The sequence below is a fragment of the Streptomyces sp. NPDC001980 genome, assembly GCF_040296885.1.
Classification (GTDB): Bacteria; Actinomycetota; Actinomycetes; order Streptomycetales; family Streptomycetaceae; genus Streptomyces.
The window spans coordinates 114,729-230,071 of record NZ_JBEOYD010000006.1; the positions used below are offsets into that span (position 1 = coordinate 114,729).

Below are 115,343 nucleotides of genomic sequence, written 5' to 3' on the forward strand. Positions count from 1 at the left end.
GGGCCAACGACGAACCACCGGCCTGGGCCACCACTGAGCAACTGGCCGGCGCCGTGCGCGCCTCCGCCAGGCGGGTCCTGGTCCACACCCCCTACAGCCCTGCCGCGGGGCAACTGTCACTGCGCTGGGGCGTCCAGGTCGACGCCCGGCCCTTCCGCGCAAACGGCGACGGTCCCGACGATGACGCGGTGGCCGCGTACGTGGCCAAGTACGTCACCAAGGGAGCCAACGAGACAGGCGCTGGCACTGACTACCCCCTCACGACCTGGGATGACATCGAGTCGGCACCCGTCAGCGGACACGTCCGCACCCTTATGCGGGCCTGCTGGCGCCTCGGCGGCTTCCCCGAGTACGCGCCCCTCCGCCTCCGGGAATGGGCTCACACCCTCGGCTACCGCGGCCACATCCTCACCAAGTCCCGCGCCTACTCGACCACCTACGCGGCCCTCCGCGCCGAACGCGCCCACCACATGGGCCACACCGACACCCCCAACACAGTCACCGAACGGCACTGGCGCTACGTCGGCTCCGGCCACACCCCCGGCGCGGCCCTCATCGCCGTCGGAATAGCCGAGGACATCGCCCAGAACCGTGCTGCCGTTCTCGACGCCCTTCAGGCTGGAGGCGAGGCCATCTGAGCACTCCTCCGAGGAAACCGAGCAGAGCGGACAAAGAACAGACGGCAGTACGCGCCTGGATCGATCGACAGCTTCGCGAGGCTCCCCCACTGTCCGACGATCAGCTTCGGAGCGTGGGGGAGATCCTCGGACTTCAGCTCATCAGGAAGTCCGCCACACGGGCTTGAGTAGATCGGGATCGAAGGTCTTGTTGCCCTTCCCGCCGGGTACGGCGACCACGGCACTCAGCACCTTCTTGATCGCATCACGCTTCTGCGTGAGTGTCTTCGACTCCCACGACTTCCGGATGTCCCCCGTGGCCTCTTCGGCCTCCGCCTTCAGAGCCTCGTGCGCCTTCTCGTCGGCTCGCAACTCCTTGATCCGCCGTTCAAGGACCGGAAGGTTCCGGAAGAACGCCTCGTCATCGATGTCGGTGTCCTCGTCATCGTGCCAACGGCGTTCGAGCTCCTTACGGCTCTTCAGCGCGCGCTCCAGCGCATCGGCCTTGTCCCAGTCCGGTACCTCCTGGGCCTTGGTCGCGGCGTCCCGCTCCAGCTTGGCGATCACGAGTTCCTCGATGGCGTCGTCCGTCATGTCGCCGCGCTTGTAGGTCTTGTTGCAACCGCCGTCCACGGTCTTCTTGCACATGTAGGCGTGCTTGTACTTGAGCCAGTCGTTCGCCTTGATCCCGATCATCTTGTTGTTGCAGACCGTGCCGTCCTCCAGCACGTGGCCGCAGCGCAGGATGCCGGTCATCAGGTACTTGTGGACCAGGCCGCCGCGCGGGACACCGGTTCCGCCACCGCGCTCCCTGATCTTGGCCGTGACGGCGAACCACTGCTTCGGCGTGATGATCGTGTCCCACTCGCCCACGATCGGCTGGTCGTCGCCGTCGCGCACAAGCTCACCCTTGATCTCGCGGTAGCCACAGAGCCTCGCGTTCATCAGGACCTGCTTGACGGTCTGGTACTGGAAGGGATTGCCCCGGCTCGTGATGAACTCGGCATCCTTCCACTGCCGCGTGATCTCCGAGATCGAGGCACCGGCGATCACGTCGTGTACGGCCTTCCGGATCGCGTCGGCCTCCTTCTGCCGCAACGTGCTCTTGTCGTCCTCCCACCCGAAGGGGCGCCATGCTGCGACGGCCTGTCCGCGAATCGCGCGGCTGCGGTGGCTGTTCCGGCTCCTCCGCTGCTTCTTCCTCGTCTCGCTGAGGGACATGGCGACTCCCACAAGTCCCTTGATCTCGAACCCCTCGGCGTAGAGGTCCTGGAGGCCGTTCGAGTCGTGGTAGACACGGTCCTCCTGCGAGGTGAACGCCTTCAGGTACCGCTCCCAGTCGCTCGGCCGGCGGTACAACCGGTCGTCGTTGACCGCCATGACGCCGTGGATCGGGTACCCCTCGGGAGTCGTCCCGACGGTGAGATCGTTCAGCAGCTGCTCGAAGTCGTCGCGGACGACGTTTTCCTTGCTCGCGCTCTTGTCGTTGTCCGTGTAGCGGTACACGATCAGCCACCTGAATCCGCCGGCGCGTGCCGTCATGTCCCGGTGCTGGTCCTCGATGCCGTGGGCGTCCTTCACCCGGCCGTCGAAGGAGATCCGTGCGTAGCAGACCACGCACCTGAGATCGGGATCGGCGGCCAGCATCGCGCGTACCTCCTCGACGGACGGCAGTCCCTCGGGCACGCCTCGCAGCTTGCTGATCACCTCCTCGCGCTTGCCCACCGTGTTCCCCCTCGGTCCGCTGTCTGGGCTGCTGAAACGACGGTAGCGCGCATGTGTGGGTTCTAGTAATGCTTTACTCGATGAAGATCTCGCAGGACATCCGCCGCGAACACGGCGGCAGTCGGGATGAGGTCGAGGCGGGTATGGCGCAGAAGTCCAAGGAGTTCGCGGCTGCGGGTAACCGGGTTTATCTGCCGATCGCGGACTGACGGCGGAAACGGGAGTGTGCCGGTGTCTCGGGAAGTGGGCTCCGGCACGTGGTCCGGCTTGGCGGCTCGCCATGTCCTGACGTGGTCCAGCGGGATCCGGACCGGTTCAAGGCACCAGGACGAGCTTTCCGGTGGTGCGGCCGGCCTCGATCGTGCGGTGGGCCTCGGCGGCCTCGGACAGGGGGTAGGTGTCCTGGACGAGTGCCCGCAGCCGGCCCGCCTCGATGCGTTCCGTGATCCGTTCCAGCAGTTCACCGGAGGGAGCAGCGGTGACCCACACATAGCGCACCCCGCGCTCGGCGGCCTGGCGTTCGTCCGTTCCCGGGTCGATCGACGCGCCGACGAGCAGGCCGCCGGGGCGCAGCACATCGAGGGAGCGCGGTCCGTAGGAGCCGCCGACCAGGTCCAGGACCGTGTCCACCGGAGCCACGGCGGACTCGAAGCCGGTGGTCGTGTAGTCGATCAGCTCGTCGGCACCCAGCTCGCGCAGCAGGTCGTGCCGGCCGGCCCGGGCGGTGCCGATGACGTACGCCCCCAGCTCCTTGGCCAGCTGCACCGCGACATGGCCGACGCCACCGGCCGCCGCATGGATCAGCACCCGGTCACCGGGCCGGACCCGCGCCAGCACGGCCAGCGCCTGCCAGGCGGTCACCGCGGCCAGGGGTACGGCACCCGCGACCGCGAGCTCCAGGTTCCCGGGAGCGGGGGCCAGTGCCTCGGCCGGTGCGGCGGTGAACTCGGCGTACGCGCCGCGCCGGGAGACCGGCAGCATGCCGTACACCCCGTCGCCCGGGGCGAACCGTGTCACGCCCTCGCCGACCCGCTCGACGACACCGGCGACATCGTTGCCCGGCGTCCACGGCAGCTCGACCAGCTCCGGTACCCGGCCGGAGCGGAGCACCGCGTCGCCGGGATTGACCCCGGCCCCGGCGACCCGCAGCAGCACCTCGCCGGGGCCCGGCTCCGGTATGCCGGTCTCGGCGTACTCCAGCGTCTCGGGGCCACCGAACACGGACTGGACCACGGCATGCATACGGGCGGGCATCAGATCAGGGCTCCTCAGCGGCTGGGCGCGGCGGTCGCGGCACGTCCCATGCTCGGCCCCGGCAACGGCCCTGCGGAAGAAGGCACTTCTCTGATATCGAGGTTCCTCATGGATACCGGCTTCAACCTGAGAGAACACGGTGGCGTGGACGTCTTCCTGCGCGACTGCCCCACCCGTGCCGTGCTGGACGTGATCGCCGGCAAGTGGACCATGCTGGTGCTGGTGGCCCTCGCGGACGGCCGGCCCATGCGGTTCGCGGAACTGCGCAGACGGCTGGACGGCGTGACGCCGAAGGTGCTGACGCAGACCCTGCGCGCACTGGAGCGGGAGGGACTGCTGACCCGCACGGTGTACCCGACGGTGCCGCCGCGGGTGGAGTACCGGCTGACCGGGTTGGGCCGGGAGGCGGGTGGGCTGATGCAGCGCATCACCGACTGGTCGCAGGCGAACATGGCCGCCATGCGGGCGGCACGGGAGGAGTTCGACGGACGCGCTGAACGCGGTGCCCGTCAGTTTCCCGACGCGGCCTCGTAGACCGGGTGTCCGGCCTGCGCCCCCTGGCCGGGGGCGCAAGCCGGGTTATTCCGGCTGGTGTTCCGGGCCTCCGAAGTCCGGGCTGGTGTAGTCCGGGCTGGTGAAGCTCGGGCGGGGGGCGGGTGCGGCGCCGTCGTCGGTGCTGAAGCCGGGACGGTCGTAACCGAGACGTGGCATCCGGCCCGCCGGGCCCGACGGGGCGGTACGGCGCAGTCCGGCCGTGCCGGAGTCGGCGGCCAGTGCTTCCCGCAGGAAGGGCAGGATGCCGCGCTCCAGCAGGGCGTCCCGCCAGGCCTCCCGGGCCTTGGCCACCTCCCCGCCGGGTTCGCCGTAGGCTCCGGCCTCCAGCGAGGGGCTGTTGCGCAGTGCGGTGAGCAGCAGTCCCGCGCCGGCCATGATGATGGCGGCCGCGGCCACGACGCCGAACACCCAGCCCGCGGTGAGCATGGTCTGGGCGAACGCCGGGGCCGGGTCCAGCATCTTCAGGACGTAGCCGACGAGCAGGAAGATCGCGGCGGCGGTGCCGGCGAGCACCGGCGCCAGGACCAGCGCGAGGGCGAAGCCTCCGGCGCCGGTTGTTTCGGCGGCCTCGCCGAGGGTGGTGGCGAGCCCCATCGCGCCGCCCGTGCCCGGCTCTGCGGAGCCGGTCTCCTGGACGGTGGCCGGGGTGGACCGCGCCGGATTGCGCAGTTCCTCGCGGACCTTCACATAGTGCTGGTACTCGGTCGCCGCGGCCGCCGCGATCAGTGCGGTGGCGTTGAGCGCCATGGTGCGCAGCTGTTCGGTGTTCAGACGCTGGCCTATACCGGCCAGTTCGGGACGGTACGGGGCGGAGCGCAGCGCCTCGTCGAGGATCCGCTCGTATTCCTGGCGGTCCTCGCTGTGCAGGTGCTGCGGAACGCTGTTCATGTGCATCCCCCGATGCTCCGTAGGGCTGGTGGCTCGCACGCCGGCGAGCCGTCGGGCAGAAACGGAGGGGAGCCTGCTACGGATAAACCGATGGTAGAGCCGTTACGGCACGCGGTGACAGGGGGTTGCCGGAAATTGGGGGTGGCCCGTGTGTGACGTCGGGGGGATGAAACCGCCCGCCCGACGCTCAGGTGTTCAGCGGGAGTTGCCTCACCAGCAGCTTTCCGGCCATGGTCACGCCGCCGTCCATGGCGATGGCGAGCCCGTCGGCGTAGACGTGCGGTCCTTCCACAACGGGGCCATTGCCCTCTTCGCCCTCCTCGGAGCCGACTTCGCCCAGCAGATAGGGAATCGGGCTGTGCCCGTGAACGATGCGGGTACCGCCGTACGTATCGAGGAGGGAACGGACGGCGTCTGCACCCCCCTCGTCGCGGAAGGAGAAGCGCTTGGTGAACTTGCGGAACAGGTCCCACACCTCGTCCGCGTCATTACGCGTGATGGTTTCGCGGACCGTGTCGTTGACCGCCTCGATCGAGTCGCCGTAGTCGAGGTAGGCGGTGGTGTCGGAGTGGACCAGGAGATAGCCGTCGACCTCCTCGACGGCGTCCAGGCGGGCCATCCACTGGAGGTGGTGGTCCTGGAGCCGGTCCATGTCGGTCTTCTGGCCGCCGTTGAGCAGCCAGGCCGCCTGGAAGGTGGCGGTGCCCGCGCCGGAGTTGACCGGCGTGTCGCCGAACCGCTTGGCGCCGAGCAGCAGCAGCTCGTGGTTGCCCATGAGGGCCTTGCAGTAGCCGCCGGCCGCGGCCGCCTCGGCGGACAGCCGCATCACCAGGTCGATGACGCCGATACCGTCCGGACCCCGGTCGGTGAAGTCGCCGAGGAACCACAGCCGGGCGGTGCCCGCGCACCAGTGCCCGTCCGCGTCGGTCAGGCCCTGCTCCCGCAGCGCGGCGACCAGCTCGTCGAAGTAGCCGTGCACGTCACCGACGACGTACAGCGGGCCGGGACCGTCCGCGGACTGCGCGGCCGGGACGGTGGCCGGTTCGACGGGTACCTGGAGCGTGTCGCCGCGGTTGATGACGGGCAGGTCGCGCTGGGTGGGCGTGTACCCGTCCGGATACCCCTCGGGGTACACGTCGTCGAGGGGCGGGACGACGTCGCCGGGGTGGGTGCTGGCGGCGTACGGACCGGTCTCGTTGACGTACCCGGGCACCCGGAAGTCGCGCAACGTCGCCGTCCGCTCCGCCTCGGGTCCCTGACCGGCCCCCTGAGTCATCAGACCCCTCCACCATCGCGCCGCATCTGCACCGCTTCGGACTGCCTGGTCGCAGCGGCCCGCGGTGTCGTGGGCCCATCATAGGAATGCCCGTCGCGCCGTGTGATGACCCAGGGGTGGTGAATCCGGGCAGGACTCCAGTTCAGCGTGGCTTTCGCCCCGGTTGGGCAGGGGTTCGACCACCCGCCGACCGGCTGCCGGCCGTCGCCCGACGAAGCCCGGCAGCCGCGCCGCCCCGTTCTCCGCGTGTCCGTGCTACTCCTCCTCCGGTGCCCGCGGCGGGCTGACCGTGGTGCGCTGCGCGCGTCGCTGGGAGGAGGTACGCACGATCAGTTCGGTCGGTATCACCTGCTCGACCGGCTGGTCCGACTCGACCCCCTCGATCGCGTCGATGAGCAGCTGCACGACCGCCGTGCCGATGCGGCGCGGCTTCAGGGAGAGCGTGGTGATGGGCGGCTCGGTGTTGGCGTACACGGTCGACTCGCTGCAGCACACCAGGAGCAGGTCGTCGGGGACGCGCAGCCCGTAGCGGCGGGCGGCGGCCAGCAGGTCGGTGCCGTTGGGGTCGAACAGTCCGTAGACGGCGTCGGGGCGGTCCGGCCGGGCGAGCAGCCGGTCGGCGGCGACGGCGCCCGCGCACGGGTCGTGCGCCGGGTAGGCCTCGTAGACCGGGTCCTGGCCGACGCGCTCGCACCAGCGCAGGTAGGCGGTGGTCGACAGGTGGGTGTACGTGTCCGTCGTGGTGCCCGTGAGCAGGCCGATCCGGCGGGCGCCGGCGGCGGCGAGATGGTCGAGGATGCCGAGGACGGCGGCCTCGTGGTCGTTGTCCACCCAGGCGGTGACCGGGAGCGAGCCGGCCGGACGGCCGTCGGAGACCACCGGCAGGCCCTGCCGGACCAGTTCGCTGACCACCGGGTCCTGGTCGGAGGGGTCGATGACGACCGTGCCGTCCAGGGCGACGTTCGACCACACGTCGTGCCGAGAGGTGGCGGGCAGGATGACGAGGGCGTAGCCACGGGCGAGCGCGGCCGAGGTGGCGGCCCGCGCCATCTCGGCGAAGTACGCGAACTCGGTGAAGGTGAAAGGTTCATCCCCGTACGTCGTCACGGTCAGGCCGATGAGTCCCGACTTGCCGGTACGGAGGGTGCGGGCGGCGGCCGAGGGGCGGTACCCCAGCCGGTCGGCGACCTCTCTGACATGGCGGCGGGTGGCATCCGGGAGTCGGCCCTTGCCGTTCAGGGCGTCGGAGACGGTCGTGATGGAGACTCCGGCGGCGGCGGCCACGTCTCTGATGCCCGCCCGGCCCGGCCGGCTGCCTCGCCGAGAGGTTTCCGCGCGGCTCACCTGGTGCTTCCCTGCTGCTGTCATGGCGAGCCGATAGTAGGGCTCATGCGGTGGGGTAGTGCGGACGCATATGCACGCATTGACAGGCACGTTTCTGCAAGGTCAACATGGGTCAACTGCCTTAGAAAGAAAGTCAGTTGAACGATCCAATGGTAAGACGTGACTTGTCGGCACGGATGGGCCTGCCAAGTGCCCGATGTTTCGAAGAGGTCTCAACTCACCTGCACGGGTGATGCGCGCTACGGCGTGAGCCACCGGCGCGTAGATATATGTAGGGCGCGCCCCCGATAAATGCGCCTTCGTATGGTGATGCCCGTGATGCCAGTGGTACGGATGAGGTTCGCCGTTCCGGCTCCCCGTTCTCCCGCCGCTGTGCCGGCCCGGCTCTTCGCGCCCTCTTCCGCTGTACGCAGCGGCGCCGAATCCTCATAAGGTGAGCAGTAATGGATGCCGGCGGCGCGGACGGTCCGCCGGTGGTCGCGAGGAGGACTGCGGTGAGCGAGACGAGCCCCAAGCTGCGCGCCGAGCTGGAGGGTATCCCCACCTACAAGCCGGGCAAGCCGGCGGCGGCCGGCGGTCCGGTCGCTTACAAGCTCTCTTCCAACGAGAACCCGTATCCCCCGCTGCCCGGCGTGATGGAGTCCGTCACCGCGGCCGCCTCCTCCTTCAACCGCTACCCGGACATGGCGTGCACCGGGCTGATGAACGAGCTGTCGGACCGCTTCGGCGTCCCGCTCGGGCACCTGGCCACCGGTACCGGGTCGGTCGGTGTCGCCCAGCAGCTGATCCAGGCCACCAGCGGGCCCGGCGACGAGGTGATCTACGCGTGGCGGTCCTTCGAGGCCTACCCGATCATCACGCAGATCAGCGGCGCCCGGTCGGTCCAGGTGCCGCTCACGCCCGGCGATGTGCACGACCTGGACGCGATGGCGGACGCCATCACCGACCGCACCCGCCTGATCTTCGTCTGCAATCCCAACAACCCGACCGGTACGGTCGTGAAGCGGGCCGAACTGGAGCGGTTCCTGGACCGGGTGCCGAGCGACGTGCTGGTGGTCCTCGACGAGGCCTACCGGGAGTTCATCCGCGATCCCGAGGTGCCCGACGGCGTCGAGATCTACCGCGAGCGGCCGAACGTCTGCGTGCTGCGGACCTTCTCCAAGGCGTACGGCCTTGCCGGGCTGCGCGTCGGCTTCGCGATCGCGCACGAGCCGGTGGCTGCGGCCCTGCGCAAGACGGCGGTCCCCTTCGGCGTGAGCCAGCTCGCCCAGGAGGCGGCGATCGCCTCGCTGCGGGCCGAGGACGAGTTGCTGGGCCGGGTCGGCTCGCTGGTGTGCGAGCGGCAGCGGGTGGTCGAAGCGCTGCGCGGGCAGGGCTGGACGGTGCCCGAGACCCAGGCCAACTTCGTGTGGCTGCGGCTGGGGGAGCGTACGACCGCCTTCGCACAGCTCAGTGAGGAGCACGGTGTGGTCGTCCGGCCGTTCCCGGGCGAGGGGGTGCGGGTGACGGTCGGCGAGACCGAGGCGAACGACATCTTCCTGAAGGTGACGGAGGCGTTCCGCAAGGAGCTGTAGCGTCCGCGGGCCGCAGGGAGGTTGCCTCGGCCGAAGGGTGTCAGGTGTGCGGGGTCGCACGGCCGGAATGAGGGCCGAGTGGCCCCGTTCGCATGTTCCGGAGGGGCCGGACGGCCCAAGTGCGACCCCCCTTCGATGGTCGAGAGTGAGTGCGCCATAATGGCTTGTGAATGTGAATGCATTCACAAGCGCGTCCCGTTTGTTCCGTGATGTACGCGACAAAGGGGGCACATGCCGCTGTACCACGGCGACGTAAGGAGACTGACGACGTGTACCTGGCTCTGGCGCCGGAGACACTGGCGCGCTGGCAGTTCGGCATCACCACCGTCTACCACTTCCTGTTCGTCCCGCTGACGATCTCGCTCGCCGCCCTCACGGCCGGCCTGCAGACCGCCTGGGTGCGCACGGAGAAGGAGAAGTACCTCAGGGCGACCAAGTTCTGGGGCAAGCTCTTCCTGATCAACATCGCGATGGGCGTGGTCACCGGCATCGTGCAGGAGTTCCAGTTCGGCATGAACTGGTCCGACTACTCGCGGTTCGTCGGTGACATCTTCGGTGCCCCGCTCGCCTTCGAGGCACTGATCGCCTTCTTCTTCGAGTCCACCTTCATCGGGCTGTGGATCTTCGGCTGGGACAAGCTGCCCAAGAAGATCCACCTGGCCTGCATATGGATGGTCTCCATCGGCACGATCCTGTCCGCGTACTTCATCCTCGCGGCCAACTCGTGGATGCAGCACCCCGTCGGCTACAAGATCGACAAGGCGAAGGGGCGGGCCGAACTCACCGACTTCTGGGCCGTCCTCACCCAGAACACCGCGCTGGCCCAGGCCTTCCACACGCTGTCCGCGTCCTTCCTGACCGGCGGTGCGTTCATGGTCGGCATCGCCGCCTTCCACCTGTTCCGCAAGAAGCACATCACCGTGATGAAGACCTCGCTGCGGCTCGGCCTGGTCACCGTGGTCATCGCCGGCATGCTCACCGCGATCAGCGGTGACACCCTCGGCAAGGTCATGTTCAAGCAGCAGCCGATGAAGATGGCCGCCGCCGAAGCCCTGTGGGACGGCCAGAAGCCGGCGCCCTTCTCGATCTTCGCCTACGGCGACGTCAGCAAGGGCCACAACACCGTCGAACTGTCCGTCCCCGGGCTGCTGTCCTTCCTCGCCGACGACAGCTTCAACTCGTACGTCCCCGGCATCAACGACACCAACAAGGCCGAGCAGCAGAAGTACGGCGCCGGCGACTACCGGCCCATCATCCCCGTCACCTTCTGGGCGTTCCGCTGGATGATCGGCTTCGGTATGGCGTCCTTCGCCATCGGCCTCGCCGGACTCTGGCTGACCCGCAAGAAGTTCATGCTGCCGCAGCACCTGCGGGTCGGTGAGGACGAGGTGCCGAACCTGGTCCTCTTCAAGAACAAGGCGCTCAGCCCCAAGCTCGGCAGGCTGTACTGGCTGGTGGCGATATGGACGCTGGGCTTCCCGCTGATAGCCAACTCCTGGGGCTGGATCTTCACCGAGATGGGCCGCCAGCCCTGGGTCGTCTACGGCGTCCTGCAGACCCGCGACGCGGTCTCCCCCGGTGTCTCCCAGACCGAGATCCTCATCTCGCTGATCACCTTCACCGCGCTGTACGCCGTCCTCGCCGTCGTCGAGGTCAAGCTGCTCGTGAAGTACGTGAAGGCGGGCCCGCCCGAGCTCACCGAGGACGATCTCAACCCGCCCACGAAGATCGGCGGCGAGGCCCGTGACGCCGACAAGCCGATGGCCTTCTCGTACTAGGCCGAGGGAGACGCAGTCATGGAACTTCACGACGTCTGGTTCGTCCTGATCGCCGTCCTGTGGACCGGCTACTTCTTCCTGGAGGGATTCGACTTCGGGGTCGGCATCCTCACCAAGCTGCTCGCCCGCGACCGCCTGGAGAAGCGGGTGCTGATCAACACGATCGGCCCGGTCTGGGACGGCAACGAGGTGTGGCTGCTCACCGCGGGCGGCGCGACCTTCGCCGCCTTCCCCGAGTGGTACGCCACGCTCTTCTCCGGCTTCTACCTGCCCCTGCTGGTCATCCTGGTCTGCCTGATCGTCCGGGGCGTCGCCTTCGAGTACCGGGCCAAGCGGCCCGAGGAGAACTGGCAGCGCAACTGGGAGACCGCGATCTTCTGGACCTCGCTGATCCCGGCGTTCCTGTGGGGCGTGGCCTTCGGGAACATCGTGCACGGTGTGAAGATCGACCGGAACTTCGATTACGTCGGCACCGTCTGGGACCTGCTCAACCCGTACGCCCTGCTCGGCGGACTGGTGACGCTGACCCTGTTCACCTTCCACGGCTCGGTGTTCACCGCGCTCAAGACGGTCGGTGACATCCGGGTACGGGCGCGGAAGCTGGCGACCAAGGTCGGTGTCCTCGCTGCCGCACTGGCGCTGGTCTTCCTGGTGTGGACCCAGGTGGACAGTGGTGACGGCAAGAGTCTGGTGGCGCTGGTCGTGGCGGTCGCCGCGCTGGTGGCCGCCCTCGGAGCCAATCTGCGGGGCCGCGAGGGATGGGCGTTCGCCCTGTCCGGCGTGACCATCGTGGCCGCCGTGGCGATGCTCTTCCTGTCGCTCTTCCCGAACGTCATGCCGTCGTCGCTCAACGGGGACTGGAGCCTCACGGTCACCAACGCCTCGTCGAGTCCGTACACCCTGAAGATCATGACGTGGCTCGCGGCGATCGCGACGCCGCTCGTCCTGCTCTACCAGGGGTGGACCTACTGGGTGTTCCGCAAGCGGATCGGTACGCAGCACATCGCGACCGAAGCCGCGCACTGAGTCCGAGGAGAGGGTGTTTCACGTGAAACACCCTCTCCGGGCCGAAGGGCATGTTTCACGTGAAACCAATCGATCCCCGTCTGCTGCGTTACGCCCGTGCCACCCGCCTCTTCCTGGTGGCTGTCGTCGGCCTCGGTGCCGTCGGCGCCGGGCTGGTCATCGCCCAGGCCATGCTCATCGCCGAGGTGGTGGTCGGCGCCTTTCAGCACGGTCACTCCGTCTCCGAACTCCGTACCCCCCTGCTGCTGTTGGTGGCCGTGGCGGTGGGCCGGGCGCTGGTCTCCTGGCTCACCGAACTCGCCGCGCACCGGGCGAGCGCGGCGGTCAAGTCCGAGCTGCGAGGCCGGCTTCTTGACCGGGCGGCGGCACTCGGTCCCGGCTGGCTGAGCGGGCAGCGGACCGGTTCGCTGGTCACCCTCGCCACGCGCGGGGTCGACGCCCTCGACGACTACTTCTCGCGCTACCTGCCACAGCTGGGACTGGCGGTGGTCGTGCCGGTCGCGGTGCTGGCGCGGATCGTCACCGAGGACTGGGTGTCCGCGGCGATCATCGTCGGAACCCTGCCGCTCATCCCGCTCTTCATGGTCCTGATCGGCTGGGCCACCCAGTCCCGGACGGACCGTCAGTGGCGGCTGCTGTCCCGGCTCTCCGGCCATTTCCTGGACGTGGTCGCCGGGCTGCCGACGCTGAAGGTCTTCGGCCGGGCCAAGGCGCAGGCCGAGTCGATCCGCCGGATCACCGGCGAGTACCGGCAGGCGACCATGCGGACGCTGCGGATCGCCTTCCTCTCCTCGTTCGCGCTGGAGCTGCTCGCCACGCTGTCGGTGGCGCTGGTCGCCGTGACCATCGGCATGCGGCTCGTGCACGGCGACATGGACCTGTACATCGGGCTGGTCATCCTGGTCCTGGCGCCCGAGGCGTATCTGCCGTTGCGGCAGGTGGGCGCCCAGTTCCACGCGGCGGCGGAGGGGCTGGCGGCCGCGGAGGAGATCTTCGCGGTGCTGGAGACGCCGGTGCCGGTGTCCGGGGCCGGTGCGGTGCCCAGCGGCGCTGCCCTGGCCTTCGAGGGGGTGACGGTTCGCTACCCGGGGCGCTCGGCGGACGCGGTGACCGATGTGTCGTTCACGGTCGACCCCGGGGAGACCGTCGCGCTGGTCGGTCCGAGCGGTGTGGGCAAGTCGACGCTGCTCAACGTCCTGTTGGGGTTCGTGCGGCCGGTGCGGGGGCGGGTGCGGATCGGGGACGTCGATCTCGCCGACGTCGACCTGGCGGAGTGGCGGTCGCGGATCGCGTGGGTGCCGCAGCGGCCGCATCTGTACGCCGGGACGATCGCCGAGAACGTTCGGCTCGCGCGTCCCGACGCGGACGACGGCGCTGTCCGGGAGGCGTTGCGGGACGCCGGGGCGCTGGAGTTCGTGGATGCGTTGCCGGAGGGAGCGGAGACGGTTCTCGGCGAGGACGGGGCCGGTCTGTCCGCGGGGCAGCGGCAGCGGCTGGCGCTGGCGCGGGCGTTTCTGGCCGATCGGCCTGTGCTGTTGCTGGATGAGCCGACGGCTGCGCTGGACGGGGTGACCGAGGGGGAGGTCGTGGCGGCGGTACGGCGGCTCTCCGTGGGGCGCACCGTGTTGCTGGTGGTGCATCGGCCGGCGTTGCTGTCGGCGGCGGACCGGGTGGTGCGGCTCCCCGGCGGCGAGGCCCCCAGGGGGCTCCGCCCCCTGGACCCCCAGAACCTTCGCCCACCCACCACCCGACTCGGCCAGTTGGAAGGCGAGGTCGCGGAGGGGCTCGGTGGGCTGGGAAGCGAGGACACAGAGCGGCTTGGTCGACGGGGAAGTGAGGCCGCGGACCGGATCGGTGGGCTGGGCAGTGCTCGGTTGGGCGGCACCGTGGAGTCGGTGGCTGTGCGGTGCCAGAGTGTCCTCGGCCGGGTTCGGGCCGCCTCCGGGGCCCGGCGGGGGCGGTTGTTGCTCGCGCTTCTGCTGGGGGCCCTTGCGCTCGGCAGCGCCGTCGGGCTGATGGCGACCTCCGGGTGGCTGATCTCGCGGGCCTCGCAGCAGCCGCCGGTGCTGTATCTGATGGTCGCCGTGACGGCCACGCGGGCCTTCGGGATCGGGCGGGCCGTGTTCCGGTACGGCGAGCGGCTGGTGTCGCACGATGCCGTGCTGCGGATGCTGGCCGACACGCGGGTCGCCGTGTACCGGCGGCTGGAGCGGCTCGCGCCTGCCGGGCTGCGGACGACCAGGCGAGGCGATCTGCTCAGCCGGCTGGTCGCCGACGTGGACACCCTGCAGGACTACTGGCTGCGGTGGCTGCTTCCCGCCGGGGTCGCGGTGGCGGTGTCCGCCGGGGCCGTGGGCTTCACGGCCTGGCTCCTGCCCGAGGTCGGGGCCGCGCTGGCGGTGGGGCTGATAGCGGCCGGGGTCGGTGTTCCGCTGGTGACGTCGGCGGTGGCGCGGCGCGCCGAGCACCGGCTGGCGCCTGCCCGCGGGCTGCTGGCGACGCGGGTGACCGACCTGCTCACCGGTACCGCCGAGCTGACGGTCGCCGGCGCGCTGCCGGCCCGCACCGACGAGGCCCGGCGGGCCGACCGCACGCTCACCCGGATCGCCTCGCGAGGGGCTACGGCCACCGCACTCGGCGATGGGCTGACCGCGCTGCTGACCGGCCTGACCGTCGTGGCCGCCGCGCTGCTGGGCGCCCAGGGGGTCGCCGACGGCCGGCTGAGCGGCGTGGCGATGGCGGTCGTCGTGCTCACTCCGCTGGCCGCCTTCGAGGCCGTACTCGGGCTGCCGCTGGCCGTGCGGCACCGGCAGCGGGTGCGCAGGAGCGCCGAGCGCATCTACGAGGTGCTGGACGCGCCCGAGCCCGTGCGGGAGCCGGAGCGGCCGCGTCAGGCGCCCGCCGCGCCCTTCCCCGTCGTACTGAAGGGTCTGACGGCCCGGTACCCGGGGCAGCCGCGGGACGCGCTCGGCGGGCTCGACCTCACCCTGCACGAGGGGCGCAGGGTCGCCGTGGTCGGTGCCTCCGGCGCCGGCAAGTCGACCCTCGCCCAGGTCCTGCTGCGGTTCCTCGACCCGGGCGCGGGCTCCTACACGCTCGCCGGCGTGGACGCGTACGGCATGGACAGCGACGACGTACGGCGGCTCGTCGGGCTGTGCGCCCAGGACGCGCACCTCTTCGACAGTTCGGTGCGCGAGAACCTGCTGCTCGCGCGGAAGGACGCCACCGAGGAGGACCTGCGGGACGCGCTGGGCCGGGCCCGGCTGCTCGACTGGGTGGACGGGCTGCCCGACGGGCTCGACACCCTGGTCGGCGAGCACGGGGCGCGGCTGTCCGGCGGGCAGCGGCAGCGGCTGGCCCTCGCGAGGGCGCTGCTCGCCGACTTCCCGGTGCTGGTGCTGGACGAGCCGGCCGAGCATCTCGACCTGCCCACGGCGGACGCGCTCACCGCGGACCTGCTGGCCGCCACCGAGGGCCGTACGACGATGCTCATCACGCACCGGCTGGCGGGCCTGGAGGCCGTGGACGAGGTGATCGTCCTCGACGAGGGCCGCGTGGTGCAGCGCGGGAGCCATCCGGAGCTGACCGCCGTGGCCGGACCGCTGCGTGACATGGCGGAGCGGGAGGCGGCGGCGGAGTCGCTGGTGGGAGCGCGGTAGCCGGGCGCCGCGGGCGGTCTCAGGCGCGCGCGGCCAGCAGCTGCTCGATCACGACGGCCACCCCGTCCTCGTTGTTGGCGACCGTGCGGCCGGAGGCGGCGGCGACGGCGGCGGGGTGGGCGTTGCCCATGGCGTACGACTGGCCGGCCCAGGTCAGCATCTCGACGTCGTTGGGCATGTCCCCGAAGGCGACGACCTCCGCGTGCGAGATGCCGCGTTCGGCACACTCCAGGGCGAGTGTGCTGGCCTTGGAGACGCCCGGGCCGCTGATCTCCAGCAGGGCGCTGGGGCTGGACCGGGTGACGGTGGCGCGGTCGCCGACGGCGAGGCGGGCGAGGGTGAGGAAGGCGTCGGGGTCGAGGTCGGGGTGGTAGGCGAGGATCTTGAGCACGGGCTCGCCGGCGCTCGGACCGTCGGCCGCGAGGATCTCCTCGGCGGCCAGCAGGTGGTCCGGTATCTCCAGGTGCAGCTTGGGATAGGCCGGCTCCTGGTGGAAGCCGTAGGTCTGCTCGATCGCGTACACGGTGCCGGGCGCGGCCTCGCGCAGCAGCCGTACGGCGTCCAGCGCGTTCTCCCGGGCCAGGTCGCGCACCTTCACGAAGCGGTGGGCGCCGGGGCCGCCGTGCAGGTCGACCACGGCCGCGCCGTTGCCGCAGATCGCCAGGCCGTGGCCGTGGACGTGGTCGCTGACGACGTCCATCCAGCGGGCCGGGCGGCCGGTGACGAAGAAGACCTCGATACCCGCCTCCTCGGCGGCGGCCAGCGCGGCGACCGTCCTCGGGGAGACCGACTTGTCGTCGCGCAGCAGGGTGCCGTCGAGATCGGTGGCGATCAGCCGGGGCGGGGTGGCGAAGGCAGGGGTCTCGGGCTGTCGGGTCGCTGAGGTCACCGCGCCATTCTCGCGCATATGCCCGCACGGCCGTGCGGCCGGGCGCACAGATGAGACACAGACGACTCCGAAGCGTCCTCGGCCGCGCCTCAGCCGAGCTGGGCCGGGGCCTCCATGGCGATCTGCTCGAAGACCTTCTGCTCGGCCGTGAAGTCCGAGTCGGGGGTGGGCCAGTGGATCGCCAGCTCGGTGAAGCCCAGCACTGGTGTCGGTCGGCGAAGTCCACGAAGGCGTCCAGGGACTCCAGGGGGCGGCCGCGGTCCGGGGTGAAGCCGGTGAGCAGGACCTTGTCCGGTTCCGCCACGGCCCGGCCGATCGCCGTGCAGGCTCCGGCCAACTTCCCCAGCTGACCGCGGAGCGCGTCGGCCGGCTGCTCGGGCGTGCCGTTCTCGTACCGTTTCGGGTCGCCGGTGGCCACCCACGCCCGGCCGTACCGCGGCGGGACTGGTGGGTACGGCAGTGGGCCGGCTCCGGTGCTCGCCCTGCACAACACCGCCGGAACGGGTGGCTACGTCGTCACCGTGCCGGATCTGTGCCCCGACCGGCTGCTCGCGGCGTCGAAGTAGGTGATGTCATTCGTCTTGTCCGGGACTCGCAGCTGCGTGACGGTCGGCTCGCCATCGGTCATGGCGGCGAGCAGATGCGCGGCCGGGGTGTCACCGTGGCGGGAGCCACGGCACTCTTGCCGTCCACGGCGAGACTCTCGAACGGGTGACGCCTTTCGCGCCGGTCACGTGGGTCGGGCAAGGTCGCCGGCCTGGATGTCAGGTCGCCGATCACGCGATGCCGACGCGAGGGCGACGTGACCGGACACGCGGTGGCAGAGTGACGGCGCATCGAAGCTCCGGGCGATACAGGCGACTTGGCAGGTCACCGGCACCAACCGGAGCTTCGTTGGATGGGTGGTGGCTCGCCACCCCTCGTCGTGATGCCGTGACCAGCACGGGTCCTTGATCGACAAGAAGGTGGAACCGCCCTGGCGGAGCTTTTCGGGCGGGGACACCGTGTCGCCTGCCTGCTCTCGATGACCTCACACATGCCGAGACGGCACCAAAGGCCGATGTCTTCGACGCGTCCGGCATCCTGGACAAGGCACTGTCGCGGATACACACACATCCCGCGCCAACGGTCAACGCCTGGCGTTGAGGCGGATGTCAACCCCAGATCATGTCGTTCGGCGAGGCATCGCCGACGACCACGGACTCCGAAGTGTTGCCGGACCCATCGAATGCCGGGATCAGGAAGGCGAAGGCCGTCAGGAGAACAACAGCCCAGCGGGCGGGACGAATGCGAAGCAACGTAGGAATCCCTTCCAGAGTTGGTCAGTTATTTCCTCTGCGCCACAAAGCATCGTCAGCCGGGAAGACCGTCGGAAGAGAGATCAGGTGGACGGAACGGGCCCTGGACCGAACCGGCCAGCGGGTCGCGCCGCCGGGTTCAGTCCATGAGGCCGTCGAGGCCGAAAGGGGCCAGCAGGGGCGCCTCGGAGCGTCCGACCCGCCATCCTGGCAGCGGCCCGTCCTCGGCAACCACGCGTCGGCACAGTCTCGCTGCCGTCTCCTCCGCGTCCTGGAGGCGGTCGGCCAGCACATAGACGCCCACCGTCATCCCGTGTCCCGGGTGGGGATGGATGACCACATGCTCCACGCCGTCGCCGGGGTGTGCCAGGGCTTGTAGGAGGTCCGCGAGGTCCTGGGGGATACACGAGTCCGCCCTTCTGTGGAGGAGTTCGGTGTGGACGAGATACACGCCTCCGATTTTCCTAAAAGGGCGAACGGGGGAGGAAGGGAATTAGTTAGGCCTATTCCGGCAATGGCCGGTACAGTCCACGTGTTTCCTCTGCATAAATCGTGCGCGAGGCGTGATGGTGTAACGTCTTTGCAGCGAGTATCTGTGGGGGGAGATGCGCCGTGCTCAAGTCGCTTGGCCTTGATTCCATAGCCGAGGCCGTCTACCGAGCTCTGCTGGCAGAGCCACGAGACGGTGTGGCCGACCTCGCCGAGCGGCTGGGAATCACCCCCGAGCAGGTCCGCCAAGGGCTGGACACCCTGAGCGAGCTGGCGCTGCTGAGACCCTCCTACGACCGGGAGGGGGAGCTGTGGCCGGTTTCGCCCGAGGTCGGCCTCGAACTGCTGATGGCACGTCAGCAGGCCGAGCTCGCCGCGCATCACCAGCGCCTCGAGGAGTCCCGGGAGGCCGCCACCCGGCTGATCGCCGACTACGCGGCGATGCGGCCGGCCGAGCCCCAGCCCAACAGCGAGCTGCTGAACGGGATCGACCAGATCCGTGACCGGCTCGCCGCGCTCACCCGGGAGACCCGGGAGGAGGTCATGACCTTCGCCCCGGACGGTCCCCAGCGGCCGGAGCACATCGAGGCCGCGAAACCGCTCAACCAGGATCTTCTGGACCGCGGTGTCCGGATGCGGACGGTCTATCTCAACAGCGCCCGCAACAGTCTGCACACGCTCGAGTACGTGAGCTGGCTGTCCCGGCTCGGCGGCCAGGTTCGCACCGTGCCGACGCTGCCGACCCGGATGATCGTCGTGGACCGTACCACCGCCGTCATCCCCGTGAACAGCGACAACAGTGCCGAGGGCGCGGTGGTGCTGACCGGCCACGGGACGCTGACGGCGCTGTGTGCGCTGTTCGACAGCGTCTGGCACAGTGCCCGCCCGCTGAACGAGGAGAGCAGGGCCGACGACCAGGGTCTGACGGACCAGCAGTCGATGGTGGTGATCCTGCTGGCCGAGGGGCACACGGACGAGACGATCGCCAAGCGGCTCGGTGTGTCGCCTCGTACCGCGCGGCGGCTGGCGTCCGAGCTGATGGCCCGGCTCGGGGCGCGCAGCCGGTTCGAGGCGGGCGTACGGGCGGTGCAGAACGGCTGGCTGTCGGACGACCGCTGACCGGGCGTCCGTGCCGGTAACCCGCGTGCGGCCGATGTCCCGTTGCGTCCAGGGCCCCAACGGGCCAGCGAAGTCCTCTTCCGATGCGCGCGCCGATCATGGAGATTGGCCGTCGTAAGGCAGAAGTGGACGGGAATTGCGCAGACGGGGAGTCGACATGGTGAGTGCCGGCCTTTTCCTCCGGAACCAGCTCGCCCTGTTGGGCATCCGTTATCTGCTGGACGCGGAGGCGGACATCCAGGTCGTGTTCGCGACGAGCACGCCGTTCGCGGTGGCGGCCGACTCGGTCGACTGTCTCGTACTGGATCGCGATCTGCTCGACGAGCTGCCCGAGCCTCCTCGTGGGACGTCCGGGCTGCCGGCCGCCCGGACGGTCGTGCTGACCGGCGACGGTGCCGGTCCCGGGCGGGGCGTGGCGCTGGACCGGGCCGGTGAGACCCATCCGATCGAGGACGCGCCGCTGCTGCTGGTGGACGCCATCCGGCGGGTGGCCGGTCCGGGGGCGGCCGCGTGCGGTCCGGAGTCCGTCGTCCGGCAGGGGATCGCCACGCTCTCCCCGCGGGAGCGGGAGGTGCTGCGGCATCTCGTGGAGGGCTGCACGCACAACCAGGCGGCCCGGCGGATCGGCATCAGCCAGCACACGGTCGACACGTACGTGAAGCGCATCCGCTCCAAGCTCGGCGCGAGCAACAAGGCGCAACTGGTCCGAGCGGCCCTCGGCGCGCCACGCGCTCAGTCCCCGCACTCCGGACACCGACAACGACAGCAGGTGGAGACATGAGGCCCGAAGGCACCGGCACCCGTCTCGTGGTCCGCGACGGCGAGCTGCAGTACTCGCTCCGGCCGGCCGACCGCGAGGTGCCGGACGGCCGGCACCTCGCGGCCGGCCGGGTTGCGGGGTGACCGCGAGCCGTGCCCGGACCGCATCGAGCAGGTGTGGACGGACCTGAGGCCGCTCAGCGCCCGGTCCCCGCGCTCCGCGGCGGCCCCGAACTGAAGTCGGCCGCCGAGGGGTGGTTCCTGGAGTAGGCGGTGACGTCGAGCGGTCCGCCGCCGATCACCGCGACGGCGGCCGCGCGGCCCGCCCCCGCCTCCAGGTCGACCAGCAGGAAGTCCTCGGCGGGCCTGGCAGCGGGTCCGCCGAGGAACAGCACCCGTGGTTCGTCCTCCGGGGCCGAGACCCCGATCTCGGTCAACGGCACGCGCAGCCCCTGGCCCGTCGCCTTGAGCACGGCCTCCTTCCGGGTCCACATCCGGTGGAAGCCGCTCCCGGTGGCGTGCGCGGGGGTGCGCGGCTCGGTCGGCCCGATGACGTGGGGAAGCAGATCGGCGGGCGCGACCGAGGTGCTGATCACCTCCACGTCGATGCCCACGGGGCCGGCCCGGGTGACGGCGACCGCGACCCGGTCGCCCGAGTGCGACACCGACACCTGGAGCCCGGTGCCGGGCAGTTCGGGTTTCCCGTGGTTCCTGGAGCAGTCCGGGCAGCGGGCGACCACCGCCAACCGCCGTGGCGGAACGCCGAGATAACCGCCCGCGGCGGTGCGCAGCAGGGCCCGGCCGGCGATGAACCGCCGCCGGTCCTCCTCCATGCGCAGCTGCGGGATCCGTTCCTGCTCGGCCCCGTCGAGCAGGGCGAGGCAGTTGTCGGTGACCGTCGTCGGATCGGCCCACCAGATGTGGCAGTCGGCCGGACCGAGCAGCGGGACCGCCGGGGGCGCGTCAAGCAGCACGGGCCCTCCCTGTGGCGGACGACAGCGCCCTGGTGATGCGCTCCAGCATGGAGCCGAACGATCCGTCGACGGCCAGGTCGGTGCTTCTCACCTCGACCCCGAAGGCCTCGGTGGCCTGCGCGCACAGCTGGACCGCGCGCATGGAGCGTCCGCCGACGGCGAAGAAGTCCGTGCCGTCCTGGACGTGGTCGACGCCGAGCGCCTCGCACCAGATTCCGGCGAGCCGGCCGCGTACGGCATCGAGCCCGAGGTCATCCTTCACCGCATTTCCTTCCACTGTCGAGAACGGGCGGTACCTCAGGTACCGGTCGGCCTCCCATGTTCATCGCGGGACGGTTCGAACACACGCCCCCGAAAGCCGTGACACCTGTTCAGGGGACAGTGCGGACAACCGACCTTGGACGGAATTGCACGCCCTCGGCATTGACCGGATCAGTCCATGATCCCGATATTGCCCACCAGTTGGACGCGCCTCTAACGTCACGGTAGTGATCGAATGTCAGTGCCTCTCATCACGGAGGAATTCCCATGGGGACGACCCCCTTCAAAACCTCTCCTCTCTCCGATCACCACGGGCTGGTGATCGAGAGCGCGGATCTCCCTCTCGCGGAACTTCCGCACGCCGAGACAGCGGAACTTTTCAAGCAGCACGGCACGCTGATGTTCCGCGGTTTCGGTGCCACCGCCGATGATTTCCGCGGACTCGTGCAGAGGTTTTCCTCGAAGCTTTTCTTCCATCAGAATCCCAACCGCGAGACGATTTCCGACGACGGTGCGGTGCTGCTGGTCGACGCGCACCGGAACCCGATCCCGGCCCACTCCGAGATGAGCTACTGCCCGCTGCACCCGGACATCCAGTGGTTCTACTGCGTGCGGCCGGCCGACGAGGGCGGCGAGACGACGGTCTACGACGGCGTCGAGGCCTACAAGCGGCTCGCCAAGGAGACCCGCGAGCTGTTCGACCGGCTCCGGCTGACCTGGCGGCTTCCCTTCCCGACCGCGCCCGAGCACCAGGAGCGCGTGTTCGGCACCGCGGACCGCGCCGAACTCGAGGCCCTCTTCGCCACGTTCGACGACTTCGAGTACGACTTCGACGAGGCCGGCAACCTCAACTGGAAGTGGACCGTGTCCGCGGTCCCGCAGGCCCGCTACGTCGACGCCCCCACGCTGTGCAACAGCTACCTGGGCTCGGGCGCGCTCGTGTCCTTCGAGGACGGATCGTCCATTCCGCAGCACTGCCGCTGGGACGCGCTCGATGCCACCGAGGAGGTGCGGGTCGACATCCCGTGGCAGTCCGGCGACATCGTCATGATCGACAACAAGCGTGTGATGCACGGCCGGCGTGGCTTCGAAGACCCGGACCGCAAGGTCGCGGCGATGCTCTCGACGCCGAACTTCTGATTCCCCCTCCCCTGCCGTCCGCCGCACTCACAGTTTGGATTCGACTCCATGGCTCACGCCGTCGGTCTGCCCACACTCACCGCTCCGACCGCTCCGCTGTCGTCCTTCTACGAAAACGCTCTGCACGCCATGGAGCTCGAGGACCCGGCTCTGTACGGCCTGCTGGACAACGAGTTGCACCGGCAGCGCGAGACCCTCGCCCTGGTCGCCTCGTGCAGCCCGGTGAATCCCGCGGCGCTGCTCGCCGAGGGGAGCTTCTTCGCCAACGTCACGGCCGAGGGGTACCCGGGCCGCAGGTTCCACGCCGGATGCGTGAACGTCGACAAGGTCGAGGAACTCGCGGTCGAGCGTGCCAAGCAGGCCTTCGGCGCCCGCTACGCCAACGTGCAGCCGCACTCGGCCAGCACCGCCAACCAGGTGGTGATGAACTCCCTGCTCAAGCCCGGCGACCCGATCCTGGGCCTCGACCTGGACGCCGGCGGTCACCTCAGCCACGGTGCCTCGGTCAACATCTCGGGCCGAATCTTCGAGGCGCACAGCTACGGCCTCGGGCCCGACGGACTGATCGACTACGCGGAGGTCCGGGCCCAGGCCCTGCGGCACCGGCCGCGCCTGATCATCGCGGGCACCACCGCCTACCCGCGCACCCTCGACTGGGCCGCGTTCCGTGCCATCGCCGACGAGGTGGGCGCGTACCTGCTGGCCGACATCACCCACATCGCGGGTCTGGTGGTGGCCGGCCTGCACCCGTCGCCGCTGGCGCACGCCCATGTGGTGACCACCTGCACGCACAAGCAGCTCTACGGTCCGCGCGGCGGTCTGATCCTGCTCGGCGACTCGGCCGACACCGTGCTGCCGAGCGGCCGTACGCTCCAGCAGACTCTGCAGAGCGGGCTGTTCCCGCTGATCCAGGGCGCTCCGGTGGTCAACAGCATCGCCGCCAAGGCCTATGCCCTGGGGGCGGCGACCACGCCCGCCTTCGCCGCCACGATCGACCGGGTGCGCACGCTGGCCGCCGCGCTCGCCGAGCAGCTGATGGGCCGCGACGTGCGGGTCATCTCGGGCGGCACCGACAACCACATCGTCGTGGCCGACGTCCTGACGTCGTTCGACGTCACCGGTGTGAACGCCGAAAAGGCGCTCGAGCAGTGCGGCATTCTCGTCAACAAGAACCGGATCGTCGGCGACCGCCACTCCGCCCGGGTGACGTCGGGTGTGCGTTTCGGCAGCAACAGCATGGCGGCACGCGGTCTCGACGTCGGCGACGTCGAGGAGGTCGCGGACCTCGTCATCGAGGTGCTGACCGCCACCCAGAACACGTCCAACACGACGTACGCGCTCGACCCCGCGGTGCAGGCACGGGTGCAGGAGCGGGTCAGGAACATCTGCCACCGCCGGCCCATCGCCGGTTACTGACCGCGATTCTCCCCAGGCGGACCGGTCGGACAGCCCCCTGTGCCGGTTCCGCCTGCGTGGTGCGCCCGCAGGTCCGCTCCACCCCGCCCGGACTCCAGAACCCGACGCCGATGCGAGAACGGTCTATGTACGCAAACACCTCTGTCGTTGATGTCATCCGCCGCAATGTCTCCGAGCGCGGTGGAGACGTAAGCTACGAATTCCTCGCCGACGCCGGCGGCGTCGACACCGAGCTCAGCCTGGTCGAGATCGACAGGCGTGCGCGCGCGATAGCCGTCTCGTTGCTGGAGCGGGCCAGACCGGGCGCGCGGGTGATGCTGCTGTATCCACCCGGCGAACACTTCGTCGTGGGCTTCGTGGCCACGCTCTACGCCGGCATGGTGGCCGTCCCCGTCTACCCGCCGGATCCGATGCGGATCGCCCGCACGCTGCCCCGGCTGCGCGCGGTGGTGCGCAGCTCGCGTGCCGAGATCGTCCTGTCGGACAGCCTGGTGCAGGCCTTCACCCACGAACTGTTCGACCAGGCGCCCGAGTTGGCACGGCTGCCCTGGGTGGTCACCGAGCAGGCGATGCTGGAGGGCGCCGACGACTGGCGCCGGCCCGAGCTGACGCCCGACTCGCTCGCCCTGCTCCAGTACACCTCCGGCTCCACCGGCACCCCGCGCGGTGTCGTGGTGACGCACCGGAACCTGCTGTCCAACGGCTCCGCGATCGCCTCGAACTTCGGCCTGGACAAGGACGACGTCACCGTCTCGTGGCTGCCCTTCTACCACGACATGGGTCTGCTGGGCGGCGTGCTGCAGCCGATGCTCTCCGGAATGTCCAACGTCCTGATGTCCCCGCTGGAGTTCATGCGGCGCCCGATGCGCTGGCTGGAGGCCATCGCCGCCCGCGGGGCGACCGTCAGCGGCGGCCCGAACTTCGCCTTCGACCTCTGTGTCAACAAGAGCACCCCTGCCGAGCGGGAGAACCTCGACCTGTCCTCGTGGCGGGTCGCCTTCTGCGGAGCCGAGCCGGTCCGCCACCGCACGCTGGAGCGCTTCGCCGAGGCGTTCGCCGTCAGCGGCTTCGACCGGTCCGCGCTGCTGCCCTGCTACGGCCTCGCCGAGGCCACCCTGTTCGTGGCGGGCAGCGGTCGCGGCGGCGGTGCGCACAGCACCCGCATCGACCGCGCGGCCCTGGAGCAGGGCCGTGCCGAAGCGCGTGCGGACGGGGATCTGCTGGTCTCCTCCGGCCTGGTGGCGGACGGGCACGAACTGGCCGTCGTCGACCCGGAGTCCGGTGAGCGCGTCGCACCCGGCGGGGTCGGCGAGCTGTGGGTGCGCGGCACCTCCGTCGCCTCCGGCTACTGGGAGGACGAGGCCGCGACCGCCGCCGCGTTCGGCGCCCGGCTGGCCGACGACCCGCAGCCCTACCTGCGCACCGGCGACCTCGGTTTCGTCCTGGATGGTCAGGTTCACGTCACCGGCCGCCTGAAGGAAATGATGGTCGTGCGCGGCCGCAACCTCTACGCGCACGACCTGGAGGAGACGGCCGTAGCGGCGTCCGAGTGGGCCCGCCCCGGCTGCGGCGCGGCGTTCTCGGTCGAGACCGCCGACGGCGAGGAGTGCGTGATCCTGCACGAGGTCGCCGCCGGCACCCCTGAGGAGCAGCTCCCCCGGATCGCCGACGCGATCGCCGCGGCCGTCCAGCACGAGCACGGCGTGACCCTGTTCGACGTGGTCCTGCTCGGCGCGCGCAGCCTGGCGAAGACCTCCAGCGGCAAGATCCAGCGACTGGCCGGGCGGACGGCGTACGACGCCGGCCAGGTCGAGGGCGAACTGTTCCGGCGTTCCAAGACCGCGGCGACGCGCGGCAGGCAGCGGCAGGTCGACTTCCCGCCGCGCGACGAACTGGCGGCGCTCGGCCCCGAGCAGCGCGTCGACGAGATCGAACGCGGACTGGCCCTGGCCGGCCGCGGCGAGAACGGCGCGCCCGCCACCATGGTCGCCGAGCTGGACCTGGACTCGCTGGCGGCGGTCGACCTCGCCTTCCGGATCGAGGAGCAGCTCGGGGTCGTCGTGGACCCGGGCCTGCTGCTCCAGCCGACCAGCCTGCGCGACGTGGCGGCGGTGATCGACGACCTGATGCGGCAGGCCCCCGAGGCGGCGGTGCGGCCGGAGCCCGGGCGGACCGGCGGCGCCGGACCGCTGTCGGCCGGTCAGCAGGCGCTGCTGTTCATGCGCGAGCTCGAAGGTCCGCACTCGCGGCAGAACGTCTCGGTGGCCGTACGCCTCCTGGAGCCCCTCGACGTCGAGGTGCTCTCCGCCGCCGTGCGCCGGGTCGGCGCCCGGCACCCCATCCTGACCTCCAGCTTCGGCTCCGACGGCAGCCGGCGCTCGCACCTGATCGACCCGCGCGTCCCGTTCGAGCTGGACGTCGTCGACCTGAGCGGCGAGGCGGAGACCGTGCTGCGGGCCCGGGTCGACGACTGCGCCCTCGCCCCCTTCGACATCGAGCACGGCGACGTCGCCCGCGCGAAGCTGTTCACCGGCTGCGGCGCACCGGTGCTGGTGCTCGCGCAGCATCACGCCATCACGGACTTCTGGTCGGTGGTGACGCTCCTGGACGAACTGGCCGCCCTCTACGGCGACCTGCTGCACGGGCGGCCCTCCGAGCTTTCGCCGGCCGTCGGCTACGAGGAGTTCGTCCGCTGGCAGCAGGACTACGAGCGCTCCCCGCAGTGGCAGGCCGACGAGCGCTACTGGCTCGACCTGCTCGCCGGTGACGTACAGGCGCCGACGCTTCCGGTGCGGGAGCGCCCGCAGCCGGACCACGGCATCGCGAACCACCGGGTGACGGTGGGCGCCGAGCTGCTCGCCGAGCTGGAGCGGGTCGCCAAGGACAGCGGCACGACCGTGTTCTCGGTGCTGATGGCGGCCTTCGAGGTGCTCATCGCGGCGCACAGCGGTACCCGGGACTTCGTCGTCGGCGCCACCACGGCCGGCCGCCCGCAGGCCCGCTTCCGGGACACCCTCGGCTACTTCGTCAACACCATTCCGGTCCGCGCCGAGCCGAGCGCCCACACGTCCGTCGCCGAACTGATCCGCAGCACCGGGCAGCAGCTGCGGCAGTCGCTGGGCCACCAGCACTTCCCCGTCAGCAGGCTCGTCGAGCTGCTGCGCGCCCAGGGCAACACCTCGGCCGCGATCAACACGGCGGTCGTCTTCGAGCGGCCGCACAACGCGATCGCCGACGAGGTCACCTCGGTGCTCTTCGGCGCGGGCCGCGACGCCGCGGTGCTGGGGGACCTCAAGCTCGCCCCGTTCCCGGCCGGTGAGCTGGCCACCCAGTTCGACATCACCCTGCACGCCGTACCGGCCGACGACGGTCTGCTCGCCCACATGCTGGTCCGCTCCGACCGCTTCGACGCGGCCCTCGCCGGGCAACTGGGCGGACAGTTCCTGGAGCTGCTGGAGCAGATCGCCCTGGACGGCCGGACGCCGGTCTCGGCGCTGCGGCTGGCCGGCGCGACCGAGTCCCTCGCCCGGGCCGACGTCCCGGCCCGCACCCTGCCGGGCGTCACCTCCGTGCACGAGCTGTTCGAGGCGACGGCCGACCGCACCCCCGACGCCGTCGCCCTCTCGGCCGGCGCGGTGGAACTGTCGTACGCGGACGTGGACCGGATGGCCAACCGCCTCGCCCACCGGCTGCGGCGGGACGGACTCGGGCCCGAGGACACCGTCGGGCTGTGCCTGGAGCGCTCCGCCGAGCTGATCGTCGCGATGCTCGCGGTCATGAAGTCCGGGGCCGCGTTCGTCCCCCTGGACCCGGCGCTGCCGGCCGCCCGCCTCGCCGACATGGTCGGCGACGCGCGGTGCGCGCGGATCCTGTGCCACGGCGCGACCGCGGACCTCGCCGGCACCCTGGGCGTGGCGACCCGCGTCGACGAGGAGAGCGAGGAGAGCGGCGCGGACCTTCCCGACGACCGGCCCGCGCTCGTCGCCACCGGGGACACCCTGGCGTACGTCATCTTCACCTCCGGCTCGACCGGCCGCCCCAAGGGCGTGCAGATCGAGCACCGGGCGCTGCTGAGCTACCTGCTGTCCTTCCTCGACGCGTTCGACGTCGCCGAGGGCGACCGGGTGCTGCAGTTCGCGCCGCTCACCTTCGACCCCTGCCTGGAGGAGATCTTCGCCGCCTGGACCCGGGGCGCGACGCTGGTGCTGCGCGACGAGTCGGTACTGGGCTCGCCGGAGCGGTTCTGGGCCTGGTGCGAGGAACAGCGCCTCACCCTGGTCGACATTCCGACCGCCTTCTTCCATGTGCTGGTCACCGCGCTGGACAGCGGTGCGCGGGTGCCGTCGGCGCTGCGCTCGATCCTGATCGGCGGCGAGGCCGCGCACCCCGACAAGCTCGCGCGCTGGTTCGCGGCCGACCGCGGACACGTCGAGCTGTACAACCGCTGGGGCACGACCGAGACCACGGTGTGCTCCACCGTCGCCCACCTGGGCCCGGAGTCCGGGCAGGTCACCCGCGCCCGCGACGTGTCCATCGGCGCCGACATGACCGACGCGGTGATCCACGTCCTCGACGCCGAGCTGCGGCCCGTCGCCGACGGGGTCGTGGGGGAGGCGTACATCGGCGGTGTGGGTGTCGGACGCGGCTACGCGTCCCAGCCCCGCAAGACCGCCGAGCGGTTCGTCCCGGACCCGTTCACCACCGAGCCGGGCCGGCGTCTGTACGCCACCGGCGACCTGGTGCGCCGCTCCGCCGACGGCGAGCTGCGCTACGTCGGCCGCGCCGACCAGCAGGTCAAGGTGCGCGGCTACCGCATCGAGCTCGGTGAGGTCGACGTGGCGCTGCGGCGCCACCCCGAGGTCGCCGAGGCGGCCGTGGTCGCCACCCGCGGTGCGGGCGAGACCGAGCTGATCGCCGCCGTCACCGGCGGGGACCTCGACGCCGAGCGGCTGCGCGACTGGCTCAACCGCGAGCTGCCCAGCTACATGGTGCCGAGCCGGCTGCTGGTCCTGGACCGGATCCCCCTCACCTCCAACGGCAAGGTGGACGCGCACGCGCTGCGCGAGCTCGCCCTGGAGGTGTCCCGCTCGGCCGAGGCGGCGGACATGTCCCCGCTCGAGAGCCGGCTCGCGGCCGTCTGGCGCGAGGTGCTCGAGGTCGCCGGAGTCGGGCTCGACGAGGACTTCTTCGCGCTCGGCGGGCACTCGCTGCGCGCGGCGGAACTCAACACCCAGGTGCGCCGGGAGTTCGGGGTGCAGCCGCCGCTGCGGATGTTCTTCGAGTCCGTCACCGTACGCGCCCAGGCGGCGCGGATCGCCGAACTCGCCGTCACGGAACCGGCCGACACCCCGGTCGGCGCCGCCCCCGCCGAGGCCGAGCCCACCCTCTCGCTGGGCCAGCGGCGCCTGTGGTTCCTGGAGAAGTTCGCCCCGGGTTCGTCCACCTACGTCGTGCCGGGCGTCCTGCGGCTGTACGGGGAGCTCGACCCGGAGGTGCTGCGCGGCGCGCTGGACGCGATCGTCGAGCGGCACCCCGCGCTGCGCACCGGCTTCAGGGACGAGGGCGGCCGGCCCGTGCCCTTCGTGCACACCGGCCCGGCCTGCCCCTTCGAGGTGCTCGACCGCAGCTCGGTCGCGCCCACCCGACGCGAGGCCGAACTGGCCGCTCTCGTCTCCGAGCACGCCCGCCGGCCCTTCGCGCTGGACGAGCCGCCGCTGATGCGCGCGGTCCTGGTGGAGTTCGGGCCGGACGAGCACGCCCTGCTGCTGGCCTTCCACCACATCGTCTTCGACGGCCGCTCGATGGAGGTCGTCGCGGGTGAGCTGGCCGGGCTGTACGCGCACCGTTCGGGTGCCGGCGACGGCGAACCGCCCGCGGTCGTCCAGCAGTACGCGAGCTGGGCCCTCGACGAGGGCGCGCGGCTGAACTCGTCGGAGGGACAGCAGGGGCTGGCCTTCTGGACCGAGCACCTCAGCGGTGCCCCGCTCGCCCTCGACCTGCCCTTCGACCGGCCCCGCCCGGCCGTGCAGACCTTCGACGGCCTGCGGGTGCCGTTGACGCTGAGCCAGGCCGACTCCGACCTGCTGCGCTCGCTCGCCCGGGACCAGAGCGCGACCGTCTTCATGACGCTGGCCGCGTGCATGTCCCTGGCCCTGTCCCGGCTTACCGGCCAGGAGCGGGTGGTCATCGGCGTACCCGACGCCAACCGCCCGGACGACGGCGCGTACGACGACGTCGTCGGCTTCTTCGTGAACACCCTCCCGCTCTGCTTCGAGGTGCCGGGCGGTGCCACCGGCCGCGCCCTCGTCGACCGCGCCCGGGCCACCACGCTGGAGGCGATGCCGTACAAGTGGGTGCCGTTCTCGGCGATCGTGGAGGCCGGCGGCCAGGACCGCGACCCGAGCCGCAGCCCGGTGTTCCAGGCGATCCTCGACGTCCGCAGCGGTGCGCTGCCCTCGCCGGCCCTGCCCGGCCTGCGGGTCGAGACCACCCCGCTGTACACGGGCACCGCCAAGACCGACCTGACCTTCGAGATCACCGACGACGGCGGTCCGCTGACGGGCTGGCTGGAGTACAACTCGGACCTCTTCCGGCCCGAGACGGCGCAGCTCATCGCGCGGCTGTTCTGCGAGACGGCCCGCGCGACGGCACAGCGGCCGGACGAACGGGTGGAGACCCCCGCAGCGGCGGCGGCCCTCGACCGCTGGCCGTCCGAGCCGGACGCCGGGCAGCAACCGGACACGTTCTGGGCGCAGTTCGAGCGGATCGCCGACGGCCGTGCCGACGCGGTCGCGCTGGAGGGCGACGAACGTGCGGTGACCTACGGCGAGTTGCGCACGCAGGTCGAGCAGGTCGCCCGGGCGATCACGCGGCGGTTCGCCGTGCGCCCCGGGGACATCGTCGCCGTGGCGGTCGAACCGTCCCTCGAAGCGGTCGTCGCCGTGCTGGCGGCACAGCGCTGCGGTGCCGCGTACCTGCCGATCGACCCCGCCTACCCGGCCGACCGCAAGGACTTCATGCTGGCCGACTCGGGGGCGCGCGGTCTGGTGACCCGCGACCTCGTCGAGGAAGCGCTCGCCGAGGCACCCGACGGGGACGCGGCGCTGCCGCAGGCCGACCCGGACGCGCCCGCGTACCTGATGTACACCTCGGGCTCCACCGGCCGCCCCAAGGGCGTCCTGGTCTCCCACCGCGCCCTCGCCAACCTCACCTCCCAGCAGGCGCGCGTCTTCGGGATCGACGCCACCTCGCGCATGCTCCAGTTCGCCAGCCTCAGCTTCGACGCGTCGGTCTGGGAGATCTTCTCCACGCTCGCCGCGGGCGGCACCCTGTGCGTCGTCGGCCGCGAGCACGCCCTGGTCGGCGAGGCGCTGGCGGACATCCTCGCCGAGCGCGCCATCAGCATGGCCCTGCTGCCGCCGTCGGTGATCGCGTCCCTGCCGGTGCGCGCACTGCCGCGGCTGAAGACCCTGGTGTCGGGCGGTGAGGCCTGCCGTGCCGAGCTGGTCGAGCAGTGGCAGCCGGGCCGGCGCTTCGTCAACGCCTACGGTCCCACCGAGTGCACGGTCGTCATCACGGCCGCCGAGTGCGAGCCCGGGCGGCCCGCCTCCTTGGGCGCGGTGCTGCCCGGCGGGACGGCGTACGTCCTGGACACGGAGCTGCGGCCGGTGGTCGCCGGCGCGGTCGGCGAACTGTACGTCGGCGGCGCGGGCCTGGCCCTCGGCTACCACGACCGGCCCGCCCTGACCGCCGGGCACTTCCTGCCCGACCCGTTCTCCGGCGTGTCCGGCGCGCGGATGTACCGCACGGGCGACCTCGTCCGGCTGCGCGCCGACGGGACCCTGGACTACTGCGGCCGGCGCGACAGCCAGATCAAGCTGCGCGGCTACCGCATCGAGCCGGCCGAGATCGAGTCGGTGCTGCTGGCCCTGCCCGCCGTGTCGCAGGCCGTGGTCAAGGGCGTCGACGGCGTCCTGGTGGCTCATGTCGAGACCGCCGACCCGGAGTTGACACCGCAGGCGCTGGCGCGGCTGTGCGCGGCCGAGCTGCCGCCGCACATGGTGCCGGCCGCGTTCGTGGCCCGCGCGGAACTGCCGCGGCTGCCCGGCGGCAAGATCGACCCGAACCGCCTCGGCCGCCCGCGCCGCGCCGACTTCGCACACGCCGACTTCGCCGAGTTGGAGACGGAGACCGAGCGGACGGTCGGCCGGGTCTGGGCGCGAGTGCTCGACGTCGACGCCGTCGGCGCCGGTGACGACTTCTTCACCATCGGCGGCCACTCCCTGCTCGCGACGGTGATCACCTCGCAGGTGAGCGAGGAACTCGGCCGGGACGTCCCGCTGCGGGCCCTGTTCGAGGCGCCCGTCCTGCGGGACTACGCCGCGCAGTGCGACGGCGCGGCCGCCCGGGACACCTCGGGCGGGATCGTCGCCCACGCCGCGAGCGGCGCCGACGCACCGCTGTCGGTGATGCAGGAGCGGCTCTGGCTGCTGGAGGAGATCGAGAACGGCTCCGGCCAGAACGCCTACACCGGGCGTTACCACCTGGCCGGCGCGATCCGGCTGACCGGTGAGCTCGACGAGGCCGCGCTGCAACGGGCCGTCACCCGCCTGGTGGCCCGTCACACCACGCTGCGCACGGTGGTGTCGCACCAGGACGGCGTGCTGACCCAGCATGTCCTCGACAGTGCGGACATCACCCTGTCGCGCACCGAGCTGACCGGCGTGACCGCCGAGGAGCGCGTCTCCGAGGCCCTCGCCGTGGTGGAGCGCGAGGCGGCGCAGCCGATGGACCTGGCGAACGGCCCGCTGCTGCGGGTACGGCTGCTGGAGCTCGGCCGCGACGAGGCGGTGCTGGTGCTGACGCTGCACCACATCGTCGGCGACGGCTGGTCGATGGAGATCCTCAAGCGGGACCTGACCCACTTCTACGCCGAGGAGACCGGCCACGAGCCGGCCACCCCGCTGCCCCCGCTCGCGGTCACCTACGAGCAGTTCTCCCGTTTCCAGCGCCACCAGCTCGACGCGGGCGAACTCGACGCCTCCGTCGCGTACTGGTCCGAGCAGCTCGACGCGCTGCCCTCGCTCACCCTGCCGTTCGCCCGCACCGGCTCCGAGACCCCCGCCACCCAGGGCCACCGGGTCCGGGCGGCCGTCACGCCGGAGCTGCGCGACGCGATGGAGCGGCTCGCCGCCGAGTCCGGGGCGACCCTGTTCATGGTGCTGGCGGCGACCCTCCAGCTCACCCTCGGCCGGCTGGCCGGGCAGCGCGACTTCGCGATCGGCGTGCCCATCGCGGGCCGCCGCCACCGCGAGGTGGAGGACCTGATCGGCTTCTTCATCAACTCGCTGGTGCTGCGCGCCGACCTGTCCGGTGCCCCGACCTTCGCCGAACTGCTGGACCGCGTCCGCACCACCACCCTCGACGCCTTCGAGCACCAGGACGTCCCGTTCGAGACGCTGGTCGGCGAACTCGCCCCCGAACGCGACCTGACCACCACACCGCTGTTCCAGGTTTACCTGAACCTGCTCAACATCCCGGCGCACCAGGCCGAGCTGCCGGGCCTCACCGTCGACACCTTCGCCGTCCCGGACCTGGGCGCGAAGTTCGACCTGACCTTCTACGTGGATCCCGCGGGGCCCGGCCTCACGCTCGACCTCATGTACGCCGGCGACCGGTTCGACGAGGCGGCGATGCACGAGCTGCTCGCCCAGTGGATCCGGGTCGTCGAGCAGGCGGTCACCGACAGCGCGAGCCCGATCGACATGCTGCGGCTCGACACCCCGCAGGCGCGCCGCGAGCTGCCCGACCCGTCCGCACCGCTGGACGCGACCTGGTACGGGTCGGTGGTCGAGCAGTTCGAGCGCAGGGCCGCCCGTGAGCCCCAGCGGATCGCGATCAGCGAACCGGGCCAGGACCTCACCTACGGCGACCTCGCCTGGGCGACCACGGCCATGTCCGGCGTACTGACGCAGCACGGCGTCGCCAAGGGCGATGTCGTCGCGATCTACGGCGAGCGCAGCGCGTCGCTGGTCTGGGCGATCCTGTCGGTGCTGCGCACCGGCGCCTCGTTCGCCATCCTCGACCCGAGCTACCCGGCCGACCGCATCGCCGACTGCCTGGCGGTGGCCCGCCCGAGCGCCTTCCTCCAGCTGGAGGCGGCCGGGGCCGTGCCGCTCGCCGTGGACACCGCGTTGCAGGCGATGTCCCTGCGCTGCCGCTTCGAGCTGCCGTCCAGGCTGGCGGACGCCAAGCACCTGGTGCCGCGGGGCGCCGAACCGGCCGAGGCGGTCCAGGTAGGGCCGCGGGACTGCGCGTACATCGCGTTCACCTCGGGTTCCACCGGGAAGCCGAAGGGCATCCGCGGCGCGCACGGGTCCCTGACCCACTTCGTGCCCTGGATGGTGGAGACGTTCGGGCTGCGCGAGACCGACCGCTACAGCATGCTCTCCGGCATCAGCCACGACCCGCTGCACCGCGAGGTGTTCACGCCGCTGGTCACGGGCGCCTCGATCTGCGTGCCCGACCGGCTCGACGTCGAGACCCCGGGCCGGCTGGCGCAGTGGTTCCGCACCGCGCAGGTCTCGGTCAGCCACCTCACGCCTCCGATGGCGCGGCTGTTCGACCAGCTGTCGGTCGCTCCGGGCACACTGCCGCTGCTGGAGCGGGTGTTCTTCCTCGGTGACACGCTGACCAGCCGTGATGTGCGGGCCATCACCCGCATGGCGGGCTCGGCGACCTGCGTCAACCTGTACGGCTCGACCGAGACGCAACGTGCCGTCGGCTACTACGTGGTACCCGCCGCCCACGGGGTCGCCGACACCGACCCGGGTGTCACCTACCCGCTGGGCCGCGGCATGAAGGACGTCCAGCTGCTGGTGCTCAACGAGGCCGGGCAGCAGGCCGGCATCGGCGAGCGCGGGGAGATCGTCATCCGCTCCCCGCACCTCTCGCTCGGCTACGCCCACGACGAGGAACTCACCGCCGCCAAGTTCGTGCGCAACCCGTTCGGCGACGCCGACGGCGACCGCATGTACCGCACCGGCGACCTCGGCCGCCATCTGCCCGACGGCTCCGTCACCCCGCTCGGACGTGCCGACAACCAGGTCAAGATCCGTGGCTACCGCGTCGAGACGGACGGGGTGCAGAACGTGGTCCGCGCGGCGCCGGACGTCCAGGACGCCCTGGTCATGGCGCGCTCCGACGCGAGCGGCGAGACCGCGCTGGTCGCCTATGTGGTGGCGCGGCCGGGCACCAAGGTGGCCGGCAACGAGGTGAAGTCCTTCGTCCGCAAGCGGCTGCCCGACTACATGGTCCCGTCGTTCGTCGTCGCCCTGGACGCCTTCCCGCTGACCCCCAACCGCAAGATCGACCGGGCCGCGCTGCCCGAGCCCTCGTCGGTGACCGGCGCCCACGAGGACGGGCCGCGCTCGCCGCTGACGCCCACCGAGGAACTGGTGGCCGGTCTGTGGCAGGACGTGCTCGGCGCGCCCAAGGTGGGACCCGAGGACAACTTCTTCAACCTCGGCGGGCACTCGCTGATGGCGACCCAGGTCGTGTCGCGGATCCGCCGGGTGTTCGGCTGCGAGATCGCGCTGCGCACCCTCTTCGAGAAGCAGACCGTGCGGGAACTCGCCGCGCACATCGACGGCGTCGCCGGCGGCTCCGTCGCCGAACCGGTCCTCGCCCTGCCCCGCACCGGAGCGCTGCCCGCCTCCTACGGCCAGGAACGCCTGTGGGTGCTCGACCAGCTGGAGGGCGACACCGGCGCCTACAACAGCGCCACGGTGGTCCGCATGCGCGGCCCGCTGGACACCGACGCCCTGTCCGCGACGCTGGACGAGCTGGTCGCCCGGCACGAGGTGCTGCGCACCAGGCTGGTCATGGACGACGGCCGGGTGAGCCAGATCGTCGAGCCGGCCGGCGAGGTGACCATGCCGCTCGCGTTCGTCGACCTGAGCGGCGAGCCCGAGCAGACGGCCGAGCAGCGCTGGCCGCAGCTCGTCGACGAGGCCGCCCGGCACCGCTTCGACCTCGCCGCGGCCCCGCTGGAGCAGGCGACCCTGATCCGGCTCTCCGCCGAGGACCACGTCTTCGTGCTGGCCGTGCACCACGTGGTCGCGGACGGCTGGGGCCTGCAGATCGTGGTCCGCGACTTCGCGGCCCTGTACCGGGCCCGCCGCCAGGGCACGGCCTCCCCGCTGCCCGAGCTGGAGGTGCAGTACGCAGACTGGTCGAGCTGGCAGCGCGACCGCGTCGAGGGCGGCGACTACCAGGGTCAGCTCGACTTCTGGTGCGAGACCCTGGCCGAGCCGGCGCCCCTGCTGGAGTTCCCGGCGCAGCGGCCGAGGCCCGCGGCGATGAGCAACCGGGGCCTGACGGTCCGCCGGGTGATCGACGGCGAACTGGTGGGCGGGGTCCGGCACGTGGGCCGCGAGCACAACGCGACCCTGTTCATGACCCTGCTGGCGGCGTTCAACGCCCAGCTGCACCGCTACAGCGGAGCGGCGGACATCGCGGTCGCCACCCCCGTGTCGACCCGGTCGGTCGAGATCGAGGACGTGGTCGGGTTCTTCGTGAACACGATCGTCTTCCGCAACCGGCTGTCCGCCGACGAGTCGTTCACCGAGCTGCTCGAACGCGTCCGCTCGACGACCCTGGCGGCCTACGCCAACCAGGACGTCCCCTTCGACCGGGTGGTGGACGCACTCCAGCCCAACCGGGACCTGAGCATGAGCCCGCTGTTCCAGGTCATGTTCACCCTGCACAACGCGCCCTACTCCGAGATCGACCTCGGCGACCTCAGGCTGGAGCGGCTGCACGCACCGTCCGGCACCGCCAAGTTCGACCTCAGCCTCGACCTGGCCGAGGAGAGGGACGGGCTGCACGCGACGCTGGAGCTCAACGCCGACCTGTTCGACGAGGCGACCGGCGAGCGGCTCCTGGACCACTTCGAGGCCCTGCTGGGCAGCATCGCCGCCGCCCCGCGGCGGGCCGTGGCCGACCTCGAACTGCGCTCGGCGGCCGAGGCGGCGGCCCAGGACGCCCTGGGCACCGGCCCGCAGGCGTTCGCCCCGCGGACCACGGCCGAGGCGCTCGAACACTGGGCCCGGCACACCCCGGACGCGCCCGCCGTCATCGACGGCGCCACCGTCTGGACGTACCGCGAACTGCGCGACCGGGTCGCGGCCCTCGCCGAGCGGCTGTCCCGGGCGGTGACCGGCCCCGAGCCGGCCGTGGTGGTGTGCGCGGCCCGCTCGGCCCGGCACATCGCCGCCGCCCTCGCCTGCGGGGCGGTCGGCGCGACGTATGTGCCGGTCTCCCCGGCCGTCCCGGACCGGCGGATCGCCACCATGCTGGACCGGCTGGGCGAGGTCGTCGCGGTCACCGACGAGGAGCAGGCGGAGCGCATCGCCGGCCTGCTCGGCGAGGCCCGGGGCACCCACCTCGTGCTGGACGACTCCGTCTCGGCCGACCGGCCGCTCGACGGGCGCCCGACGCACCCGGCAGAGCGCGCCTACGTCATCTTCACCTCCGGTACGACCGGTGAGCCCAAGGGCGTGGAGATCGAACAGGCCGGACTGCTCAACCACCTGGAGCTGATGGCCCACGACCTGGAGCTGTCCGAGGGCGACGTCGTCGCCCAGACCGCCTCGCAGTCGTTCGACATCTCGGTCTGGCAGATGCTGGTCGCGGTGGTGCGCGGCGCGGCCACGGTGGTCTGCGACGACGACACCAGCCGGGACGCCGAGGTGCTGCTCGACCTCGTCCGGGAGCGCGGCGTCACCGTGCTGCAACTGGTGCCCGGCATGATCAGGGCGCTGCTGGAACACGCGAGGGGCAGCGAGCTGTCGAGCCTGCGCTTCCTGCTCGCCACCGGCGAGGCGCTGCCGCCGGACCTCGCCGCCGACTGGCTGCGCCGCTTCCCGGGAATCCCGATGGTCAACGCCTACGGTCCCGCGGAATGCTCGGACGACACCCATCTCGCGGTGCTGTCCACGCCGCCGCCGACCGACCGCGCGGTCACGCTCGGCAGCCCCGTGGCCGGGGTGACCTCCTACGTCCTCGACGCGCAGGGGCGGCGCCTGCCGTTCGGCGTGCCGGGCGAGCTCGCCATCGGCGGGCCGGTGGTGGGCCGCGGCTACCTCGGCGACCCGCGGGCCACCGCGGAGCGGTTCGTCCCCGACCCGTACTCGGCGGTCCCCGGTGCCCGGCTGTACCGCACCGGAGACCGGGTCCGGCTGCTGGACGACGGCCGGCTGGAGTTCCTCGGGCGGCTCGACGACCAGCTCAAGGTGCGCGGGTTCCGTATCGAGGCGGGCGAGGTCGAGACGGCCCTGTGCGAACTCGCGGCCGTGCGGGAGGCGGCCGTCGTCCTGCGCGACTGCGACGGCGAGCCCACCCTGGTCGCCTGCGTCGTGGGCACCGAACGTGACCCGGCCGTGCTGGCCGCCGCGCTCGGCGCCCGGCTGCCGCGCTACATGGTCCCCACCGGCTTCGTGTTCGCCGACCGGCTGCCGCGCACCCCGAACGGCAAGGTCGACCGGGCCGCGCTGCAGCGCGACGACGTGGCCGTCGAGCGGGTGAGGCGGCGCTTCGAGGAACTGTCCGGCCCGACCGAGCGACTCGTGGCCTCGGCGTTCGAGGAACTGCTCGGCGCCCCGGCGGTCGGCGCGCTGGACGACTTCTTCACCCTGGGCGGCCACTCGCTGCTCGCCACCCGCCTGGTGGCCGAACTGGCCGCCCGGACGGACATCGAACTGCCGCTGCGCACCGTCTTCGAGCAGCCGACCGTGCGAGGCGTCGCCCAGGCCCTGGAAGAGCTCCAGCTCGCCGGGCTGAGCGAGGCCGAACTCCTCGAACTCGAGGTGCTGCTCGACGGCGTGACCGACGACCAGGCCCGCGAGCTGCTCGCGGCCGGCGAGGAGAGGGACGCATGATCCGGGAAACCGCCACCGGGCGGGACACGTTCGAGAGCCTGTCCGCGGCCAAGCGGGAGCTGATGGCCTCGCTGCTGCTGGCCCGCGGCAGGCAGCGGGCCTCGGCGCGGACCATCCGCCGCCGTGACCCCGAGCAGCCCTGCCTGCTCTCCCGCGGCCAGGAGCAGCTGTGGGTCGCCGAGTCCCTCGCGGACGGCCGGCCGCTGTACAACGTCCCCTACGGCGTACGGCTGCGCGGCCTCCTCGATGTCGCCGCACTGCGCGCCGCCCTCGACGGGCTCGTCGCCCGGCACACCGTCCTGCGCACCGTCTACCGGCAGCGCCCGGACGGTGGCCTGGAGCAGCTGGTCCGGCCGGCCGAGCCGATGGCGCTGCCGGTCGAGGAGGCCGCCGACGAGGACGCCGCCGTCGCCGCCGCGCAGGCGGAGGCGGCCCGGCCGATCGACCTGGCCTCGGGGCCGGTGATCCACGGACGCCTGTTCCGGATCGCCGACGACGACCATCTGCTGGCCCTGGTCGTGCACCACATCGCGACCGACGCCTGGTCGGTGGGCGTCCTCCTGGAGGACCTCGCGGAGCTGTACGACGCGGCCCGCGAGGGCCGCACGCCCCGGCTGCCCGAGCTCGCCGTCGACTACGCCGACGCGGCCGCGCACGAACGGGCCCAGGAGCCGGATGACTACGGCTGGCTGGTCGCGCAGTGGCGCGAACAGCTGGCCTGGGCACAGCCGCTCGGGCTGGCGCCGAACGGCGACCGGGCGACCGCCCGGGCCGGCCGGCGCATCCGCCGCCAGTGGGACGCGCAGTTCGGCCGCGACCTCCAGCGCACCGCCGAGGCGCACCGTACGACCGTCTTCAACGTGATGCTCGCCGCGTTCGCGGTGCTCCTGAACCGGTACACCGGCACCTCCCGGTTCGCCATCGGCACGGTCATGGCCAACCGCAACCGCCAGACCGAGCGCCTGGTCGGCTACTTCGCGAACACCGTCCCCGTGGTCGCCGACCTGTCCGCCGAGGACGGCAGCCTGGGCGACGTGCTGGCCGGGATCACCCGCGAGTCGCTGTGGGCGCGTGAGCACCAGATCCCCTTCGACGTGCTGGTCGACAAGGTGGCACCGCAGCGGACACTGGCCGAGAGCCCGCTGTTCGAGGCCATGTTCGTCTTCAACAACGGCCCCGGCCACGAACTGCGGCTGCGGGACCTGGCCCTGACCCCCACTCATCTGCACTCGGGCACCGCCAAGTTCCCCCTCGACCTGTCCTGCGCGGTGACGGGCGACGAGGTCATGGTGTCGCTGGAGTTCGACGAGTCGGTGCTGGACACCGCCGCCGCCGAACGCCTCCTCGGCCACTACCGGCAGCTGCTCACCGGCCTGAGCGAGACCCCGGACGTCCGCGTCGACAACGCCGACCTGCTCACCCCGGCCGAGTGGGAACTCGTCGTCGACGAGTGGAACCGCACCGGCGAGGAGTACCCCGAACACACCACCGCGCACGGCCTGTTCGAGGAGTGGGCCGACCTGGAGCCGGACGCCGTCGCCGTGGCCTGCGGCGACGAGGCGGTGAGCTACGCCGAGCTCGACGCGCGCGCCAACCGGCTCGCCCATCTGCTGCTCGCCCAGGGCTGCGGGCGCCACGAACGCGTCGGGGTCTGCCTGGAGCGCGGCATCGACCTGGTCGTCGCCCAGCTCGCCGTCGCCAAGTCGGGCGCGGGCTACGTCCCGCTGGACCCGGCCTACCCGGCCGATCGCCTCCAGTGGATGCTGGCGGACTCCGGCGCCCGCATCGTCGTCACCCGCGACGGCCGGCTCGCGGGCGACCGCGTCACCGCCGTGGACCCCGCGTCCGCCGGGCCCTTCCCCGACTCCCGTCCGGAGCGCGACGTCCGCCCCGACGACCTGCTGTACCTGATCTACACCTCGGGGTCGACCGGTCTGCCCAAGGGCGTGCTGCTCGACCACCGGGGCCGGGTCAACAACTTCTCCGACTTCAACCGGCGCTTCCTCGTCGGTCCCGGGGACAAGGTCTTCGGTGTCTCGGCGCTGGCCTTCGACATGAGCGCGTACGACGTGTTCGGCACGCTCATGGCGGGTGCGACCGTGGTGTTCCCGACGCCCGAGGACGAACGCTCCCCGCACCGCTGGATCGAGACGATCGAGCGCGAGGGCGTCACGGTGTGGCACTCGGTCCCCGCACTGTTCGGGCTGCTGGTCGAGGAGGCCGAGGTCCGCGGCGGCGACCGGCTGCCGATCCGGCTGGTGCTGCTCGGCGGCGACTGGATCCCGCTGGCGCTCCCGCAGCGGGGCGCCGCGCAGCTGATCGAGTCGGCGCAACTGGTGAGCATGGGCGGTGCCACCGAGGTCTCCATGGACTCGACGATCCACCTGATCGGCGAGGTCCTGCCGGAGCAGCGCAGCATCCCCTACGGCGTCCCGATGGCCAACCAGACCTCCTACGTCCTGGACGCCTCGCTGTCCCCGCTGCCCGTGGGCGTGCCGGGAGAGCTGTACCTCGGCGGTGTCGGCGTCGGCTGGGGCTACCACAACCGGCCCCGGCTGAGCGGCGAGCGTTTCCTGCCCGACCCGTTCAGCCCGCTGCCCGGAGCCCGGATGTACCGCACCGGCGACCGCGCCCGCTGGCTGCCGGACGGCAATCTGGAACTGCTCGGGCGCATCGACTTCCAGATCAAGATCAACGGCTATCGGGTCGAGACCGGGGAGATCGAGGCGGCCCTGCGGGAGGTGATCGGCGGCGGCTCCTGCCTGGTCGCGGCGCACGGCCCGCGTGACGGTGCGAAGACGCTGGTGGCCTACCTGGTGGCGCCCGGCGGCGGCCGGATCCCCGACGACGCCGAGCTCAAGCGGCAGTTGTCGGCGAAGCTGCCCCAGCACATGGTGCCCGCCTCCTTCGTCCGCATGGAGTCGTTCCCGCTGACCCACAACGGCAAGGTCAACCGCCGTGAACTGCCGGCGCCGACGGTGGCGGCCCTCACCGGGCGCGCCGCCGGCACCGACACCGAACGGGCCCTGGTGACGCTGTGGCGCGAGGCGCTGGGCCGGGACGACGTCCCGGTCGACATCGGCTTTTTCACGCTGGGCGGCAACTCCATCGCGGTCATCCGGATGGTGAGCGCGGGCCGCCGCGCGGGTCTGGAGATGACACCGCGGATGGTGTTCGCCCACCAGACGGTCGAGGCCCTCGCGAAGGCGATCGACGAGCGCGAGGCCGACGCCGACGCCGCCACCGCCGGACCGGCCCGGACCGGGCCTGCCGGGCCCGTGGTGACGCCCGGTCAGCGGCACATGCTCGACGTGCTGGAGAGCGCCTGGGTGCCCGGTCTGTACCAGATGCAGTCCACGACGCAGCTGCCCTTCGAGATCGACCCCGACTGCTTCCGCCGCGCCTGGCAGGATCTCGGCGCCCGCCACGCGGCCCTGCGCACCGGCTTCCGGCGGGACGGGGACGGCGCCTGGAGCCCGGTCGTCGCCGACCGGATCGACCCGGTGATCGAGGTGCTGGACTGGAGCGACCACGAGCCGGACGCGGTCGCCGACGAACTGGTCGCCCTCCTGGAGGCCGAGCGCTCGGCACCCTTCGACGTGACCGAGCCGCCGCTGTGGCGGGTGTGGCTGGTACGCGGCCCGTCCACCTGGTGGCTGGGCCAGATCCAGAGCTATCTGCTGGCCGACGGATGGTCGAACCTGGTGCTGCTCGACGAACTCCTCGCGCTGTACCTCGCCGCGCTCGAAGGACGGCAGGCCGGCCTCCCGCCGGTCCCCGAGCTCGGCACCGCCGGGGACGCCGACCCCGAGGCGGACACCGCCTTCTGGCGGAACCGGCTCGCCGGGGCGCTCCCCTCGCGGCTGGCCGCGGAGCCGGGCCGGCTGGGTCCGTCCCGCTTCAGCCGGGTGACGGACCGGATCGACCCGGCGGTCGCCGACGCGCTGCGCGCCCGGGCGGCCGGGCACGGGCACACGTTCTCGACCCTGGCCTGCGCCGGCTGGGCCCTGCTGGCCGCCACCCGCCTGGAGCGCACCGACGTCACGGTCGGCGTGGTCTCGGCGGGCCGCGACCGCGCGGTCGACGGCCTGGAACGCGCGGTCGGCCTGTTCATCGCCGCCCTGCCCGTCCGGATCGAGGTCGAACCCGACAACACCCTGACCGCCCTGTTCGACCGCTTCCAGCTCGCCCGTGTCGAAGGTGCCGAACACACCTCGGTGCCCACCGGCGAACTGCAGCGGATGGGCGCCGGCGACGGCCCGCTGTTCGACTCGGTCGTCGTCGTCGCCAACTACCCGGTCTCGTCCGCGCTGCGCGCCCAGCAGTCCACGAGCGCGCGGGAGGACGCCGAGAGCGACGGCACCCGCAACCAGACCGAGTTCTCGCTCCGCCTGGACATCACCGACGACGCCGAACCGCGTATCGCCCTGTCGTACTACGGCGACCGCATCGCCGACACCGACGCCCGACGGCTGCTCGACGACTACCTCGCGCTGCTCACCGCCGTCGCCCGCACACCTGCCGCCACCGTCGGCCAGGTGCTCCCGCTCTCCCCCCGCCCGATTGGAGACCCCCGATGACGGTCATGGATGCTCCCCCCACCTCCACCCAGGTGTTCGAGACCCGAGAGTCCGCTGTCCGGTCGTACTGCCGTACGTTCCCGGTCCTGCTCACCTCGGCCCACGGAACCACGCTGGTCGCCGAGGACGGCACGGAGTACGTCGACTTCTTCTCCGGCGCCGGTGCCCTCAACTACGGCCACAACCACGAGCACATCAAGGGCCAGGTCATCGCGCACCTGGAGGGCGACGGGCTGCTGCACGCGCTCGACTTCCACACGGCGGCCAAGCGCGAGTTCCTGGACCGTTTCGGCCGGGAGATCCTGGAGCCGCGCGGTCTGCGCCACCGGGTGCAGTTCTGCGGCAGCACCGGGACCGACGCCGTCGAGGCCGCGCTGAAGCTGGCCCGCAAGCACACCGGCCGGTCCCAGGTCATCGCCTTCTCCGGCGCCTACCACGGAGTCAGCCGCGGCAGCCTCGCCGCCACCGCGGACCTGTCGCTGCGCAAGGTGGCCGGGACACCCCTCGGCGAGGTCACCCACCTGCCTTTCCCGGTCGGCCCGCGCGGCCCGTTCCCGACCATGGAGCTGCTGGAGCAGTACCTCACCGACGACCTGTCCGGGGTCGAGCTGCCCGCGGCGGTGATCCTCGAGGTCGTCCAGATGGAGGGCGGCGTCTACCGCATCCCCGACGTGGACCTGCGGCGGCTGCGCGACATCTGCGACCGGTACGGCATCGTGCTGATCGCCGACGAGATCCAGGCCGGCTGCGGCCGCACCGGCGGTTTCTTCTCCTTCGAGCAGGCCGGGGTCGTCCCGGACCTCATCACCGTCTCGAAGTCCATCAGCGGCCTGGGCCTGCCGATGTCGCTGCTGCTCATCCGCGAGGGCCTGGACTCGTGGCAGGCCGGTGACCACCCGGGCACCTTCCGCGGCAACCAGCTGGCGTTCGTCGCCGCCTGCGCGGCCCTCGACCTGTGGCAGAGCCCGGTCTTCCTGGACCTGGCCCGCAGCGGCGCCGAACTGCTGCGCACCTTCTGGCAGGAGCACCCGCTGCCCGGTGTCGAGGTGCGCTCCGAGGGCCACGCGATCGGCATCGACCTCACCCACGCGGGCGGCCGCCAGGCCGCGGGCGACGTGGTGGCCTGGTGCTTCGAGCGCGGCCTGATCGTCGAGTCGACCGGCCGGGACAAGGCCGTCCTCAAGCTGCTGCCCCCGCTGACCATGGAGCTCGACGTGCTCCGCTACGGCTGCGAGCTGATCCACGAGGCCCTGCTCTCGGTGCTGTCCCACTGACCCCCGCGCCCACCGCTCCGCCGACCCCGGCGGACCCTCCCGACTTCCGTAGACCACAGGACACACGAACAGGACACGCGATGACCATCAACCCGGCCGAGAAGGACGAGACCGTCGCCGGCACGATTTTCTCCGAAGCCACGGTGAAGACCGACGCGATCGACCGGATCCACGCGCCCTCCCCCGAGGAGTTCAAGCGCGAGTACGTCTACAAGCGCAAGCCCGCCGTCATCACCGGCCTGATGGACTCCTGGCCGGCCATGGAGCGCTGGGACCTCGACTACTTCCGCGAGCACTTCGGCGACCTGGACATCCACGCCAACCTCCAGCGGCTCGACAACGAACTGATCCTGGGCAACGTCGGCGGGTTCCGCGGGATGAAGCTGGCCGCCCTGCTCGACGAGATCGAGAAGAACACCGACCCCGGCCGCGCCTACTACCTGCGCGCCTACCCCGTCCACCGGATGGTCGAGCACTACCCGCAGCTCGCCGAGGACTACGACCTGCCCGACCTCGCCCCGAACTGGGCCGACATCCGCTTCCCGGCCGACTGGCGGACCGGCACCGCCAACCCCGCCAAGCTGCTCGGGCTGTACCTCGCCAAGACCGTCCTCAACCGCGGCAGCAACAAGCCCGTACCGCGCGCCACCGTGTCCTCGCGGGTCGCGGCCGTCATGTTCATCGGCAGCAAGGGCACCGTCACCCCGTTCCACAGCGACGGCATGCAGACCGCGGCGTACCTCAGCCAGGTCGTCGGCCGCAAGCGCTGCTACTTCGTCTCCCCCGACCAGCACGCGAAGCTGTACCCGCGGCCGTTCCGCCGCCAGTTCGGCATGGCCCAGGTCGACTACCGGCGCCCCGACCTCGACCGCCACCCGCGGTTCCGTGACGTGGTCGTGGAGGAGACCGTCCTGCACCCGGGCGAGACGCTGTACGTGCCGAGCGGCTACTGGCACGCCATCGAGGCCATGGACACCTCCATCTCCTACAGCCACCAGATCGTCGGCGACGACAACGCGCTCGACTGGCTGACCTGCATCCCCGAGCGCTACCTGGCCCAGATGTACTTCAAGTCCCAGGGCGGCCTGCGCAACGTGACCGGGGCCAAGGACTGGGACGACTGGGCCTGACCGTGAGCACACCTGCGAGCACGGCCACCCCCGCGGGCCAGAACCTGCTGCGGGACCGCGACTTCCTGCTGTTCGCGGGCGGCCAGGGCGCGTCGGCGGTCGGCGACGCGCTGAGCAAGACCGCCCTGCCGCTGCTGGTCCTGGCCCTCACCGGCTCCGGACTGCACATGGGTGTGATCGCCATGCTGTCGGCGCTGCCCATGATGGTGCTGGGCGTCCCGGCGGGCGCCTGGGCCGACCGCTTCGACCGGCGCCGGATGATGCTCTGGTCGGACGTCGGGCGCACGCTGCTGGTCGGCGCGGTGCCACTGGCCGCGGTGCTGGGCGTCCCGGTGCTCCCGGTGCTGTACGCGGTCGCCGTGCCGGTCGGTGTGCTGTACGCCGTGTTCGAGGCGGCCTGCCTGTCCTGTCTGCCGTCGCTGGTCGGCCGGGAGCGGCTCGGGGAGGCCAACTCGCTGCTGTCGATCGGCAACGCGCTCGGCTATGTCGCCGGGCCGGCCCTCGCCGGTGTGCTGGTGACATGGATCGGCGGGGCCGGCACCCTGGGGGTCGACGCGCTGACCTTCGCGGTGTCGGCGGCCACCCTGACGGCGGTCCGCCGCCCACTGCAGAGTGCGCGGGAGCACGCGCCCGCCCCGATGAAGCAGCAGATCCTGGAGGGCTTCCGGTTCATCGCCGGCCACCGGCTGCTGCGCGCGGCGCTGCTCTACTGGGCGGCGATCACCTTCTTCACCGCGCCGATCATCCTGTGTGCCACGTATTTCGTGCGTGAGGATCTCGGCTGGTCGCCCGGGGTGCTGGGGGCGGTCATCGCGGTCTACGCCGTGGGGGCGATCGCGGGTGCCGTGCTCGCGCCCCGCCTCAAGGGAGCGTCCGTCGCGGGCATGTGCGGCGGCACGGTCCTGGGCGGTGTCGCACTGCTCGTCCTCGGCTCCACCGACTCACTGCCGCTCGCTCTCGGGGTCGTACTGGTCGCGGGCGCGGGAGAATCCGTCGCCGCGATCCTCTACAGCACGCTCCGGGCACGGCTCATCCCGGACGAGCTCCTCGGCCGGGTGACCACGACCGCGCAGGTCGCCGCGTTCGGCCTGAAGCCCCTGTCCGTCCTGGTGGCCGGCATCGCCCTGGAGGCGACCTCCGGCTCCGTGACCCTCGCCGTGATCGCGATCGCCTGCATCGTGATCAGCCTCGCCTTCGCCGGCCGCGGCCGGCGGCTCTCCGTAATCCCCGAAGTGACCCGTCCCGCATCCCTGACACCCGAAGAGGTAACGCAATGACTGTGACCACTGCAGAGACCGAGTACACCGTCGTGGTCAACGACGAGAAGCAGTACTCGATCTGGCGGAGCGACCGCGAACTGCCCGCCGGCTGGCGGGCCGAGGGGCTCACCGGCAGCAAGGACGAGTGCCTGGACCACATCGAGACCGTGTGGACCGACATGCGTCCGCGCAGCGTACGGAGCTGACCGGCCGTCATGACGTTGCTCAGACAACTCAACGCCGGTGTCGGCACCAGCCGCCTCGTCTGCCTGCCCTACGCGGGCGGCAACGGGACCATCTACGAGAGCTGGACCAAGTGGCTCTCCCCTGAGGTGGAGTTGTGGGCACCGGACCTCCCCGCCCGCGAACAGCGGATGCTGGAAGCGCCGGTGGAGGACATGGAGCTGCTCGTCGGCACCCTGGCCGACGAGCTCCGCTCGGACGACCGCCCGACCACCCTGTTCGGGCACAGTTTCGGCGCGCTGGTCGCGTTCGAACTGTCCCGCCGCCTTCAGCAGGGCCCGCACCCGGTCCGCTGTCTGGCCGTGTCCGGGATGACGGCACCGCGGACGCTGCCGGACCGGCCCGTACCCACGGACGCGGAGATCCTCGCCAGCCTCCGTTCGCACGGTGTGGCACCGGAGGAGTTCTTCCGGCAGCCCGAGTTGCTGGAGCTCGTCATGCCCGGTCTGCGCGCCGACTACCGGATGGCGATGGGCTACCGGTACCGCCGGGGCCCGAAGCTCTCGGCCCCGGTGTTCGCCCTGGGCGGCACCGACGACGCCGCGGTGCCCGCCGAAGGCCTCGCGGCCTGGGCCGAGGAGTCGGACGACGGCTGCCGCACCCGGATGTGGCAGGGCGGCCACATGTATCTGCTGGACCAGGTCGAAGAAGTTGCCGGTTTCGTGATCGCCTGCCATCAGCAGCCGATCGGAGGATGAATACATGCAGACGCGAACGATCGCAGTTCCGGGCGGGTCTCTCCGGGCCCACAGCAGCGGCGCACCGGCCGCCCCCGCCGCCATCATGATCCACTCCGGCATCGCCCACGCGCAGATGTGGTCCCCGCTGATGCGGGCGCTGCGCGAGGAGATGTTCGCCGTCGCCTACGACTGCCGCTGCTTCGGCGGGTCCACGACGACCCTTGACGGCGAGTTCTCCGACATCGACGATCTCGCGAGCGTTCTGGACGCCTACGGGCTGGAGTCCGCGGTCCTGGTGGGAGAGTCACGAGGGGCGCGACTGGCGATCGACTTCGCGCTGGCGCATCCCCGCCGGGTCCGGGGGCTGTTCCTGCTCGCCCCCGACATCTCGGGTTTCGACGCCCCGGTCGCGGACGACGAACGCCCGCTGTTCGACGCGATCGAGGCCGCCGAGGACTCGTGGTCCGTCGAGGAGCTCATCGCGCACGAGGTACGGCTGTTCGTCGACGGTCCGGGGCGCGCACCGGCGGCGGAGCGCGCCGCCGTGCGCACGGCGGTCGCCGAGATGTCGCGCCTCAACTACCAGCAGCAGCGCGACACCCCGGACTTCGTGAAACCCGAACCCGCGGCCACCCGGCTGTCCGGGATCCGCTGCCCGGTCCGGGTGCTCGTCGGGGACGCGGACGCCGTCGGCTTCCAGGCCATGGCACAGGCCATCGAGAGCGCCTGCCCGCAGGCCACGCTCGTCACGGTGCCGGACGCCGCGCACGCCCTCACCCTCGAACACCCGGAGACGGTCGAACGCGAACTGCGCACGTTCTGGCGGGACGTGAGAGAAACCCGGGGGACAGACGAATGACCAGTGTCATAAGCCGTACGGAGACGTCGGCACCGGCCGAGCCCGGCGCGCGGCGGCTGCGTGCGGGGCGGTTCGCCGCCACCTGGGCAGCCGTGGGCCTGCTGCTGGCCGTCTCCTTCTCGCTCGCGCACTGGGCGACCCGGCCGTCCCCCGACCGGGCGGCCGGCCGTGGCGCGCTGGCCACGGCCCAGCAGTTGCAGGACCTCGGCCCGCACGTCGCCGCGAGCCCGCAGCTGGAGAAGGGGCTGGACGCCGTCTCCCGCGAGCTCAGGACCATCCCGGGCCTCGAAGTACAACGGCAGCGCGCTTCGGGCTCGTACCACTACACCGACCGGAACGTCGACTACAGCGTCGAGAACGTGATCGCCCGCCAGCCCGGCGACAGTGACGACGCCCTGCTCGTGAACGTCCACGTCGACTCGGCGATGGAAGGACCCGGAGCCGCCGACGACGGCGTCAACGTCGGCGCGGTGCTCCAGGCGGCCCGGCAACTGGCCGGCAAGGAGCACCACCGCACGGTCATCTACCTGTTCAACGGTGGCGAGGAGGTCGGGCTCACCGGTGCGGACGCCTTCACCCAGCACCCCTGGGCGAAGCAGGTCCGCTGGTTCCTCAACCTCGAGGCCGCCGGGTCGGGCGGACTGCCCATCCTCTTCCAGGCGGGCGAGGACGACGGCAGGCTGATCGACCTGGTGGGCACCACGTCACGGCCGTACGGGTCGGTCCTCGGCCAGTGGCTGTTCCAGGCGGGGCTCATCAACTCGGACACCGACAGCCATGTGTGGCGCGCGCAGGGCTGGTCCGGTCTCGACTACGCGCTGTTCGAGAACGGCTACTGGTACCACACCCCGAACGACCGGGTCGACCGCATCGACCCGGGCTCGGCGCAGGCGGTCACCGACCTGACCGTGCACATCGCCTCGAAGGTGACCGGAACCGCGGACGTGAGCAGCGCACCCGCCCCGTACTACTTCGACGTGCTGTCGCGGTGGTGGGTGACGCTCGACCCGCTGCTCACGAGGATCGGCACGCTCGTGCTGCTGCTCGCCCTGGCCGGGCTCGCCTGGCGGGCCTGCCGGGTCTGGCACCTGCGGCCCGGGCAGGTGGCCGCCACCGCGGGCGCCGCGCTGCTGGGCGTTCCGGCGGCCGTGCTCGCGGGCGCCCTGGTGGGCGGCGCGCAGTCCCTGATCGGCCCGCACGCCTGGTTCGCGCACCCGTGGCTGGTCTACCTGGTGCCGCTGCCCGTCACCGTCCTCGCGGCGCTGGCCCCCCAGCTCCTGCTGCAGCGCCGGCGCGCTCGCCGCGGCTCGGCCCGCCCGGGCGCGGCGGCCCGTACGGCCCTGCTGGGCAACGCGTCGGCGACCGGCGTGCTCGGTGTGCTCACCGCCTGGCTCGGGGTGGGGCCCGGCTATCTGCTGTGGGTCAGCTCGGCGCTGCTGGTCGTGTCGATCGCCCTGGTCCTGGTGCTGCCGGGCCGCTGGCGGGCTGTGCCGCCGCTGGTGACGATGTTCGTGTCGTTCGTGCTGATCGCGCAGTTCACCCAGGAGCTGTTCGGGCTGGCGATCCCGATGATGGGCCGGCTGCCCACGGCGATACCGATGGACGCCGTGATCGCGGTGGCCGCCGCCGTGGTCGCCGTCCCGCTGTCACTGGTCGTCGCGCCGTTCGCGATGCACGCCGGCCGGCCGCCACGTCGGACCGGCCTCGCCCTGACGGCGTTCGTCGCCTGCGGACTGCTGATCGTCGGACTGGTCTCGCCCTACGACGCCGCGCACCCCAAGCTGGTCAGCCTGTTCCAGGAGCAGACCGGGAGCAAGGACGCGCGGATCGAACTCGAGGGCAGGGACTACCTCACGCCCCAGAAACTGGGCGTCCTGGACCAGGTCGGGAAAGATTCCGGGCTGCCGGTCCGGGGCGGCGCGCTCACGGCACGGACGGTGTCCGTACCGTCCGGGACCGTCGCTTTCGACACCGCCGGAACGACCGCGCCGATCCGCATCAGGATCGGCGCGAACGGCGCCCAGCTGATCCGTGTCACGGTGACGGGCTCCGGCGTCTCCGTCGACGGGCGGTCCTTCGACGGCGGCGAGGCGGTCGTCGACGTCGTGGGCCGGTTCGACGGCGACACGGTGACCGTCAACCGTTCCGGACCGGTACGGATCCAGGTCGACCAGGTGTTCCTGCAGACGGGGAAGGACGCGAAACGGGCCCTCGCGGCGTTGCCGAAGTGGACGATGGGCGACGCGCGGACGGTCGTCCAGCGCACCTGGAAGGACCAGCGGTCCTGAATCACGTCCGGTACGGCGGTGGCGCCGGCGGCGGTGGTACGACCATCCCCGCCGGTGCCACCGGCCGTCTCAGGCCTCGGTCCAGGCGGCCGGAAGCCGGTAGGTCAGGTCGGCTTCCACGGTCGCCACATCCATCTGGGCCTTCTGCAGGGAACCGGAGAAGTCCCAGTTCACCGACTGCCACCGGGTGAACTGGTCGAGCACCCAGACCCCGGACTGGCGGCTGCCGTTGCCGGACTTGCCGTTCCCTCCGAACGGAAGGTGCGCCTCGGCGCCGGAGGTGGAGTTGTTCACGCTGACCATTCCGGCACCGACGCCCTGCCGGAAGCGGAACGCGGTGGCCGGGTCCTGGGTCCAGACGGCGGCGGAGAGGCCGTACCCGGGAGTGTTGGCGAGCTCGATCGCCTCGTCGAGGGTCCGGTAGGTGGTGACCCCGACGATCGGCCCGAAGGTCTCCTCCAGGAAGATCCGGTCCGTGGGGCGGACGCCGTCCACCAGCACCGGGTGGTAGTACAGACCGTCCGACGGGTCGCCTACGAAGCCCTCGCGGGGCGACTCGGCCGTGATCCTGCCGACGGCGCTCGAACCGAGCACCGTGTGGTGGCCGGCGATCCAGCCCAGCGTGTCCTCGTAGGAGCGCGCGAACTTCGCGTCCAGCAGCGGGCCGTAGACGACGCCGGCGGACGGCTCGCCCACCGGTGCGCCCCGCACCGCCTCGGCGAACCGGCGCACGAACTCGTCGTGCACGTCCTCGTGCGCGATGACGGTGCCCAGCGAGGTGCAGCGCTGCCCCGCCGTGCCGTACCCGGAGAACAGCGCGGCCTGCACGGCCAGGTCCAGATCCGCGTCGGGCGCGATGACCATCGGGTTCTTGCCGCCCAGTTCCAGGCACGGCGTCTGTAGGTGCCGACCGCACAGCTCGCCGATCGTCCGGCCGACCAGGGTCGAACCCGTGAATCCGACCTTGTCCACCAGACCGCGGCCCAGCGCGGCGTCGAGCCCCGCGGACGTCGTCTCGCCGTCCGCGTAGACCAGGTTGAGGACTCCGGCCGGCACACCCGCCCGCCAGGCGAGTTCGGCCAGGGCGCGCGCCGTCGCCGCGGCGTACTCGGCGGGCTTCCACACCACCGCGTTGCCGCACAGGAGAGCCGGGGCCAGGTACCACGACGGGACCGCCACCGGGAAGTTCCCCGCGGTCACGATGACCGCCACCCCGACGGGCATCCGGTAGGTGAACAGCTGCTTGTCGGGCATCTCGGACGGAACCGTGTGCCCGTACAGGCGCCGGCCCTCGCCGAGGAAGAACTCGCAGGTGTCGATGATCTCCTGGACTTCGCCCAGCGCCTCGGCGTACGGCTTGCCCACCTCACGGGTGACCAGGCGGGCAAGGCTCTCCTTGTTCGCCTGCACCAGCCGGCCGAAGGCACCGACCACCTGTCCGCGCACGGGGGCCGGTACCCGCGCCCACTCGTGCTGTGCCCGCCGTGCCGCCGCACAGGCATCCTGGAAGGTCTCTGCGTCGGCCAGCCGGACCTCGGCGACGAGGTCGCTCAGGCGCGCTGGGTTGCGAGACTCGTAGGTGACATCACTTCCGGCCGTCTCCTTGCCGTCGATCACCGAGTTCAGCGCAGTCGGACCCGCCACCTGGACTTCCTCTCACCTGGTCTGATTCGGGCCTCAGAATAGCTGTTCGTGTGCGGACGGCCGGTGCGCCGACGGGGCGGCAGCGCCTCAGCCGTGCGGACTCCCGCACGGCGGGCGGGTCATGGCGGACACGACACGGATCACGGTGAGGTTGACCGAGGGGCCCCACCGGCAACGGCCGAAATGGTCAGCGTATGCGGCTGCTCAGCCACGGCGTGAGCAGGTACGCGGCCAGGTGCTCCCGGTACGTGCGGTCTCCGGGCAGCGGTACGACCAGCGAGGCCGTGGGCGGGAAGCGGCGGCCCCGGACGTGGGCCAGGCCGCCGAAGACGGAGTGCAGGAAGGCGGGCACGTCGTCGCGCGGGACGTCGTGGAAATCCACGCTCTCGACGGTGATCAGCGCGTCGCCCTCCGGGAAGAGCCGCACGCTCACCCGGGGCAGGCCGCCGAACTCGGCGTACGCCTCGTGCGGCAGCGAACCGTCCGGGTCCGTGGTGACCCCGAAGCCCGCCGCGCTGCGCCGCGAGGTCTGATCGGCACCGATGTCGTGCGTGACCTCGATCTCGCGTCCGTGTTCGGCCGCGACCGCGTGGAGTGCGGCGACGGCCGCCTCGGTGGTCGGAAGGTACTCCTGGTGTTCCCGGCGCTCGGAATGGTCCATACCACTCATGATGCCGTGGTCAGTGCGGATCGGGGAAGCGCAGGTAACGCGTCGGTACCGCCCGCGTCAGCCACACCCCGTTCGCGCTGAGGTGGAAGACGTGCCCGTCCCGGTGCATCGCGGCCGCGTCGACCGACAGCACGACCGGGCGTCCGCGCCGGGCACCGACCCGCGTCGCGGTCTCCCGGTCCGCCGACAGATGCACGTCGTGCCTGTTCATCGGCCTGAGGCCCTCACTCCGGATCGCGTCCAGGCTGCGTGCGACGGTGCCGTGGTAGAGGTACGGCGGCGGGGTCGCCGAGGGCAGTCCGAGGTCGACGTCGATGCTGTGGCCCTGGCTGGCGCGGATCCGGGTGCCTTCGATCGCGAACCGCTGCTTGTCGTTGACGGCGACGACGTGGTCCAGTTCCTCGCGGCTGACCGGGAAACCGTGCGCCGCTGCCGCCGCGAGCAGCGTGTCGATCTCCACCCAGCCCGCCTCGTCCAGGCTGAGCCCGATGCGTTCGGGCTGGTGGCGCAGGTGTTTCGAGAGGTACTTCGACACCTTCACGGTGCGCCGCTCGTCCTGTGCTCCTTCGTTGTGTCTCGCGTTCATGCCACCAGCGTGCCGGGCGAGACGCGGATCACGCAGATATTTTTCGTCGCAGGTTTGATCCACAACCAAGTGCGGTTATCCACAAGGAAATTGGCCGAGTTGTGGACAACTACTTGGCAGTTCGCGGTGTTTCGTCAAGATCGTTAACAGGGCTGTGATGTGCGGCGAGGGCGTCCAAGTGACGTGCCCTGACCTCGCGTTCGGCCGCGAGTGCGATGAAGTCCGCGATGCGGGCCGGGCCAACGAGGCGGCGTACGGCCTGAATCGTGTCGGCGGGGAGGGACACGGGGCGTGTCTCGTCCGGGGCTTTCGGCTGCTCCCCGGCACCGAGCTGCCGACGTACCTCGCGGGTCGCGAACAGGCGCATGGCGCGGGCCAGTTCGGCGTCCACCGTCTGCCGGGCCAGGGGACGCAGGCGGCGTACGAGCGAGGCCGCTTCGGCCGCACCGGCGTCGGTGCGGTGGTCGGGGTCGTCGAGGTAGCGGGCGAAGACGTGCTCGGTGGTGAACTCCAGGAAACGGGCCGCGATGTGCTCGACCTGGAGCCTCAACTCCCGCAGGTGCTCCGAGATCGCGAGGAGGGGGACACCGGCCGCGTACAACTCGGCTGCCACGGCGAGCTCTTGGGGGCTCGGGACGAGGAAGGAGCCGGGGTCGCCGGCCACCGGTTCCAGTACGCCGAGTGCCACGGCCTCGGCCACGGCCGCGTCGTCGGGGGTGCCGCCGAAGCGGGCGTCCAGATCGGCGCGGGTCAGGCGCACCGGCTCCTCGTCGGTCCAGGGGCCCTCGGCCTCGGTGACGAGCCCGAGGACGCCGGCCAGGCCGCGGCCGGTGTCCCAGGCGTCGAGCAACTCCTTGATGGAGGCGAGGGTGTAGCCACGGGAGAGGAGGTCGGCGATCTGGTGGAGGCGGGTGAGGTGGACGTCGGAGTAGAGGTTGGCGCGGCCGTGGCGTTCGGGGCGGGGGAGGAGGCCCTTGTCCTGGTAGGCGCGGATGGTGCGGACGGTGGTGTGGGAGAGGTGGGCCAGGTCTTCTATGCGGTAGGCGGGGGTGGCCGGGGGGTCGGTCATGTGGGGTTCCTTGGCTGGTGCGGCTGGGTGGGGGCTGGGGGAGGAACTGCGCGATCGGTCCCCACCGGCCCGCAGTTGGACGACGACCCTCTACAACTTCGGCTCCACCCTTGCGATCCTCCTCAACACTCCCGGCGCCACCCGCGACAGCCACCGCGCCCCCCGCGCCTCCGGTGTCACCGGCACCACCGCGCGGTTGTTTTCCACCGCCTCCAGGATTGCCGAAGCCACCTTCTCCGGCGGGTAGTTGCGCATGCCGTACAGCCGGGCCGAGCGCTGCTGCCTGCGGCGCTGCTCCTCCTCGTCGACCCCGGTGAAGCGGGCCGTCGACGTGATGTTGGTGTTGATGAAGCCGGGGCAGATCGCCGTCACCCCGATGCGCTGGGCGGCGAGTTCGGCGCGCAGGCATTCGGACAGCATCAGGACCGCCGCCTTGGAGGTGCTGTAGGCCGGCAGGGCGCGGGAGGGCTGGTAGGCCGCCGCCGACGCGACGTTCACGATGTGGCCGCCCTGTGCGCGGTCCGCCATCCGGGCCCCGAAGAGGCGGCAACCGTGGATCACACCCCAGAGGTTGACGTCCAGGACCCGCCGCCAGTCCTCCGTCGTCGTCGTGAAGAAGGAGCCGGACAGGCCGATGCCCGCGTTGTTGACCAGCACGTCCAGAACGCCGTACTCGCGGTGGACCTTCTCCGCGAGCTTCTCCATGGCCTGCTCGTCGGAGACGTCGGCCGTCTCCGCCCACGCGTCCGCCGCGCCGACCAGCCGGGACAGCTCGGCGGTGCGGGCCGCCGCCTCCGCGTCCCGGTCCACCGCCACCACCCGCGCGCCCGCCTCCGCGAACGCGAACGCCGTCGCCCGCCCGATGCCGCTGCCCGCGCCGGTGACCAGGACCAACTGGCCGCCGAACCGCTGGGCATGGCGGTCGGCGGGCTTCGGCTCCGACCCCGGGCCGTCTTCCACCGACCTCACGAACTCCTCGATCCAGGCCGCCACCTGGTCCGGCCGGGTGCGCGGGATCCAGTGCTTGTCGGGCAGGGTGCGGCGGGTGAGCCGGGGCACCCAGCGCTCCAGGTCGTCGTAGAGCCGCTCGGAGAGGAACGCGTCGCCGAGGGGCGTGATGAGCTGCACGGGCGCGTGCGCGTGCGCGTCCTCGCGCGGGCGGCGCAGCCGGGTCCGTACGTTGTCGCGGTACAGCCAGGCGCCGTGTGCCGCGTCGGAGGGCAGGGAGGACGTGGGGTAGTCCCCCGCGGGGAGCTTCTCGGCCCGTTGCAGGATCCTCGGCCAGGCCTTGCCGAGAGGGCCGCGCCAGGCCAGTTCGGGCAGGGCGGGGGTGTGCAGCAGGTACACGTACCAGGACTTGGCGCCCTGGCCGAGGAGCTGGCCCACCCGGCGGGGGGTCGGGCGCCGCACGCGCGCGTTGATCCAGTGCCCGAAGTGGTCCAGGGACGGCCCGGACATCGACGTGAAGGAGGCGATACGGCCCTCCGTGCGCCCCACCGTGGCGAACTCCCAGGACTGCACAGAGCCCCAGTCGTGGCCGACGAGGTGCACCGGGCGGTCCGGGCTGACCTCGTCGATCACCGCCAGGAAGTCGTCCGTGAGCTTGGCGAGGGTGAAGCCCCCGCGCAGGGGTTTCGGGGCGGTGGAGCGGCCGTGGCCGCGGACGTCGTACAGGACGACGTGGAAGCGGCCGGCGAGACGGAGCGCGACCTCGGACCAGACCTCCTTGCTGTCCGGGTAGCCGTGGACCAGGACGACCGTCGGGTCCGCCGGGTCGCCCAGCTCCGCCACGCACAGGTCGACGCCGCCGGTACGTACCCGGCGCTCGCGCGCGCCTTCGATCTCCGTCACTTGTCCTCCGCCCAGCGCCGCACGTGCGGCAGATCGTCGTCCAGCCAGAAGGCGCTCTGCTCGGGGTCCCGGGAGTCGGTGACCACGAGGATCTCCTCGAACTTGGCGCCCGTACCGCGGAAACCGAGGTGCGGTTCGACCGCCCACAGGCCCGGCGTGGGCGGGTGGTCGGAGAAGCGGTACGGCGACCACAGGGGCGACCAGCCCTCGCGGTGGCCGTGCAGCGCGTCGGCCGCCAGGCCCTTCAGGGACTGGGTGCCGAACCCGAAGAGGTGCGGTGACCAGCGGCGCTGCTTCACCCGGTCCACCTTGTGGGCGATCACCCCGAAGGGGTACGCGCGATGCCGGTTGGCGTAGCCCTGGCGGACCATGAGGCGGTCCACGTCCTCGTAGATCTCGCGCAGCGGGCGCCGCTCGCGCACCTCGCGCAGGATCAGCTCCCGGTGCGCCTCCAGGTCGGCCATCAGCCGGTCCTGCACGGGGTTGGGCCCGAGGGAGCCCGAGTAGCCGATGTCGGCCGTGCAGCCCTCGTACACCGGGGCCAGGTCCAGGATGAACGGCATGCCGGGCGCCAGCCGGCGGTCGGTCGGGAAGAACTGCAGCGGTATGCGGAAGTCCGTGAACGCCGTGCGGTCGCCGAACCAGGCGAAGGGGAGGTGGAACCAGTCCCGCACGCCCCGGGCACGCAGCCACTCGCGCTGCATCCGGGCCGCCTCGCGCTCGGTGATCCCCGGCTCCAGCCGGGCCGCGACCGACTCCGCGCACTCGTACGCGAGCCGCTGCACCCGCCGGAAACCCTTGAGCTCCGCGGCGCGTTCTTCCTTCGATGCCACTGCCGTCGTCATCCGCCCCGTCCCCGTCTCCGTCGACTGCGGTACGTGCCCGTAACTTGACACTGGTGAATGTGACAGTTGTTAGAGGCGACGTCAATAGCGCAACCAAGGCCTGTGGATAACTCCGCGTAGCTCTCAGGCAGGGGATCCCCTAGGGCCCCGTAATACTCGAGAGTGACGTGAAGACGGCTCCAAGGTCTGACGACCGCAGTGGCGCGGGTCACTACCTTCTATGACGTGACTGTGATCGCGACCGAAAGCCTGAGCAAGCGGTTCCCCCGGGTGACCGCGCTTGACCGGCTGTCCGTGGACATCGGACCCGGTGTGACCGGACTCGTCGGAGCCAACGGCGCCGGCAAGTCCACCCTGATCAAGATCCTGCTGGGTCTGTCCCCCGCGACCGAGGGCCGTGCCGAAGTGCTCGGCCTCGACGTCGCGACCAAGGGCGCCGCCATCCGCGAGCGCGTGGGTTATATGCCGGAGCACGACTGCCTGCCGCCCGACGTCTCGGCCACCGAGTTCGTCGTGCACATGGCCCGCATGTCCGGCCTGCCGCCCGCGGCCGCCCGCGAGCGCACCGCCGACACCCTGCGCCACGTCGGGCTCTACGAGGAGCGGTACCGCCCCATCGGCGGCTACTCGACCGGCATGAAGCAGCGCGTGAAGCTCGCCCAGGCCCTGGTGCACGACCCGCAGCTGGTCTTCCTCGACGAGCCGACCAACGGCCTCGACCCGGTCGGCCGTGACGAGATGCTCGGCCTGATCCGCCGCATCCACACCGACTTCGGCATCTCGGTCCTGGTCACCTCGCACCTGCTCGGCGAACTGGAACGCACCTGCGACCACGTGGTCGTCGTCGACGGCGGCCAGCTGCTGCGCTCCAGCTCCACCACCGACTTCACGCAGTCCACGACGACTCTCGCCATCGAGGTCACCGACAGCGACGAGCACCCGGACGGCACCCACGCGGTGCGCGACGCGCTCCACGCGCGCGGGGTGGAGACGGACAACGAGGGCGGCGGCCTCCCCGGCGCCGGCCACATCCTGCTGCTCACCGCCCAGGGCGAGGAGACGTACGACCTCGTCCGCGACGTCGTCGCCGACCTCGGCCTCGGCCTGGTGCGCATGGAACAGCGCCGGCACCACATCTCCGAGGTCTTCACCAGCGACGACGAGCAGCGGAAGGAGGCGACCGTCCATGGCGGTTGACCAGCCCATCGCGGTACCGGGTGACCAGTCCCGCATCCACGACATCGGCTACCGCGGCTACGACGGCCCGCGCCTGGGCCGCGCGTACGCCCGCCTGTCCCTCTACTCGCAGACCCTGCGCGGCTCCTACGGCCTCGGCCGCTCGGTGAAGTCCAAGGTGCTGCCGATGCTGCTGTTCGCGGTGATGTGCGTGCCGGCGGCCATCATGGTCGCCGTGGCCGTCGCCACCAAGGCGCACGACCTGCCGGTGACCTACACGCGGTACGCGATCATCATGCAGGCCGTCATCAGCCTGTACGTCGCCTCGCAGGCACCCCAGGCCGTCTCCCGCGACCTGCGCTTCAAGACCATCCCGCTGTACTTCTCGCGGCCCATCGAGACCGCCGACTACGTCCAGGCCAAGTTCGCGGCCCTGGCCTCCGCGATGTTCATCCTGACCGGCGCTCCGCTGGTCGTGCTGTACGTGGGCGCCCTGCTCTCCAAGATGGACTTCGCCCACCAGAGCAAGGGGTTCGGCCAGGGACTGGTCTCGGTGGCCCTGCTGTCCCTCCTCTTCGCCGGCATCGGCCTGGTCATCGCGTCCGTCACCCCGCGCCGCGGCTTCGGCATCGCCGCCGTGATCGCCGTACTGACCATCTCCTACGGCGCGGTCTCCACCCTCCAGGCCATCGCCGACTCCCAGGGCAGCACCGGCGCCATCGCGTGGATCGGCCTGTTCTCGCCGGTCACCCTGATCGGCGGCCTGAGCACCGCCCTCCTCGGAGGCACCAACACCTTCCCGGGCGGCGACGGCCCCTCCCACGCCCAGGGCGCGGTGTACCTGCTCGTCGTCCTCGGCCTCATCGCCGCCTGCTACGGCCTTCTGCTGCGCCGCTACAAGAAGGTGGGACTGTGACCACGCTCTCCATCGACCACGTCTCCCGCTGGTTCGGCAACGTGGTGGCCGTCAACGACATCACCATGACCATCGGCCCCGGCGTCACCGGCCTCCTCGGCCCCAACGGCGCCGGCAAGTCCACCCTCATCAACATGATGGGCGGCTTCCTCGCCCCCTCCACCGGCACAGTCACCCTCGACGGGCAGCCGACCTGGCGCAACGAGGCCATCTACAAGCACATCGGCATCGTCCCCGAGCGCGAGGCGATGTACGACTTCCTCACCGGCCGCGAATTCGTCGTCGCCAACGCCGAGCTGCACGGCCTCGGCGCCAAGGCGGCCCAGAAGGCCCTCGCCACGGTCGAGATGGAGTACGCGCAGGACCGCAAGATCTCCACGTACTCCAAGGGCATGCGCCAGCGCGTGAAGATGGCGTCCGCCCTGGTCCACGACCCGTCGCTGCTCCTCCTCGACGAGCCCTTCAACGGCATGGACCCGCGCCAGCGCATGCAGCTCATGGAACTGCTGCGGCGCATGGGCGACGAGGGCCGCACGGTCCTGTTCTCCTCCCACATCCTCGAAGAGGTCGAGCAACTCGCCTGGCACATCGAGGTCGTGGTCGCCGGACGGCACGCGGCCAGCGGCGACTTCCGCAAGATCCGCCGCCTGATGACCGACCGCCCGCACCGCTACCTGGTCCGCTCCAGCGACGACCGCGCCCTCGCGGCCGCCCTCATCGCCGACCCCTCCACCTCGGGCATCGAAGTCGACCTCGCCGAGGGCGCGTTGCGCATCCAGGCCGTCGACTTCGGCCGCTTCACCGCCCTGCTGCCCAAGGTCGCCCGCGACCACGGCATCCGGCTGCACACGGTCTCGCCGTCCGACGAGTCCCTCGAATCCGTGTTCTCGTATCTGGTCGCGGCGTAGGAGGCCGAAGATGTACGACCCCACAGTCGCCCGGCTCACCTACCGAGCCCTGCTCGGCCGCCGTCGGGCCCTCATCCTGGGCGCGCTGCCCCTGCTGCTGATCGCGATCTCCGTCGTCGTCCGCGGCCTCGCGGGCGCCGACGACCAGACGGCCGCCGACCTGCTCGGCGGTCTCGGGCTCGCCACCATGGTGCCGATCATCGGCGTCATCGCCGGCACGGGCGCGATCGGCCCGGAGATCGACGACGGCTCGGTGGTGTACCTGCTGTCCAAGCCGATCAAACGGCCCACGATCATCTTCACCAAGCTGATCGTGGCGATCGCCGTGACGATGGTCTTCTCGGCCCTGCCGACGCTGATCGCGGGCTTCATCCTCAACGGCAACGGCCAGCAGATCGCCGTCGCCTACACGGTCGCCGCGCTGGTCGCCTCCATCGCCTACGCCGCGCTCTTCCTGCTGCTCGGCACGGTGTCGCGGCACGCGGTGGTCTTCGGGCTCGTCTACGCCCTGGTCTGGGAGGCCCTGTTCGGCTCCCTGGTCCCCGGAGCGCGGACGCTGAGCGTCCAGCAGTGGTCCCTGGCGGTCGCCCACAAGGTGACCGGCGGCGACCTGATCACGTCCGACGTGTCCCTGACGACGGGCACGGTGCTGCTGGTCGCGGTGACCGTCCTGGCCACCTGGTACGCCGGCCAGAAGCTGCGCTCGCTGACGCTGGCGGGCGAGGAGTAGACGCCCGCTTTACTGACGGGGGCTTCACCCGGGTCCGGGCACACTGGGCAAAGGGGATGTTCCGTGGAGAGGAACGGGGATGGCTGAGGGTTTCCGGGACGCCGACGCAGACTGGGACGGCGTGGTGCTGGACGAGGACTTCATACGGTCGGCGGGAGCGGCGGAACCGTCCGCGCGAGCGCGGATGCTGGCCGCGAAGTGGCGCGCGGAGGCGCCGGAACCTCAGCCGTGGCGGTCGGACGAGCCGCCCGCCGGGTGGTTCTTCAGCAAGGGGCGGCGCAAGTGGTGGCGCCGGTGAGGTTGTGGGGCAACTGCGGGCCGGTGGGGGCTGGTCGCGCAGTTCCCCCCAGCGCCCCTGAAGGGGCGCGTGCAGTGGGCGCCTGTTAAATCAGTGGCGGCCAACTCGGCTCAAAGGCACAGTTGTTGTGTCACCCCACCATCTGGGAGAGGAGCCGGACGATGTCCATGCACGACAGTACGTCCCGCTCCCGTCAGGGCAGCCGTAGGCGGATCGCCGTGTAGCTGCCCGGGGCGGCCGCTTCGAGCACGCGATGGTCGCTCTCGCGTGGGCCGCCCACCCGGAGGATTGGCCGAGTGGTAAGGCACTGGCTTGCTAAGCCAAGGTCGGGCCTGAAACGCCCGCGCACGTTCGATTCGTGCATCCTCCGCAAGACATTCAAGACGCCCCGGCTGTAGCGCCCCTTCAGGGGCGCTGGGGGAGGAACTGCGCGATCAGCCCCCACGCACCAGCAGCCAACCGACAACCTCAGCCGAGCAGACGCTCCAGCACCACCGCGATCCCGTCCTCCTCGTTGGAGGACGTCACCTCGTCCGCCACAGCCTTCAGCTCCCCGTGAGCATTGGCCATGGCCACTCCCCGAGCCGCCCAGGCGAACATCGGGATGTCGTTCGGCATGTCGCCGAAGGCGATCGTGTCGGCGGACTTGAGGCCCAGCCGACGCGCGGCCAGCGAGAGGCCCGTCGCTTTCGACAGCCCCAGGGGCAGCAACTCGACGATTCCCGCGCCCGCCATGGCCACCGTGACAAAGCCCCCGGCCGCCTGCCGCGCCGCTTCCGCGAGCTCGTCGTCGGACAGATCCGGGTGCTGTATGTAGATCTTGTTCAGCGGGGCCGCCCAGAGGTCGGCCACGTCCGTGAAGGGGGTCGACGGAAGATGGCCCGTCACCGCGTACCCCGGCCCCACCAGCACGTCGCCGTCGAGGCCGTCACGGCTCGCCGCCAGGTACAGCGGGCCGACCTCGGCCTCGATCTTCGCGAGGGCGACCCCGGCCAGCTGCCGGTCCAGTGTCACGGACGTCAGCAGGCGGTGCGCCCCGGCGTCGTACACCTGCGCCCCCTGGGCGCACACGGCGAGGCCCTCGTAGCCGAGGTCGTCGAGGATGTGCCGGGTCCAGGGGGCCCCGCGGCCGGTGACGACGATGTGCGTGGCGCCCGCCGCGGTGGCCGCGGCGAGCGCGTCACGGGTGCGCTGCGAGATCGACTCGTCGGAGCGCAGCAGCGTCCCGTCGAGGTCGGTGGCGATGAGCCCGTAGGGGAAGCTCACCGGGACACCGGCTCCAGGACCTCCCGGCCGCCCAGGTACGGGCGCAGCACCTCGGGCACGTACACCGAACCGTCGGCCTGCTGGTGGTTCTCCAGGATCGCCACGATGGTGCGCGGTACGGCGCACAGCGTGCCGTTGAGCGTGGCCAGCGGCTTGACCTGCTTGCCGTCGCGGACCCGGATCGACAGCCGGCGGGACTGGAACTCGGTGCAGTCCGACGTCGAGGTCAGCTCGCGGTACTTGCCCTGCGTCGGGATCCACGCCTCGCAGTCGAACTTGCGGGCGGCCGAGGCGCCGAGGTCACCGGTGGCGACGTCGATCACCCGGAACGGCAGCTCCAGCGAGGTCAGCCACTGCTTCTCCCAGGCCAGCAGACGCTGGTGCTCCGCCTCCGAGTCCTCGGGGGCGACGTAGGAGAACATCTCCACCTTGTCGAACTGGTGGACGCGGAAGATGCCCTTGGTGTCCTTGCCGTGCGAGCCGGCCTCGCGGCGGAAGCAGGGCGAGAAACCGGCGTAACGGAGGGGCAGGCGATCCGCTTCGATGATCTCGTCCATGTGGTACGCGGCGAGCGGCACCTCGGACGTGCCGACCAGGTAGAGGTCGTCCTTGTCGAGGTGGTAGACGTCCTGGGCCGCCTGGCCGAGGAAGCCGGTGCCCGCCATGGACTGCGGGCGGACCAGCGCCGGGGTCAGCATCGGCGTGAAGCCTGCCTCGGTGGCCTGGGCGATCGCCGCGTTGACGAGCGCCAGCTCCAGCAGGGCGCCGACACCGGTCAGGAAGTAGAAGCGGGAGCCGGAGACCTTGGCGCCGCGCTCGACGTCGATCGCGCCGAGCAGCTGGCCCAGCTCCAGGTGGTCCTTGGGCTCGAAGCCCTCGGCGCCGAAGTCACGGATCGTGCCGTGCTCCTCGAGGGTGACGAAGTCCTCCTCGCCGCCGACGGGCACGTCGGGGTGGACGAGGTTGCCGAGCCTGAGCAGCAGCTCATGGGTCTCGGCGTCGGCCGCGTCGCGCTCGGCGTCGGCGGTCTTGACGTCGGCGGCGAGCTGGCCGGCCTTCTTCAGCAGCTCGGCCTTCTCGTCACCGGCGGCCTTGGGGATGAGCTTGCCGAGCGACTTCTGCTCGTTGCGCAGCTCGTCGAAGCGGACGCCGGAGGACCTGCGCCGCTCGTCGGCAGAGAGGAGGGCGTCGACGAGCGCGACGTCCTCTCCACGGGCGCGCTGGGACGCGCGCACACGGTCGGGGTCCTCACGGAGCAGGCGAAGGTCAATCACGGAGCCAAGGCTACCGGTGCGGGGTTGCCCCCCACGAATCACTATTCGCACGTGTTCCGAATCGTGGCTTACGTTCCGTTATGGGGGAATTGCCGAGCGTGTCAATAAAAAGTGTCTCACTCCCTGGGACGGGGCAAGCGTGCGGCCTGCGGTTGACTGGATTCCCTTGTGGAGAGCGGGACTTGGGGGTGCGGTTGTCCACAGGAATCCACACCCTCCCGAAAGTTATCCACAGGGTGTGTGGATGGAGTGTGGACTTCGGAATCGATCACTCCGCGAGCGGCGCGTGAAGAGAGGAATTCCCGCATCAAACCGGGACAACACCCTCTTTCGAGTGGAAAGGCATCGCTCCAAAAGATGAACCATGGGAAACAGGTGGACGAAGGGTGATGTGAGCGAGCGGGGTCGTGCCGGTGGCTCGTAGGGCGATTTGTCGACAGACTCACGCGTCGCTGTCGACTTGTCCCCAGGTCGAGTTGGGCGCCTGTGGATAACCCCTGTGGATAACGAAGATATGAGAGTACGACCGGTTAGAAGCGGCCGTCCTGGCAGCGCGCCACCCAGTCCGAGGCCGCGACGAACTCCTCGTCCGAGGTCCCCGGCAGCGTGGGCCCCACGGTCTCGCCCGGCCTGACATCCGCCCGCGGGTAGGAGCCCAGGAACCGCACCTGGCGGCAGATCCGCTTCAGCCCCATCAGGGCCTCCGCCACCCGCCGGTCGGAGATGTGGCCCTCGGCGTCGATGCAGAAGCAGTAGTTGCCGATGCCGGCGCCGGTCGGCCGGGACTGCAGCAGCATGAGGTTGATGCCCCGGGTGGCGAACTCGCCGAGCAGGTCGCGCAGCCCGCCGGGGTGGTCGTCGTTCTGCCAGAGCACGACCGAGGTCTTGTCCGCGCCGGTCCGGGCCGCGGGCCGGGCCGGGCGGCCGACCAGGACGAACCGGGTCTGCGCGTTCTCCGCGTCGTGGATCTCGGTCTCCAGGGCCTCCAGGCCGTACCGCTCGGCCGCGAACTCGCCCGCGAAGGCGGCGTCGTAACGGCCCTCCTGGACCAGGCGGGCACCGTCCGCGTTCGAGGCGGCGGACTCCCAGACGGCGTCCGGGAGGTGGGCCCGCAGCCAGTTGCGGACCTGCGGTTGGGCGACCGGGTGGGCGGTCACCGTCTTGATCTCGGAGAGCTTGGTGCCGGGGCGGACCAGCAGCGCGAAGGTGATCGACAGCAGCACCTCGCGGTAGATCATCAGCGGCTTGCCCGCGACCAGCTCGTCGAGGGTCGTGGTGACCCCGCCCTCGACGGAGTTCTCGATCGGCACGAACGCGGCCTCGGCCTCGCCGTTGCGTACGGCGTCCAGCGCGGACTGCACGGAGACGTACGGGATGAGCTCCCGGGTGGCGGCCTCCGGAAGCGTGCGCAGGGCGACTTCGGTGAAGGTGCCTTCGGGACCGAGATACGCATAGCTCGCTGGCATGTCCCTCACCCTAATGGGCGCAGGGAGACGCGGCTCACTTGTCTCATCGGATCCACTCGACCGGGTGGTTTGAAACCCGGAAACGCACCAATAGTGATCAGAAACCACTGCGGTAACGCTGCGGCAAGCGGATATCACCCCTCCAGCAGCCGCTGCCCCACATACTCCCCGGCGGCCGCACCGCCCGGTACCGCGAACAGGCCGCTCGCCTCGTGCCGGATGTACTGCGACAGCGCGTCCCCGCGGTCCAGCTTCCGCTGCAGCGGCACGAAGCCGCGCAGCGGATCCGCCTGCCAGCAGACGAAGAGCAGCCCCGCGTCCGGCGTCCCGTCCGCGTCGATGCCGTCGTGGTACGAGAACGGGCGCCGCACGATCGCCGCGCCCCCGTTCTGGTCGGGCCGGGTGATCCGGGCGTGCGCGTTGATCGGAACGACGTACTCCCCGTCCGCCCTGGCCTTGTCCAGGTCCATCGCCGTCGTCTCGGTGCCCCCGGTCAGCGGCGCCCCGTTCGACTTCTTCCGCCCGATCACGTTCTCCTGGGCCGCGACGGACAGCTTCTCCCAGTCGTCGAGGAGCATGCGGATCCGGCGTACGACGGCGTAGGAGCCGTTCGCCATCCACGCGGGGTCGCTCGAACCGCTCGACGGCACGAAGATCCGCTGGTCGAAGTCCGAGTCCGTCGGCTTCGGGTTGCGGGTGCCGTCCAGCTGGCCCATGAGGTTGCGGGCCGTCATGGGGTGGGCGGTGGCGCCCTGGGCGCGGTTGAAGCCGTTCATCTGCCAGCGGACCTTCGCCGCGCTGCCCGCGTCCTTCTGGATCGCGCGCAGGGCGTGGAAGGCGACCAGGGCGTCGTCGGCGCCGATCTGCACCCACAGGTCGCCGTTGCTGCGCGACCTGTCGAGGTGGTCGGAGGAGAAGTCGGGCAGCGGGTCCAGCGCGGAGGGCCGCTGCTTCTCCAGGCCGGTACGGGCGAAGAAGCTGTTGCCGAAGCCGAAGGTGACCGTCAGCGAGGAGGGACCCGCGTCCCGGGCCACGTCCGTGTCGTCCTGCGTCATCGGCTCGCCCGCCATCAGCCGCTCGGCCGTCGTCGACCAGCGGCGCAGCAGCGCGGCGGCCTCGGTGCGGCCCGCACCTGCCGCCAGGTCGAAGGCGACGAGATGGCCGCGCGCCTGGAGGCCCTCGGTGATGCCCGGCTGATGTTTCCCGTGAAACATCGCCCGGTCGGAGCCCACCGAGCTGAGCGGAGTGGCCTGGGCGGGGGCGGCCGCGTAGCCGACGCCCGCGCCCGCCGCGCCGAGCACGAGCCCGGTGGCCCCGGCGGTGCCGAGCAGCGCGCGCCGGCTGACGCCCCCGGCCGGGGGCGCCTCGGCGGCTGCGGTACGGGCCTCGTGGACGGACTGGGACTGTTCGGGCATGGTGCGGTTCAGCCGATCTGCGCGTTCTTGGAGACGGTCACCTGGTCGATGTCGGAGGTCCGCACGGTGACGGAGACCTTCCAGTCGCCGGCGATGGGGATCTGCACGCCGTTGGCCGCCCAGTGCCCGGTGGTGATGTGGTCGGGGTTCACGGGAAGCGGCCCGAGTTTCTTGGCGTCGAGGGTGAAGGCGACCTTCACCTCGGGGATGTCGAAGGCCCGGCCGTTGGGGCGCTGGACGTAGACGTGCATCTCGTTGCTGCCCACGGTCGCGGGGTCCAGGTCGACGCGGACGACGCCCTTGCCGTCCTTGCCGCCGGTGTCGAAGGACATGTCGAGGGTCAGTGCGCCCGAGGACGAGTTCGACGCCGAGGAGGACGAGGAGGACGAGGCGGCCGCGGTGGCGGCCTTGGCGTCCTGCTCGGTACGGCCCGGCTCGGTCTGCGTCAGCACGGTCGTGACCGCGAGCAGGGCGACGGCGACCCCGGCCTCGGCGAGCACCGAGCGGCGCAGGCCGAACCGGTGCGGGTCGGCGTCCCGGAGACGCTTCTGCCGGGCGGTGTCCATGGCGGACTGCTGCCGGGCGAGCTGGGCGGCCCGCTCGGGGCCGTCGTCGGCGGATCCGGCCTTGCCGGAGACGCCCGTGCTGCCGGAGACGCCGATGCCGGACCTGGCGGTCTCGACGGAGGCCTCCCCCGTGGCGGCGGACGCCTTGACCGTCTCCCTCGTCTCCTCCGCCGCCTCTTCCTCTTCGGCGCCCTCCGTCTCCGTCTCCGTCACCGCCGCGTCCGCGAGCCGCCCCGTCCACCGTCGCGAGATGGACGCGATGCCGACGAGCAGCGCCACGAGCCCGATCTTGACGAGCAGCAGCTCGCCGTACGCCGTGTCGGTGAACGCCGACCAGGAGCCGAGCTGGCGCCAGGACTGGTAGATGCCGGTGGCGACCAGCGCGAGCACCGACCCGAAGGCGACGCGGGAGAAGCGCTGTACGGCGGTGGACTCGACCGGGGTGTCGGCGGGCGCCCGGTAGAGGGCGACCAGCAGGGCGGTGAGGCCGCCCAGCCAGGCGGCCACGGCGAGCAGGTGGATGACGTCGACCGGCATCGCGATGCCCGGCTGGAGCCCGGTGGAGGCGTGCTCGGCCATGGCCCAGCTCGCCGCGAGCCCGGCGGCCACGACGGTCCCGCCGATGGCGAGCCCGAAGGTCAGGTCGCGCTTCTCCTCTTCCTCGCGCTTGTCGTAGGCACCGAAGAGGACGGCGATGAAGAGGGCGGCCGCCGCGAGCAGCAGCAGCCGGGAGACCAGGGCCGCGCCGGTCTTGGTCTGCAGCACCTGGCCGAGGAGGTTCAGGTCGAAGATGTCGCCGACGCTGCCGGAGGTCGTGTAGGAGCCGCGCAGGAGCAGCAGCCAGAGGGTGGCGGCGGTGAGCGTCAGCCAGCCGCCGACGACCAGGCGCTGCATGGCCCGCACGCCGGAGCCGCGCTGCCAGCAGGCGAGGACGAAGGCCGCGCCGCCGACGAGCACGATGTACCCGGCGTACGACATGTAGCGCCCGAAGCCGTAGAGCCAGCCGACGACCCCGCCGCCCGCCTCCTGGTCCCCGACCGAGGCGACGGTACTGGAGGGCGCCCCGACGGAGAAGGTGAAGGCGCCGGCGACGGGGTGGCTGTCCGCCGAGACGACCTGCCAGGCGACGGTGTACGTGCCCTTGCCGAGTCCGCTCTTGAGCTGCACGCCGTACGTCGTGCCGCTCAGGTTGGCCGGCTTGGCCAGGTCGACCCGCTTGCCCTTGGGGTCGAGGACCCGGATCGAGTTGTCGTTCATGGACACGTTCTCGGAGAACGTGAGCGAGACCTGGTCGGGCGCCTTGGTGACCACCACCCCCTGGGAGGGGTCGCTGCCGGTCAGCGCGGCGTGCGCCGAGGCCGGCCCGGCGCCGGCCAGCAGCGCGCCGGTGACGGCCAGGAACAGCAGCACCAGGGTGCGCAGGCGGGGGGTGATGGTCCGCATCAAGGTCGGTCCTCCCTCAGTGTCCGGTCGACGGGTTGTACGTGGCGGACTTCACCGGCATCTCGACGGTGAGCGGACCGGATTCGGCGAACTTGAGTTTCAAGGTGATCGTGTCGCCCTGCTCCGGGCGGCGCTTCAGCTTCTCGAACATCAGATGGTTGCCACCACTTTTGAACACGAGTTGACCGTGTGCGGGCACCTCGAAGGAGGTGACCTCCTCCATCGCACCGCCGTTGGTCTCGTGCATGGTGATCTCACCGGCGGAGTCGCTGGTGACGGAGGTCAACTCGTCCTGCGTGCCGCCCTTGTTGGTGATCGTCAGGAATCCGGCGGCCATGTCGGCGGAGACCGGCTGGGGCATGTAGGAGGCACCGACGGACAACTCGGCCCCTGAGGAGCCCGAGGGGCCCGAGGAGCCGGAGCCGCCGCAGCCCGCGAGGACAAGAGCCCCCGTGATCGCTATCCCGGTCAGCGCGAGGGGTTTCACGGGTTTTATGGGATTCATGGGTTTCACGGGTTCTTCCCCTGGATCAGCTTGGGGAGGTCCTTGGTGTAGTCGTCGACGGTGGCGTCCTCGCCGTAGAGGACGTATCCGCCGTCGGTCTTCGGCGAGAACGCGATGACCTGAGTGCCGTGCACCGAGACGACCTTGCCGGTCTTCTTGTCCTTGTGGGTCGGCTCGATGGAGATGCCGAGGGTACGGGCGCCGGCCTGGATGGTGGCGAAGTCGCCGGTCAGCCCCACGAAGCTCGGGTCGATGCCCTTGAGCCACTTGCCGAGCTCGGACGGGGTGTCGCGGGCCGGGTCGGTGGTGACGAACACGACCCGCAGCTTCGCCTGGTCGGCCTTGGACAGCGCCTTCTTGGCGACCGCGAGGTTGTTCATGGTCAGCGGGCAGACGTCGGGGCAGTGCGTGTAGCCGAAGTAGATCAGCGTCGGCCTGCCCTTGGTCTCCGCGCGCAGGTCGTACTTCTTGCCCTGGGTGTCGGTGAGCACCAGGTCCGGCTTCTCGAAGGGCGTGTCCAGGATGGTCGCGGCCTTGTTCGAGGTGTCTCCGGAGACCACGGTGACGGGTGACTTCGCGTCGTCGTCGCCGCTGCCGCAGGCGGAGAGGGTCAGGGTGGCGGCGGCGAGCAGCGCGGCCGCGGCGAACGTCTTCTTGCGCATACGAAAATGTCCCAGATGTGAGAGATCCGGCGCGCACCGGGGGGCCGTACGACAGCTGTCCGACAGCTGTGACAGCGACGCACCGCGGCTGCCGGACCGCGGTGACGGACCACGGCTGACGGACCACGGCTGTGGCGGTCGTACGACAGCGTCGCACGACCCCCTGTGCGCGTTACGGACGCGGAACTCAGGCCTCGGTGCCGGTGGTGGACCGGCGGCGGCCGGCGAGGACGCCGTAGGCGACCCCGGCCGCGCCGACGACGATGCCGACGACGCCGAGGACGCGGGCGGTGGTGTCAGCGCCGCCGGAGGAGCCGGAGTCGTCGGAGGAGGCCGTGGTCTCGGTCTTGGCCGCGGTGTCCTCGGCGGTCGTCGAGCCGTGGTGATCATCGGTGGCGGCGGACAGCGCGAGGACCGGGGCCGGGTTCTCCGGCTCTTCCTGGCCCTCCTGCTGGACCTCGATCCAGCGGACGACCTCCTTGTTGGAGTACGTCTGGACCGCCTTGAAGACCAGTTCGTCGGTGTTCTCGGGCAGGGCGCCCACGGAGAGCGGGAACTTCTGGAAGTAGCCCGGCTCGATGCCCTTGTCCTCGGCGGTCCAGGTGACCTTGGTGACCGCCTGGTCGATCTTCTCGCCGTGCATCTCCAGCGGCTTGGCCAGCTTGGACTTGGTGACGTCGATCTTCCAGCCGGCCATCGGCTGCGGCATCACGGACGCGATCGGGTGGTCGGCGGGGAAGTTGACCTCGACCTTGGTGGTCGAGGCGTTGTCGCGCTCGTTGGGGACCTTGAAGTCGATGACCGCGTAACCGCCCTTGGCGGCGGTGCCCTCGGGCTGCACGCTGACGTGCGCGAACGCGGGCGAGGCGACGGCCAGTACGGCCGTACCCGTGACGGCGGCGACGGCGGCGATACGAGAGGCCTTCATGGCGGACATGGCGGAAGCCTTCATGGCAGGGAGCACTCCACTCCGAGTGAGTTCTGTCGTTGAGGGGCGCGTGGAAAGCCGAAAGCCCGAAGTCGAAAGCCGACGGTCAAAGCCGACGGTCGACAGTCGAAAGGGGGCCGACGGACAGCGCACGCGCGCGTGCCGCACGACGGCGGCCGGCCCCTCCGGATCCGGGCAGACCCCGGGGAGTGCTCTGGTCGCGTCGTGTCAGGCGGCGAGAACGAGTACGGCGGCGGCCGCGGGCGGCCCCCGCCGGATCACGGAGTGCTGGAGTGCGAGGGTGCGCGGGGCGGGCGGTATGTCCCAGGCGCTACGACGGCCACGCGCGGGTGCCTCGGGTACGGCCACGAGCCCGGCGCAGAGGGCGCGCGCCAGCGCGAGCGCCCCGCGCAGGGAACGGATCAGCGCCCCCTCGGCGACCCCGTGCGCCGAATCGGCCGACAACTGGATCAGCCGCAGCAGCGCCAGGTCGCCCCGGCGCAGCAGCCACCCGGCCACGACGGCCGCGAGAACGTGTCCGAGCAGCATGGGCACGGAGGGCAGCAGCGAGCCGGAGGCCCCGGTGGCGTCCGCCGCATGGGCCGCCCCGCTCGTGCCGGTGGCCGGAGCCGAGGTGCTGAGATGCGCGTCCGTGAGGATCTTGTACGCGTGGGCGGGGCTGATCTGCGCGGCCCCGGCCCCGCACACCAGCCGTGCGGCCCGCTCCACCAGCGAGGCGTCGCTCATGGACAGCGACGACGTGGCCGCCATCGACGGCATGGCGGACATCGAGGACATCGACATCGAGCCGCCGGACATCATGGACCCGCCGTGCTGACCGAGCCCGAACAGCGTGTGGAGGACGGTCTGCATGACCGCGAGCAGCGCCACGATCCCGGGCAGCGAGCGGGCCCGGCCGGTCAGCGGGGCGACGAGCGCCAGGGTGCCCAGGAAGCCCGCGCCGAGCGTCCACAGCGGAACGGTCGCGCAGGAGGCCAGGGTGTGCCCCGCCGCGGCCAGCACGACGCAGAGCGCGGCGAACACCGCGGCCCGCAGGAGCCGCAGTCCGCTTCCGGTGCGCGCCGCGCGCGGGTGGGGGGCAGTCATGGCGCGCTCATCATCGCACTGGACCCGCACTCGCTTTACGTCAGGTCCGGAAGATTCCGTTGCGCCCAGGGGCGGTGTTCGGGAGAAAGAACCGAAAGATCATCCTTGTGGCGAACCACCCGCTCATACACCGAAACCTCCACCCGCGCATCCCCCGGATGGGCGTTCTCACATGAACGGAGTGCTTACACCCGCGCACGGGTGGCAATAGGTATCGGTATGTCGAGCCGCGGCCAGGAGGCTGGAGCATGAGCATCTGGTGGTCACTCCATCTGCGGCGTGAGGCCGCGAGCGTGCCGCTCGCCCGCCGGCTGCTGATCGGCACGATGGAGACGGCGGGCGTCGACCCCGACATCTCCTACGACCTCTCCGTCGCCCTCAGCGAGGCCTGCGCGAACGCCGTCGAGCACGGCGGGGCCGGCCGCACCTCGGAGGCGTACCGGGTCACCGCCTACCTGGACGGCGAGAAGTGCCGTATCGAAGTGGCCGATTCGGGCCCGGGGCTCGCTCCCGGGTTCGCCCGTACCCAGGACATCAGACCCGCCCGTCCCGACGCCGAGAACGGGAGAGGTCTCTGTCTCATCAGAGAACTCGCGGATCACGTCCACATCGGCAACAAGCCGGGCCGCGGCGGCACCGTGGTCAGCTTCGACAAGATCCTCAAGTGGAAGAAAGATCCTTCCCTGCTTTCGGCATGACTCTCGCCCCCGCATAACACCCGCGCTAGGGTGCGCGCATGATTCTCAGAAAGATTAAAGAAAGCCTGCTCATCCCCGGCGTGATATTGCGTCCCATTGCCGTCGGCGACGCGAAATCGCTGTGCGCCGCATACGTCGGCAACCGACGTCATCTCGAACCCTGGGAACCGGTCAGACCCGAGTCCTTCTTCACCGTCGACGGTCAGACCGAGCGCATCGAAGGCCTGCTGGGGCAGGCCGCAGACGGCCTCATGGCCCCCTGGATCATGGAGTCGTCCCAGGACGGCCGGATCGTCGGGGCGATCACCCTTTCCGGAATTTCCCTGGGCCCTTTCTGCAGTTCCTACGTCGGCTATTGGGTGGCCGGTGATCAGCAGGGTCGAGGTCTGGCCACCGCCGCCCTGGAGCGGGTCTGCGAGATCGCCCGGGATGTGGTGGGACTTCACCGGATCGAGGCGTCCACCCTGATCGAGAACACGACGTCCCAACGCGTGCTGAAGAAATGCGGGTTCGAGACGATCGGGGATGCTCCGCAGTATCTGCACATCAATGGAGAATGGCGGGACAGCCGGCTGTTCCAGCGGATCCTGCACGGCCGCGCCCCGGCGCTGTGACCAGTGGCTTCCCGACTGGTTCAGCTTCCTGGGCGTTCACAGGTCGTTGCCAGCCCCTGCCCATGCCTCTGACAAACGGCGTTCCTAGCTTCGTCGGCCATGACGGGAAACCACAAAAACACGTCGATCACCCGCCGCCGTGCCCTCGCGGTCTCCGGCGGCACGGTGGCGGCCGGCGGCCTCGCGGTCGCCGGCTTCCAGTCGGCCTTCGCCGACACGACCGACACCAGCACCGATGCGGATGCCACGGCCTCCGCGAGTTCCACCAGCAGTGAGTGCATGACGCTGATGAGCAGCGTCACGGAAGGGCCGTACTACCTCGATGGTGCCTTGGTGCGCAAGGACATCACCGAGGGCAAGGCCGGCGTTCCGCTGACCCTGCGCCTGACCGTCGTCGACGCCACCGACGGCTGCACCCCGGTCAAGGGCGCCGCGGTCGAGATCTGGCACTGCGACGCCTGGGGCTACTACTCCGGCTACACCACCGCCAACCCCGGCGGCTCCGCCCCCGCGGAGAGCGAGGAGGGCGACTCCGCCAACGACAACACCTACCTGCGCGGCTACCAGATCGCCAACGCCAACGGGGTCGTCAAGTTCGAGACGATCTTCCCGGGCTGGTACACCCCGCGCACCTGCCACATCCACGTGAAGGTGCACACGGGCGGCGAGAAGGAGGACGGCACCTACGAGGGCGGCAAGGTCAACTACACCGGCCAGCTGTTCTTCGCCGACGACATCGCCGAGGAGATCTTCACGCTCGACCCCTACTCGAAGCACACCGGCAGCTACACCACGCTCGCCAACGACATGGTGTACGACGGCGGCGGTGCCTCCAGCGGTCTGCTGACCCTGAAGGCCGTGCACAAGAAGGACCCCTCGAAGGGCTACAAGGGATCCCTGGCCCTGGCCGTCGACCCGGACGCCGAGAACACGGGCGCCGGCAGCGGTGGCGGCGGCACCCCGCCGAGCGACGCGCCGACCGGCACCCCGCCGAGCGACAGCGCCTCCCCTTCGGCCTCCGCCTCCTCATAAGGTAAGGGACATGACAAGCCGCGAGGACGACGCGCTGGCGCAGGCCGCCGTGGCCGCGCTCACCGGTCAGCTGGCACTGGCTCCCAAGCCGGGCCTGCCCGACCCGCGTGACCTGGACGCCCGCAGTACGCGCCGGGAGCACGACAGTCTGCGCTGGTCGGCCAAGGCGCTGGCGCCCGGCCTCGCGGCGATGGCCGCCTCCGCCCGCCGTACCGGCGAAGCCACGCCGGTGCTGCGGGCGGAACTGGGCGCGATCGGCCGGTGCACCGAGCACTCGGTCGGCCTGGCCGGCGGCGGCCACAAGGGCGCCCTGTGGGCCCTCGGCTTCCTGGTCGCCGCGGTCGCCCTGGACCCCCGCGCCAAGGCCCGCGAGATCGCCGCGAACGCCCGGAAGATCGCCGCGTTCAACGACAAGGGCGCCCCCAAGCGCCCCTCCCGGGGTTCGTCGATCTCCGTCAAGTACGGCGCGGCCGGCGCCCGGGGCGAGGCAAGGGCCGGATTCCCGCACGTACGCAGGGCGTTGGACGCCCTGGCCACGGCCCGCACGGCGGGCGCCACCGAGAACCAGGCCCGCCTGGACGCCTTACTGACCGTGATGTGCACCCTCCAGGACACCGAACTCCTCTACGAGGCGGGCCCGTTGGGGCTGCGCCAGGTGCAGGCTGGGGCGCGGGAAATACTGGAGGCGGGCGGCACGGCGACTGAGGCAGGCGCGGAGGCGCTCCGCACCTTTGACGCGGACCTGCACGAAAAGGGCTGGAGCCCGCGCGGCAGCGCGGGCCTGCTGGCCGGCGCCCTGTTCTTGGATGCGCTGCCTGCAGCGCCCCGATAGGGGCGCTGGCGGTACCCCCGGCCGAAGGCTGGGGGAGGAACTGCGCGACCAGCCACCGATCACCTGCAGAACGCAACGATGGCCGGGCACCCACTTGGTACCCGGCCATTTCACATCGGTCAGCCCTTGAGCGAAGCCATCCAGCTCTCGACCTCGTCCGACCGCCGAGGCAGCCCTGCGCTGAGGTTCCGGTTCCCGTCGGCCGTCACCAGGATGTCGTCCTCGATCCGGACACCGATCCCCCGGTACTCCTCGGGCACGGTCAGGTCGTCGGCCTGGAAGTACAGTCCCGGCTCGACGGTCAGCACCACCCCCGCCTCCAGGACGCCCTCCACATACGTCTCGGTCCGCGCGGCAGCACAGTCGTGGACGTCGAGCCCGAGCATGTGCCCGGTGCCGTGCAGCGTCCAGCGGCGCTGCAGACCCAGTTCGAGCACCCGCTCCACCGGCCCCTCCACGAGCCCCCACTCGACGAGCCGCTCGGCCAGCACCCGCTGCGCGGCATCGTGGAAGTCGCGGTACTTGGCGCCCGGCTGCACCGCCGCGATGCCGGCCTCCTGGGCGTCGTACACGGCGTCGTAGATCTTCTTCTGGATCTCGCTGTACGTGCCGTTGACCGGCAGCGTCCGCGTGACGTCGGCGGTGTAGAGGCTGTGCGTCTCGACACCGGCGTCCAGGAGCAGCAGGTCGCCCGAGCGCACCGGGCCGTCGTTGCGGACCCAGTGCAGCGTGCAGGCGTGCGGACCGGCCGCGCAGATGGAGCCGTAGCCGATGTCGTTGCCCTCCACACGCGCGCGGAGGAAGAACGTGCCCTCGATGTAGCGCTCGCTCGTGGCCTCGGCCTTGTCGAGGACCTTCACGACGTCCTCGAAGCCGCGGACCGTGGAGTCGACGGCCTTCTGCAGCTCGCCGACCTCCCATTCGTCCTTGACCAGTCGCGCCTCGGAGAGGAAGACCCGCAGCTCCTCGTCGCGCTCGGCGGTGACCTTGTCGGTCAGCGCGGCCTGGATGCCGGCGTCGTACCCGCGGACGACCCGCACCGGGCCGGTGGCCTCGCGCAGCTTGTCGGCGAGTTCGCGGACGTCGGCGGCGGGGATGCCGTAGAGCGCCTCGGACTCGGTGAGGGAGTGGCGGCGGCCGACCCACAGCTCGCCCTGGCCGGAGAGCCAGAACTCGCCGTTCTCGCGGTCGGAGCGGGGGAGCAGGTAGACGGTGGCCACATGGCCGTCGTCCTTCGGCTCCAGGACGAGTACGCCGTCCTCGGTCTGGTTCCCGGTGAGGTAGACGTACTCGACGGACGCCCGGAACGGGTAGTCCGTATCGTTCGAGCGGGTCTTCAGGTTCCCGGCCGGGATCACCAGGCGCTCGCCCGGGAAGCGGGCGGACAGCTCGGCGCGGCGGCGGGCGGTGTGCCCGGCCTGCTCGATGGGCTTGAGATCGCGCAGCTCCGTGTCGGCCCAGCCGGACTTCATGCTCTCGGCGAGCTCGTCGGACACGCCCGGGTACAGGCCGTTCTTGCGCTGCTTGATCGGCTCTTCCGACTCGGTCTCCGGGGTCTCCGGATTTTCCGGGTTGAGCTCGTCGGACACGGTCATCCTCCTCGACACTGCAGTGAATCCCGTCCATCGTACGGTCGTACCGGACGGCGTCCCAGGGACTCGGTGCCCGCAGCCGTGTGAGGTGTCTCCGCCTCCGCCTTCCGACCCTCCTTCTGAACTTCTTCCGACCTCTTCTGACTGACCGGTCAGTCGAACCGGGCCGCCAGCAGCACCACGTCCTCCTCGCTGTCGGCCTCGTCCAGGCCGTTCGGCAGCACCGTGCGCAGGACGTGGTCGGCGATCGCACCGGGGTCGTGGCGCAGCGCGCGCGGGATGCTCGCGGCGGCCGTGTGCAGCCGGGCGAAGGCGCGGTCCATGGGGTCGCCGGTGCGGTGCAGCAGCCCGTCCGTGTAGAGGAGCACGGTCTCGCCGGCCTCCGCCTCGATCTCCACGCTGGGCGCCTCCCAGCAGGCGAGCATGCCGAGCGGCGCGGACACCGAGGTCTCCGCGAACTCCGTGCGGTGCTCCCCGATCAGCAGCGGCGGGCTGTGCCCTGCCCCGGCGAGGGTGACCTTGCGCACCGCGGGCTCGCAGTAGGCGAACAGGGCGGTGGCGGAGCGGGCCGGTTCGGTCAGCCGCAGCAGCAGTTCCAGGTCGGAGAGGACCGCGACCGGGTCCTCGCCCTCCATCACGGCGTAGGCCCGCAGCGAGGCGCGCAGCCGGCCCATCGCGGCGACCGCGCTCGGCCCGGAGCCGGTGACCGAGCCGACGGCGAGGCCGAGGGCGGCGTCGGGCAGCGGCAGCGCGTCGTACCAGTCGCCGCCGCCGCGCGGGCCGGTGCGGTGCCGGGCGGCGAGCTGGACGCCGGCCACCCGGGGCAGCCGGGAGGGGAGCAGTTCCTCGGCGATGGTCGCCATGCACGCGCGCGTGCGCTCGACCTCCAGCAGCCGGGCCAGGTGCTCGGCCGCGTACCTGACGTACAGGCCGGCGAGGTGGCGCTGGCGCTCGTGCGGCTCGGCCGGCTCGTCGTACAGCCAGGCGACTGCGCCGAGGCGGTCGGCCGCGTCGGTGACGAGGGGGAGCGCGTAGCTGGCGGCGTAGCCGAGGCGGGCGGCGACCTCGCGGTGGCGCGGGTCGAGGCCGTCCTCGGCGAACAGGTCGGGGTGCACGGTCTCGGCGGTACCGCTGTCGTACGGCAGTGCGCCGCGCGGGACGGTCTCCAGGTGGCCGAGGTCCGCGCGGCCGAGCCCGAGGCCGAGCGTGGTGTGCGGGCCGAGTGCGTCGGCGGGCTCCAGCGCCACCAGACCGCGCCGGGCGCCCACCAGGGCGGCACCGGCGCGCAGCAGCTCCCGGAGGGCCGGCTCCAGCGCGTCGGTGCGGGCGAGCCGTTCGGCCAGTTCATGGAGGGTGGTGAGGTCGGAGACCCAGCCGGCCAGCCGGTCCTGGAGGACGGTGCCGGGCGCCGGGACGGCGGGGGTCTTCGGGACGGGAGGTGCGGCCGGGGCGGGGGGAACCGGCGCGACAGTGTGTGCGGGAGTGGGGACCGTTGAATCGATTCCAGCCACTTTCGGAGGGTGCGGGGCGTTCATCGCGTCCGGCTTTCAGACCTGTGCGTATTGCTCAAAAGCATCGCAAACCCCCATGTCTTTCTGCACCGCTGGCAGTGTCTCCACATGTACACGCACTCGTGAGGGGATGTCCAGCATTGTCCTGCCGGGATTCCTGGTGTCCGTGGGCCTCTTGAGGGGTTCTCCCGGACGGCTTGCGTAAAAGCAAAGTTGGCTTAAAACTGACTCGGGCGACGGTTCATTGCGGTCGACTGGCCTTGCTCCACGGAGCGTCACAGCGGTCGTGATGGGTACGTACTCGGAGAAGGCCAGGGGTGGTTGGGGACCACCCGGAACCTGGCGACGGACCCGGGCGTCTTAACCACCGACGACCGTGCCCCATCCTCCCGTGGCGGAGGCGGAGAGAAACACTCGGAACGGCAAAACGCCAGACTTCGCCACCCCCACGCCGTGGCCGTGCTTTTGATAGACGCAGTACGAGCAGTACGAGCAGCACGCGGTACGAGCAGTACGACGCAGTTCTTGTGAACGCGGGCGCGGCCCCCGCTCGACCCCCAGGGGTTCCCCTTGCCCAGTGCAGGGGTGTGATGCGCCAACAGGTACGCACAGTGAAGTGATCGACACATGATGTGATGTGGTCCACGGTGTTGCCAGCGGTGCAACGGAAAGGAACGAGCGCTCATGCGCGAGATCCTCGGAAGGCGACGCAGGCTCCTGTCCAGGCGGAACGACAAGGGGCCTGACTTTCTCGGCGCGGCCCTGACCTTCGCGACGGAATGGCAGTGGCCCGTACTCCCGGGCGTGGCTCCCGACCCTCAGGGGCGGGCCCGGTGCGCGTGTCCCGACCCCGAGTGCACGGTGCCCGGTGCACACCCCTTCGACCCCGGCCTGCTCGCCGCCACCACCGACGAGCGCATGGTCCGCTGGTGGTGGGGGAACCGGCCGACGGCCCCGATCGTCCTCGCCACCGGTGCTGCCGGCGGCAAGGCACCCTGCGCGGTCAGCCTGCCGGCCCTCGCCGCCTCCCGCGCCCTCGCCCTCCTCGACCGCCGCGGCATGCGCCTCGGTCCGGTGGTCGCCGCGCCCACCCGCTGGGCGCTGCTCGTCAAGCCGTACTCCATGGAGCAGCTGGGCGAGCTGCTCTACGCCAAGGACTTCGTCCCCGGCTCGCTCCGCTTCCACGGCGAGGGCGGCTATCTCGCCCTGCCGCCCTCCGAGACCGGCCAGGGCGCCATCCGCTGGGAGCGGGCCCCGCTGCCCGGCTCGGCCAAGCCCTGGGTGCCCGACGTGGAGGCCGTGGTGGACGCCGTGGTCGACGCCCTCACCCGTACGGGTGTGAGCGCACCCGAGTTGTAGGGGTGTCGGGCGCGAGAACCCGGCTTGTCGCGTCCGCCTGGTTACCCTCCGCACATGAACGTGCGTCTCCTCGCCCTCGCGGGCGTCATGGTGTGCGCGGTCGCGCTGCCGCTGGCCGTGGCGTCCGCAGGACAGGTGGGCGACGCCGCCGTACCCCCCGCCCGGCACGACGACGAGAAGCTGCCGTTGCCCGCCCGGTCCCCGCTGGTGCTCGGCCTGGGCCTCGCCACGGCCGCCCGCTGCGGTCCCGAACTCACCTCGCCGGACGGCGTCGAGGCGCAGACCTGTGTGATGGCCCAGGGCGCGGACACCTGGGCGCGCACCTACTACCGCAACGCCACCGGGGCGCCCCTGGAGGGTGAGCTGAGCCTCCTGGGCCCGAACGGCCGCACCGTCCAGACGCACTGCGCGGCCGATGCCGCCGCCGACGACGAGCCCGCCACCTGTGAGACGCCCCGGGAGCACACCCGGGGCACGCTGGACGCCTACACGGCCGTCACGGAGTTCGCGGCACGCGACGGCGACGGCCCACTGCTGCTGCGCTCCGCGAGCAACTCGGGGGACGCCGGTTCCGGGGACCCTGTCGTGGGCAACTCCCAGCGGTCAAACGGGAGTTGACGAATCACTACGGTCCGTACACCGGACGCGGGCATGAAAAGGCCCGATTGCTGGCGACGGGGGATGCACCAGCAACCGGGCTACTGAGACGGTAACAAGAGATCGGCGGTTCGCAAATTCGATCTCGGCTATTCGGACACGTATTTGCTTGCCGTGTAGGGAAGTTGTGACAGGAGTCACCCGAGTCAACGGGCCTGGGGCGGCTGACCGACCGGTCAGCCGCGACCCTGTGCCCGCGCTGATCGCCGGCCGAGCGTCAGCTGAGCGTGACCTGTCGGTTGGTGAGTCCGCCGCGGGCCCGCCGCTCGTCCGCGGTGAGCGGTGCCTCCGAGGCCAGGGCGGTCGCGAGCCGCTCGGCGAACTCGGCGGCAGGCTTCTCCACGTCCTCCGCGCCGACCCCGCTCGGCAGGTCCCAGACCGGCACGGTGAGGCCGTGGGCGCGGAAGGAACCGACCAGCCGGGTCCCCTCGCCGAGGCCGGACCGGCCCGCCGCGTGCAGCCGCGCGAGAGCGTCCAGAAGCTGCTCCTCGGGGTACGGCATGACCCACCGCAGATGGTTCTTCTCCGGCGTCTCGCACCAGTAGGCGGAGTCGACGCCGGTCAGCTTCACCGTCGGGATGGCCGCCGCGTTGGCCCGCTCCAGGGAGGCGGTCACGTCCGGGGTGGCGTTCTCCGCGTCCTGCACCCAGAACTCGAAGCCGTCGTGCACAACTGGCTCGAACGGGCCCTTCGGGTCGAGCAGGTCCTGCAGCCGGTGGCTGTCGGCGGGGGCTCGGCGGCCCTGCACCGGGGTGCCCGGCTCGGCGGCGAGGGCGCGCTGGAGGGTGTCGGCGAGGTCGCGGCTGATGTCGCCGGAGGCCGTGTCGTTCTGCAGGCCGAGCAGGACCGTGCCGTCGTCGCGGCGCAGCGCCGGCCAGGCCATCGGCAGCACGGTGGCGAGCGTGACCGAGGGGACGCCCTCGGGCAGACCGTCCTTCAGGGTCAGCTCGACGGTGGCGGCGGGGACCAGCTCGCGCAGCGCCACCCAGTCGCCCTCGCCGGCCAGCCCCTCGAACGGGCGGTGCACCAGCTCGGTCGCCGCGTGCGCCGCCGCCCGGCCGTGGCAGGCCTTGTAGCGGCGGCCGCTGCCGCAGGGGCAGGGCTCACGGGCACCGACAACCGGATAGTTCACATCAGCGCCTTCGGCGCGGGCGGCATCGCTGAGCTGCGGCCGCGTGGCCGTCGTCTGGGGTCGCTTCTTGGCCATCTGGGTGTCTCCCGGTTACGGCTCGTCTCGTACGGGCGGGAGCCTAGCCGTTCATGCCCTGGACCACGGGAACCTGTGGACAATGGCGCCGACACCGACCGTACGGCCCATTGGCCCTGTGGACGGAGGCGCCGTCGCGTATCCGCCCGGTCCAGGTCGCCGAAGGCTCGGTCCGGGGCGCCGAAGCCTCGGTCCAGGTCGTCGAAGATTCAGTCCAGGTCGTCGAACGCGTCCGTGAAGTCCAGGTCGGCCATCTCCGGGACCGAGGGCGCCATGACGCGCGTAGTGAAGGCGTCGCGGCGGTCCCTGGTGCCCGGACCGCGCACGTCCTTGTGGACCACGACCCAGACGGTCACCTCGCCCCGGGCGTCGTCCCGGACGCCCCAGTCGTCGGCCAGGGCCGTGATGATGTTCAGCCCGCGGCCGCCGTGCGCCGTGACCGACGGGGTCATCGGGGCCGGGCGGGTCGGGCCGCCGCCGTCCGTGACCTCGACGATCAGCCGGCCGCGCGTGTCCACCTGCCAGGCGGCCCGGACGTCGCCGTCCCCGGCCAGTGCGTCCCCCAGGGGGCGCCCGTGTTTGCAGGCATTGCTCAAAAGTTCGGAAAGGATCAGAACGGCATCATCGATGACCGCTTCCGACAGACCGCCCGTGCGCAACTGATCGCGCATGCGGTGTCTCGCCTTGCCCACGCCCGCAGGGCCATGGGGTACGGCCATGCTCGACGACGTGGGCACCTCCTGTGCCACCACCAACGCCACCCCCGAGACCTCCTTTGCCCCACGCCACGGTGTGGATGCCCCATCGGCCTGAACCGGAAACCGGCCAATGAATGTCCGGTGACGCATTCGCAACGAACGAATACGTGCCGAACGCGCCGGAGCACTCCCTGTCACGGGTCGTATCCATATCCCCCAGATATGGCTACGTGTGGCTGAATTTCGATGGTGTGGCCGAGAAGTGAGGATGCTGTGGGCGGGCTGTCGGGTCAAGGGGTGCGAGGTGTCCTTACCCGACTCTTTATCTGAGCCCTGGTCAGGACGGGTCCCGAGGCGCTGTCCCCGGGACTCTCAACGCCCCAGCCGACTCAGCACGGCCGCCGGCCGGTTGGTGATGATCGCGTCGATGCCGAGCTCCACGCACAGGTCCACGTCCTCCGGCTCGTTCACCGTCCAGACGTGCACCCGGTGGCCGTTGCGCTGCAACCGCTCGACGTAGGCCGGGTGATTGCGCACGATCCGGATCGAGGGGCCCGCGATCCGCACCCCGGCCGGCAGCCGCCCGTCGCGCAGCCGGGGTGAGAGGAACTGCAGCAGATAGACGGTCGGCAGCGTCGGCGAGGCCGCCCGCACCCGGGCCAGCGACCGCGCGGAGAAGCTCATGACCCGCACCGGCGACTCCTCGGGGGTGGCCGGAGCGTCCAGCCCGAACCGCTTGAGCAGGACCAGCAGCCGCTCCTCGACCTGCCCCGCCCACCGCGTGGGGTGCTTGGTCTCGATCGCCAGCTCCACCCGCCGCCCGGCGTCCGCGACCAGCTCCAGCAGCCGCTCCAGCGTCAGTACGGAGGTGTCCGCGCGGTCCTCGGGCCGGAACTCCCAGTCGGGCTCCTCGTCGCGCCCGCGCCAGGCCGGTCCCTTCCGCCACGAGCCGAAGTCCAGGGCGGCCAGGTCCGCGAGCTCCAGGGCCGAGACCGCGCCCCGCCCGTTGGACGTACGGTTGACCCGTCGGTCGTGGACGCACACCAGGTGGCCGTCGGCGGTCAGGCGTACGTCGCACTCCAGGGCGTCGGCGCCGTCCTCGATGGCCTTCCGGTACGCGGCCAGCGTGTGCTCGGGGGCGTACTCGGAGGCCCCGCGATGCGCGACGACCTGGATGCGATGCTGTGGTGCGTGGGTCACCGCGTCATGGTGCCACCGAGCGGGGGTGCCTGGGGTCACCCTGGATGCCGGTAAAGAGAACTTTTGTCGGACAAGCACTATATAAAGGTTGTCCGTGTACCCACAGCCACCGCTTATGGTGCTCTGACGGCCTGTGGGAAAAGCTGACGGCATACAAAAGCACGTGCACAGCTGAATCGCGCCGGACCGACAGCAAGCGTGAAAGAGCGTGACCGAGTGCGACCGAGAAGAAAAGCCGTGGACCGAGGAGAGAAGCTGTGAGCACCGAGAACGAGGGCAACCCGGTACCCCCGGCCCCGTCCGCACCTCCCGTGCCGCCGTCGTCTCCCGCTGCCTCGTCGCAGGCAGCCGCGTCCGACGGCGGGGAAGCGCCGACCGCCCCGATCCCGCCGACGCCCCAGAGCGCGCCCGGCGCACCCGCGGGCGACCCCTACGGGCCCGCACCGCAGGCCCCCGACGCCTCCTGGCCGCCCCCGCCCCCCGCGACCCCTTCCTACGCGGACCCCGGCGCGGGCGCCGGCGCCGCCTGGGGCTCGTCGTACGACCAGCAGCAGTACCAGCAGTACCAGCAGCAGCCGTTCCAGCAGCCGCAGCCCGCGCCGAAGAAGGGCAGCGGGCGCGGCGGTCTGATCGCCGCCGTCCTGGTGGCCGCGCTGGTCGCGGGCGGCCTCGGCGGCGGCCTCGGCTACACGCTGGCGAAGAACAACGACGACAGCGGCTCCACGACCATCTCCGCGTCCTCCAGCGGCGGCGCCACCCAGGTCAAGCGCGCCGCCGGCACCATCGCGGCGGTCGCCCAGAACGCGCTGCCCAGCACGGTCACCATCGAGTCCGAGTCGACCAACGGCGAGGGCGGCACCGGCACCGGCTTCGTCTTCGACAAGCAGGGCCACATCATCACCAACAACCACGTGGTCGCGGACTCCCTCGACGGCGGCAAGCTGACGGCGACGTTCCCGGACGGCAAGAAGTACGACGCCGAGGTCGTCGGCCACGCGCAGGGCTACGACGTCGCGGTGATCAAGCTCAAGAACCCGCCGTCGGACCTGAAGCCGCTCGCCCTGGGCGACTCCGACAAGGTGGCCGTCGGCGACGAGACGATCGCGATCGGCGCCCCCTTCGGCCTGTCCAACACGGTCACCACGGGCATCATCAGCGCCAAGAACCGCCCGGTCGCCTCCAGTGACGGCAGCTCCACCAGCAAGGCGTCGTACATGAGCGCCCTGCAGACCGACGCCTCCATCAACCCGGGCAACTCCGGCGGCCCGCTGCTCGACGCCTCCGGCGCGGTGATCGGCATCAACTCCGCGATCCAGTCCGCCTCCAGCGGCGGCCTGGGCAGCACCGGGCAGTCGGGTTCGATCGGCCTCGGCTTCGCCATCCCGATCAACCAGGCCAAGTACGTGGCCCAGCAGCTGATCAAGACCGGCAAGCCGGTCTACGCGAAGATCGGCGCGTCGGTGACGCTGGAGGACGGCACCTCCGGCGCGCAGATCACCGACTCCGGCTCGGGCGGCTCCGCCGCGGTGGAGTCGGGCGGCCCCGCGGACAAGGCCGGCCTCAAGCCCGGCGACGTCATCACCAAACTGGACGACTCGGTGATCGACAGCGGCCCGACCCTGATCGGGGAGATCTGGACCCACAAGCCCGGCGACAAGGTCGAGATCACCTACAAGCGGGGCGGCAGCGAGCACACGGTCACCGTCACCCTCGGCTCCCGCGTCGGCGACAACTGACCCGCACCCGCCCGCACGAACCGGTTACTCTGTTTCCCGCGCCGATCTCCGTCGGCGCGGGGTGGGTTGCCCGAGCGGCCTAAGGGAACGGTCTTGAAAACCGTCGTGGCGCGAGCCACCGTGGGTTCAAATCCCACACCCACCGCGTGACGTTTACGGCCCCTGACCAGGCAAGACGGTCGGGGGCCGTCGGCGTGTGCGCTCCCCCTCAGACACCGCTGTTCCCCCTGGTTTCCCGCTCTATCGGGCACGCAAGGGGCACGACTGGGGCACGGCCTGAGGGCCTTGGATCATGGCCTGAGGGCGCTGTCGCCTACCGGTTGATGGGAATCTCGTAGACGATCTCGCAGTGGGCGGCGGGCACGATGATGTCCGCGGTTTCCACGGGCCGACCCTGGTCGCTGTAGTAGGTCCGCCGGATGTGGGTGACGAGAGCGGCCTTCTGAATGCCGAGGAGCGATGCCTCCTCGGCGGTGGCCTGTCGGGGCTCGGGCTGCTCCACGGCGTGGCTGACGGTGATCCCGATGGTGGCCATGCGGTTCACGACGCCCGTCCCGGCGTGCGGGCCGCCCTCGGGGAGGACGACGAGGGTGCCGGCGGTGAGGTCGTAGGGCTCCCAACTCGTGGAGAGTTGCACGGGCCTGCCGTCGGCGAGGAACTCGTACGCGGTCCGTACGCACAGGTCGCCATCGGCGATGCCCAGCCGCGCGGCGATGTCGGCGGGGGCAGGGACCTTGGCGTCGGTCCGGCTCTCCCAGTCGCCCTGCTCGCCGAGAGCCTTCATGTCCGCGCGGAACGGCGACCCCTGGGGCTGCTCACGCGCCGAGGAGCGGACGACCCGCACGCGTTGCCGAGGCTCGACCGCTCGCCTGCTGGAATCTGTCGGCTCGTCCACCGATCACAGGCGTGCCACGGTGCGCGGTTGTACGCCTCTGTTGATGTCAGCTACTGATGTCACGCAACATGCCCAGGTCCCGCGAGACGGCTCCGCGTGCGAGCAGGCTTACTCTCCTCGGTTGGACAAAGCGTTGAAACGGGCCCCGTGCGTTGGTCGCCGCTGCGACGAGGGAGGTGCCGGGGCCCGTTTCTGATGTCCGTCGATCAGGTCGGCGGCGTGTGGGGTGGGTCAGGGACAGCCGGGTCCGGTGGAGGGGTTGAAACAGGCGTTGGCGCCGGGGCCGCCGTCGTTGGTGTTGGTACCAGGGCCGCCGAAGAGGGCGTCGTTGCCGGGACCGCCGAAGAGGGCGTCGTTGCCGTTGCCGCCGTTCAGGCTGTCGGCGCCGTTGCCACCCTCGATGCGGTCGTTGCCGTCACCGCCGGACAACGAGTCGTTGCCGTCGCCGCCGCAGATGAGGTCGTTGCCACCGCGGCCGTCGACCGCATCGTTGCCGCCGAGAGCGAAGATCACATCGTCGCCGGGAGTGCCGACCAGGAAGTCGGGGCCGTTGGTGCCGGTGATGGTCGGCGTGGCAGTCGCGCAGGTGGGGGGGACCGGCTCGTAGGTGATGGTCACCTGGGCCGCTCCCGCGGCAGGTCCGGAGGTACCACCCGTCGGGACGAGGTTCGACCCACCACCACCGCCACCGGGGCCTGCCGCCGGAGGGGAGTTCCGGATCTCGTTGCAGCCCCCGCCTCCGCCTCCACCGAACCAGCCGCCTCCGCCTCCGCCGGCCCCGAAGCTGCCTCCCCCGGTGCCACCCGCACCGCCTGTTCCCGGAGCGCCGGACGTACCGGCGAAGGGGCATGCGGCTCCGGCCGTGCCGCCGGCGGTCTGGGTTCCGCCGCCGCCGCCCTTGCCACCGTTCGTTCTGTCGCCGCCGGCCCCCCCGGTGTTTCCGGCGTTTCCGCCGGTGGCCGACGGGTTGGAGAATCCGGGGACGCTGCTTGCGCCGCCGCCTCCTCCGCCCGCGACGATGAGGCGGGGGTCGGTGCCGGGCACGCCGGTCAGGGTGCAGCCGGGGCCGGCCGAGCTGCAGGTGCGGACGTCGCTGGCACCGCCGCCGGCGCCGCCCGTGGTCACCGGTCCGCCGCCGGCGCCCCCGCCCGTGCCGACGTTGACGTAGAGGGTGGTGGTGCTCGGCGGCACGGTGACGGTGCCGGTGACGGTGGCGCCGTTGCCGCCCGCGCTGCCGTTGGGCCCGTTCTGGCCCGCGGCGCCTGTGGCGGTGACGGTCAGTTGGGTGACGCCGGCCGGGACGGTGAAGGGCTGGTTGGCGCCCGCGTTGAAGGTGACGGTCACGGGCACCGCAGCGGCAGCGGGCGTGGCCGTGGGCACCACCAGGGCCGCCGGCAGCGCCACCGTGGCGAGCAGGACGGCAGCACGCCGGGCCGGGCGCCGCAGCCACTCACCAGCGGCTTTGGCACCACACCGTGGGAACACGGCAGGTCGCAGGGTCGGTCTCACGATGGGGGACTCCTCGACAAAGAGCGCGGCACTCGGGGTGTGCCGCGGACGTCGGTTGATGCTCGGGCCCCTGCCGGGACCGCCCGACGATCAAGCCACACCCGCCCTGTGCGGCCCTACAGACACACCGTCATACCGCGCCGCGATCCACCGACCGGCCGCTACCCGTCCCCGAACTCGGTCCTGTGATCCGTAGGCGCGTGCAGCATCATCACGAACCTCTCGTCCGCAGGCATCCGATGGCTCGTCCGCCGACTGCGGGCGTGCCACCGTGCGTGGTTGTACGCCTGCGTTGATGTCAGCTGTTGATGTCACGCAACCGGCCGTGGAACTGCGGCTTCGCTCGTGAAGTCGTCACCTGCCGGATGAGGCGGACGCCAAGACAGGCCGGCAAAACTGCCGTTCGGAGCGCCGGCTTCGAATCCCCGCGACCGTGATCGCGCTCGCGGCCCATCCTCCACCCCCTCGACCTGATCCGGCTGCGACAGAAGGGGGCAAGGGTCCGGGGGCGGGAGGCGGTGAACGCCCGATGAAGAACGTCCGGCCGGATTCCTCGTAGCCTGGTGCGGAGACGTGCACCTGCCTATCGTGCGAGCGGTGATACGTCCCCGGGGCATTACCGCCCTCCTGTTCTGCCTTCTGGCGACCTCGGCCGCCGTGGCGTGCGACGCCACACCGCCGCCCGACGACACCGTCGCGGCTCCGGACCCGCGCTCCAGCGCGCCGCACGCCACGGTCACCCCGTCGACGGTTCCCACGACGGCCCGACGGAGCGCCACGCCCGCCCCGAGCGCGTCCCCGACGCGATCCGCCGTGTCCTCGTCCCCCGCCGTCGCCTCCGGGGGAGCAAGCGGGAACGACTGCGCTGCGCACGATCTGGTGCTCACTTCCGACAGGCCGAGGCGGGCCGTCCTGGGCAACCCGGGGGACGTGGCCATGGACGTGCAACTGCGCAACCGCTCCGGCATCAGGTGTGTGCTCGACGGGTGGCCGGGTGTCGCCTTCATCGGCGGGCAATCAGTGATGCCCACGAACTGCGCGCCGGGCCAGACATGCGTCGGCCGCGTCGACACGACGTCCCGGCGACCCCTGTCGGTGACGCGCTACGGTCCGGGGCACCCCGCGGCTGTCCGGCTCGCTCCCGGGCAGAGCACGTCGTTCAGCGTCGTCTGGAAGTCGGCCACGGCCACGGTCTGCAACGGCGCCGACTTCTACGCCCCGCCGTACGCCTGGGACATCTGGGTGCCCGGCACCCCCGCGCCCCTGGTCCTGACCCCGCTGCCCATCTCGCCTTGCCACGGAAAGATCGCGATCACCCCGTTCGGGATCACCGGCTGAGGCCCACGGCCCTACCGCGGCTGGGGTGACCTCACCCACCGAGGTCGAGATCCGCTTCGACTTCGGCGACTTCGACCAGTTCATCGTCCGGGTCGGCGAGCACGACCACGACGACAGAGGATCAAGCCCTGGTCTGTCGCCGAGGCCGGCCGCCTCCTCGCCGCCTGCGACGATCACCTGTTCGCGGCCTGGACGCTTGTGCTCTGCCTCGGCCCGCCACGGTGAGGTCCTGGGGCTCACCTGGAAGTCGATCGACTTCGAAACCGGCGAGATCCATGTGGACCACCAGATCCAGCGGGCCGGGCGACAGATCCTGCACCGCGAGACCAGGACCGAGGACTCGGACGACTTGTACTTCGCTGCTGTACGCCCCCGAAACGCAAGAAGCCCCGGATCTCTCCGGGGCTTCTCATCTGTGTGCACTCGGCAGGATTCGAACCTGCAACCTTCTGATCCGTAGCTCTAGCCAGTTCGGTCAACGACGGTCATTCCGGCCGCTCCGAGGGTCCTGAGGGGTGCCGATGGGTGGTGGTAGTCGCTGGGGTTGCGGTATCGCGCTGCTGTACGGCTTGCTTCGCTGCCAGATTCCGGGCGTGAGCTTCTCGCCGTAGCCGTCGTTCGTAATCGGCGATCTGACGGGCGACGGGGACGCTGGTGGCAGTTCGAATCAACCGCTCGTTCTCACGATCCACTAGGAAGGGACCGTTGCCTCCCAACCGGGGGCGCGGTCCGTTCGGACCATCCCAGACTGCTCCCCAGTAGAAGGTCCACCCGAACGGCAAGGCCTCCATACGGAGGATCTGAAGGTCGTACTCGACGCAGCCCTGCGCGGCGTCGATTTCCGCAAGCACCAGTCGGCGCGCGTCCTCCTCGGTCAGCATCGCCCGATGATGACACGACGCCTTCACACGCCAGGGCGTAGGACGCCTGGCGTACACCCGCTTCAGGAGCGAGGTTGGGGATCACAGGCGTGACCTGCGGGCTCCCTGTCTGGGCCAGAGCTCGGCGAGTTCACCCCTGCGGACCTCGGTTCCCCGTGAGTCCCCGTCCGTTCTGGCACGGAATTGGCACGCTGGGCTGCGGCCATGCCCGAGATCAATCCGACGGACCCGGAAGCCGAGAGGGCGAGAGGGCGCGCCCCACTGTGGCTGGACGTCGAGGATCTTCGTCGGCTTGCATCCCACTGCTGCTGCTCCGAGGACACTTCGGAGGAAGATCGTGAGCAGTGCGGGCGCATCCGCTTCCGGGCGTCGGCAGCGCTCCACAAGCACGGACTGAGTCGCTGACTGCCGCCAACGGACAGTCTTGAAAACCGTCGTGGCGCGAGCCACCGTGGGTTCAAATCCCACACCCACCGCGTGTGATTGACGGCCCCTGACCAGGTAAGACGGTCAGGGGCCGTTGTCGTGCGTGCTGTCCGCCGGACATCGCTGTTCCCCCCTGGTCTCCTGCTCTACCGGGCATGGCCGGGGCCCGGCTCGGGTACGGCCTGAGGGGTCTGCGGTTCGTGCGGGGTGTTCTCGGTGAGCGCTGTGCGCGCGGCCTGCAGCAGTTCTTCGGAGATCGGGTTGCCCCGGGTGGCGCGGGCGAGGACGAGGGCGCCGACCATGGTGCAGAGCTGGGCCATGCCGTCGTCGTCGCCGGTGGCCAGCCGAGCGGCACGGTTGCGCACTCCGCCGATGTAGACCTGCTGGGCGCGGGCGGCCTGTTCGGGTTCGCGACCCAGGTCGGCGGCGAATCCGGAGACGGGGCAGCCCTCCGCGGGGTGATCACGGTGCCAGACCGAGAGGTAGTCCTCGATCAGGGTCCGGCGGGCGGCCTCGTGCTCTCCGGTGTGTTCCTCGAACGCCATGGCCGAGTGTGCCGCCTGCTCGGCGAAGGCGTGGGCGATCGCCTCGTCGACCAGGTCCTCCTTGGAGGCGAACTGCTTGTAGAACCCCCCGTGGGTGAGCCCGGCGGCCTTCATCAGATCGGCGACGCTGACCGAGGTGCCCTTCTCGCGGAACATCCGCGAGGCGGTCGCCACGACGCGCTGCCGGTTCTCCTGTGCCTGCGCCTGGGACACGCGGCCCATGCGATCACGCTCCTCAGATAGATGTCGCTTGCCATCTATTCTATCCCCTGTTTAGATTATGAACGACATCTATTGAGGGTGGGGGTCGTCGTCCGAGGGAGACGGCCTGCTCCCGGCAATCGCAGACCCACCGACTCCTCTGGAGACCCACGTGGCATCACCGCCCACCCCCACCGGCTCCTCGACGCCTGCCCAGTCCACGCCATCCGTGCCGCCTGCCCCCGGGCCAAGGGTTTCCGAGGCGGTTCACCGTCGCCGCTGGGCCATCCTGACCGTGCTCTCGTCCAGCCTCCTGGTGGTGATGCTGGACAACTCGGTCCTCAACGTGGCGATGAAGACCATCGCCCAGCCCGCCCCCGTCGGACTCGGCGCCGCCCAGAGCCAACTGGAGTGGGCGGTCAACTCCTACACGCTGGTCTTCGCCGGACTGCTCTTCACCGCGGGCCTGCTCGGCGACCGGCTCGGCCGCAGGAAAGTGCTGCTCTTCGGCATGCTGGTGTTCGGCGCAGGATCCGCGCTGTCCGCGCTGTCGGACTCCTCCGGGCAGCTCATCGCCTTCCGCGCCGTGATGGGCTTCGGCGGCGCCTTCATCCTGCCCGCCACCCTCGCGATCATCATGAATGTCTTCGAGCGTGACGAGCAGCCCAAGGCCATCGGCATCTGGACGGGCGTGGTCGGTTTCGCCATCGCCGCCGGCCCCATAGCCGGCGGCATCCTGCTGGAGCACTTCTGGTGGGGCTCGGTCTTCCTGGTCAACGTGCCGATCGTGGTCGCCGCGATGGTGGCGATGGTGGCGATCGTCCCCGACTCCAGGGACCCCAGGCCCGGCCGCCTCGACCCGTTCGGGGTGCTGCTGTCGATCGTCGGACTGGCGCTGCTGGTCTACGGCATCATCAAGGGCGGCCAGCTGGGCGACTTCACCCGGCCCGAGTCCTGGGTGACGGTCCTCGCCGGCCTGGCGGTCCTCGCCGGTTTCGTGGTGTACGAGGCCCGCAGCGATCATCCTGCCCTTGACGTCACCTACTTCCGCAACCGGCGGTTCTCCGCGTCCGTCGCCGCCATCGGTCTGGTCTTCTTCGCCCTCATGGGCGTCACGTTCTTCAGCGTCTTCTACAACCAGAGCGTTCGGGGCTACAGCGTCCTGCAGTCCGGTCTGCTCGTGCTGCCGCTGGCCGCCTCCCAGATGTTCTTCGCCCCGCGGGCCCGGCTGGTCGTGGGCCGTTTCGGTGCCCGGGCCGTGTGCGCCACCGGGCTCGTCGTGACCGCGGTGGCCTTCGCGGGCTTCCTGCTGCTCGGCCAGGACACCCCCATCTGGGTGCTGGAAGTGCTGTTCTTCCTGATGGGCACGGGAATGGCCCATGTGATGCCGCCCGCCACCGTCATGATCATGTCGTCGCTGCCGCAGGAGAAGGCCGGCTCCGGATCAGCGGTCAACAACACGTTCCGGCAGGTCGGCGGAGCCATGGGGGTTGCCGTGCTGGGGTCGCTGCTGTCCACCGCGTACCGCAACGGCATCGACAGCCATCTGGGCGCACTTCCCGCCTCCGACCGGCATGCCGCAGGCGAATCCGTGCAGGCGACCCTGGCTGTCGCCGAGAAGCTGGGACCGGCCGGCAGGGCGCTGGTGCGGCCCGCGAACGACGCTTTCATTCATGCCATGCACATCACCGCCATGGGGTCGGCGGCCGTCGCCGTGGTCGGCGCGGTCGTCGTACTGGTCTTCCTGCCGCGCAAGGCCTCGGCTGTGGCCGTCGACGGTGCCAAGTCCCGGACCGAGACCAGTCGAAACCGCCGGCCCGATCAGTTGTGACGTGGCCCCGGCCGACGCCCTGCCGGCAGCACCGCCGGCGCTCTGCTCACACCTCACCTCACGTATTCCGTTGCTCCGAAGGAGATCGACCCATGAATGCCGACAACCTTGTTCTCATCCCCGGTGCCGGCGGTGTAGGCCGCACGGTCTTCGAGTACCTGCGTGCCCACGATGTGCCGGTGCGATTCATGGTCCGCCGCGAGGACGAGCGGGCGGCTGAGCTGCGGGCGCTCGGCGCGGAGGTCGTCATCGGCGACCTGACCCGGCCCGAGACGGTGGCGGCCGCGCTGCACGGGGTGACGCGGATGTACTTCGCCATGCGCGTATCACCGGACCACCTGCTCGCGGCGACCGTGGTGGCCTCCGTCGCGAAGGAGTGCGGGACTCTGGAGGCCCTGGTCGACCTGTCACAGATGACGGTGTCGCAGATGACCGCCACCAGCACCGAGGAGTCGCACCAGCAGCGGCTCCATTGGCTGGCGGAGCAGGTCTTCGACTGGTCCGGCCTGCCCGTGGTGCACATCCGGCCGACGGTGTTCCTGGACTCCCCCCTGTTCACGACGATGGCAGCCCGATCGATCCGGGAGAACGGCACGATCGCGCTGCCGTTCGGCACCGGACACACCTCACCCGTCGCCGTCGACGACGTCGCCCGGGTCATCGCCACCGTGCTCCGCGACCCGGCCCCGCACATCGGACAGGTCTACGAGCTGACCGGGCCGCGCTCGGTCGAGATGACGGAACTGGCCGCGGAATTCTCCCGCGCGCTGGGCCGGCCGGTGTCCTACGTGGACGTGCCTCCGCAGCGCTGGGACGCACAGCTCCCGAAGCTGGGGATGCCGCCGCACATCGCACAGCACATCGCCACCATGGCCCGGCTGCACCGGGACAACCGTTACGACCGCACGGCCGACGGCGTCGAGCGCGTGACGGGTACCCCCGCCCAGTCGATCGAGGCGTTCGTGGCCGCCCGCAGGGACTTCTACCTGGGCTGAGCCGCGTTCGGCAGCCGGGGAAAGCACATGTCGGCGGCCTCACCTGTGCTTATACGATCACCGGCCATGAAGCGTTCGATGATTGCGCTGGTCAGCGCGGGGGGCAATCACGCTCGCCACGGGCGGGAGCGCAGTCGGGGCGACGCGTGACGACGGTGCATCCGTGCGGTCCGTCGCCTGCGAGCAGGCGAAGAAGGAGTTCACCGCGCGGGCCGGTCGGCTCCGGAAGCAGAAGCAGCGGGAAGCCCGTGACGAGGCCTACCTCAGTTCCGTCAATCCGGACATGGAATCGGCGCAGGTGCAGATCCTCGGTCTGATCGTGGACCGGAATCCGACATGTTTCGGCGCCGGTACGCGTGCGACGGCGGCGTGTCTGCGGCAGCACCGGCCCCAGGGCGAGGAGGACGCCGCCGCGTGTGAACTCGCCGGCGTGCCCGCCGAGGAGTGCACCATCTCGGTTGGCTGAAACGGGCGTTCGCGTGTCGCTCCGCTCGGCAGCCTCCGGCTGCCCGCACGGCCGGAGTGGTAAAGCAACGGGCATGCGCTCATCCGACTGGTACCTGACCCACGACGTCGACGAATTCCTCGCCCGCGCCGGGGAGTTCCTGCGTTCGCGTCCCGGCCCGCACGTCATGCAGTCGACGTGGGCCGAGAGAGTGCGGGCGCGGGGGGCCGAGGCGTTCGGCGCCGACGTTCCCGTCTTCGGGATGCTGGAGCGGGGTGGCGAGGTCCACGCCACCTGCTACCGCCTCCCGCCCCGTGGTTACGGCCTCTCCCCGCTCACGCCCGAGCAGGCCGACTCCCTCGCCGCCCGTCTGGCCGACCTCGGGGACTCCCTTCCCTCCGTCAGCGCGGACCACGGCACGGCCACCGCTTTCGCCGAGGCCTGGCAGCGGCGCACCGGCGCGATGCCGAGACTCCGTGACACGCGGCTGTGCCTGTACCGCCTCGGCACGCTCACCCCACCGGACCCGCTGCCGGCGGGCCGGGGCCGCGTCCTGGGCGAGCAGGACCTTGAGCAGACCATGTTCTGGTGCGCCGAGTTCGCCAGGGCCGTCGGGGAGAACATCGTCATCGACGCCGGCACCTGGGCCGGCACGCGCTTCGCCGACAAGACCTACACGCTCTGGGAGACCCCGGACGGCACTCCCGTCTCCGTCGCGGGCATGAACCCGCTGATCGGCGGCCAGATCCAGGTGGACGTCGTCTACACCCCCTCCCACCTGCGCGGCCGCGGCTACGCGGCGGCCGTGACGGCGGAGGTGAGCCGGGCCGCGCTGGCCGCGGGCGCGCAGGACGTCGTCCTGTTCGCGGACCTGTCCAACCCCACCAGCAACGCCCTCTACCAGCGTCTCGGATATGTCCGGCTCAGCGAATGGGTCGGGTACGACTTCTCGGCAGCCGTGCCGGAAACCGGTGCGGGTACGGAAACCGGTGCGGGGACGGGGACGGGTACCCGCATCGGTTGAGAACGGTCCGGGATCAGCCGATGAGCCAGTCGTTGATGCGCTTCTCCCACTGCCGGTCGTCCGTCGTCTCCATGAACTCGCGGCGGTTGACGAGCAGGTAGATGTCGCCCGGGGACGGGGCCGCGGTGGTGAGGATGAGGGGCTTGCCGGCGTTGAGGAGGCCGCCCAGGAAGCGGCCGTAGAGCTCGGTGAAGCGGGTTTCGGCCGCGGTGATGTCCGTGCGGGTCAGGACGAGGGAGCCGGTGTCCGACCAGTCCGTGAGGACGAGCCGGTCGGGGTGGAGGACGATCCGCCCGCGGCGCTGGAAGAGGGCCTTCTGGCTGACCAGCGCCGCGGCCTTGTCGGCTCCCTGCTTGCGGCCGAGTTCGTCGGCGGTGGCAGCGATGTAGTCGGCCTCGGCGAGAGGGGTGTCGGCGGTGTTCATGGGGTTCTCCAATGGTGGTCGGGTCGGGTCGGGACGGGCTGGTCAGGACACGGTCAGGGAGATGCGCCGGTGCAGGCGGTCCGAGGCGCTGCCGACGCTGAGGGTGAACGTCCCCGGCTCCACCACGGTGCGCAGCCGCTCGTCGACGAGGGTGAGGTCCCGGGCGGCCGTCACGGGGAACGACACCGTGACCCGTTCTCCCGCCGCCACCCGCCTCTTGGCCACGCCCCGCAGCCGGATACGCGGCAGGGAGACGCTCGCCCGGTCGTCGGTGACATACAGCTGTACGACCTCGGTGCCGTCCCTCTCGCCCGTGTTCGTGATGTCGACGTGGAGGCGGGTTCGGCCGTCCCGCGTGATGTGCGTGTCGTCCAGCCGGATACCGCTGTGCCGGAAGGTCGTGTAACCGCGGCCCGAACCGAACGCGTGCAGAGGCGTGGACGGCATGTCGATGTACGCGTCCGCGTCGGCCCGGGCGTGCTTCTGGTCGTAGGTCAGGGGCAGCTGGCCGACGGCGCGGGGGAAGGTGACGGGGAGGCGGCCGGTCGGCTCGGTCTCCCCGAACAGCACCTCCGCCACCGCTCGGCCGCCCGCCTCGCCGGGCAGCCAGGCGATCAGCAGCGCCGGCAGGTGAGCCGTGGCCCACGGCAGGGCCAGGGCGCGGCCGGTGACCACCACGGCGACGGTCGGCGTACCGGTGGCGTGGACCTCTTCGAGGAGCTGCTGCTGTACGCCGGTCAGGGCGAGGGACGCGGTGTCCTTGAGCTCGCCGTCGGTACGGTCCGGCGAGAAGTAGCCGCCCTTGGTCTGCTCGCCCACGACCACCACCGCGACGTCCGCGTCCTTCGCCGCCGCCCGCGCGGCGTCGAAGCCGGAGGTGTCCGTGCCGGTGACGTCGCAGCCGCGCGCGTACCGGACCTGGACCCGGTCGCCGAGCAGGCGGGTCAACGCCTCGCGGATCGAAGGGGTCTCGTGCAGTGCGGGGTAGGCGTTGTACTCGCCGAGGAGATTGAGCTCGTCGTCGGCGTCGGGGCCGATCAGCGCCACCGTACGGACCCGGTCGGCGGCCAGCGGCAGCAGCCCGCCCTCGTTCTTCAGCAGCACCGTCGACTCGCGTGCGGCGCGCAGCGCCAGGGCCTGGTGCGGTGCGGAGTTGACCACCCGTTCCGCCCGGGCGGCGTCGACGTACGGGTCCTCGAACAGGCCCAGGCGTTCCTTCAGGGTCAGGACGCGTCGTACGGCACGGTCGAGCAGCGCCTCCTCGACCCGTCCCTCCCGTACGGCCGCGGCCAGCTGGTCGAGGTAGATCTCGTCCCAGGCCAGGCTGATGTCGACCCCGGCGCGCAGCCCGAGCCCCGCCGCCTCCTGCGCCGTGCCCGCCACGTGTTCCCGGATCAGGCTGCGCAGGTCGTTGCCGATCACCACGCCGTCGAAGCGGAGTTCGTCCCGCAGGAGGTCGGTGAGGTACGCGCGTGAGCCGTGGACGACCAGCCCGTCGATGGTCTGCTCGCTCGCCTCGGTCATCAGCGCCCCGGCCTCCGCGAAGCCCACCCGCCACGGCTCCAGGTGGGTCTGGCGGAAGGCGCGTTCACCGATCTCGATCGAACTGGTCTCCAGGCCGCCGACGTTGGGGGACTCCATGGGGAAGGTGACCAGGGACGTGACCACCGACTCGTCGGACGTGAGGTCGTTGTCGGCGCCCTGCATGGCCGGCACCACCGCACCGACCATGGCGGCCGTCAGATACGGGTCCTCGCTGAACGCCCAGATCCCCCGTCCGTAGCGCGGGTCGCGGTTCAGCTCCGCGGTGATGGTGCTCAGCGCGTGGATCCCCACCGCGCGGGCCTCCCGGGCCACCGCCGCGTACACCTGGCCGATCAGTTCCGGGTCGAAGGTCGCGCCGAGCGCCAGCCCCTCCGGGAAGATCGTCGAGCCGGGGCCCACGGAACCGTGCGTGCCCTCGCTGATCTGCAGCAGCGGAATGCCGAGTGCGGTGTCACGGGCGAGGCGCTGCAGCCGGTTGTGCTGTTCGGCCTGCTCACGCGGCGTGAGCGGATGCGGCACCTCGACGGAACCGGACAGGGTCTGGTTGACCAGGCCGAAGAAACCGCCGCCCGGGCCCAGCCGCAGCTGCCCGGCCCCCGTACCGACCACGGTCCGGCCGCGCACGTACGCCTCCCGGTGCTCCGCGGTGCCGGTCGGGTCCGTGGAATCGCCGAGCAGCTCCTGCGGGAGGCAGACCGGGATGTTCAACTGGGCGATCTTGTCGGCCGACGTCATACGGGCCAGCAGGGCTTCGACGCGACGGGAGGCCGAGCCGCCTGACCGTCGGCGGTCCGACGTCTCCCGTGCAGCCGGGGCCGCGGCCGGAGCCGGGGTTGCCCCGGTCGTCACGGCGGCAGCGGCGGCGGCAGCGGTGGCGGCGCCCACCAGCGCACGCCGGGAAATCTTCGCCTGATCCATACCGCCAGCATGGCGAGCCGGCCCCGCCCGGATCAGTTCCCGAAAGTCTGCGTCCGCGCATCTTTCGTAGCTGCCTCGGCAGCCCCAAGTCGCAGAGCGCAGAGATCAGACCCTCAGATCTCGTAGTCCTCCGCCAACTCTTCCCAGGCCACCTCCCGCAGCCCCTGGTCCGCGTCGTGGCCCGACGGCGGCTGAGGTGTGGCCTGGAACCAGACGATCGTGAGGGACGAGCCGTGCAGGACCGGGTCGTTGTCCGGGGCGACGGGTGCGGATTCGAACAGGCCGATGCAGGCGACCGGCGGGAGGATCTCCACCGGGCCGAAGGGGCGGGTGCGGCCGGCGCGGCCGTCGTCGGGGTGTTCGCGCGGGGGCGGGACCAGATGGGTCGGGGTGCGGGGGTACTCGGCGGTGGCCGCGGCCACCAGGCGTTTGACGCGGCGGTCGTTGAGGGCCTGGTGCGGATAGCCCTCCAGCAGCCCGTCGTACGTCGACGAGAGCCGGAGGTGGGAGAGGCCGACCGTGCGGCCGGAGGCGAGGACGACACGGGTCAGGGTCATGAGGGGCAGGTTAGGCGGGCGGGCAGCTGGGTGCGTTCGATTTTCAGGGCTTCTCAAGGCCGGCGGCCGGTCATGCGGGCCGCCGATGCGATGGTCGCGCGGGCCTCCTGTTCCGTCAGGCCGGTGTGGACCGCCGCGTCGATCAGCGGAGCCCGCAGGGCCCGTCCGATGCCGTTCTCGTAGGCGCGGCAGGCCGCCCAGAAGAGGCGGGTGTTGCGCTGGCCCTCGTGGGCGGAGAGGACGAACTGGACCAGGCCCTGGCCCCGGTTGCCGACCGAGGGGTGGGTCGCGGGGTGGGGCGGACGCGGCGGCGGGAGCAGGAGGCGCAGGAGGGACGGGGGACAGGGCGCGGGGACCAGGTGCTCGGTGCCCGGGGCGGTGGCGTAGACGCCGTGGTCGGTGCGGGAGCCGGGGCCGACCAGGTAGCCGCCGGCGCCCCGGATGTCGATGCCGGGGGCGAGCCGGCCGGCCGAGTTGGGGACGACGGCGTCCGGCGGTCCGGTCAGCCAGAGGTGGCGGCCGCCGCTCGGGGTGAGGACGACGACCGTCGGCGGGATGGTGAACAGGTGCCGCAGGGCCAGTTCGCGCAGGGCGGCCGTGGAGTCCGTACCGCACTTCACGTCGAGGTCGACGCCGATGAGGCGGTGCGGGGGCAGCCCGCAGGCGATGCCGTAGCCGGTCGCCCAGGGCGCCGCGGCGAACAGGTCGCGGATGCGGGACGGGTCGGTGGTGGCGTCGTACACCCCGTGGCCGGGGCGGCCGCACTCGCCGTGGCAGGGCGGCAGCGCGGGTTCGGGGTCGTGGCGGTGCGGGGAGCGCAGAGCCGGGAGTTTCGTGCGGGACAGGGGGATGACGGCCAGGCCGCGCTCGGCGGCTGACAGGGCGTGTGCGAGGGCCAGCGTCGTGGCCTGCCGATCGGTGGTGGCCATGCATCCATGTTCGTACGTATGTTCGAAAAAGGGAAGGGGGTGCCGGTGTGACACGCCGAGGGCGGCGACTTGGTCCTGGATCGGGGCCGGAACGGTTTTTCCCTTGGGGGGCCTGATGGGTGCTGATGTCCTGACTGGTCACGACTGGGGCGGGAGTGGATCAAAGATGGTGAAAGGGGTTTATCGACTTGTCATCACGCTTGAGGGCGAATGAGGGCTTCCGGGGTGGTTCGCCGGGGATTCGGTGGGCAACTCTGGTCTCGCGACGTCGATGACACCCACCGAGGCGGTCGGCCAACTGCCCCGGAAAAAGCCTTACTTGACGTACTTCCGGCACAGCCGGGCTCTGAGAGGAAACAACATGGCAAGCATCCGTACCGCCCGCGTTCTCGCCGCCGTCTCCGCCCTTCCGCTCGCCGCAGCCCTCTTCACCGGTGTCGCGGCCGCGGACAACGGTGCGATCGCGGACAACGGATCGAGCGCCAACGTCGGCACGGCCGGCATCATCGGCAGCGGGGTCGGTCACGACAACAACGGCAACTCCTCCACCACCCAGCAGAACGCGGTGGGCCACGGCGCCTCGAACCAGAGCAACACCGCTCAGGTCAACGGCTCGGTGTGGACCGCGATCCAGCAGGGCAACGACAACGTCGCCGTCCACTTCACCCAGCTGTGGTAAGCCCCGCCTGAGCCCTGGTGGGGTGTGGTCTGTGGGGATGGGCAGTGCGTCCGCGCGGCGGTGCTTCGGCACCGCCGCGCAGGCGTTTCCGACTCCTTCTGTGGCCCCCCTCTGCCGATTCGGCGGCCCCCTCCGCCGACCCCTCTCGACCTTGACAGCGAGCCATATCTGACGGACAGTCAGAAACCATGCATCTGGCTCCCACCGAACGCCAGCAGCGGCTGCGTGCCGAACTCCGCGCCTACTTCGGGTCCTTGGTCCCGTCCCCCGCCCCCGAGGACCCCGCCGAGCGCCGTGCCCTGCTGCGCCGCATCGGCGCGGACGGCCTGCTCGGTCTCGGCTGGCCCGTCGAGTACGGCGGTCAAGGGCGGGGCGCCGACGAACAGTTCGTGTTCTTCGACGAGGCGTACCGGGCCGGCGCCCCCGTCTCGATGGTCACCCTGAACACGGTCGGGCCGACGCTCATGAAGTACGGCAGCGCGGAGCAGAAGGCCCGCTTCCTGCCCGGCATCCTCCGCGGCGAACTCGTCTTCGCCATCGGCTACAGCGAACCCTCCGCCGGCACCGACCTGGCCGCCCTGAGCACCCGGGCGGTACGGGACGGCGACGGCTGGCGGATCGACGGGCAGAAGATCTTCACCTCGGGCGCCCAGCACGCCGACTGGATCTGGCTGGCCTGCCGCACCGACCCCGGGGCGCCCAGGCACCGCGGCATCTCGATCCTGCTGGTCCCCACGGACGCGCCCGGGTTCTCCTGGACGCCGATCGAGACGGTGGGCGGCCAGATCACGACGGCGACGTACTACGACGGGGTCCGCGTCCCCGCCGGCAACCTCGTCGGCACCGAACACGACGGCTGGTCGCTCATCACCAACCAGCTCAACCACGAGCGGGTCGCCCTCGCCGCGACCGGCATGCAGGCCGAGGACTTCTACGCGGCGGCGCTCACCGCCGCCCGCACCCCCGATCCGGTGACCGGACGGCGCCGTGTTGACGAGCCGTGGATTCGTTTTCGGCTGGCTGAGGCGCATGCCCGGCTGGCGGCGAACCGCCTGCTCAGCTGGCGTCTGGTGGGGGATGCGGGGGCGGGCCGGGTGGCCCCCGCGGAGGCCAGCGGGGTGAAGTTCGCGGGAACGGAATCGGCAGTCGCGACGTATCGCATGTGTCAGGAGATCGTCGGCGAGGCGGCATTGGTCCGGTCCGGCTCGCCGGGGGTGTTCGGGGACGGCGAGCTGGAGCGGCTCAACAGGGCGGCGCAGATCAACACGTTCGGGGGCGGGGTGAGCGAGGTGCAGCGGGAGATCGTCGCGACGATGCGGCTCGGGATGCGGAGGGGTGGCCGTGGCCGTGGGGACTGACGAGCTGGGGGCGCGGCTCAAGGCGTACGAGGGGCAGCCGGCCTCCCGGGCGGGCACCGGCAAGGACCCGGTCAACCTGCCCATGATCCGGCACTGGTGCGAGGCGATGGGCGACACGAACCCGGCCTACGAGGGGCCGGACGCGATCGCCCCGCCCACCATGCTCCAGGCCTGGACGATGGGCGGCCTCTCCGGGAACACGGCACGCACCGGCGCGTACGACGAGATGTCCGCCCTGCTCGACGAGGCGGGCTGTGTCTCGATCGTCGCCACCGACTGCGAGCAGGAGTACCTGCGCCCGCTGCGGCCGGGCGACGAACTGGTCTTCGACACGGTGATCGAGTCGGTGTCCGGGCGTAAGACGACGAAGCTGGGCACGGGCTACTTCGTCACCACGCGGACGGACATCCGGGTCGGCGAGGAGCTGGTGGGCGTCCACCGCCTCCGCGTCCTCAAGTACGCGCCCGCGAGGAAGCCGGCCAAGGCTCCACCGCGCCCCCGCCCGGTGGTCAACCGGGACAACACCGGCTTCTGGGAGGGCGTGGCCGAGGAGCGCCTCCTCGTCCAGCGGTGCGCGGACTGCGGCACCCTGCGTCACCCCTGGCTGCCGGGCTGCAACACCTGCGGCTCCCTCGACTGGGACACGGTCGAGTCGTCCGGCGAGGGCACGGTCTGCTCGTACGTCGTGATGCACCACCCGGCCTTCCCGGCCTTCGACCCTCCGTACGCGGTCGGCCTGATCGAGCTCACCGAGGGCGTGCGGATGGTGAGCAACGTGGTGGGGGTGCCGTACGACAAGGTGCGGATCGGGCTGCCGGTACGGGTGGAGTTCCGCCGGTACGACGACGAGGGCGGGGCCATGACCCTGCCCGTCTTCCGGGTCGTCGACGCGCTCGGCGCTCCCGGCGGGGAGGCCTGACATGGACTTCACGCCCACCGAGGCCCAGGCCGAGGCCCGTGACCTGGCCGCCAGGATCTTCGCCGACCTCGCCACCCACGAGCGGCTGCGGGCGGCCGGCACCGGCAGCGACCCGGAGCTGTGGAAGGCGCTGTGCGGGGCGGGACTGGTGGCCGCGGTGGCGGAGCTGGGCCTGCTGGGTCTGGTGCTCCTCCTGGAGGAACAGGGGCGCACCACCGCCCAGGTGCCGTACGCGGCGAGCTGTGTGTACGGACAGCTGGCGATCGCCGCGCACGGCACGGACGAACAGCGGGCGCGGCTGCTGCCGGGGATCGGGGACGGGTCGGTGGTGGTGACCGGGGCGTTCCCCGCCCAGCAGGGGGTACGGCCCTCCGCGCGGGGCGGGCTGAGCGGCACCGTCCCCGTCGTCCCGTGGCTGCGGGACGCCACCCATGTCCTGGTCGCGGACGCCGGCCGGCGGCTGTGGCTGGTGCCGCTCGGCGAGGGCACCGGCACCGGTGTCGAGGAGGTCGAGCTGACCGCGCCCTGGTCGGCGGGGCGGCTCACGCTCGACGAGGCTCCCGCCGAGATCCTGGGCGGCGAGGACGCCTGCCCCGACGTCCTGGCCACCGCCCGTACCGCCTTCGCCGGTCTCCAGGCGGGCGTCTGCGCGGGCTCCCTCGCCCGGGCCGTGGCCCACACCAACACCCGCGAGCAGTTCGGGCGCCCGCTCGCCACCCGGCAGGGCGTCCAGCTCCGCGCCGCCGACGCCCACATGGACACCGAGGCGATACGGGTGACGGCGTACGAGGCGGCCTGGCGGCGGGACGCCGGACTGCCGTACGCCGCGCAGGCGCTGACCGCGGCCTGGTGGGCGTCCGAGGCCGGGCAGCGGGTCGTGCACACGGGCCAGCACCTGCACGGCGGGACCGGCGCCGACCTCGGCCATCCCGTGCACCGGCACTTCCTGTGGGGCCGGCAACTGGACGCGTATCTGGGCAGCGGGAGCGAAGTGCTCCAGGAACTGGGGGAGTTGATCGCGAGTGGGAGTTGAGACGACCCGGCCGGGCGTGGGCACCGAGCTGCCGCCGCTGGAGATCCCGATCACGCGGACGCTGATCGTGGCCGGGGCGATCGCGTCCCGGGACTACCAGGACGTGCACCACGACGCCGAACTGGCCCGGCAGAAGGGCTCGCCGGACATCTTCATGAACATCCTGACGACGAACGGCCTGGTCGGCCGGTACATCACCGACTACTTCGGCCCGACGGCAGAGCTCCGCAAGGTCGCCATCCGGCTCGGCGCGCCCAACTACCCCGGGGACAGCATGGTGTTGACCGGCAGGATCGAGGAGCTGGACGACGAGACGCGCAGGGCGACGATCCGGGTGGTCGGCGCCAACAGCATCGGCAACCACGTGACCGGCACGGTGACCGTCGAACTCACCGGGCGCCTGGTGACCGTCACCGTCACCGACGAGGCGGACTCATGAGCGTGCGGGGCCGGGACTCGCTCGGCGGGCGGGCGGCGGTCGTCGGCATCGGGGCCACCGAGTTCTCCAAGGACTCGGGGCGCAGCGAGCTGCGGCTGGCGGCGGAGGCGGTGCGGGCCGCGCTGGACGACGCGGGGCTGTCCCCGGCGGACGTGGACGGGATGGTGACGTTCACGATGGACACCAGCCCGGAGATCACCGTGGCGCAGGCCTGCGGGATCGGCGAGCTGTCCTTCTTCTCCCGCGTCCACTACGGCGGCGGCGCGGCCTGCGCGACCGTCCAGCAGGCGGCGCTGGCGATCGCGGCCGGGGTCGCCGAGGTGGTGGTCTGCTACCGCGCCTTCAACGAGAGATCGGGCCGCCGCTTCGGCTCGGGCGTGCAGCACCGGGAGCCGTCGGCGGAGGGGGCGGCGCTCGGCTGGGTGCTGCCGTTCGGGCTGCTCACCCCGGCGTCCTGGGTGGCGATGGCGGCCCAGCGCTACCTGCACACGTACGGGCTGACCCCGGAGGCGTTCGGGCACGTGGCGGTGACCGACCGCAGGTACGCGGCGACCAACCCGGCCGCCTACTTCCACGGTCGCCCCATCACCCTCGCGGACCATGCCGCCTCCCGCTGGATCGTCGAGCCGCTCCGTCTCCTGGACTGCTGCCAGGAGACGGACGGCGGACAGGCCCTCGTCGTCACGTCGGTGGAGCGGGCGCGCGACCTGCCGCATCCGCCGGCCGTGATCGCGGCGGCCGCGCAGGGTGCCGGCCGGGCCCAGGAGCAGATGACCAGCTTCTACCGGGACGACCTGACCGGGCTGCCGGAGATGGGCGTGGTGGCCCGCCAGCTCTGGCGCACCAGCGGACTGGCCCCGGCCGACATCGACGTGGGCATCCTGTACGACCACTTCACCCCGTTCGTGCTGATGCAGCTGGAGGAGTTCGGGTTCTGCGGGCAGGGGGAGGCAGCGGACTTCGTGGCCGAGGCGCGGCTACCGCTGAACACGCACGGGGGCCAGCTCGGGGAGGCCTACCTGCACGGGATGAACGGGGTGGCGGAGGGGGTGCGCCAGCTGCGCGGCACCGCCGTGAACCCGATACCGGGGGCGGGCCGGGTCCTGGTGACGGCGGGCACGGGCGTACCGACGTCCGGGCTGGTCCTGACCTCGGACGGGTGAGGTCGCGTCCCCCGGTGTCCTCCCCCCTCAGGGGTAAACCCGCAGGAGTTCCGCGCCCGTACTCCACCTTCAGGAGGTGTAGGCAGCCCCACCCCTACAACCTGAGGGGGACTCGGCTTCGGGACCTGCGGCCGATCCGCCGTGACACCGCTCGCTCATAGCGTGGAGCCATGACCACACCCGTCTGCACCAGCGCTTCGGACGCCACTGTCTCGGCGAGGCAGACCCGCCCCTACGCCCGCCCCTCCTACCCGTCGTTCGCGTCGTACGTCAGGGCCCGCCAGCCCGTGCTGCTGCGCACCGCCCGGTCGCTGACCGCGAACCCGAGCGATGCCGAGGACCTCCTCCAGACCGCGCTCGCCAAGACGTACGTGGCCTGGGAGCGGATCGAGGATCACCGGGCCCTCGACGGCTATGTGCGCCGGGCGCTGCTCAACACACGGACCTCGCAGTGGCGCAAGCGCCGGGTCGACGAGTTCGTCTGCGACGAGATGCCGGAGCCCGAGCCGGTGCCCGGCGAGGGCGACCCGGCCGAACGGCAGGCGCTGCACGACGCGATGTGGCGGGCGATCATGAAACTCCCGGCGCGGCAGCGGGCGATGGTGGTGCTGCGGTACTACGAGGACCTGAGCGAGGTGCAGACGGCCGAGGTGCTCGGGGTCTCGGTGGGCACGGTGAAGTCGGCCGTGTCGCGTGCGCTGGGCAAGCTGCGCGAGGACCCCGAGCTGGACCTCGCCCGCTAGCGGCCCGAGCCGACGAGCCGGCGGGGCGTCCGGGGCGACCGGGGCGACCGGGGTGTTCGAAGCATCCGAACAGGCTTTGTTGGCTTTCTCCTAGTGACATACCGCCCGGTATGTGAGCAGAATCAGCGCAGCCCCTTTACCACCGAGTAGGCAATGTCGCCCCGGGAGGACGCCGTGCTGAGCACCATGCAGGACGTACCGCTGCTGATCTCAAGGATCCTGACCCACGGGTCGAGGGTTCACGGCGCATCACAGGTGATCACCTGGACCGGCGAGGGCGAGCCGCACCGCCGCAGCTTCGCCGAGATCGGCGACCGCGCCGCCCAGCTGGCGCACGCCCTGCGGGACGACCTCGGGGTCCGGGGCGACGACCGTGTGGCCACCTTGATGTGGAACAACGCGGAACACACCGAGGCGTACTTCGCGATCCCCTCCATGGGCGCGGTCCTGCACACCCTCAACCTCCGCCTGCCCGCCGAGCAGCTGGTCTGGATCGTCAACCACGCGGCGGACAAGGTCGTCCTCGTCAACGGCTCGCTGATCCCGATGATCGCGCCCCTGCTGTCCAAGCTGCCGACCGTCGAGCACATCGTGGTCTCCGGCCCGGGCGACCGTTCGCTCCTCGACGGCGCGACCGTGGCCGTACACGAGTACGAGGAGCTCATCGCCGGCAAGCCGACCGGCTACGACTGGCCGGAGCTCGACGAACGCCGGGCCGCCGCCATGTGCTACACCTCCGGCACCACCGGCGACCCCAAGGGCGTGGTGTACAGCCACCGTTCGATCTACCTGCACTCCATGCAGGTCAACATGGCCCAGTCGATGGGCCTGACCGACCAGGACATCTCCCTGGTCGTCGTGCCGCAGTTCCACGTCAACGCCTGGGGTCTGCCGCACGCCACCTTCATGACCGGCGTCAACCTGCTGATGCCGGACCGCTTCCTGCAGCCCGGCCCGCTCGCCGAGATGATCGAGCGCGAGCGCCCCACGCACGCGGCCGCGGTCCCCACCATCTGGCAGGGCCTGCTCGGCGAGCTCACCGCCCGCCCCCGGGACGTCTCCTCCCTCACCCAGGTCACCATCGGCGGTGCCGCCTGCCCGCCCTCCCTCATGACGGCCTTCGACAAGCTGGGCATGCGGGTCTGTCACGCCTGGGGCATGACCGAGACCTCGCCGCTCGGCACGATCGCCCGCCCGCCGGCCCACGCGGTCGGCACCGCGGAGGAGTTCGCGTACCGCCTCACCCAGGGCCGGTTCCCGGCCAGTGTCGAGGCCCGGCTCAGCGGCCCCGGCGGCGAACGCCTCCCCTGGGACGGCGAGTCGGCGGGCGAGCTGGAGGTGCGCGGCCCCTGGATCGCGGGCGCCTACTACAACGGCCCCGACGCCGAACCCCTGCGTCCCGAGGACAAGTTCAGCGAGGACGGCTGGCTGAAGACCGGCGACGTCGGCACCATCTCCCCCGACGGCTTCCTCACCCTCACCGACCGCGCGAAGGACGTCATCAAGTCCGGCGGCGAGTGGATCTCCTCGGTGGAGCTGGAGAACGCGCTGATGTCCCACCCGGACGTCGCCGAGGCCGCGGTGGTGGCCGTACCGGACGAGAAGTGGGGCGAGCGCCCGCTGGCCACGGTCGTCCTGCGCGAGGGTTCCACGGCCACCTTCGAGGCCCTGCGCATCTTCCTCGCCGAGGAGGGCAAGATCGCCAAGTGGCAGCTCCCCGAGCGCTGGACGGTGATCGCGGCGGTGCCGAAGACCAGCGTCGGCAAGTTCGACAAGAAGGTGCTCAGGAAGCGGTACGCCGAGGGCGAGCTGGACGTCACCAGCCTGTAGGCGCCCCGCACGGAAGCGCCCCGTCAGGGGCGCTGGGGGTACCCCCGGCCGAAGGCCGGGGGAGGAACTGCGCGACCAGCCACGCTCAACCCGCGGCCGAAGGTCCGCAGTTCCCCCACGGCGCTTCCTGGATTCAGTTCGTCCCGATCCGGGACAGCAGGTCCACGATCCGGCTCTGCACCTCGTTGCTCGTCGACCGCTCCGCCAGGAACAGCACCGTCTCCCCGGACGCCAGCCTCGGCAGGTCGGCCTGGTCGACGGCCGCCGTGTAGACGACCAGCGGCGTCCGGTTCAGCTGCCCGTTCGCCCGCAGCCAGTCGATGATCCCGGCCTGGCGGCGGTGCACCTGCATCAGGTCCATCACCACCAGGTTCGGCCGCAGCTGCCCGGCCAGCGTCACCGCGTCCGCGTCGCTCGCCGCCCGCGCCACCTGCATCCCGCGCCGCTCCAGCGTCGAGGTCAGGGCGAGCGCGATCTCCGCGTGCTCCTCGATGAGCAGCACCCGCGGCGGATGCTGCTCGCTGTCCCGGGGCGCGAGCGCCTTGAGCAGTACGGCGGGATCGGCGCCGTACGCCGCCTCGCGCGTCGCCTGTCCCAGCCCGGCCGTGACCATCACCGGCACCTCGGCCGCCACCGCCGCCTGCCGCAGCGACTGCAGCGCGGTCCGGGTGATCGGCCCGGTCAGCGGGTCCACGAACAGCGCCGCCGGGAACGCGGCGATCTGTGCGTCGACCTCCTCACGCGAGTGCACGATCACCGGCCGGTAGCCGCGGTCGCTCAGCGCCTGCTGCGTGGTGACGTCCGGCGCGGGCCACACCAGCAGCCGGCGCGGGTTGTCCAGCGGCTCCGGGGGCAGTTCGTCGTCCATCGGCTGCGGGCGCGGCGGGTCCGCGACCTCGACCGCCCCGCCCGGACCGTCCAGCGGCTCCGGGCCCTCGGCGGCGTTCACGTCCGGTGCGCCTATCGCGTACGACCGTCCACCGCCCTCGGTGGCCCCCACCAGCCGGGACTGCCCGGCCAGTGAGGGCTGCGGCAGTGACGGCTGCGGCAGCGGCTGGGCGGCGACCGGCTGCTCGGCCGGCGGATGCGGACGGGCGGACTGCGGGGATTGCCCGGACTGCGCGGACTGTTCGGCCCCCGGCTGCTCGGCGGCGGCACCCGGGTCGGGGCGCGTGCCCAGCTTGCGGCGCCGTCCGTTGCCGTTCGGCTGGTGCGGGGGCGGGGTCGGCGTCGGCTGCTGCACCTGCGCGGCCTGCCGCGAGAACGGCACCCCCTGGCCCAGCGTCCGCACACTGAACGCCCGGCCCTGCGTGGAGTCCGGGTCGATCCGTGCCGGTGCCGGAGTCGTCGCAGCCGCCTCGGCGGGCAACGGCTGGGCGGCACGCGCCGGTTGGGCGGCGGCGGGGGCGTCGTCGGCGCCCGGCCACTGCTGCGGTACGGGCGCCACCGGCGCGGCCTCCGCCGGAAGCGGAAGCGGAAGCGGCCGCGCGGGAGCCGGGACGGCGTCAGCGGCCGGGGCGGCCTGCCCGGGGGCCACCGGAGCAGCACCCGGCGGCTGCGGTGGTGGCTGGTTCTGCGGCGATGCCTGCGCCGGTACGGCAGCACCCGGCAACGCTTGCGGGACCGGAAGACCGGGCTGGCCCTGGCCCGCCGGCAGGGGCCGCTGCCCAGCGGCCGCCGGGGCGACGGGGGTCCCTGCCGCCGGGGCGACGGGGATACCGGCCGGGGCGGCGACCTGGGCCGCCGTCGGCCCGGCCTGCGCCGGGATGCTCTGCGGCTGCCCGGCCTGGACGGGGACGCCCTGTGGCTGCACCGGTTGCACCGGCGGCTGTCCGGGAGCGGCCGCCTGCGCGGGCACCGTCGGTACCGCCGCGGCCGCCGGGGTGTTCTCGGCCTGCGGCTGGCCGACCGCCCGCCGCCGACGGCCGGTCGGCGCGTTGGTGGGGTGCGGCTGCGGCGGGGTGTGGTCCTCGGCCTGGTCGTGCGCCACGGCGTCGTGCCGGCCCTCGTCGCCCGCCGCCTCCATCGCGTGGACCGGCTGCTCGGGGGTGCGGTCGGCCTCGGCGGGCGGCAGCGCGAAGACCGGGCGGGGCCCCGCCTGCTGCTGCTCCGCCCGCTCGGCCGCGGCGGCCAGCGCACGTCGTCGCCGCCCGCCGGACTGGCTCTCGTCGAACACCGGCTCGGCTGCCGGCGCGGCCGCCTGCTCGGACGGCGCCGAGGGCAGCGCGGGCGGCAGCGCCTGCCGCTCGTCGGGCTCACGCCGGGCGCGCCGCCCCGACGCCGGCACGGGCACGCCCTGCGGCGGAACGGTGCCGCCCAGTCCCGTACCCGAGGCGGCCGCCCCGGCACCCTGCTCGGCCGCCGTCACCACGGCGCCCTCGGCGACCCCCGGGTCTCCGCCGGCGTCGGCCGGGCGTCCGCGCCGCCGTCCGGTACCGCCGGACGCCGGCTCCGCGCTCTCGATGGCCGCGGGCCCGCTCTCCGGGCCCGCCGCCTCGGCGGTGCGCCGGCGTCGCCGCCCGGTCGGTGCGGCCGGGGCCTCGCCCTCGCCGCCCGCCTCGCCGGGCACGTCGCTCTCCAGGAAGGCGTCCACGGAGGACCGCCGGGCCCGCCGCCGCCCACCGGCACCGGTCTCGTCGGCGGCCGGGATGACGGCCACCTCGGTACCGGCCGGCGGGGGCACCGCACCGGCGCCGCCCCCGATCGGCACCTCCAGCACGAACGCGCTGCCGCTCATGCCCGGCACCTCGTGGGTCTGCAGCACCCCGCCGTGGGCGCGCACGATCCCGCGCACGATCGGCTCGTGCACCGGGTCTCCCCCGGCGTACGGCCCGCGCACCTCGATACGGACGACCTCGCCGCGCTGCGCCGCCGCGACCACGACGGTGTTGTCCATGTAGCCGCCCGCGGAGACGGGCGCGTTGCCGGTCGCGTCGACTCCTGCCACGTCCGCGATGAGATGCGCGAGGGCGACGGCGAGCCGCTGCGGGTCCACCTCGGCCTCGATGGGCGGCGCGTGCACGGCGAACTGCACCCGCCCGGGCCCGATCAGCTCCACCGCCCCGTCCACACCGGCGGAGACGACGGCGTCGAGCATGACCTTCGTGCGGTTGATGTCCTCCGACCCCGCGTCCAGCCGCTGATAGCCGAGCACGTTGTCGATGAGCTGGGTGATCCGCGAGTAACCGGCCGAGAGGTGGTGGAGCACCTGGTTGGCCTCGGGCCACAGCTGCCCGGCGTCGTCGGCGGCGAGTGCCGCGAGCTCCCGGCGCAACTCGTCGAGGGGGCCGCGCAGCGACTGCGCGAGCAGCGTCAGCAGCTGCTCGTGACGCCCGGAGAGAGCCTCGTACCGGTCCTTCTCGCGCTCGCCGAGGGCCGCGTACCGGTCCTCGTCGGCCGCCAGTTCCTCGGCGTGCCGTTCGAGCAGCTCCTCGACCTCGGTGACGTGCTTCTGGCGCAGCGCGGTCAGGTCGGAGGCGTGCTCCTCGGAGAGCCGCTCCAGCTCGTCGGCGTGCGCCTTCTCCTGGGCCGTCTTCTCGTCGACGACGGTGTCGTACGGCCGCCGGTCGGCGAACGTCATCACCGCGCCGACCAGCTGGTCGCCGTCGCGCACCGGCGCGGTCGTCAGGTCGACCGGCACCTTCTTGTCGCCCTTGGCCCACAGCACCTGCCCGCGCACCCGGTGCTTGCGCCCGGAGCGCAGGGTGTCGGCGAGCGGCGACTCGGCGTACGGGAAGGGGGAGCCGTCGGCGCGCGAGTGCAGCACGAGGTCGTGCAGCTCCTTGCCGCCGAGCTCACCGGCCCGGTACCCCAGTATCTGAGCGGCGGCCGGGTTCACGAGGACGATCCGCCCGTCGGTGTCCGTCCCTACGACACCCTCGCTCGCGGCCCGCAGGATCATCTCGGTCTGCCGCTGCGAGCGGGCCAGCTCGGCCTCGGTGTCGACGGTCCCGGTCAGGTCGCGGACGACGAGCATCAGCAGCTCGTCGCCGCTGTAGCCGTAACCGTCGTACGCCTGCTGCCCGTTCTCCAGGTTGGCGCTGGTGACCTCGACCGGGAACTCGGTCCCGTCGGTGCGCCGCGCGATCATCCGGGTCGGCTTGGTCCGCCCCCGCGGGTCCATGTGATCGGGCCGCCGCATCGACCCCGGGATCAGCCGGGAGTCGAACTGCGGGAGCAGATCGAGCAGCCCGCGTCCCACCAGCGCGGTGCCCGGGGCCTCGAAGGCCTCCAGGGCGATGGTGTTCGCGTTGACGACGGTGCCGTTGGCGTTGACCAGTACCAACGCATCCGGCAGCGCGTCCAGTATGGCTGCGAGGCGAGCAGCGCCTCGGGATGGCCTGCTGCTCACGAGACGCTTCCTCCCTGTTACCGCACCTTGCCGACCGCTCGGGCCATCTTGCCAACCGGCCCGCGGCGTGTCACGCGAGGGAGTCTAAAGGCACCGGTTGCGCTCGCGACGCCGGATGAGAGGGAGGTCGCACGACGAAGTGACGGCGAACATGTGACCGACACGCCTCACCTCCGCCGTACCTTCGCGAGACTTTTACGGAAGCGGGGTCGCGGCCGTGAAACGCCTGTGCCCGCCATTGGGGGCCGAGGTCCGTCCGTCAGCCGAGACGACCTGAGGTGCCGAGATCCGGCAGCAGCGGCACCATCCGGTCCCAGCGTCCGATCTCGCAGCCGTTGCTGCGGTCGTACGTCGCGTCGACCGGGCGGCCGGCCCAGGTCCCGGTGACATGGGCGGTGGCCGGGCCGCCGTAGATCATGGTGCAGGCGGTGCCCGGGGCGACCGGCGCGAAGGTGTCCCGGCCCCAGCGGGTGTTCCGGTCCAGCACCAGGCAGGCCCCGCCCACGTCCGGATGGCTGCCGGCGCCGGGGTGACAGGACAGCTCGTACGTCCCGTCCCGCCCGTCCCCGGCGTGCAGCACGGTGACGGTGAGGTGGTCGGCCGCGACGGCGGCGGAGGCGGGCAGGGCGGGGGCGGACCCGAGGACGGCGGCGACGGCCCCGAGGGCGCCCCGCACGGCGAAGTGCGACATGCCCTGCCCAACGCGCGCCCCGCCCGGACGTTGCGCGGCGCCCCCGCCGGAGGGAAGGGCTTTGCCCTGCGGCCCGGCTGCCTAGTACCGTGGGAGTCGATTGGTGACAGCGCGCTCGACTGTGTCATCATCTGCACGCACCACTCGCGCTCACGCGGGCGGCTGTGCTGGAGGCGTCGCCTAGTCCGGTCTATGGCGCCGCACTGCTAATGCGGTTTGGGCCTTAAAGCCCATCGAGGGTTCAAATCCCTCCGCCTCCGCACCTGACTCAGGGAGTCCAACCGTTTCGGTCTGGGCTCCCTGAGTCGCGTTCACGGCCCCGCCACCCGCACCACGCGACGCCCGGAACCACCAGATACGGCGTTTCCGCAGCTCACAAGGGGTGCGGCTAACGGATTTCACATGGCGGCGGCAGTCATGTAATGTTCTTCCTGTCGCCGCGAGCGGGCCGAAAGAGCCGGGAGCGAAGACAAAAAACCAAAGAACAAGCACTCGTAGCTTAACGGATAGAGCATCTGACTACGGATCAGAAGGTTGCAGGTTCGAATCCTGCCGAGTGCACACAGGTCAAAGGCCCCGGAGAGATCCGGGGCCTTTTGCGTTTCGGGGGTGTACAGCAGCCAGGTGCGCGGGCCGGTCCCGGGGCGGCCCGCGTGGGTGTGTCGTGCTTGGGGAGGGGGCGGCTAGACACGGTCCTGGAAGACGCAGTTCCACACGTGGGTGCCCGCGATGCTGCCGTCGGCGTGTACCGCCTCCAGCGTGTAGAAGTACGTGGTTCCCCGGACGGCCGTGGTGTCCGTGTAGGCGTGGGTATCCGCCGGCAGCAGTCCGGCGTGCAGCGGCTCGTACGCCTTCGTGGCCGCGTTCCACCGCCTGATCCGGTAGCCCGCGACGGTGTCGCACTCGGCCGTCTTGTCGCACCCCCAGCTGATGTGCGGCCCGTTCACGCCGGGGCCGCCGGTCAGGGTGTCGTAGCCCATGCTGCCGAGGTCCCAGTCCCGGGTGACCGTCACGGACGGCCGGACGTCCAGCTCGGTGGCATCGAGGGTCGCGACCTTCGGGTCGCTCGGGGGCAGCGCATTGCCCCAGCGGTCCTTGGCGACGACCGCGTACACGTACGTCTCGCCGTCCGGCAGGTCGCCGCACAGCACCGCAAGCGGGTCGCTCGTGCCCTCCCAGCAGGAGGTGGAGCTGAGCCACTTGACCGTGCCGTCCGCCTGCCGGGCGCCGTTCCAGACCACGTAGCGCTCGACGTCGTCGTCGGCCGAGGCCGCCCAGCTCAGCAGCACACCGTCGGCGCGCGGGGTGGCCCGCACGCCGGTGACCGGGCCGGGCGCGACGCGGTCGCCGGTGCGGACGACGAGCGGGGCGGAGAGCGCCGACTCGTTGCCGGCCGGGTCCACTGCCGCGACCGCGTACGTCACGTACGTGCCCGCAGGCATGTCCAGGTCGTGGCAGATGCCGCCGGTGCTGGTCTCATCGCTCTCCTCCGCGCAGGTCACCCGGGTGAGTGAGGCGGGGTCGAGGGTTCTGCCCGGCGAGCGGTAGACGTGGTAGGTCCCGCCGTTGTCGAAGTCCTCGTCGAAGCCGTCGGGCTGCTTCCAGTACACCTCGGTGTCGCCGATGCGGACCACGGAGCCCAGCGAGGTCGGGGACTTCGGCGGCGTCCGGTCGACGCCGTCGCCGGTGACATCGGCGTACGCCGACGGGTTGCCGAGCGCGTCGAGGGCGCGGACCCGGTAGTGGCGGACGGTGTTCACGGGTGCGCCGGTGCGGTACGACGTCGTGGTCGTCGTGCCCAGCGGCGTGAACGGGCCGGTGGCCGCGGAGGCGGCGTACACCTCGTACTTCGCGGCGTCGGCGACCCCCTGCCAGGCCAGCGTGGCCCACCAGGCGTCGCCGGTGACCGTGAGGCCGGTC

At 71.4% G+C, this 115,343-nt stretch carries 86 protein-coding genes, 4 tRNA genes and 3 pseudogenes (2 of these 93 cut by a window edge); 52 read left to right on the plus strand and 41 right to left on the minus strand.

Translation table 11 applies throughout. The annotated features are described in order from the left end of the window. Positions 1-638, plus strand: partial view of a replication initiator gene (locus ABT137_RS11390; RefSeq protein ID WP_351706638.1) — the end only. It extends 721 nt beyond the left edge of the window; the window shows 638 of its 1,359 coding nt (coding positions 722-1,359); its start codon lies beyond the left edge, outside the window; the stop codon is at positions 636-638. A 141-nt stretch (positions 639-779) separates the two neighbouring features. On the opposite strand, the gene ABT137_RS11395 is transcribed toward ABT137_RS11390, so the two are convergent. Continuing rightward, positions 780-2,342: a recombinase family protein gene (locus ABT137_RS11395; protein WP_351706086.1), complete on the minus strand. Its 1,563-nt coding sequence runs from the start codon at positions 2,340-2,342 to the stop codon at positions 780-782. Between the two features lie 80 nt (positions 2,343-2,422). Here ABT137_RS11395 and ABT137_RS11400 point away from each other — a divergent pair, with 80 nt between their 5' ends. Next, the gene (locus tag ABT137_RS11400; protein ID WP_351706668.1) at positions 2,423-2,551 is read left to right on the plus strand and encodes a hypothetical protein; all 129 of its coding nucleotides are present in this window, start codon (positions 2,423-2,425) and stop codon (positions 2,549-2,551) included. 106 nt (positions 2,552-2,657) lie between these two features. On the opposite strand, the gene ABT137_RS11405 is transcribed toward ABT137_RS11400, so the two are convergent. After that, positions 2,658-3,596, minus strand: a complete 939-nt coding sequence (locus ABT137_RS11405; protein ID WP_351706089.1) for an NADP-dependent oxidoreductase — start codon at positions 3,594-3,596, stop codon at positions 2,658-2,660. A gap of 108 nt (positions 3,597-3,704) precedes the next feature. Here ABT137_RS11405 and ABT137_RS11410 point away from each other — a divergent pair, with 108 nt between their 5' ends. Beyond that, positions 3,705-4,130 (plus strand): winged helix-turn-helix transcriptional regulator, encoded by a 426-nt coding sequence (locus ABT137_RS11410; protein WP_351706092.1) that lies wholly within the window; start codon positions 3,705-3,707, stop codon positions 4,128-4,130. Positions 4,131-4,175: 45 nt separating this feature from the next. On the opposite strand, the gene ABT137_RS11415 is transcribed toward ABT137_RS11410, so the two are convergent. The 3 genes from ABT137_RS11415 to ABT137_RS11425 form a co-directional block, all read right to left on the minus strand. Further along, positions 4,176-5,045, minus strand: a complete 870-nt coding sequence (locus ABT137_RS11415; RefSeq protein ID WP_351706095.1) for a hypothetical protein — start codon at positions 5,043-5,045, stop codon at positions 4,176-4,178. A 181-nt stretch (positions 5,046-5,226) separates the two neighbouring features. After that, a complete protein-coding gene (locus ABT137_RS11420) occupies positions 5,227-6,315 on the minus strand; it encodes a metallophosphoesterase (protein ID WP_351706098.1) in 1,089 nt (362 codons plus the stop codon). A gap of 255 nt (positions 6,316-6,570) precedes the next feature. Continuing rightward, positions 6,571-7,683, minus strand: coding sequence for a LacI family DNA-binding transcriptional regulator (locus ABT137_RS11425; RefSeq protein WP_351706101.1), 1,113 nt, complete (start codon positions 7,681-7,683; stop codon positions 6,571-6,573). A 470-nt stretch (positions 7,684-8,153) separates the two neighbouring features. On the opposite strand from ABT137_RS11425, the gene hisC reads away from it, so the two are divergent. The 4 genes from hisC (at position 8,154) to cydD (ending at position 15,696) form a co-directional block, all read left to right on the plus strand. After that, the gene (hisC, locus tag ABT137_RS11430; protein ID WP_351706104.1) at positions 8,154-9,233 is read left to right on the plus strand and encodes a histidinol-phosphate transaminase; all 1,080 of its coding nucleotides are present in this window, start codon (positions 8,154-8,156) and stop codon (positions 9,231-9,233) included. Between the two features lie 269 nt (positions 9,234-9,502). Next, the gene (locus ABT137_RS11435; RefSeq protein WP_351706107.1) at positions 9,503-11,011 is read left to right on the plus strand and encodes a cytochrome ubiquinol oxidase subunit I; all 1,509 of its coding nucleotides are present in this window, start codon (positions 9,503-9,505) and stop codon (positions 11,009-11,011) included. An 18-nt stretch (positions 11,012-11,029) separates the two neighbouring features. After that, positions 11,030-12,037, plus strand: coding sequence for a cytochrome d ubiquinol oxidase subunit II (gene cydB / locus ABT137_RS11440; protein WP_351706110.1), 1,008 nt, complete (start codon positions 11,030-11,032; stop codon positions 12,035-12,037). Between the two features lie 50 nt (positions 12,038-12,087). Continuing rightward, entirely contained in the window at positions 12,088-15,696 is a 3,609-nt protein-coding gene (gene cydD / locus ABT137_RS11445) for a thiol reductant ABC exporter subunit CydD (RefSeq protein ID WP_351706113.1), read from the plus strand. A gap of 19 nt (positions 15,697-15,715) precedes the next feature. Here cydD and ABT137_RS11450 read toward each other — a convergent pair whose 3' ends face one another. Then, entirely contained in the window at positions 15,716-16,603 is an 888-nt protein-coding gene (locus ABT137_RS11450) for an HAD-IIB family hydrolase (RefSeq protein ID WP_351706116.1), read from the minus strand. 71 nt (positions 16,604-16,674) lie between these two features. Further along, positions 16,675-17,021 (minus strand): annotated as a pseudogene (locus ABT137_RS11455) (LLM class flavin-dependent oxidoreductase); the annotation flags it as partial. On the opposite strand from ABT137_RS11455, the gene ABT137_RS11460 reads away from it, so the two are divergent. After that, positions 16,966-17,151: a hypothetical protein gene (locus ABT137_RS11460; protein ID WP_351706671.1), complete on the plus strand. Its 186-nt coding sequence runs from the start codon at positions 16,966-16,968 to the stop codon at positions 17,149-17,151. The pseudogene ABT137_RS11455 and the gene ABT137_RS11460 sit on opposite strands and share 56 nt — an antisense overlap. A gap of 871 nt (positions 17,152-18,022) precedes the next feature. On the opposite strand, the gene ABT137_RS11465 is transcribed toward ABT137_RS11460, so the two are convergent. Beyond that, complete coding sequence (locus ABT137_RS11465; RefSeq protein ID WP_351706119.1) at positions 18,023-18,334, minus strand: hypothetical protein; 312 nt, start codon at positions 18,332-18,334, stop codon at positions 18,023-18,025. Positions 18,335-18,495: 161 nt separating this feature from the next. Between ABT137_RS11465 and ABT137_RS11470 the strand changes: the two genes are divergently transcribed. From ABT137_RS11470 to ABT137_RS11480, 3 genes are all read left to right on the plus strand, one after another. Next, on the plus strand, positions 18,496-19,491 hold the full coding sequence (locus ABT137_RS11470) for a helix-turn-helix transcriptional regulator (RefSeq protein ID WP_351706121.1): 996 nt from the start codon (positions 18,496-18,498) through the stop codon (positions 19,489-19,491). A 157-nt stretch (positions 19,492-19,648) separates the two neighbouring features. Further along, a complete protein-coding gene (locus tag ABT137_RS11475; RefSeq protein ID WP_351706124.1) occupies positions 19,649-20,272 on the plus strand; it encodes a LuxR C-terminal-related transcriptional regulator in 624 nt (207 codons plus the stop codon). Continuing rightward, positions 20,269-20,394 (plus strand): hypothetical protein, encoded by a 126-nt coding sequence (locus ABT137_RS11480; RefSeq protein WP_351706127.1) that lies wholly within the window; start codon positions 20,269-20,271, stop codon positions 20,392-20,394. Before ABT137_RS11475 ends, ABT137_RS11480 begins: the two co-directional genes overlap by 4 nt. 53 nt (positions 20,395-20,447) lie before the next feature. Here the strand turns inward: ABT137_RS11480 and ABT137_RS11485 are convergent, their stop codons facing one another. Then, a complete protein-coding gene (locus ABT137_RS11485) occupies positions 20,448-21,224 on the minus strand; it encodes a 4'-phosphopantetheinyl transferase family protein (RefSeq protein ID WP_351706129.1) in 777 nt (258 codons plus the stop codon). Beyond that, positions 21,214-21,486, minus strand: a complete 273-nt coding sequence (locus ABT137_RS11490) for an acyl carrier protein (RefSeq protein ID WP_351706131.1) — start codon at positions 21,484-21,486, stop codon at positions 21,214-21,216. The genes ABT137_RS11485 and ABT137_RS11490 overlap by 11 nt, the downstream gene beginning before the upstream one ends. 266 nt (positions 21,487-21,752) lie before the next feature. On the opposite strand from ABT137_RS11490, the gene ABT137_RS11495 reads away from it, so the two are divergent. From ABT137_RS11495 to ABT137_RS11545, 11 genes are all read left to right on the plus strand, one after another. Beyond that, on the plus strand, positions 21,753-22,625 hold the full coding sequence (locus ABT137_RS11495; protein ID WP_351706134.1) for a TauD/TfdA family dioxygenase: 873 nt from the start codon (positions 21,753-21,755) through the stop codon (positions 22,623-22,625). A gap of 48 nt (positions 22,626-22,673) precedes the next feature. Continuing rightward, positions 22,674-24,041, plus strand: a complete 1,368-nt coding sequence (glyA, locus tag ABT137_RS11500; protein WP_351706137.1) for a serine hydroxymethyltransferase — start codon at positions 22,674-22,676, stop codon at positions 24,039-24,041. A gap of 125 nt (positions 24,042-24,166) precedes the next feature. After that, entirely contained in the window at positions 24,167-38,980 is a 14,814-nt protein-coding gene (locus ABT137_RS11505; RefSeq protein ID WP_351706140.1) for a non-ribosomal peptide synthetase, read from the plus strand. Then, the gene (locus ABT137_RS11510) at positions 38,977-43,560 is read left to right on the plus strand and encodes a non-ribosomal peptide synthetase (RefSeq protein ID WP_351706143.1); all 4,584 of its coding nucleotides are present in this window, start codon (positions 38,977-38,979) and stop codon (positions 43,558-43,560) included. Before ABT137_RS11505 ends, ABT137_RS11510 begins: the two co-directional genes overlap by 4 nt. Before the next feature lie 5 nt (positions 43,561-43,565). Next, positions 43,566-44,834: a diaminobutyrate--2-oxoglutarate transaminase gene (locus ABT137_RS11515; protein ID WP_351706146.1), complete on the plus strand. Its 1,269-nt coding sequence runs from the start codon at positions 43,566-43,568 to the stop codon at positions 44,832-44,834. Between the two features lie 80 nt (positions 44,835-44,914). After that, the gene (locus ABT137_RS11520; protein ID WP_351706149.1) at positions 44,915-45,964 is read left to right on the plus strand and encodes a cupin-like domain-containing protein; all 1,050 of its coding nucleotides are present in this window, start codon (positions 44,915-44,917) and stop codon (positions 45,962-45,964) included. A gap of 2 nt (positions 45,965-45,966) precedes the next feature. Further along, positions 45,967-47,241, plus strand: a complete 1,275-nt coding sequence (locus tag ABT137_RS11525) for an MFS transporter (protein WP_351706152.1) — start codon at positions 45,967-45,969, stop codon at positions 47,239-47,241. Beyond that, complete coding sequence (locus tag ABT137_RS11530) at positions 47,238-47,429, plus strand: MbtH family protein (RefSeq protein ID WP_351706155.1); 192 nt, start codon at positions 47,238-47,240, stop codon at positions 47,427-47,429. The genes ABT137_RS11525 and ABT137_RS11530 overlap by 4 nt, the downstream gene beginning before the upstream one ends. A 9-nt stretch (positions 47,430-47,438) precedes the next feature. Further along, on the plus strand, positions 47,439-48,164 hold the full coding sequence (locus ABT137_RS11535; protein WP_351706158.1) for a thioesterase II family protein: 726 nt from the start codon (positions 47,439-47,441) through the stop codon (positions 48,162-48,164). 4 nt (positions 48,165-48,168) lie between these two features. Beyond that, positions 48,169-49,005, plus strand: coding sequence for an alpha/beta fold hydrolase (locus ABT137_RS11540; RefSeq protein WP_351706161.1), 837 nt, complete (start codon positions 48,169-48,171; stop codon positions 49,003-49,005). Next, complete coding sequence (locus tag ABT137_RS11545) at positions 49,002-51,293, plus strand: M28 family peptidase (RefSeq protein WP_351706164.1); 2,292 nt, start codon at positions 49,002-49,004, stop codon at positions 51,291-51,293. Before ABT137_RS11540 ends, ABT137_RS11545 begins: the two co-directional genes overlap by 4 nt. A gap of 69 nt (positions 51,294-51,362) precedes the next feature. Here the strand turns inward: ABT137_RS11545 and ABT137_RS11550 are convergent, their stop codons facing one another. From ABT137_RS11550 to ABT137_RS11575, 6 genes are all read right to left on the minus strand, one after another. Beyond that, positions 51,363-52,937, minus strand: coding sequence for an aldehyde dehydrogenase family protein (locus ABT137_RS11550; protein ID WP_351706167.1), 1,575 nt, complete (start codon positions 52,935-52,937; stop codon positions 51,363-51,365). A gap of 187 nt (positions 52,938-53,124) precedes the next feature. Further along, positions 53,125-53,598: a hypothetical protein gene (locus ABT137_RS11555; RefSeq protein WP_351706170.1), complete on the minus strand. Its 474-nt coding sequence runs from the start codon at positions 53,596-53,598 to the stop codon at positions 53,125-53,127. A gap of 19 nt (positions 53,599-53,617) precedes the next feature. Continuing rightward, positions 53,618-54,193, minus strand: coding sequence for an RNA 2'-phosphotransferase (locus ABT137_RS11560; RefSeq protein WP_351706173.1), 576 nt, complete (start codon positions 54,191-54,193; stop codon positions 53,618-53,620). Between the two features lie 109 nt (positions 54,194-54,302). Next, the gene (locus ABT137_RS11565; RefSeq protein ID WP_351706176.1) at positions 54,303-55,262 is read right to left on the minus strand and encodes a MerR family transcriptional regulator; all 960 of its coding nucleotides are present in this window, start codon (positions 55,260-55,262) and stop codon (positions 54,303-54,305) included. A 90-nt stretch (positions 55,263-55,352) separates the two neighbouring features. Next, positions 55,353-57,113, minus strand: a complete 1,761-nt coding sequence (locus ABT137_RS11570; RefSeq protein WP_351706179.1) for an SDR family oxidoreductase — start codon at positions 57,111-57,113, stop codon at positions 55,353-55,355. Next, positions 57,110-57,958, minus strand: coding sequence for a M24 family metallopeptidase (locus ABT137_RS11575; RefSeq protein ID WP_351706182.1), 849 nt, complete (start codon positions 57,956-57,958; stop codon positions 57,110-57,112). Before ABT137_RS11575 ends, ABT137_RS11570 begins: the two co-directional genes overlap by 4 nt. 231 nt (positions 57,959-58,189) lie before the next feature. Here ABT137_RS11575 and ABT137_RS11580 point away from each other — a divergent pair, with 231 nt between their 5' ends. From ABT137_RS11580 to ABT137_RS11605, 6 genes are all read left to right on the plus strand, one after another. Beyond that, the gene (locus ABT137_RS11580; RefSeq protein ID WP_351706641.1) at positions 58,190-59,155 is read left to right on the plus strand and encodes an ABC transporter ATP-binding protein; all 966 of its coding nucleotides are present in this window, start codon (positions 58,190-58,192) and stop codon (positions 59,153-59,155) included. Continuing rightward, positions 59,145-60,050 carry an ABC transporter permease subunit gene (locus ABT137_RS11585; RefSeq protein ID WP_351706185.1) on the plus strand — a complete coding sequence of 302 codons (906 nt, stop codon included), beginning with the start codon at positions 59,145-59,147 and terminating at the stop codon, positions 60,048-60,050. Before ABT137_RS11580 ends, ABT137_RS11585 begins: the two co-directional genes overlap by 11 nt. After that, positions 60,047-60,958 (plus strand): ABC transporter ATP-binding protein, encoded by a 912-nt coding sequence (locus ABT137_RS11590; RefSeq protein ID WP_351706188.1) that lies wholly within the window; start codon positions 60,047-60,049, stop codon positions 60,956-60,958. The genes ABT137_RS11585 and ABT137_RS11590 overlap by 4 nt, the downstream gene beginning before the upstream one ends. 10 nt (positions 60,959-60,968) lie before the next feature. Next, positions 60,969-61,688: an ABC transporter permease subunit gene (locus ABT137_RS11595; RefSeq protein ID WP_351706191.1), complete on the plus strand. Its 720-nt coding sequence runs from the start codon at positions 60,969-60,971 to the stop codon at positions 61,686-61,688. 79 nt (positions 61,689-61,767) lie between these two features. Beyond that, positions 61,768-61,986 (plus strand): SGM_3592 family protein, encoded by a 219-nt coding sequence (locus ABT137_RS11600; RefSeq protein ID WP_351706194.1) that lies wholly within the window; start codon positions 61,768-61,770, stop codon positions 61,984-61,986. A 282-nt stretch (positions 61,987-62,268) separates the two neighbouring features. Next, a tRNA-Ser gene (locus tag ABT137_RS11605) sits at positions 62,269-62,356 on the plus strand. Positions 62,357-62,454: 98 nt separating this feature from the next. On the opposite strand, the gene ABT137_RS11610 is transcribed toward ABT137_RS11605, so the two are convergent. From ABT137_RS11610 to ABT137_RS11650, 9 genes are all read right to left on the minus strand, one after another. Further along, positions 62,455-63,252 (minus strand): HAD family hydrolase, encoded by a 798-nt coding sequence (locus tag ABT137_RS11610; RefSeq protein WP_351706197.1) that lies wholly within the window; start codon positions 63,250-63,252, stop codon positions 62,455-62,457. Next, on the minus strand, positions 63,249-64,526 hold the full coding sequence (gene serS / locus ABT137_RS11615) for a serine--tRNA ligase (RefSeq protein ID WP_351706200.1): 1,278 nt from the start codon (positions 64,524-64,526) through the stop codon (positions 63,249-63,251). Before serS ends, ABT137_RS11610 begins: the two co-directional genes overlap by 4 nt. A gap of 530 nt (positions 64,527-65,056) precedes the next feature. Next, positions 65,057-65,992 (minus strand): prephenate dehydratase, encoded by a 936-nt coding sequence (gene pheA / locus ABT137_RS11620; protein ID WP_351706203.1) that lies wholly within the window; start codon positions 65,990-65,992, stop codon positions 65,057-65,059. A 134-nt stretch (positions 65,993-66,126) separates the two neighbouring features. Continuing rightward, positions 66,127-67,407: an iron uptake transporter deferrochelatase/peroxidase subunit gene (gene efeB / locus ABT137_RS11625; RefSeq protein WP_351706206.1), complete on the minus strand. Its 1,281-nt coding sequence runs from the start codon at positions 67,405-67,407 to the stop codon at positions 66,127-66,129. Between the two features lie 8 nt (positions 67,408-67,415). Next, positions 67,416-69,419, minus strand: a complete 2,004-nt coding sequence (locus ABT137_RS11630; RefSeq protein WP_351706209.1) for a copper resistance CopC/CopD family protein — start codon at positions 69,417-69,419, stop codon at positions 67,416-67,418. A 13-nt stretch (positions 69,420-69,432) separates the two neighbouring features. Next, positions 69,433-69,921, minus strand: a complete 489-nt coding sequence (locus ABT137_RS11635) for a copper chaperone PCu(A)C (protein ID WP_351706644.1) — start codon at positions 69,919-69,921, stop codon at positions 69,433-69,435. A 5-nt stretch (positions 69,922-69,926) separates the two neighbouring features. Next, a complete protein-coding gene (locus ABT137_RS11640; RefSeq protein WP_351706212.1) occupies positions 69,927-70,583 on the minus strand; it encodes an SCO family protein in 657 nt (218 codons plus the stop codon). A 187-nt stretch (positions 70,584-70,770) separates the two neighbouring features. Next, complete coding sequence (locus tag ABT137_RS11645) at positions 70,771-71,511, minus strand: YcnI family copper-binding membrane protein (protein WP_351706647.1); 741 nt, start codon at positions 71,509-71,511, stop codon at positions 70,771-70,773. Between the two features lie 228 nt (positions 71,512-71,739). Next, complete coding sequence (locus ABT137_RS11650; RefSeq protein WP_351706215.1) at positions 71,740-72,618, minus strand: hypothetical protein; 879 nt, start codon at positions 72,616-72,618, stop codon at positions 71,740-71,742. 248 nt (positions 72,619-72,866) lie between these two features. On the opposite strand from ABT137_RS11650, the gene ABT137_RS11655 reads away from it, so the two are divergent. The 4 genes from ABT137_RS11655 to ABT137_RS11670 all read left to right on the plus strand — a co-directional run bounded on the left by ABT137_RS11655 (position 72,867) and on the right by ABT137_RS11670 (position 75,794). After that, the gene (locus tag ABT137_RS11655; protein ID WP_093500965.1) at positions 72,867-73,316 is read left to right on the plus strand and encodes an ATP-binding protein; all 450 of its coding nucleotides are present in this window, start codon (positions 72,867-72,869) and stop codon (positions 73,314-73,316) included. 38 nt (positions 73,317-73,354) lie between these two features. Then, the gene (locus ABT137_RS11660) at positions 73,355-73,930 is read left to right on the plus strand and encodes a GNAT family N-acetyltransferase (protein ID WP_351706218.1); all 576 of its coding nucleotides are present in this window, start codon (positions 73,355-73,357) and stop codon (positions 73,928-73,930) included. Positions 73,931-74,029: 99 nt separating this feature from the next. Further along, positions 74,030-74,962 (plus strand): intradiol ring-cleavage dioxygenase, encoded by a 933-nt coding sequence (locus tag ABT137_RS11665; protein ID WP_351706221.1) that lies wholly within the window; start codon positions 74,030-74,032, stop codon positions 74,960-74,962. 10 nt (positions 74,963-74,972) lie between these two features. Beyond that, positions 74,973-75,794 (plus strand): triphosphoribosyl-dephospho-CoA synthase, encoded by an 822-nt coding sequence (locus tag ABT137_RS11670; RefSeq protein WP_351706224.1) that lies wholly within the window; start codon positions 74,973-74,975, stop codon positions 75,792-75,794. 119 nt (positions 75,795-75,913) lie between these two features. Here the strand turns inward: ABT137_RS11670 and ABT137_RS11675 are convergent, their stop codons facing one another. Continuing rightward, the gene (locus tag ABT137_RS11675) at positions 75,914-77,383 is read right to left on the minus strand and encodes an aminopeptidase P family protein (protein ID WP_351706227.1); all 1,470 of its coding nucleotides are present in this window, start codon (positions 77,381-77,383) and stop codon (positions 75,914-75,916) included. Positions 77,384-77,538: 155 nt separating this feature from the next. After that, positions 77,539-78,921, minus strand: coding sequence for a PP2C family protein-serine/threonine phosphatase (locus ABT137_RS11680; protein WP_351706230.1), 1,383 nt, complete (start codon positions 78,919-78,921; stop codon positions 77,539-77,541). 660 nt (positions 78,922-79,581) lie between these two features. Here ABT137_RS11680 and ABT137_RS11685 point away from each other — a divergent pair. Then, positions 79,582-80,256, plus strand: a complete 675-nt coding sequence (locus tag ABT137_RS11685) for a bifunctional DNA primase/polymerase (protein WP_351706233.1) — start codon at positions 79,582-79,584, stop codon at positions 80,254-80,256. Between the two features lie 54 nt (positions 80,257-80,310). Further along, on the plus strand, positions 80,311-80,874 hold the full coding sequence (locus tag ABT137_RS11690; protein WP_351706236.1) for a hypothetical protein: 564 nt from the start codon (positions 80,311-80,313) through the stop codon (positions 80,872-80,874). A 256-nt stretch (positions 80,875-81,130) separates the two neighbouring features. Here the strand turns inward: ABT137_RS11690 and ABT137_RS11695 are convergent, their stop codons facing one another. The 3 genes from ABT137_RS11695 to ABT137_RS11705 all read right to left on the minus strand — a co-directional run bounded on the left by ABT137_RS11695 (position 81,131) and on the right by ABT137_RS11705 (position 84,018). Next, positions 81,131-82,120, minus strand: coding sequence for a DUF5926 family protein (locus ABT137_RS11695; RefSeq protein WP_351706239.1), 990 nt, complete (start codon positions 82,118-82,120; stop codon positions 81,131-81,133). Between the two features lie 209 nt (positions 82,121-82,329). Next, positions 82,330-82,968 carry an ATP-binding protein gene (locus ABT137_RS11700; RefSeq protein ID WP_351706650.1) on the minus strand — a complete coding sequence of 213 codons (639 nt, stop codon included), beginning with the start codon at positions 82,966-82,968 and terminating at the stop codon, positions 82,330-82,332. A gap of 222 nt (positions 82,969-83,190) precedes the next feature. Further along, positions 83,191-84,018 carry a glycerophosphodiester phosphodiesterase gene (locus ABT137_RS11705; protein ID WP_351706242.1) on the minus strand — a complete coding sequence of 276 codons (828 nt, stop codon included), beginning with the start codon at positions 84,016-84,018 and terminating at the stop codon, positions 83,191-83,193. Positions 84,019-84,275: 257 nt separating this feature from the next. Between ABT137_RS11705 and ABT137_RS11710 the strand changes: the two genes are divergently transcribed. Together ABT137_RS11710 and ABT137_RS11715 are read left to right on the plus strand one after the other, a co-directional pair. Then, positions 84,276-85,754 carry a S1C family serine protease gene (locus ABT137_RS11710; RefSeq protein WP_351706245.1) on the plus strand — a complete coding sequence of 493 codons (1,479 nt, stop codon included), beginning with the start codon at positions 84,276-84,278 and terminating at the stop codon, positions 85,752-85,754. 60 nt (positions 85,755-85,814) lie between these two features. Next, positions 85,815-85,899, plus strand: a tRNA-Ser gene (locus tag ABT137_RS11715). A 168-nt stretch (positions 85,900-86,067) separates the two neighbouring features. Here ABT137_RS11715 and ABT137_RS11720 read toward each other — a convergent pair. Together ABT137_RS11720 and ABT137_RS11725 are read right to left on the minus strand one after the other, a co-directional pair. Further along, positions 86,068-86,616, minus strand: a pseudogene (locus ABT137_RS11720) (UTRA domain-containing protein); the annotation flags it as partial. A gap of 264 nt (positions 86,617-86,880) precedes the next feature. Next, positions 86,881-88,158 carry a calcium-binding protein gene (locus ABT137_RS11725; protein ID WP_351706248.1) on the minus strand — a complete coding sequence of 426 codons (1,278 nt, stop codon included), beginning with the start codon at positions 88,156-88,158 and terminating at the stop codon, positions 86,881-86,883. Between the two features lie 597 nt (positions 88,159-88,755). On the opposite strand from ABT137_RS11725, the gene ABT137_RS11730 reads away from it, so the two are divergent. After that, the gene (locus tag ABT137_RS11730; protein ID WP_351706251.1) at positions 88,756-89,496 is read left to right on the plus strand and encodes a DUF4232 domain-containing protein; all 741 of its coding nucleotides are present in this window, start codon (positions 88,756-88,758) and stop codon (positions 89,494-89,496) included. Between the two features lie 102 nt (positions 89,497-89,598). Continuing rightward, positions 89,599-89,890, plus strand: a pseudogene (locus tag ABT137_RS11735) (site-specific integrase); the annotation flags it as partial. 91 nt (positions 89,891-89,981) lie between these two features. Here ABT137_RS11735 and ABT137_RS11740 read toward each other — a convergent pair. Then, positions 89,982-90,377 (minus strand): hypothetical protein, encoded by a 396-nt coding sequence (locus ABT137_RS11740; protein WP_351706254.1) that lies wholly within the window; start codon positions 90,375-90,377, stop codon positions 89,982-89,984. A gap of 572 nt (positions 90,378-90,949) precedes the next feature. Next, complete coding sequence (locus ABT137_RS11745) at positions 90,950-91,570, minus strand: TetR/AcrR family transcriptional regulator (RefSeq protein WP_351706257.1); 621 nt, start codon at positions 91,568-91,570, stop codon at positions 90,950-90,952. Between the two features lie 151 nt (positions 91,571-91,721). Between ABT137_RS11745 and ABT137_RS11750 the strand changes: the two genes are divergently transcribed. The 4 genes from ABT137_RS11750 to ABT137_RS11765 all read left to right on the plus strand — a co-directional run bounded on the left by ABT137_RS11750 (position 91,722) and on the right by ABT137_RS11765 (position 95,844). Next, positions 91,722-93,380 (plus strand): MFS transporter, encoded by a 1,659-nt coding sequence (locus tag ABT137_RS11750; protein WP_502984503.1) that lies wholly within the window; start codon positions 91,722-91,724, stop codon positions 93,378-93,380. A 92-nt stretch (positions 93,381-93,472) separates the two neighbouring features. Further along, on the plus strand, positions 93,473-94,375 hold the full coding sequence (locus tag ABT137_RS11755) for an NmrA family NAD(P)-binding protein (protein ID WP_351706260.1): 903 nt from the start codon (positions 93,473-93,475) through the stop codon (positions 94,373-94,375). A 163-nt stretch (positions 94,376-94,538) separates the two neighbouring features. Then, a complete protein-coding gene (locus ABT137_RS11760; RefSeq protein WP_351706263.1) occupies positions 94,539-94,841 on the plus strand; it encodes a hypothetical protein in 303 nt (100 codons plus the stop codon). 73 nt (positions 94,842-94,914) lie between these two features. Continuing rightward, the gene (locus ABT137_RS11765) at positions 94,915-95,844 is read left to right on the plus strand and encodes a GNAT family N-acetyltransferase (RefSeq protein ID WP_351706266.1); all 930 of its coding nucleotides are present in this window, start codon (positions 94,915-94,917) and stop codon (positions 95,842-95,844) included. 13 nt (positions 95,845-95,857) lie between these two features. On the opposite strand, the gene ABT137_RS11770 is transcribed toward ABT137_RS11765, so the two are convergent. The 4 genes from ABT137_RS11770 to ABT137_RS11785 form a co-directional block, all read right to left on the minus strand. Then, on the minus strand, positions 95,858-96,268 hold the full coding sequence (locus tag ABT137_RS11770; protein ID WP_351706269.1) for a hypothetical protein: 411 nt from the start codon (positions 96,266-96,268) through the stop codon (positions 95,858-95,860). A gap of 42 nt (positions 96,269-96,310) precedes the next feature. Next, complete coding sequence (locus ABT137_RS11775) at positions 96,311-98,731, minus strand: glycoside hydrolase family 3 C-terminal domain-containing protein (protein ID WP_351706272.1); 2,421 nt, start codon at positions 98,729-98,731, stop codon at positions 96,311-96,313. A 113-nt stretch (positions 98,732-98,844) separates the two neighbouring features. Next, positions 98,845-99,288: a hypothetical protein gene (locus ABT137_RS11780; RefSeq protein ID WP_351706275.1), complete on the minus strand. Its 444-nt coding sequence runs from the start codon at positions 99,286-99,288 to the stop codon at positions 98,845-98,847. A gap of 53 nt (positions 99,289-99,341) precedes the next feature. Further along, positions 99,342-100,217 (minus strand): bifunctional DNA primase/polymerase, encoded by an 876-nt coding sequence (locus ABT137_RS11785; RefSeq protein WP_351706278.1) that lies wholly within the window; start codon positions 100,215-100,217, stop codon positions 99,342-99,344. A 361-nt stretch (positions 100,218-100,578) separates the two neighbouring features. Here ABT137_RS11785 and ABT137_RS11790 point away from each other — a divergent pair, with 361 nt between their 5' ends. The 8 genes from ABT137_RS11790 to ABT137_RS11825 all read left to right on the plus strand — a co-directional run bounded on the left by ABT137_RS11790 (position 100,579) and on the right by ABT137_RS11825 (position 108,381). Continuing rightward, entirely contained in the window at positions 100,579-100,896 is a 318-nt protein-coding gene (locus ABT137_RS11790; protein ID WP_351706281.1) for a hypothetical protein, read from the plus strand. Positions 100,897-101,084: 188 nt separating this feature from the next. Next, entirely contained in the window at positions 101,085-102,254 is a 1,170-nt protein-coding gene (locus tag ABT137_RS11795) for an acyl-CoA dehydrogenase family protein (protein WP_351706284.1), read from the plus strand. Continuing rightward, positions 102,238-103,173 carry a bifunctional MaoC family dehydratase N-terminal/OB-fold nucleic acid binding domain-containing protein gene (locus ABT137_RS11800; RefSeq protein ID WP_351706287.1) on the plus strand — a complete coding sequence of 312 codons (936 nt, stop codon included), beginning with the start codon at positions 102,238-102,240 and terminating at the stop codon, positions 103,171-103,173. Before ABT137_RS11795 ends, ABT137_RS11800 begins: the two co-directional genes overlap by 17 nt. 1 nt (position 103,174) lies before the next feature. After that, positions 103,175-104,206: an acyl-CoA dehydrogenase family protein gene (locus tag ABT137_RS11805; RefSeq protein ID WP_351706290.1), complete on the plus strand. Its 1,032-nt coding sequence runs from the start codon at positions 103,175-103,177 to the stop codon at positions 104,204-104,206. Beyond that, entirely contained in the window at positions 104,196-104,645 is a 450-nt protein-coding gene (locus tag ABT137_RS11810; RefSeq protein ID WP_351706293.1) for a MaoC family dehydratase, read from the plus strand. Before ABT137_RS11805 ends, ABT137_RS11810 begins: the two co-directional genes overlap by 11 nt. Beyond that, a complete protein-coding gene (locus ABT137_RS11815) occupies positions 104,642-105,808 on the plus strand; it encodes a lipid-transfer protein (protein WP_351706296.1) in 1,167 nt (388 codons plus the stop codon). Before ABT137_RS11810 ends, ABT137_RS11815 begins: the two co-directional genes overlap by 4 nt. 170 nt (positions 105,809-105,978) lie before the next feature. After that, entirely contained in the window at positions 105,979-106,551 is a 573-nt protein-coding gene (locus ABT137_RS11820) for a SigE family RNA polymerase sigma factor (RefSeq protein ID WP_351706299.1), read from the plus strand. Positions 106,552-106,704: 153 nt separating this feature from the next. After that, on the plus strand, positions 106,705-108,381 hold the full coding sequence (locus ABT137_RS11825; RefSeq protein ID WP_351706302.1) for a long-chain fatty acid--CoA ligase: 1,677 nt from the start codon (positions 106,705-106,707) through the stop codon (positions 108,379-108,381). 133 nt (positions 108,382-108,514) lie between these two features. Here ABT137_RS11825 and ABT137_RS11830 read toward each other — a convergent pair whose 3' ends face one another. Both ABT137_RS11830 and ABT137_RS11835 read right to left on the minus strand, forming a co-directional pair. Then, complete coding sequence (locus tag ABT137_RS11830) at positions 108,515-112,732, minus strand: response regulator (RefSeq protein WP_351706305.1); 4,218 nt, start codon at positions 112,730-112,732, stop codon at positions 108,515-108,517. A 259-nt stretch (positions 112,733-112,991) separates the two neighbouring features. Then, complete coding sequence (locus ABT137_RS11835; protein WP_351706308.1) at positions 112,992-113,423, minus strand: SSI family serine proteinase inhibitor; 432 nt, start codon at positions 113,421-113,423, stop codon at positions 112,992-112,994. A gap of 169 nt (positions 113,424-113,592) precedes the next feature. On the opposite strand from ABT137_RS11835, the gene ABT137_RS11840 reads away from it, so the two are divergent. Next, a tRNA-Ser gene (locus ABT137_RS11840) sits at positions 113,593-113,683 on the plus strand. 228 nt (positions 113,684-113,911) lie between these two features. After that, positions 113,912-113,984 (plus strand) — tRNA-Arg (locus ABT137_RS11845). A 122-nt stretch (positions 113,985-114,106) separates the two neighbouring features. On the opposite strand, the gene ABT137_RS11850 is transcribed toward ABT137_RS11845, so the two are convergent. Beyond that, positions 114,107-115,343, minus strand: partial view of a PA14 domain-containing protein gene (locus tag ABT137_RS11850; protein ID WP_351706311.1) — the 3' portion only. The gene runs 815 nt beyond the window's last position; the window shows 1,237 of its 2,052 coding nt (coding positions 816-2,052); its start codon lies beyond the right edge, outside the window; its stop codon occupies positions 114,107-114,109.

Excerpts from the sequence above, each read along its gene's own strand:
- ABT137_RS11785 (WP_351706278.1), bottom strand. The coding sequence starts at position 100,217 with ATGGCCACCACCGATCGGCAGGCCACGACGCTGGCCCTCGCACACGCC.
- ABT137_RS11755 (WP_351706260.1), top strand. The coding sequence starts at position 93,473 with ATGAATGCCGACAACCTTGTTCTCATCCCCGGTGCCGGCGGTGTAGGC.
- ABT137_RS11600 (WP_351706194.1), top strand. The coding sequence starts at position 61,768 with ATGGCTGAGGGTTTCCGGGACGCCGACGCAGACTGGGACGGCGTGGTG.
- ABT137_RS11835 (WP_351706308.1), bottom strand. The coding sequence starts at position 113,423 with ATGTCGCACTTCGCCGTGCGGGGCGCCCTCGGGGCCGTCGCCGCCGTC.
- ABT137_RS11635 (WP_351706644.1), bottom strand. The coding sequence starts at position 69,921 with ATGAATCCCATAAAACCCGTGAAACCCCTCGCGCTGACCGGGATAGCG.
- ABT137_RS11560 (WP_351706173.1), bottom strand. The coding sequence starts at position 54,193 with ATGAACGCGAGACACAACGAAGGAGCACAGGACGAGCGGCGCACCGTG.
- ABT137_RS11565 (WP_351706176.1), bottom strand. The coding sequence starts at position 55,262 with ATGACCGACCCCCCGGCCACCCCCGCCTACCGCATAGAAGACCTGGCC.
- efeB (WP_351706206.1), bottom strand. The coding sequence starts at position 67,407 with ATGCCCGAACAGTCCCAGTCCGTCCACGAGGCCCGTACCGCAGCCGCC.
- ABT137_RS11670 (WP_351706224.1), top strand. The coding sequence starts at position 74,973 with ATGACAAGCCGCGAGGACGACGCGCTGGCGCAGGCCGCCGTGGCCGCG.
- ABT137_RS11690 (WP_351706236.1), top strand. The coding sequence starts at position 80,311 with ATGAACGTGCGTCTCCTCGCCCTCGCGGGCGTCATGGTGTGCGCGGTC.
- ABT137_RS11655 (WP_093500965.1), top strand. The coding sequence starts at position 72,867 with ATGAGCATCTGGTGGTCACTCCATCTGCGGCGTGAGGCCGCGAGCGTG.
- ABT137_RS11575 (WP_351706182.1), bottom strand. The coding sequence starts at position 57,958 with ATGACGACGGCAGTGGCATCGAAGGAAGAACGCGCCGCGGAGCTCAAG.
- ABT137_RS11685 (WP_351706233.1), top strand. The coding sequence starts at position 79,582 with ATGCGCGAGATCCTCGGAAGGCGACGCAGGCTCCTGTCCAGGCGGAAC.
- ABT137_RS11495 (WP_351706134.1), top strand. The coding sequence starts at position 21,753 with ATGGGGACGACCCCCTTCAAAACCTCTCCTCTCTCCGATCACCACGGG.
- pheA (WP_351706203.1), bottom strand. The coding sequence starts at position 65,992 with ATGCCAGCGAGCTATGCGTATCTCGGTCCCGAAGGCACCTTCACCGAA.
- cydB (WP_351706110.1), top strand. The coding sequence starts at position 11,030 with ATGGAACTTCACGACGTCTGGTTCGTCCTGATCGCCGTCCTGTGGACC.
- ABT137_RS11450 (WP_351706116.1), bottom strand. The coding sequence starts at position 16,603 with ATGCGCGAGAATGGCGCGGTGACCTCAGCGACCCGACAGCCCGAGACC.
- ABT137_RS11530 (WP_351706155.1), top strand. The coding sequence starts at position 47,238 with ATGACTGTGACCACTGCAGAGACCGAGTACACCGTCGTGGTCAACGAC.
- ABT137_RS11650 (WP_351706215.1), bottom strand. The coding sequence starts at position 72,618 with ATGACTGCCCCCCACCCGCGCGCGGCGCGCACCGGAAGCGGACTGCGG.
- ABT137_RS11665 (WP_351706221.1), top strand. The coding sequence starts at position 74,030 with ATGACGGGAAACCACAAAAACACGTCGATCACCCGCCGCCGTGCCCTC.
- ABT137_RS11790 (WP_351706281.1), top strand. The coding sequence starts at position 100,579 with ATGGCAAGCATCCGTACCGCCCGCGTTCTCGCCGCCGTCTCCGCCCTT.
- ABT137_RS11825 (WP_351706302.1), top strand. The coding sequence starts at position 106,705 with ATGTCGCCCCGGGAGGACGCCGTGCTGAGCACCATGCAGGACGTACCG.
- ABT137_RS11700 (WP_351706650.1), bottom strand. The coding sequence starts at position 82,968 with ATGCGTCACCGGACATTCATTGGCCGGTTTCCGGTTCAGGCCGATGGG.
- ABT137_RS11515 (WP_351706146.1), top strand. The coding sequence starts at position 43,566 with ATGGATGCTCCCCCCACCTCCACCCAGGTGTTCGAGACCCGAGAGTCC.
- ABT137_RS11475 (WP_351706124.1), top strand. The coding sequence starts at position 19,649 with ATGGTGAGTGCCGGCCTTTTCCTCCGGAACCAGCTCGCCCTGTTGGGC.
- glyA (WP_351706137.1), top strand. The coding sequence starts at position 22,674 with ATGGCTCACGCCGTCGGTCTGCCCACACTCACCGCTCCGACCGCTCCG.
- ABT137_RS11535 (WP_351706158.1), top strand. The coding sequence starts at position 47,439 with ATGACGTTGCTCAGACAACTCAACGCCGGTGTCGGCACCAGCCGCCTC.
- ABT137_RS11645 (WP_351706647.1), bottom strand. The coding sequence starts at position 71,511 with ATGAAGGCCTCTCGTATCGCCGCCGTCGCCGCCGTCACGGGTACGGCC.
- ABT137_RS11820 (WP_351706299.1), top strand. The coding sequence starts at position 105,979 with ATGACCACACCCGTCTGCACCAGCGCTTCGGACGCCACTGTCTCGGCG.
- ABT137_RS11420 (WP_351706098.1), bottom strand. The coding sequence starts at position 6,315 with ATGACTCAGGGGGCCGGTCAGGGACCCGAGGCGGAGCGGACGGCGACG.
- ABT137_RS11545 (WP_351706164.1), top strand. The coding sequence starts at position 49,002 with ATGACCAGTGTCATAAGCCGTACGGAGACGTCGGCACCGGCCGAGCCC.
- ABT137_RS11405 (WP_351706089.1), bottom strand. The coding sequence starts at position 3,596 with ATGCCCGCCCGTATGCATGCCGTGGTCCAGTCCGTGTTCGGTGGCCCC.
- ABT137_RS11740 (WP_351706254.1), bottom strand. The coding sequence starts at position 90,377 with ATGCTGACCGAGGAGGACGCGCGCCGACTGGTGCTTGCGGAAATCGAC.
- ABT137_RS11585 (WP_351706185.1), top strand. The coding sequence starts at position 59,145 with ATGGCGGTTGACCAGCCCATCGCGGTACCGGGTGACCAGTCCCGCATC.
- ABT137_RS11595 (WP_351706191.1), top strand. The coding sequence starts at position 60,969 with ATGTACGACCCCACAGTCGCCCGGCTCACCTACCGAGCCCTGCTCGGC.
- ABT137_RS11480 (WP_351706127.1), top strand. The coding sequence starts at position 20,269 with ATGAGGCCCGAAGGCACCGGCACCCGTCTCGTGGTCCGCGACGGCGAG.
- ABT137_RS11780 (WP_351706275.1), bottom strand. The coding sequence starts at position 99,288 with ATGACCCTGACCCGTGTCGTCCTCGCCTCCGGCCGCACGGTCGGCCTC.
- cydD (WP_351706113.1), top strand. The coding sequence starts at position 12,088 with ATGTTTCACGTGAAACCAATCGATCCCCGTCTGCTGCGTTACGCCCGT.
- ABT137_RS11555 (WP_351706170.1), bottom strand. The coding sequence starts at position 53,598 with ATGGACCATTCCGAGCGCCGGGAACACCAGGAGTACCTTCCGACCACC.
- ABT137_RS11680 (WP_351706230.1), bottom strand. The coding sequence starts at position 78,921 with ATGAACGCCCCGCACCCTCCGAAAGTGGCTGGAATCGATTCAACGGTC.
- ABT137_RS11510 (WP_351706143.1), top strand. The coding sequence starts at position 38,977 with ATGATCCGGGAAACCGCCACCGGGCGGGACACGTTCGAGAGCCTGTCC.
- ABT137_RS11770 (WP_351706269.1), bottom strand. The coding sequence starts at position 96,268 with ATGAACACCGCCGACACCCCTCTCGCCGAGGCCGACTACATCGCTGCC.
- ABT137_RS11765 (WP_351706266.1), top strand. The coding sequence starts at position 94,915 with ATGCGCTCATCCGACTGGTACCTGACCCACGACGTCGACGAATTCCTC.
- ABT137_RS11425 (WP_351706101.1), bottom strand. The coding sequence starts at position 7,683 with ATGACAGCAGCAGGGAAGCACCAGGTGAGCCGCGCGGAAACCTCTCGG.
- ABT137_RS11695 (WP_351706239.1), bottom strand. The coding sequence starts at position 82,120 with ATGGCCAAGAAGCGACCCCAGACGACGGCCACGCGGCCGCAGCTCAGC.
- ABT137_RS11805 (WP_351706290.1), top strand. The coding sequence starts at position 103,175 with ATGGACTTCACGCCCACCGAGGCCCAGGCCGAGGCCCGTGACCTGGCC.
- ABT137_RS11505 (WP_351706140.1), top strand. The coding sequence starts at position 24,167 with ATGTACGCAAACACCTCTGTCGTTGATGTCATCCGCCGCAATGTCTCC.
- ABT137_RS11400 (WP_351706668.1), top strand. The coding sequence starts at position 2,423 with ATGAAGATCTCGCAGGACATCCGCCGCGAACACGGCGGCAGTCGGGAT.
- ABT137_RS11745 (WP_351706257.1), bottom strand. The coding sequence starts at position 91,570 with ATGGGCCGCGTGTCCCAGGCGCAGGCACAGGAGAACCGGCAGCGCGTC.
- ABT137_RS11815 (WP_351706296.1), top strand. The coding sequence starts at position 104,642 with ATGAGCGTGCGGGGCCGGGACTCGCTCGGCGGGCGGGCGGCGGTCGTC.
- ABT137_RS11520 (WP_351706149.1), top strand. The coding sequence starts at position 44,915 with ATGACCATCAACCCGGCCGAGAAGGACGAGACCGTCGCCGGCACGATT.
- ABT137_RS11660 (WP_351706218.1), top strand. The coding sequence starts at position 73,355 with ATGATTCTCAGAAAGATTAAAGAAAGCCTGCTCATCCCCGGCGTGATA.
- ABT137_RS11410 (WP_351706092.1), top strand. The coding sequence starts at position 3,705 with ATGGATACCGGCTTCAACCTGAGAGAACACGGTGGCGTGGACGTCTTC.
- ABT137_RS11415 (WP_351706095.1), bottom strand. The coding sequence starts at position 5,045 with ATGCACATGAACAGCGTTCCGCAGCACCTGCACAGCGAGGACCGCCAG.
- ABT137_RS11795 (WP_351706284.1), top strand. The coding sequence starts at position 101,085 with ATGCATCTGGCTCCCACCGAACGCCAGCAGCGGCTGCGTGCCGAACTC.
- ABT137_RS11775 (WP_351706272.1), bottom strand. The coding sequence starts at position 98,731 with ATGGATCAGGCGAAGATTTCCCGGCGTGCGCTGGTGGGCGCCGCCACC.
- ABT137_RS11640 (WP_351706212.1), bottom strand. The coding sequence starts at position 70,583 with ATGCGCAAGAAGACGTTCGCCGCGGCCGCGCTGCTCGCCGCCGCCACC.
- ABT137_RS11540 (WP_351706161.1), top strand. The coding sequence starts at position 48,169 with ATGCAGACGCGAACGATCGCAGTTCCGGGCGGGTCTCTCCGGGCCCAC.